105 protein-coding genes and 2 pseudogenes (1 of these 107 cut by a window edge) are annotated in these 111877 nt (G+C 73.0%); 53 read left to right on the top strand and 54 right to left on the bottom strand.

The window, feature by feature from the left end:
* Together leuE and ABZ135_RS10775 are read right to left on the bottom strand one after the other, a co-directional pair.
* Positions 1–637, bottom strand: partial view of a leucine efflux protein LeuE gene (leuE, locus tag ABZ135_RS10780; protein ID WP_356694032.1) — the 5' portion only. It extends 14 nt beyond the left edge of the window; only the first 637 of its 651 coding nucleotides appear in the window; it begins with the start codon at positions 635–637; its stop codon lies beyond the left edge, outside the window.
* Positions 638–675: 38 nt separating this feature from the next.
* Positions 676–2169 (bottom strand): radical SAM protein, encoded by a 1494-nt coding sequence (locus ABZ135_RS10775; RefSeq protein WP_356694030.1) that lies wholly within the window; start codon positions 2167–2169, stop codon positions 676–678.
* 223 nt (positions 2170–2392) lie between these two features.
* On the opposite strand from ABZ135_RS10775, the gene ABZ135_RS10770 reads away from it, so the two are divergent.
* Together ABZ135_RS10770 and ABZ135_RS10765 are read left to right on the top strand one after the other, a co-directional pair.
* Positions 2393–3148, top strand: a complete 756-nt coding sequence (locus ABZ135_RS10770; RefSeq protein ID WP_356694028.1) for a hyaluronoglucosaminidase — start codon at positions 2393–2395, stop codon at positions 3146–3148.
* Positions 3149–3165: 17 nt separating this feature from the next.
* Positions 3166–3330, top strand: coding sequence for a hypothetical protein (locus ABZ135_RS10765; protein ID WP_356694026.1), 165 nt, complete (start codon positions 3166–3168; stop codon positions 3328–3330).
* A 12-nt stretch (positions 3331–3342) separates the two neighbouring features.
* Here the strand turns inward: ABZ135_RS10765 and ABZ135_RS10760 are convergent, their stop codons facing one another.
* Genes ABZ135_RS10760 through ABZ135_RS10750 form a run of 3 tightly spaced genes read right to left on the bottom strand, consistent with a single transcriptional unit; the run spans position 3343 to position 5185 of the window.
* Entirely contained in the window at positions 3343–4113 is a 771-nt protein-coding gene (locus ABZ135_RS10760; protein ID WP_356694024.1) for an SDR family oxidoreductase, read from the bottom strand.
* Between the two features lie 2 nt (positions 4114–4115).
* The gene (locus ABZ135_RS10755) at positions 4116–4361 is read right to left on the bottom strand and encodes a DUF397 domain-containing protein (RefSeq protein ID WP_356694022.1); all 246 of its coding nucleotides are present in this window, start codon (positions 4359–4361) and stop codon (positions 4116–4118) included.
* Positions 4358–5185, bottom strand: coding sequence for a helix-turn-helix transcriptional regulator (locus tag ABZ135_RS10750; protein ID WP_356694020.1), 828 nt, complete (start codon positions 5183–5185; stop codon positions 4358–4360). Before ABZ135_RS10750 ends, ABZ135_RS10755 begins: the two co-directional genes overlap by 4 nt.
* Positions 5186–5314: 129 nt before the next feature.
* Here ABZ135_RS10750 and ABZ135_RS10745 point away from each other — a divergent pair, with 129 nt between their 5' ends.
* From ABZ135_RS10745 to ABZ135_RS10735, 3 genes are read left to right on the top strand one after another with little or no spacing between them, the layout of a single operon-like run.
* Positions 5315–5749 carry an ATP-binding protein gene (locus ABZ135_RS10745; protein WP_356694018.1) on the top strand — a complete coding sequence of 145 codons (435 nt, stop codon included), beginning with the start codon at positions 5315–5317 and terminating at the stop codon, positions 5747–5749.
* Between the two features lie 30 nt (positions 5750–5779).
* Positions 5780–6745, top strand: a complete 966-nt coding sequence (locus ABZ135_RS10740; RefSeq protein ID WP_356694016.1) for an RNA polymerase sigma-70 factor — start codon at positions 5780–5782, stop codon at positions 6743–6745.
* A gap of 54 nt (positions 6746–6799) precedes the next feature.
* Positions 6800–7588, top strand: coding sequence for an NAD(P)H-binding protein (locus tag ABZ135_RS10735; RefSeq protein WP_356694014.1), 789 nt, complete (start codon positions 6800–6802; stop codon positions 7586–7588).
* 47 nt (positions 7589–7635) lie between these two features.
* Here ABZ135_RS10735 and ABZ135_RS10730 read toward each other — a convergent pair whose 3' ends face one another.
* From ABZ135_RS10730 to ABZ135_RS10720, 3 genes are all read right to left on the bottom strand, one after another.
* Positions 7636–7989, bottom strand: a complete 354-nt coding sequence (locus ABZ135_RS10730; protein WP_356694012.1) for a hypothetical protein — start codon at positions 7987–7989, stop codon at positions 7636–7638.
* A gap of 88 nt (positions 7990–8077) precedes the next feature.
* Positions 8078–8488: a VOC family protein gene (locus ABZ135_RS10725; protein WP_356694010.1), complete on the bottom strand. Its 411-nt coding sequence runs from the start codon at positions 8486–8488 to the stop codon at positions 8078–8080.
* An 88-nt stretch (positions 8489–8576) separates the two neighbouring features.
* Positions 8577–9149 (bottom strand): GNAT family N-acetyltransferase, encoded by a 573-nt coding sequence (locus ABZ135_RS10720; protein ID WP_356694008.1) that lies wholly within the window; start codon positions 9147–9149, stop codon positions 8577–8579.
* 241 nt (positions 9150–9390) lie between these two features.
* On the opposite strand from ABZ135_RS10720, the gene ABZ135_RS10715 reads away from it, so the two are divergent.
* Both ABZ135_RS10715 and ABZ135_RS10710 read left to right on the top strand, forming a co-directional pair.
* Positions 9391–10026, top strand: a complete 636-nt coding sequence (locus tag ABZ135_RS10715; RefSeq protein WP_356694141.1) for a nucleoside/nucleotide kinase family protein — start codon at positions 9391–9393, stop codon at positions 10024–10026.
* A gap of 108 nt (positions 10027–10134) precedes the next feature.
* Entirely contained in the window at positions 10135–10686 is a 552-nt protein-coding gene (locus ABZ135_RS10710) for an isochorismatase family protein (protein ID WP_356694006.1), read from the top strand.
* On the opposite strand, the gene ABZ135_RS10705 is transcribed toward ABZ135_RS10710, so the two are convergent.
* Positions 10667–11470, bottom strand: coding sequence for a hypothetical protein (locus ABZ135_RS10705; protein ID WP_356694004.1), 804 nt, complete (start codon positions 11468–11470; stop codon positions 10667–10669). The genes ABZ135_RS10710 and ABZ135_RS10705 overlap by 20 nt on opposite strands.
* A 97-nt stretch (positions 11471–11567) precedes the next feature.
* Here ABZ135_RS10705 and ABZ135_RS10700 point away from each other — a divergent pair, with 97 nt between their 5' ends.
* From ABZ135_RS10700 to ABZ135_RS10680, 5 genes are all read left to right on the top strand, one after another.
* Positions 11568–12116: a tetratricopeptide repeat protein gene (locus tag ABZ135_RS10700; protein WP_356694002.1), complete on the top strand. Its 549-nt coding sequence runs from the start codon at positions 11568–11570 to the stop codon at positions 12114–12116.
* A gap of 482 nt (positions 12117–12598) precedes the next feature.
* Entirely contained in the window at positions 12599–13510 is a 912-nt protein-coding gene (locus tag ABZ135_RS10695) for a LysR family transcriptional regulator (RefSeq protein ID WP_356694000.1), read from the top strand.
* A 72-nt stretch (positions 13511–13582) separates the two neighbouring features.
* Complete coding sequence (locus ABZ135_RS10690; RefSeq protein WP_356693998.1) at positions 13583–14542, top strand: hypothetical protein; 960 nt, start codon at positions 13583–13585, stop codon at positions 14540–14542.
* A 117-nt stretch (positions 14543–14659) separates the two neighbouring features.
* Positions 14660–15793, top strand: coding sequence for an aminopeptidase P family protein (locus ABZ135_RS10685; protein WP_356693996.1), 1134 nt, complete (start codon positions 14660–14662; stop codon positions 15791–15793).
* Between the two features lie 84 nt (positions 15794–15877).
* Positions 15878–16345, top strand: a complete 468-nt coding sequence (locus tag ABZ135_RS10680; protein WP_356694139.1) for a DUF4240 domain-containing protein — start codon at positions 15878–15880, stop codon at positions 16343–16345.
* 50 nt (positions 16346–16395) lie between these two features.
* Here the strand turns inward: ABZ135_RS10680 and ABZ135_RS10675 are convergent, their stop codons facing one another.
* The 4 genes from ABZ135_RS10675 to ABZ135_RS10660 all read right to left on the bottom strand — a co-directional run bounded on the left by ABZ135_RS10675 (position 16396) and on the right by ABZ135_RS10660 (position 20338).
* A complete protein-coding gene (locus ABZ135_RS10675) occupies positions 16396–16719 on the bottom strand; it encodes a hypothetical protein (RefSeq protein ID WP_356693994.1) in 324 nt (107 codons plus the stop codon).
* A 145-nt stretch (positions 16720–16864) separates the two neighbouring features.
* Entirely contained in the window at positions 16865–17074 is a 210-nt protein-coding gene (locus ABZ135_RS10670; protein ID WP_356693992.1) for a hypothetical protein, read from the bottom strand.
* Positions 17075–17438: 364 nt separating this feature from the next.
* Positions 17439–19190: a malto-oligosyltrehalose trehalohydrolase gene (treZ, locus tag ABZ135_RS10665; protein WP_356693990.1), complete on the bottom strand. Its 1752-nt coding sequence runs from the start codon at positions 19188–19190 to the stop codon at positions 17439–17441.
* Between the two features lie 173 nt (positions 19191–19363).
* Entirely contained in the window at positions 19364–20338 is a 975-nt protein-coding gene (locus ABZ135_RS10660; RefSeq protein WP_356693988.1) for a GNAT family N-acetyltransferase, read from the bottom strand.
* A gap of 196 nt (positions 20339–20534) precedes the next feature.
* Between ABZ135_RS10660 and ABZ135_RS10655 the strand changes: the two genes are divergently transcribed.
* Positions 20535–21092, top strand: coding sequence for a DUF1707 and FHA domain-containing protein (locus ABZ135_RS10655; protein ID WP_356693986.1), 558 nt, complete (start codon positions 20535–20537; stop codon positions 21090–21092).
* A 197-nt stretch (positions 21093–21289) separates the two neighbouring features.
* A complete protein-coding gene (locus ABZ135_RS10650; RefSeq protein WP_356693984.1) occupies positions 21290–22354 on the top strand; it encodes a cytochrome P450 in 1065 nt (354 codons plus the stop codon).
* Between the two features lie 10 nt (positions 22355–22364).
* Here the strand turns inward: ABZ135_RS10650 and ABZ135_RS10645 are convergent, their stop codons facing one another.
* Both ABZ135_RS10645 and ABZ135_RS10640 read right to left on the bottom strand, forming a co-directional pair.
* On the bottom strand, positions 22365–22742 hold the full coding sequence (locus ABZ135_RS10645; protein ID WP_356693982.1) for a hypothetical protein: 378 nt from the start codon (positions 22740–22742) through the stop codon (positions 22365–22367).
* Between the two features lie 20 nt (positions 22743–22762).
* A complete protein-coding gene (locus tag ABZ135_RS10640) occupies positions 22763–23335 on the bottom strand; it encodes a TetR/AcrR family transcriptional regulator (protein WP_356693980.1) in 573 nt (190 codons plus the stop codon).
* A gap of 109 nt (positions 23336–23444) precedes the next feature.
* Here ABZ135_RS10640 and ABZ135_RS10635 point away from each other — a divergent pair, with 109 nt between their 5' ends.
* Complete coding sequence (locus ABZ135_RS10635; protein WP_356693978.1) at positions 23445–24317, top strand: NAD(P)-dependent oxidoreductase; 873 nt, start codon at positions 23445–23447, stop codon at positions 24315–24317.
* Between the two features lie 44 nt (positions 24318–24361).
* On the opposite strand, the gene ABZ135_RS10630 is transcribed toward ABZ135_RS10635, so the two are convergent.
* A complete protein-coding gene (locus ABZ135_RS10630) occupies positions 24362–24640 on the bottom strand; it encodes a hypothetical protein (RefSeq protein ID WP_356693976.1) in 279 nt (92 codons plus the stop codon).
* A 133-nt stretch (positions 24641–24773) separates the two neighbouring features.
* Here ABZ135_RS10630 and ABZ135_RS10625 point away from each other — a divergent pair, with 133 nt between their 5' ends.
* The 6 genes from ABZ135_RS10625 to ABZ135_RS10600 all read left to right on the top strand — a co-directional run bounded on the left by ABZ135_RS10625 (position 24774) and on the right by ABZ135_RS10600 (position 32662).
* On the top strand, positions 24774–25745 hold the full coding sequence (locus ABZ135_RS10625) for a helix-turn-helix transcriptional regulator (protein WP_356693974.1): 972 nt from the start codon (positions 24774–24776) through the stop codon (positions 25743–25745).
* A gap of 182 nt (positions 25746–25927) precedes the next feature.
* Positions 25928–26128: a hypothetical protein gene (locus ABZ135_RS10620; protein WP_356693972.1), complete on the top strand. Its 201-nt coding sequence runs from the start codon at positions 25928–25930 to the stop codon at positions 26126–26128.
* 333 nt (positions 26129–26461) lie between these two features.
* Positions 26462–27811 (top strand): VCBS repeat-containing protein, encoded by a 1350-nt coding sequence (locus tag ABZ135_RS10615; RefSeq protein ID WP_356693970.1) that lies wholly within the window; start codon positions 26462–26464, stop codon positions 27809–27811.
* Positions 27812–27969: 158 nt separating this feature from the next.
* Positions 27970–29277: a VCBS repeat domain-containing M23 family metallopeptidase gene (locus tag ABZ135_RS10610; protein ID WP_356693968.1), complete on the top strand. Its 1308-nt coding sequence runs from the start codon at positions 27970–27972 to the stop codon at positions 29275–29277.
* Between the two features lie 203 nt (positions 29278–29480).
* Entirely contained in the window at positions 29481–30653 is a 1173-nt protein-coding gene (locus tag ABZ135_RS10605; protein WP_356693966.1) for an FG-GAP-like repeat-containing protein, read from the top strand.
* Positions 30650–32662, top strand: a complete 2013-nt coding sequence (locus ABZ135_RS10600) for a VCBS repeat-containing protein (protein ID WP_356693964.1) — start codon at positions 30650–30652, stop codon at positions 32660–32662. Before ABZ135_RS10605 ends, ABZ135_RS10600 begins: the two co-directional genes overlap by 4 nt.
* Positions 32663–32791: 129 nt before the next feature.
* Here the strand turns inward: ABZ135_RS10600 and ABZ135_RS10595 are convergent, their stop codons facing one another.
* Both ABZ135_RS10595 and treY read right to left on the bottom strand, forming a co-directional pair.
* A complete protein-coding gene (locus tag ABZ135_RS10595; protein ID WP_356693962.1) occupies positions 32792–33271 on the bottom strand; it encodes an SsgA family sporulation/cell division regulator in 480 nt (159 codons plus the stop codon).
* A gap of 256 nt (positions 33272–33527) precedes the next feature.
* Positions 33528–35879: a malto-oligosyltrehalose synthase gene (gene treY / locus ABZ135_RS10590; RefSeq protein ID WP_356693960.1), complete on the bottom strand. Its 2352-nt coding sequence runs from the start codon at positions 35877–35879 to the stop codon at positions 33528–33530.
* A gap of 90 nt (positions 35880–35969) precedes the next feature.
* Between treY and ABZ135_RS10585 the strand changes: the two genes are divergently transcribed.
* Positions 35970–37196, top strand: a complete 1227-nt coding sequence (locus ABZ135_RS10585; protein ID WP_356694137.1) for an MFS transporter — start codon at positions 35970–35972, stop codon at positions 37194–37196.
* Here the strand turns inward: ABZ135_RS10585 and glgX are convergent.
* Positions 37165–39285: a glycogen debranching protein GlgX gene (gene glgX / locus ABZ135_RS10580; RefSeq protein WP_356693958.1), complete on the bottom strand. Its 2121-nt coding sequence runs from the start codon at positions 39283–39285 to the stop codon at positions 37165–37167. The two genes, ABZ135_RS10585 and glgX, sit on opposite strands and share 32 nt — an antisense overlap.
* A gap of 201 nt (positions 39286–39486) precedes the next feature.
* Here glgX and ABZ135_RS10575 point away from each other — a divergent pair, with 201 nt between their 5' ends.
* The 4 genes from ABZ135_RS10575 to ABZ135_RS10560 all read left to right on the top strand — a co-directional run bounded on the left by ABZ135_RS10575 (position 39487) and on the right by ABZ135_RS10560 (position 43795).
* Positions 39487–40257 (top strand): Tat pathway signal sequence domain protein, encoded by a 771-nt coding sequence (locus ABZ135_RS10575; protein ID WP_356694135.1) that lies wholly within the window; start codon positions 39487–39489, stop codon positions 40255–40257.
* Between the two features lie 49 nt (positions 40258–40306).
* Positions 40307–41608: a copper amine oxidase gene (locus tag ABZ135_RS10570; RefSeq protein ID WP_356693956.1), complete on the top strand. Its 1302-nt coding sequence runs from the start codon at positions 40307–40309 to the stop codon at positions 41606–41608.
* Positions 41609–41742: 134 nt separating this feature from the next.
* The gene (locus ABZ135_RS10565; protein WP_356693954.1) at positions 41743–42993 is read left to right on the top strand and encodes an SAV2148 family HEPN domain-containing protein; all 1251 of its coding nucleotides are present in this window, start codon (positions 41743–41745) and stop codon (positions 42991–42993) included.
* 76 nt (positions 42994–43069) lie between these two features.
* The gene (locus tag ABZ135_RS10560) at positions 43070–43795 is read left to right on the top strand and encodes a 3'-5' exonuclease (protein ID WP_356693952.1); all 726 of its coding nucleotides are present in this window, start codon (positions 43070–43072) and stop codon (positions 43793–43795) included.
* A gap of 31 nt (positions 43796–43826) precedes the next feature.
* On the opposite strand, the gene ABZ135_RS10555 is transcribed toward ABZ135_RS10560, so the two are convergent.
* Both ABZ135_RS10555 and ABZ135_RS10550 read right to left on the bottom strand, forming a co-directional pair.
* Positions 43827–44654: an alpha/beta hydrolase gene (locus tag ABZ135_RS10555; protein WP_356693950.1), complete on the bottom strand. Its 828-nt coding sequence runs from the start codon at positions 44652–44654 to the stop codon at positions 43827–43829.
* A gap of 63 nt (positions 44655–44717) precedes the next feature.
* Positions 44718–45575 carry an aminoglycoside phosphotransferase family protein gene (locus ABZ135_RS10550; RefSeq protein WP_356693948.1) on the bottom strand — a complete coding sequence of 286 codons (858 nt, stop codon included), beginning with the start codon at positions 45573–45575 and terminating at the stop codon, positions 44718–44720.
* A 135-nt stretch (positions 45576–45710) separates the two neighbouring features.
* On the opposite strand from ABZ135_RS10550, the gene ABZ135_RS10545 reads away from it, so the two are divergent.
* From ABZ135_RS10545 to ABZ135_RS10525, 5 genes are all read left to right on the top strand, one after another.
* On the top strand, positions 45711–46646 hold the full coding sequence (locus ABZ135_RS10545; RefSeq protein WP_356693946.1) for a sugar ABC transporter permease: 936 nt from the start codon (positions 45711–45713) through the stop codon (positions 46644–46646).
* Positions 46643–47485 (top strand): carbohydrate ABC transporter permease, encoded by an 843-nt coding sequence (locus tag ABZ135_RS10540; RefSeq protein WP_356693944.1) that lies wholly within the window; start codon positions 46643–46645, stop codon positions 47483–47485. Before ABZ135_RS10545 ends, ABZ135_RS10540 begins: the two co-directional genes overlap by 4 nt.
* Positions 47482–48795 carry a sugar ABC transporter substrate-binding protein gene (locus ABZ135_RS10535; protein ID WP_356693942.1) on the top strand — a complete coding sequence of 438 codons (1314 nt, stop codon included), beginning with the start codon at positions 47482–47484 and terminating at the stop codon, positions 48793–48795. The genes ABZ135_RS10540 and ABZ135_RS10535 overlap by 4 nt, the downstream gene beginning before the upstream one ends.
* A gap of 99 nt (positions 48796–48894) precedes the next feature.
* Positions 48895–50094, top strand: a complete 1200-nt coding sequence (mgt, locus tag ABZ135_RS10530; protein WP_356693940.1) for a macrolide-inactivating glycosyltransferase — start codon at positions 48895–48897, stop codon at positions 50092–50094.
* Between the two features lie 191 nt (positions 50095–50285).
* The gene (locus tag ABZ135_RS10525) at positions 50286–51497 is read left to right on the top strand and encodes a S8 family serine peptidase (protein WP_356693938.1); all 1212 of its coding nucleotides are present in this window, start codon (positions 50286–50288) and stop codon (positions 51495–51497) included.
* A gap of 93 nt (positions 51498–51590) precedes the next feature.
* Here ABZ135_RS10525 and ABZ135_RS10520 read toward each other — a convergent pair whose 3' ends face one another.
* Positions 51591–52004: a hypothetical protein gene (locus tag ABZ135_RS10520; protein ID WP_356693936.1), complete on the bottom strand. Its 414-nt coding sequence runs from the start codon at positions 52002–52004 to the stop codon at positions 51591–51593.
* A gap of 140 nt (positions 52005–52144) precedes the next feature.
* Between ABZ135_RS10520 and ABZ135_RS10515 the strand changes: the two genes are divergently transcribed.
* A complete protein-coding gene (locus ABZ135_RS10515; RefSeq protein ID WP_356693934.1) occupies positions 52145–52693 on the top strand; it encodes a DUF1697 domain-containing protein in 549 nt (182 codons plus the stop codon).
* A 67-nt stretch (positions 52694–52760) separates the two neighbouring features.
* On the top strand, positions 52761–53363 hold the full coding sequence (locus tag ABZ135_RS10510) for a DsbA family protein (RefSeq protein WP_356693932.1): 603 nt from the start codon (positions 52761–52763) through the stop codon (positions 53361–53363).
* 75 nt (positions 53364–53438) lie between these two features.
* Here the strand turns inward: ABZ135_RS10510 and ABZ135_RS10505 are convergent, their stop codons facing one another.
* The 15 genes from ABZ135_RS10505 to ABZ135_RS10435 all read right to left on the bottom strand — a co-directional run bounded on the left by ABZ135_RS10505 (position 53439) and on the right by ABZ135_RS10435 (position 67432).
* Positions 53439–53816, bottom strand: coding sequence for a hypothetical protein (locus ABZ135_RS10505; protein WP_356693930.1), 378 nt, complete (start codon positions 53814–53816; stop codon positions 53439–53441).
* Between the two features lie 78 nt (positions 53817–53894).
* On the bottom strand, positions 53895–54638 hold the full coding sequence (locus ABZ135_RS10500) for a sirohydrochlorin chelatase (protein WP_356693928.1): 744 nt from the start codon (positions 54636–54638) through the stop codon (positions 53895–53897).
* Between the two features lie 5 nt (positions 54639–54643).
* Positions 54644–55540 carry an ABC transporter permease gene (locus tag ABZ135_RS10495; protein ID WP_356693926.1) on the bottom strand — a complete coding sequence of 299 codons (897 nt, stop codon included), beginning with the start codon at positions 55538–55540 and terminating at the stop codon, positions 54644–54646.
* On the bottom strand, positions 55527–56324 hold the full coding sequence (locus ABZ135_RS10490; RefSeq protein ID WP_356693924.1) for an ABC transporter ATP-binding protein: 798 nt from the start codon (positions 56322–56324) through the stop codon (positions 55527–55529). Before ABZ135_RS10490 ends, ABZ135_RS10495 begins: the two co-directional genes overlap by 14 nt.
* Positions 56325–56360: 36 nt before the next feature.
* Positions 56361–57470: an aliphatic sulfonate ABC transporter substrate-binding protein gene (locus ABZ135_RS10485; RefSeq protein WP_356693922.1), complete on the bottom strand. Its 1110-nt coding sequence runs from the start codon at positions 57468–57470 to the stop codon at positions 56361–56363.
* A gap of 192 nt (positions 57471–57662) precedes the next feature.
* Positions 57663–59024: a GTP-binding protein gene (locus ABZ135_RS10480; RefSeq protein WP_356693920.1), complete on the bottom strand. Its 1362-nt coding sequence runs from the start codon at positions 59022–59024 to the stop codon at positions 57663–57665.
* Complete coding sequence (cysD, locus tag ABZ135_RS10475; RefSeq protein ID WP_356693918.1) at positions 59024–59959, bottom strand: sulfate adenylyltransferase subunit CysD; 936 nt, start codon at positions 59957–59959, stop codon at positions 59024–59026. Before cysD ends, ABZ135_RS10480 begins: the two co-directional genes overlap by 1 nt.
* On the bottom strand, positions 59956–60522 hold the full coding sequence (gene cysC / locus ABZ135_RS10470; RefSeq protein WP_356693916.1) for an adenylyl-sulfate kinase: 567 nt from the start codon (positions 60520–60522) through the stop codon (positions 59956–59958). Before cysC ends, cysD begins: the two co-directional genes overlap by 4 nt.
* Positions 60522–61229, bottom strand: a complete 708-nt coding sequence (locus tag ABZ135_RS10465) for a phosphoadenylyl-sulfate reductase (protein ID WP_356693914.1) — start codon at positions 61227–61229, stop codon at positions 60522–60524. The genes cysC and ABZ135_RS10465 overlap by 1 nt, the downstream gene beginning before the upstream one ends.
* Positions 61226–61405 (bottom strand): hypothetical protein, encoded by a 180-nt coding sequence (locus tag ABZ135_RS10460; protein WP_356693912.1) that lies wholly within the window; start codon positions 61403–61405, stop codon positions 61226–61228. Before ABZ135_RS10460 ends, ABZ135_RS10465 begins: the two co-directional genes overlap by 4 nt.
* Positions 61402–63099 (bottom strand): nitrite/sulfite reductase, encoded by a 1698-nt coding sequence (locus tag ABZ135_RS10455; protein ID WP_356693911.1) that lies wholly within the window; start codon positions 63097–63099, stop codon positions 61402–61404. Before ABZ135_RS10455 ends, ABZ135_RS10460 begins: the two co-directional genes overlap by 4 nt.
* Before the next feature lie 126 nt (positions 63100–63225).
* A complete protein-coding gene (locus ABZ135_RS10450) occupies positions 63226–63309 on the bottom strand; it encodes a putative leader peptide (protein ID WP_352077884.1) in 84 nt (27 codons plus the stop codon).
* A 166-nt stretch (positions 63310–63475) separates the two neighbouring features.
* The gene (locus ABZ135_RS10445; protein ID WP_356693909.1) at positions 63476–64045 is read right to left on the bottom strand and encodes a GNAT family N-acetyltransferase; all 570 of its coding nucleotides are present in this window, start codon (positions 64043–64045) and stop codon (positions 63476–63478) included.
* 123 nt (positions 64046–64168) lie between these two features.
* Complete coding sequence (locus tag ABZ135_RS10440; protein ID WP_356693907.1) at positions 64169–65473, bottom strand: GAF domain-containing protein; 1305 nt, start codon at positions 65471–65473, stop codon at positions 64169–64171.
* A 294-nt stretch (positions 65474–65767) separates the two neighbouring features.
* Complete coding sequence (locus ABZ135_RS10435) at positions 65768–67432, bottom strand: acyl-CoA dehydrogenase family protein (RefSeq protein WP_356693905.1); 1665 nt, start codon at positions 67430–67432, stop codon at positions 65768–65770.
* Positions 67433–67449: 17 nt separating this feature from the next.
* Between ABZ135_RS10435 and ABZ135_RS10430 the strand changes: the two genes are divergently transcribed.
* Complete coding sequence (locus tag ABZ135_RS10430; RefSeq protein ID WP_356693903.1) at positions 67450–68574, top strand: YihY/virulence factor BrkB family protein; 1125 nt, start codon at positions 67450–67452, stop codon at positions 68572–68574.
* A 72-nt stretch (positions 68575–68646) separates the two neighbouring features.
* On the opposite strand, the gene ABZ135_RS10425 is transcribed toward ABZ135_RS10430, so the two are convergent.
* From ABZ135_RS10425 to ABZ135_RS10410, 4 genes and pseudogenes are all read right to left on the bottom strand, one after another.
* Positions 68647–71439: an SAV_2336 N-terminal domain-related protein gene (locus ABZ135_RS10425; RefSeq protein ID WP_356693901.1), complete on the bottom strand. Its 2793-nt coding sequence runs from the start codon at positions 71437–71439 to the stop codon at positions 68647–68649.
* Entirely contained in the window at positions 71429–72475 is a 1047-nt protein-coding gene (locus ABZ135_RS10420; protein ID WP_356693899.1) for a MoxR family ATPase, read from the bottom strand. The genes ABZ135_RS10425 and ABZ135_RS10420 overlap by 11 nt, the downstream gene beginning before the upstream one ends.
* Positions 72476–72499: 24 nt before the next feature.
* Positions 72500–74461, bottom strand: coding sequence for a trypsin-like peptidase domain-containing protein (locus ABZ135_RS10415; protein WP_356693897.1), 1962 nt, complete (start codon positions 74459–74461; stop codon positions 72500–72502).
* 278 nt (positions 74462–74739) lie between these two features.
* A pseudogene (locus ABZ135_RS10410) lies at positions 74740–75048 on the bottom strand (CU044_2847 family protein); the annotation flags it as partial.
* 89 nt (positions 75049–75137) lie between these two features.
* On the opposite strand from ABZ135_RS10410, the gene ABZ135_RS10405 reads away from it, so the two are divergent.
* Positions 75138–75941: a helix-turn-helix domain-containing protein gene (locus tag ABZ135_RS10405; protein ID WP_356693895.1), complete on the top strand. Its 804-nt coding sequence runs from the start codon at positions 75138–75140 to the stop codon at positions 75939–75941.
* 23 nt (positions 75942–75964) lie between these two features.
* Here the strand turns inward: ABZ135_RS10405 and ABZ135_RS10400 are convergent.
* Together ABZ135_RS10400 and ABZ135_RS10395 are read right to left on the bottom strand one after the other, a co-directional pair.
* Positions 75965–76234, bottom strand: a pseudogene (locus ABZ135_RS10400) (glyoxalase); the annotation flags it as partial.
* 248 nt (positions 76235–76482) lie between these two features.
* Positions 76483–77490: a helix-turn-helix domain-containing protein gene (locus tag ABZ135_RS10395; protein ID WP_356693893.1), complete on the bottom strand. Its 1008-nt coding sequence runs from the start codon at positions 77488–77490 to the stop codon at positions 76483–76485.
* A gap of 52 nt (positions 77491–77542) precedes the next feature.
* On the opposite strand from ABZ135_RS10395, the gene ABZ135_RS10390 reads away from it, so the two are divergent.
* The 3 genes from ABZ135_RS10390 to ABZ135_RS10380 all read left to right on the top strand — a co-directional run bounded on the left by ABZ135_RS10390 (position 77543) and on the right by ABZ135_RS10380 (position 80908).
* A complete protein-coding gene (locus ABZ135_RS10390) occupies positions 77543–77938 on the top strand; it encodes a cupin domain-containing protein (protein ID WP_356693891.1) in 396 nt (131 codons plus the stop codon).
* A gap of 276 nt (positions 77939–78214) precedes the next feature.
* Positions 78215–79330: a ribosome small subunit-dependent GTPase A gene (rsgA, locus tag ABZ135_RS10385; protein WP_356693889.1), complete on the top strand. Its 1116-nt coding sequence runs from the start codon at positions 78215–78217 to the stop codon at positions 79328–79330.
* Positions 79331–79519: 189 nt separating this feature from the next.
* Positions 79520–80908, top strand: coding sequence for an AlkA N-terminal domain-containing protein (locus ABZ135_RS10380; RefSeq protein ID WP_356693887.1), 1389 nt, complete (start codon positions 79520–79522; stop codon positions 80906–80908).
* A 33-nt stretch (positions 80909–80941) separates the two neighbouring features.
* Here the strand turns inward: ABZ135_RS10380 and ABZ135_RS10375 are convergent, their stop codons facing one another.
* The 3 genes from ABZ135_RS10375 to ABZ135_RS10365 all read right to left on the bottom strand — a co-directional run bounded on the left by ABZ135_RS10375 (position 80942) and on the right by ABZ135_RS10365 (position 83028).
* A complete protein-coding gene (locus tag ABZ135_RS10375; protein WP_356693885.1) occupies positions 80942–81424 on the bottom strand; it encodes a DUF456 domain-containing protein in 483 nt (160 codons plus the stop codon).
* A gap of 59 nt (positions 81425–81483) precedes the next feature.
* The gene (locus ABZ135_RS10370; RefSeq protein ID WP_356693883.1) at positions 81484–81918 is read right to left on the bottom strand and encodes a hypothetical protein; all 435 of its coding nucleotides are present in this window, start codon (positions 81916–81918) and stop codon (positions 81484–81486) included.
* Positions 81919–82044: 126 nt separating this feature from the next.
* On the bottom strand, positions 82045–83028 hold the full coding sequence (locus tag ABZ135_RS10365; RefSeq protein WP_356693881.1) for a helix-turn-helix domain-containing protein: 984 nt from the start codon (positions 83026–83028) through the stop codon (positions 82045–82047).
* A 234-nt stretch (positions 83029–83262) separates the two neighbouring features.
* Here ABZ135_RS10365 and ABZ135_RS10360 point away from each other — a divergent pair, with 234 nt between their 5' ends.
* From ABZ135_RS10360 to ABZ135_RS10345, 4 genes are all read left to right on the top strand, one after another.
* Positions 83263–87042 carry a S8 family serine peptidase gene (locus tag ABZ135_RS10360; protein ID WP_356693879.1) on the top strand — a complete coding sequence of 1260 codons (3780 nt, stop codon included), beginning with the start codon at positions 83263–83265 and terminating at the stop codon, positions 87040–87042.
* A gap of 122 nt (positions 87043–87164) precedes the next feature.
* Positions 87165–88454, top strand: a complete 1290-nt coding sequence (locus tag ABZ135_RS10355) for a protein phosphatase 2C domain-containing protein (protein ID WP_356693877.1) — start codon at positions 87165–87167, stop codon at positions 88452–88454.
* A 27-nt stretch (positions 88455–88481) separates the two neighbouring features.
* On the top strand, positions 88482–90224 hold the full coding sequence (locus ABZ135_RS10350; protein ID WP_356693875.1) for a pyruvate dehydrogenase: 1743 nt from the start codon (positions 88482–88484) through the stop codon (positions 90222–90224).
* Between the two features lie 86 nt (positions 90225–90310).
* The gene (locus ABZ135_RS10345; protein WP_356693873.1) at positions 90311–90715 is read left to right on the top strand and encodes an ATP-binding protein; all 405 of its coding nucleotides are present in this window, start codon (positions 90311–90313) and stop codon (positions 90713–90715) included.
* Between the two features lie 36 nt (positions 90716–90751).
* On the opposite strand, the gene ABZ135_RS10340 is transcribed toward ABZ135_RS10345, so the two are convergent.
* Both ABZ135_RS10340 and ABZ135_RS10335 read right to left on the bottom strand, forming a co-directional pair.
* Positions 90752–91840 carry a DUF2637 domain-containing protein gene (locus tag ABZ135_RS10340; protein WP_356693871.1) on the bottom strand — a complete coding sequence of 363 codons (1089 nt, stop codon included), beginning with the start codon at positions 91838–91840 and terminating at the stop codon, positions 90752–90754.
* Between the two features lie 208 nt (positions 91841–92048).
* A complete protein-coding gene (locus ABZ135_RS10335; protein WP_356693869.1) occupies positions 92049–92906 on the bottom strand; it encodes a (2Fe-2S)-binding protein in 858 nt (285 codons plus the stop codon).
* 146 nt (positions 92907–93052) lie between these two features.
* On the opposite strand from ABZ135_RS10335, the gene ABZ135_RS10330 reads away from it, so the two are divergent.
* Together ABZ135_RS10330 and ABZ135_RS10325 are read left to right on the top strand one after the other, a co-directional pair.
* Positions 93053–93835, top strand: coding sequence for a GntR family transcriptional regulator (locus tag ABZ135_RS10330; protein WP_356693867.1), 783 nt, complete (start codon positions 93053–93055; stop codon positions 93833–93835).
* A gap of 47 nt (positions 93836–93882) precedes the next feature.
* Positions 93883–95448 carry a hypothetical protein gene (locus tag ABZ135_RS10325; RefSeq protein ID WP_356693865.1) on the top strand — a complete coding sequence of 522 codons (1566 nt, stop codon included), beginning with the start codon at positions 93883–93885 and terminating at the stop codon, positions 95446–95448.
* 320 nt (positions 95449–95768) lie between these two features.
* On the opposite strand, the gene ABZ135_RS10320 is transcribed toward ABZ135_RS10325, so the two are convergent.
* Together ABZ135_RS10320 and ABZ135_RS10315 are read right to left on the bottom strand one after the other, a co-directional pair.
* The gene (locus ABZ135_RS10320) at positions 95769–96518 is read right to left on the bottom strand and encodes a hypothetical protein (RefSeq protein ID WP_356693863.1); all 750 of its coding nucleotides are present in this window, start codon (positions 96516–96518) and stop codon (positions 95769–95771) included.
* A 220-nt stretch (positions 96519–96738) separates the two neighbouring features.
* Positions 96739–98433 carry a PucR family transcriptional regulator ligand-binding domain-containing protein gene (locus tag ABZ135_RS10315; RefSeq protein ID WP_356693861.1) on the bottom strand — a complete coding sequence of 565 codons (1695 nt, stop codon included), beginning with the start codon at positions 98431–98433 and terminating at the stop codon, positions 96739–96741.
* A gap of 310 nt (positions 98434–98743) precedes the next feature.
* Here ABZ135_RS10315 and ABZ135_RS10310 point away from each other — a divergent pair, with 310 nt between their 5' ends.
* From ABZ135_RS10310 to ABZ135_RS10290, 5 genes are all read left to right on the top strand, one after another.
* Complete coding sequence (locus tag ABZ135_RS10310) at positions 98744–99634, top strand: xanthine dehydrogenase family protein subunit M (RefSeq protein ID WP_356693859.1); 891 nt, start codon at positions 98744–98746, stop codon at positions 99632–99634.
* Positions 99635–99636: 2 nt separating this feature from the next.
* On the top strand, positions 99637–100239 hold the full coding sequence (locus ABZ135_RS10305; RefSeq protein WP_356693857.1) for a (2Fe-2S)-binding protein: 603 nt from the start codon (positions 99637–99639) through the stop codon (positions 100237–100239).
* A 2-nt stretch (positions 100240–100241) separates the two neighbouring features.
* Entirely contained in the window at positions 100242–102641 is a 2400-nt protein-coding gene (locus ABZ135_RS10300; protein ID WP_356693855.1) for a molybdopterin cofactor-binding domain-containing protein, read from the top strand.
* A gap of 263 nt (positions 102642–102904) precedes the next feature.
* On the top strand, positions 102905–104371 hold the full coding sequence (locus ABZ135_RS10295; RefSeq protein WP_356693853.1) for an NCS2 family permease: 1467 nt from the start codon (positions 102905–102907) through the stop codon (positions 104369–104371).
* A gap of 42 nt (positions 104372–104413) precedes the next feature.
* A complete protein-coding gene (locus tag ABZ135_RS10290; protein WP_356693851.1) occupies positions 104414–105562 on the top strand; it encodes an XdhC/CoxI family protein in 1149 nt (382 codons plus the stop codon).
* A gap of 139 nt (positions 105563–105701) precedes the next feature.
* On the opposite strand, the gene ABZ135_RS10285 is transcribed toward ABZ135_RS10290, so the two are convergent.
* The gene (locus ABZ135_RS10285; RefSeq protein WP_356693849.1) at positions 105702–106307 is read right to left on the bottom strand and encodes a TetR/AcrR family transcriptional regulator; all 606 of its coding nucleotides are present in this window, start codon (positions 106305–106307) and stop codon (positions 105702–105704) included.
* 146 nt (positions 106308–106453) lie between these two features.
* Between ABZ135_RS10285 and ABZ135_RS10280 the strand changes: the two genes are divergently transcribed.
* From ABZ135_RS10280 to ABZ135_RS10265, 4 genes are all read left to right on the top strand, one after another.
* Positions 106454–107599: an acyl-CoA dehydrogenase family protein gene (locus ABZ135_RS10280; RefSeq protein WP_356693847.1), complete on the top strand. Its 1146-nt coding sequence runs from the start codon at positions 106454–106456 to the stop codon at positions 107597–107599.
* Positions 107600–107674: 75 nt separating this feature from the next.
* Entirely contained in the window at positions 107675–108436 is a 762-nt protein-coding gene (locus tag ABZ135_RS10275; protein WP_356693845.1) for an SDR family NAD(P)-dependent oxidoreductase, read from the top strand.
* Positions 108437–108508: 72 nt separating this feature from the next.
* A complete protein-coding gene (locus ABZ135_RS10270; RefSeq protein ID WP_356693843.1) occupies positions 108509–109213 on the top strand; it encodes a TetR family transcriptional regulator in 705 nt (234 codons plus the stop codon).
* Between the two features lie 119 nt (positions 109214–109332).
* Positions 109333–109734 carry a zinc ribbon domain-containing protein gene (locus ABZ135_RS10265; RefSeq protein WP_356693841.1) on the top strand — a complete coding sequence of 134 codons (402 nt, stop codon included), beginning with the start codon at positions 109333–109335 and terminating at the stop codon, positions 109732–109734.
* Positions 109735–109821: 87 nt separating this feature from the next.
* Here the strand turns inward: ABZ135_RS10265 and ABZ135_RS10260 are convergent, their stop codons facing one another.
* The 3 genes from ABZ135_RS10260 to ABZ135_RS10250 form a co-directional block, all read right to left on the bottom strand.
* Complete coding sequence (locus ABZ135_RS10260) at positions 109822–110778, bottom strand: electron transfer flavoprotein subunit alpha/FixB family protein (RefSeq protein WP_356693839.1); 957 nt, start codon at positions 110776–110778, stop codon at positions 109822–109824.
* A 33-nt stretch (positions 110779–110811) separates the two neighbouring features.
* Positions 110812–111597, bottom strand: a complete 786-nt coding sequence (locus tag ABZ135_RS10255) for an electron transfer flavoprotein subunit beta/FixA family protein (RefSeq protein ID WP_356693837.1) — start codon at positions 111595–111597, stop codon at positions 110812–110814.
* Between the two features lie 28 nt (positions 111598–111625).
* The coding region (locus tag ABZ135_RS10250; protein ID WP_356693835.1) for an acyl-CoA dehydrogenase family protein at positions 111626–111877 on the bottom strand (252 nt) is incomplete at its 5' end.

Raw genomic sequence — 111877 nt, 5'->3', positions numbered from 1 at the left:
TGGCCAGCTTCGCCGCGAAGCCGAGGAACAGCGCCCCCGCCCCCGTCGTCAGCCCGGCCGAGAGCTTCCGGCGGCGGCGGAACTGCGCGGCGAGATACGTGCCGCCGAGGATCAGCGCGGTCACGTACGCGACGCTGATGACCTGGTAGACGAGGGCGAGCAGCACGAACGACAGGCCCGGGTGGGCGTAGTCGGGGTCGACGAACTGCACGAAGAACGAGATGAAGAAGAGGATCGCCTTCGGGTTGAGGACGGTGATCAGCAAGGAGCGCCGGAACAGCCGCCCCGGAGCCGTTGACGGCTCCGGGGCGTCCGTCTCGCTCTTCTCCTGCCGGCGCCGCCACATCGCCCAGGCCGCCCGGATCATGCCCACGGCGATCCAGGTGAGATAGCCGGCGCCGGCGTACTTCACGATGGCGAACAGCAGATCGTTCGTCTGGAGCAGGGAGGCGAGGCCGGCCGCCGTCGCCGTCATGAGCAGCGTCTCACCCAGGAACACCCCGGCCGCGGCACGGTATCCGGCCCTCACCCCGAGCCGCGCGGCGACCGAGAGCGTGAAGAGGGAACTCGGCCCCGGCAGCAGAATGATCAGCAGAGCGCCCAGGGTGTACGTGAGCAGGTTCTCGACTCCCAGCATTCCGGCACCTTCCTCCTGGAACCCCGGCGGGTTCGCCGCTAACCGACGTTGTTTCCCGTACGCACGTTGTGCGCGCTCACCATCTCGTCCACCTCGCCGATGCGCTCCAGGGCGTACTTCTCACTGATGTGGGTGAAGTTGTCCGCCCAGAAGGCTCCCAGCTCGTCGATGTCGAGCAGGTCCTGATCACCGAACCTGGCGAACATCTCCTCCCGGTCCTCCCGTGTCACCGTGATTCCGAGAGCGGCCAGGTAGCTGTCGATCTCGGCACTGCTCTTGAAGAAATTCGGCCGCTCGTAGTCGACCAGGAGATCCCAGGCCGGGCTGTTCGGCAACGGAATAAAGCGCGAGAACTCGACCGAGGAGAGCTCGACCTCGCCCAGCATCTGCCGGATTCCCGCGATGGTGCGGTCCAGCGTCTCCGGCCGCTCTCCCGGCGCGCCGGCGATGTACGAGGCGTGGACGGAGATCCCCGCCTTGTTGAGCATGCGGATGGCTTCGAGGTTGGTCTCGCCCGTCGTCTTGTTCTTCCGCTGGGCCTCCAGCATCTCGGGGTCGGCGGCGTCCAGGCCGATGTTGGCGCGGGTGACGCCGAGGCGCCGGAGCTTGTCGACGTTGTTGCGCTTGGTCAGGCCGAGGGCGCGCGCGTAGACCATGACCTGCAGTTCACCGTGGTCGATACGGCGCTTCAGGTGCGGCGGCATGGCGTCGATGAGGGCGTCCACATAGCGGGGGCTGGCGGTGAAGCTGTCGTAGACCTCGAAGAACAGGTTGATGCCGTGCTCGCGGTTGTACTGGTCGATCGCCGTCCAGAAACCGCGCGGATCACCGGTGTTGACCGTCAGATCGGCGATGGAGCAGTACGTGCAGCGCTTGTGGCCGTTCTCGCAGCCGCGCGCGTTGTTCACCGTCACGGGCCGCACCGTGTGGCCGTGGAGATGGCCGAACTGCTCACGGTAATTGTCGGCATAGACGTCGAGGACGTCGTCGATGAAGGAAAGGTCCGGAATGGTGTTGCGCAGGGCGAGCGCGTATTTCGGTGCCGGATTGACGTGGATCCGGCCGTCCTTCCGGTAGGCGAGCGAGGACACCTCCGACACGTCGGCGCCGTCGACCAGAGCGCGGACCAGTTGCACGAACGGTATCTCGCCGCCGTCGTTGGCTATCACGTAGTCGATCTGCGGCCTGTTGCGGAGGATCATCTCGGGAAAGAAGATCGCGTGATCGTCGCCGAGGACGACCTTCGCCCCGCCGGCCTTCGCGGTCTCGGCGATCTTCAGGGCCTCCGAGTAGGTCGGGGTCAGCGCGCTGATCCCCACGACATCGGGCGCGTAGTCCCGGACGGCCTGCCGCACGGTCTCGGTATTGCTGATGCCGCCGTCGACGACGCGGATGTCGACCCGGTCGCCCAGGGCGTCGCGGGTGGCCGTGGCGAGCTGGACGATCCCGATGTGCGGATAACAGGCGTAGTTCGAGGCGTTCCTGTTGGCCGTGGGGTTGGGGGCGTTCGCGAGCAGGACCTTCAACGTCATTTCATCACCTGGCACAGGCAGAGCGAAGCGGACGGGCCGCACGGACGGATCATGAACGGTTGCATGCGGGAAGTTGCTGTACCAGGCACCAATCGGCCAGCGTGGCGGCCGAAACCGGACGGTACGATTCCATTCGGCCAGAGGGAAACGATCAAGACAGACCGCGGACCCGCCCTGGCACAATGGCGCCCTCATCGAGCCGAACGATCAAGGGGTGGGGCACATGGCCGTCACGAGAAGGCTGTTCATGGGCGGATTCACGGCGGGGGCCGTGACCGTCGCCGTCGGAGCGACGGCGACCGAGGCCGAGGCGGCGGGGGAGACCACGACCTTCACCGGTCCGGTCGTCGCCCAGGGTCAGGTCACCGCCCCGCGGTACTACGCGGCGGCGCCCGGCGAGGGCCTGTACGTCAAGTCGGCCAACACCACCGGCAACGCGGCGACCGTCGTCCTGGAGGCGACCGAGGGCCCCGGCTCCGCCCTCAACGTCGTCTCCAAGAACCCCACCACCTCCGCCATGTACCTGCGGGGCACGGAGCGCACCGACCGGGGCACCCTCAAGATCGCCCACGTCGGTTACGCCGACGGCTCCGACGCCGGCGCCTCCGCCCTCTCCATCGACCTCCAGACCGCGGGCACCGCCTCCCAGGGCATTTTCGTCACGGCGACCACGGGCCCGACCACCGGCGCCCTGCTGGTCCTCCGCAACAACGCCGGCCGCGAGGACCTCACCGTCGAGGGCAACGGCCTCATCGGCATCGGCGTCGACCGCGGCGCCAACCCGCGCGCCCAGGTCCACATCGTGCAGCGCACGGACAAGCCGGGCCTCCTCGTCGAGGGCACCGTCGAGATCGGCAACGTGACGACGCCGCCCACCGGGACCGTCTCCGCCACCGGCGGCGGTGTCCTCTACTCCCAGGACGGCGACCTGTGGTGGCGCGAGAGCGGCGGCACGCCCCGCCGGATCGCCCTGGTCTAGGGAAGGGAGGAGAAACGATGGTGCAGCTCACGCCCGAAGAGCTGGTCGGCGAGTTCCAGGACGCCGTGGTCGAGCTCTACTTCGCCCGGAAGCGGATCCACGCCCTGGAGGCCGAGAACGCCGAGCTGAAGGCCCGGCTGGCCGCGGCACTGCCCCGTGAGGAGGAGGAACCGCGGCCGTGACCGCGAGTGGTCTCAGTGGACGGACAGGCCGCCGTCCACGAAGATCGCCTGCCCCGTGACGTACGCGGAGGCCCGGCTCGCCAGGAAGACGGCCGCCCCCTCGAAGTCCTCGGCGAGCCCGTTCCGCCCGGTCATCGTGCGGGCGGCGAGCTCCGCGACCCGGGCCGGGTCGGAGGAGAGCCGGACGTTCAGCGGGGTCATCACGAAGCCCGGGACGAGGGTGTTCACGGTGACCCCGTACGGCGACCACGCCTCCGCCTGCGAGCGGGCCAGGGACTCGAGCGCGCCCTTCGACACCCCGTACGCGCCGGACTGCACGAACGCCCGGTGCGCCTGCTGCGAGGTGACGTGGATGATCCGCCCGAAGCCCCGCTCGGCCATGCCGGGCCCGAATCGCTGGCCGAGGAGGAACGGCGCCTCCAGGTTCACGGCCATCGTGCGGTCCCACACGTCGTCGGTGAGCTCCGGCAGCGGCGGACGCAGGTTGATCCCGGCCGAGTTGACGAGGATGTCCGGCTCCCCGTACACGGCGGCGGCCGCCTCGGCCGCGGCCCGTATGCCCTCACGGGTGGAGAGGTCCCCGCTCACCCAGGCGGCGGTGCCGCCGAGTTCGGTCAGCTCGTCGACGGCGGTCTTCAGCTCCGCCTCCCGCCGCGCGACGATGACGACGGACGCCCCCGCCCGGGCGAGCGCGCGGGCGATGGCCTTCCCGATGCCGGAACTGCCCCCGGTGACGAGGGCGGTGCGGCCGGCGAGGGAGAACAGGTCGTCCAGATAGGCCACGACTACTGCTGCTTGCAGGTCGTCACGAACGCACCCCAGGCGGCGGGCGCGAGGGCGAGCTGCGCGTCCTCGGGTCGCTTGGAGTCGCGCACGTGCACGGTGCTGGGGCAGGCGGCGACCTCGACGCAGTCGCCGTCGCCGCCGCTGCTGTAGCTGGACTTGTGCCAGGAAAGCGCCACTTCGACGCAGTCGCCGCTTCCGCCGCTGCTGTAGCTGCTCTTGAACCAGGCCAGGTCTGTGGTGCTCATGTCGCTCCTCGCATCTGCCGCAACAGGCTCTGGGAGTCTTCCAGAGTAAGAGCCTGTGACCGCATCCTGGCATACCGCATCTGGAGGATGCCGACGTCTTTCGCGTCGGAGATGAGCAGACCGGCTCGCTGGCCCTCGACGTACCCGTACCAGCGGTTCTCGGGCGTCTCCAGTAACTGCATGGGCCCGTCGAGCCCCGCGTGATGGCACCTGCTCTGCTCCATCACCTGGATCTCGATGTTGCGCTGCTCGGACATCCGCAGGATGTGCTCGATCTGCGCCCGATGGACCTCCGGCCCGCCCGTCTCCCGCCGCAGCGCGTGCTCCTCGATGATGAAGCTGTACGAGGTGTTGGGGCGCTCGGTGAGCAACTTCTGCCGCTTCATGCGGGCGACGAGGTTCTCCTCGATCTCGGCGTCGCCCATCGGCGGCAATTGCTCCTCGAAGAGCGTCCGCGCGTACGGCTCGATCTGGAGCAGACCGGGAATGAGCCGACTCTCGTACGTGTAGAGGCACAGCGCGTTCCTCTCCAGCGCCGCCCACCGCCGAAACCAGTTCGCGAGCCCCGGCTCACGCGACAGATGCTTCGCCGCCCCCTTGATCGCCCCGAACGCGTCCAGGACCTCCTCCGACCTGTCCACGAGCTTCGGCGAAGGGAACCGCCGGCCCTGCTCCACGGAGGAGACCGTCTCCACCGAGTACCCCACCTGGGGCGCGAACTCCTCCTGAGTGAGCCGCGCCCGCCTGCGGAACGCCTTGAGCACCTCCCCGAACGCCTTCAGGCTGTCCGAGGTCTCCGGTTCCGTGTTGTCGTCCGTCGTCATCACGTCCACCTCCCACGCCGTATGGTCACGGGCCGTGATGAGTACTGTCCACCCTTCGCACCCGTACGCTTACGGAGCGTACGAGTTTCTGACCTGGGGGACCGCCCCGCGCGCCGCCACATTGGCCCCATGACTCCCTCGCAGACCCGCCAAGAGCCGGTTACCGTACGTGTGTTCACCCAGCGCTTCAGCTCCACCCCGCGCGGTGCCCGCCTCGCCCGCCGGCTCGCCCTCCACCAGCTCGACCGCTGGGGAGTCCCGCACGGCAGCGCCCCCTCCGACACCGCCGCCCAGATCGTCGCCGAACTCGCCGCGAACGCCGTCACCCACGGGCGCGTCCCGGGCCGGGACTTCGAGCTGACCCTCGCGTACGAGCCGGGGTGCCGCCTCCGTATCGACGTCTCCGACACCCGCACCGAACGCCGCCCCGCCCTCTCCCCGTCGGCGCTCCTCTCGGAGGCCGGTCGCGGCCTCCTCCTCGTCGACGCCCTCGCCTCCCGCTGGGAGACCCTGGACCGCCTCCCCGTCGGCAAGACGGTCCGCGCCGAACTCGACCTCCTCTAGCGACGGCGGTGGTGTGGGATTCTTCCGGATGTGACGTCGCACGCGCTGCCCTCCTCCGACGGTCAGGCCGCCGCCGAGCCCTTCTGGACGGAGGAGTTCCTCTCCCACCGGGGCCGGATGTTCGGCCTCGCCTACCGCATGCTGGGGTCCGCCGACGAGGCGGAGGACGTCGTCCAGGACGCCTATCTGCGGTGGCGCGGGGCGGACCGGGCCGTGATCGAGCGGCCCGGGGCCTGGCTCGCGAAGGTCGTCACCAACCTCTGCCTCACCCGGCTCACCTCCGCCCGCGCGCGGCGCGAGGAGTATCCGGGGCCGTGGCTGCCGGAACCCGTGTTCACCGGGACGGGCCGGGACGGGGAGCCGGGCGGGCTCGGCCCCCTGGAGTCCGCCGAGCTGCGCGACTCCGTGTCGACGGCGCTGCTCGTCCTCCTCGAACGGCTCACGCCGACCGAGCGGGCCGTGTACGTGCTGCGTGAGGCGTTCGGCTACGGCCACCGGGAGATCGCCGGGGTGCTCGACCTCGGCGAGGCCAACTGCCGCCAGCTCTACCGCAGGGCGGTGCGCCGCGTGGCGGAGGACGAGCCCCGCTTCGTACCGCCGTCGGAGGAGCGGTGGGGCGCGCTCGTCGAGTCGTTCGTCGCGGCCGCCCGCGAGGGCGATCTCGCGGGCCTGGAGCGGATCCTCGCCGAGGACGTCGTCTGGTGGAGCGACGGCGGCGGCAAGGTCACCGCCGCCCTCCGGCCGCTCTTCGGCCGGGACAAGGTCCTGCGCTTCCTCGCCGGCGTCCTGCGGCGGCCCGCCGGCCTGAGCGGCGCCGACCTGATCGCCGCCGAGGTCAACGGCGCCCCGGCCCTCGTGGCCCACGCGGCGGGCCGGCTGATCGCGGTGGCGTCCTTCGAGGTGCGGGAGGGTGCCGTCGTCGGCGTGCGGGCGGTGATGAACCCGGACAAGTTGCTGTTCGCGGAGCGGCAGTTCGCCGCCCTGTCACATTCCTGAGCCCTCGCCGGTCCTCTTGCTGTCGGCATTAAGAAGAAGAGGAAGGCGACTGCGATGACCACGATCCTGGTGACCGGCGGCACCGGCACCCTCGGCCGGCTCGTCACGGAGCGGCTGCGCGCGTACGGGGGCGGCAGCGGCGAGGGGCGCGAGGAGGCGCGGGTGCGGGTCCGGGTGCTCAGCCGGCGCTCCCAGCCGTACGCCGTCGACCTGCGCGAGGGCGGGCCCGGACTCGACGAGGCCCTCGCGGGCGTGGACACCGTCGTGCACTGCGCCAGCACCCCGCGCGGCGGCGACGAGCGGGCGGCCCGGCACCTGGTCGCCGCGGCCCGCCGGGCAGGGGTGCGGCACCTGGTCTACATCTCCATCGTCGGCGTCGACCGCGTGCCCCTCGGCTACTACCGGGCCAAGCGCGCCGTCGAGCGGATCGTCGAGGAGTCGGGGCTCGGCTGGACGATCCTGCGGACGACCCAGTTCCACGACCTCGTCCTCCAAGTCCTGGAAGGAGCGGCGAAACTGCCCGTCATGCTGCTCCCGGCGGGCGTCAGCGACCAGCCGGTCGAGGTCTCCGAGGTCGCCGACCGGCTCTGCGAGCTGGCCCTCGGCGCACCCGCGGGCCGCGTCCCCGACATGGGCGGCCCGGCGGTCCGTCCGCTGCCCGAGCTGGCCCGCGCCTATCTGCGTGCCGGCGGCCGGCGCCGCGCCCTGCTGAACGTGCCGCTCGCGGGGAAGGCGTACCGGGGCTTCCGCGAGGGCGGGCACCTGGCGCCGCAAGGGGCGGACGGGCGTGTGACCTTCGAGGAGTTCCTCGCGGCCCGCCGCCGTGGGGGGCGTGACGTGTGAGGTCCGAGCCCCCGGGTGCTCGGCGGAACTCGCTCAGCGGAACTCGTTCAGCGGAACTCGTGGACGACCTCGATCGTGCCCACGATGTGGGCGTTGAACTCATCGAGCTCCTCGGCCGGCACCCACAGCTCCAGGATGGTCTCGCCTCCGGCCTGACGGACGGGATAGCGGGCCAGGAACTCCGTGTCGACCTCGAAGCGGGTCACGTAACCGACGCCGCTGTGCGGGACGTTCCAGTCCCGGGCGATCCGGACCGCGTAGTCCTCGTTGAGGACCGGGTAGAAGATCGGCTGCTCGGGCAGCCGCGGCGGCCACGCCCGCCACTCGAGCCCGCGCACGAGCTCCAGCTCCTCGGGGCCCGTGGGGCGCCAGAGGGTGGTGGTCGCGCGGCGGCTGGTCATGGCTTCGCTCTCTCTCGTACGGATGCGGAGGTGGGAGCGGGGACGTTACCGGGGTGCCGGGGACGGGGCCACGGAGTTTCCCGCCCGGTCACGCCCCGGCGGGCTGGAGCAGGTCCCAGCGGTTGCCGTACAGGTCCTCGAAGACGGCGACCGAGCCGTACGGCTCGTGGCGCGGCTCCTCCAGGAACCGCACCCCGGCGGCGGTCATCCGGGCGTGGTCGCGGCCGAAGTCGTCGGTGTGGAGGAAGAACCCCACGCGACCGCCGGTCTGCGCGCCGACGGCCGCCGCCTCCGCCTCGTTCTTGGCCCGGGCGAGCAGCAGCCCGGTCCCGTGCGCGGCGCCCCGGGGCCGTACGACGACCCAGCGGCTGCCGTCGCCCCGGTCGGTGTCCTCGACCAGTTCAAAGCCGAGGGCGCGGGTGTAGAAGTCCACGGCCTCGTCGTAGCCGCGGACGACGAGCGTGACGAGAGCGAGGGTGGAGGGGGAGGGGGAGGTCATGGAATCAACGTAATACGTATGACGGCCGCCATGCCAACCCGGCGTCGGAGGGGATGAGGGCGGGCGGCGGGGCGGCGTGCCGGCCCCGTCAGCGCAGGTCGAGACGCATCAGGACGCGGGGATGGCCCGCGAGCACGGACGTGGTGTCGGCGATGTGGACGAACCCGGCGCGCTCGAAGTTCTTCCGGAGCCCCGCGTACGCCATGGTCAGATCGACCCGCGCGTCGCCGTTGTCGAGCGGATACGCCTCGACGGCCGGGGCGCCGTGCGCCCGCGCGAACTCGACGGCGCCGGCGATCAGGGCGTGCGAGACACCCTGCTTCCGGTGGCCCGGCCGGACGCGGACGCACCACAGCGACCAGACGGGCAGGTCGTCGACGTGCGGGATCTTCCGGTTGCGCGCGAAGGTCGTCTCCGCGCGCGGTGCGACGGCGGCCCAGCCGACCGGCTCGTCACCGTCGTAGGCGAGCACCCCCGGCGGGATCTCGGCCCGGCACAGCCTGGCGACGAACTCGCCCCGGGCCGGGCCGACGAGCTCGCGGTTGTCCTTGGACGGGATCCGGTAGCTCAGACACCAGCAGACGTTGGCCGTCGGCGACTTCGGGCCGATGACGGCGCGGACGTCCTCGAAGACCGAGGCGGGGCGGACTTCGATGGTCATGACACCACGATGGCACGGGGGAGGGGGGCGGACCACCGAGCTCGGGGGGGGGGGGGCTTTCCGGTGCGGGTCCGGTGGGGGGAGGGGAGCGGGGTCGGCTTCCCGGCGCGGCTTCCCGGCACGGGTTCGGGGGTCGGTGCGGGTGCGGGTGCTTGGCGCGGGTCCGGGTCCGGGGGCCGGTTCGGGGGCCGGTGCGGGTGCGCGTCCCGGTGCGACAATGCCCCGCATGGACGCGCGGGACATGGAAGGTCTGGTCGGGCGGGCCCGGGAGCTCGCGGGCGGTGGGCGGCGGGGGCATGGGGCCGGCGGGCAGCGGCGGGTGCTGGGGATCGCCGGGCCGCCGGGCGCCGGGAAGTCCACGCTCGCGGAGCGGCTGGCCGACCGGCTGGACGGGCTCGCCGTCCTCGTACCCATGGACGGTTTCCACCTCGCCCAGGCCGAACTCGAACGGCTCGGCCGCGCCGACCGCAAGGGCGCGCCGGACACCTTCGACGCGGCCGGGTACGCCGCCCTGCTCGCCCGCCTCCGCGCCCCCGAACCCGGCGTCACCGTCTACGCCCCCGCCTTCGACCGCGCCCTGGAGGAACCCGTCGCCGGCTCGATCCCCGTCCCGCCCGACGTCCCCCTGGTGATCACCGAGGGCAACTACCTGCTCCACGACGAGGGCCCCTGGGCCGCCGTCCGCCCCCTGCTCGACGAGGTCTGGTACCTGGACCTCGACGACCGCCACCGCGTCCCCCGGCTCGTCGCCCGCCACGTCCATTTCGGCAAGGCCCCGGCCCACGCCGAACGCTGGGTCACCGACTCCGACGAGGCCAACGCCCGTGTGGTGGCGCGGGGAAGGGACCGCGCGGACCTTGTCGTACGGATGAGCTGAGGCGGGGGCGGGACGGGTCGGCCCGGCCCAGCACCGGCCCCCGGCCCCCGGCTCCCGGCCCCGGCCCCCAGCTCCGGGAGGGGCTCTGCCGGCCGCTAGCGTGGGGCCATGACCCACGCGCCGGCGCTTCTCGTCATCGACATGCAGAACGCCCTCGCCGACCTCGCCCACCGGGCCGACGACACCATCGCCGTCATCGCCGCCCTCCGCGCCCGCGCCCGGGCCGTCGGCGTCCCCGTCGTCACCGTGCAGCACCAGGGCGGCGGACTGGAACCCGGCAGCGACGGGTGGCGGATCGTGCCCCGGCTCGCGCCCGCCGAGGGCGAGCCGGTCATCGCCAAGACCAGCGCCGACAGCTTCCTCGACACCGACCTGGACGCCACCCTCCGGGCCCTCGGCGTCACGGAACTCGTCATCACCGGTTTCGCGACCGAGATCTGCGTCGACACCACAGCCCGTCAGGCCCTCAGCCGCCGCTACGACCTCGTGCTCGTCGCCGACGGCCACACCACCTCCGTACGGGACGCGACCGGCCCCTACGCGGCGCCCGACGCCTCCGTCGCCCACCACAACGAGATCTTCCGCCACCTCGACTTCCCGGGGCGGTCCGTCCGCGTCCTGCCGGGCGCGGAGGTGGACTTCAGCCCACCGGCAGCGTGACGGCCGCCTGCGCGGCCGCCGCCGCGTGCGTCGCCGCGGCCCGGGCCAGCGCCCGGACGATCGGGTGCGGCCGGGTGCCGTCGCCCGCCAGTTCCGGCTGGAAGAGGGTCGCCATGAAGAACGGATGGTCCGGCAGCTCCAGGATCCGTACCTGCCCGTCCTCGTCCTCGCCCGTGAACCGCATCCCGTGCGCTCGCAGGGTGTCCAGATGGCGGCTGTCGGGGCCGTAGTTGCAGTGGTAGCGCTCGGTCGACCGCTCGGCGCCGAGGACGGAGGCGGCCAGCGAGCCGGGCGTCACCCGCACCGCGCCCTCGTGCCCGACGAGCGAGCAGGCGAGCGGCGCGATCAGCAGATCGCCGGTGTCGGCCGCCGGGTCGTTCTCGGCGTGCGCGGCCCGGGTCAGGCCGCACACATCCCGGGCGTACTCGATCAGCGCGTGCTGGAAGCCCGCACACGTGCCGAGGAACGGGATCCCGTCCTCGCGGGCGGTGCGGACCGCGGCGAGCGCGCCCGCCTCGCTGGCGTACGGGCTGCCGGGGATCAGCCACACGGCGTCGAAGCCCCGCACCGCGCCCGGCTCCTCCGCGTCGCCGCTCGGGATCCAGTACGCGTCGAGGACGAGCCCGTCGTGCGCGCCGAGCGCGTCGAGCAGCATCGGGATGCGGACGTGCGACTTCACGTGCGGGGAACGGTCGCCGACCAGGGCGATCCGGGGAACGCGGGAGGGGGAGGGTGGGGAGGACTGGGAGGGCAGGGGTGCGGTCGGGTGGCTGTGGGTGTTCATGCCGACCATCCTTGGCCGGCCCGCTCGTTCACGTCCAACGATGAAGACTGCACGCTGCATCACGAATGCTTATGACGTCCGGGGATAGGGTGCCGCCATGACCACCAGCGACCACGAGGACCGCCCCGTCGAGGACTGGGAGCGGCGCCTCGCCGCCCTCTGGGCCGAGCTCGACACGTACGAGGACCCGGCCGAGTTCCGCGCCCGGATCGCGGAGCTCGTCGACGAGCGCCCCGCCGACGACCCGGTCGGCCTCTTCGAACGGGGTGCCGCCCACGACTCCACCGGGGAGCCCGAGCAGGCCGTACGGTTCTACCAGCGGGCCCTGGACGGCGGACTGACCGGCCTGCGCCGCCGCCGGGCCGTCATCCAGCTCGCCAGCAGCCTGCGCAACCTCGGCCGGCCGGACCGGAGCGTCGAACTGCTCATGGAGGAACGGGCCGTTCCCGCCGACCGGCTCGACGCCGACGAGGCCGCGCTGTCCGCCGCCGTCGACGCCTTCCTCGCGCTCGCCCTCGCCGACACCGGCCGCGACCGGGAAGCCGTGTCCCTCGCCCTGGGCGCCCTCGCGCCGCTGCTGCCCCGCTACAACCGCTCCCTCGCCCACTACGCGAAGGATCTGCTGACCAGCCCTGACGGCTCCTGAGCCGCGACCTGAACGGGGCCGGCCCGGCCCGCCGTGGCCGTCGGCCCCCGGCCCCTTCACGCTGCGGGCCGACGGGGGTCTGACGCCTGGGGTCTGACGACCGGGGTTTGACGACCGGGGTTTGACGGCCGGGGTCTGACGACCGGGGTCTGCCGACCCGGGCCACAGACCTGCCGATTGGGGACCGCAGACCGGGGCCCGTCGACCCGCCAACCCGGGGTGCCGAGCTTGACCTGCTGGCCCGTCGTCCCGGCCCCGCCGAGCCTGGCACGCAGCCCCGCAGCCCCGCAGCCCCGCCGGTCCGCCGACCCGGACCCACCGCCCCGCCGTCCCGGGTCCGCCTACCCGGGCCTGGCCCCGCTGGTCCGCCGACCGGGGCCCACCGGCCCGGGCCCGCCGTCCCGCCGTCCCGCCGACCCCACCCCGTTCGTCCAACGCCCCCGCCCTGCCCCCGCCCCCGCCCGGAACGCGAGCCGCCCCGCATGGACCCCCACCTCCTCCGTACGTACGTCGCCGTGGCCCGGCTGGGCTCCTTCTCGGAAGCGGCCCGCGCCCTCGGGTACACCCAGTCCGCCGTCTCGCAGCACATCGCCGCCCTGGAGGGCGACCTCGGGCTGCCGCTGCTCACCCGCAGGCCCGTCGCCCCCACCCCGGCCGGTGAGCGGCTGCTCGAACACGCCGGTTCGCTGCTGCTGCGGCTCGACGCGGCCCGTGCCGACCTCGCCCGGTTCGCCGCCCCGCCCCGCGAGACGCTCACCCTGGTCGCCTCGCCGCTCGCCCTCCACCCCCGTCCCCTCGCCGTCCTGCCCGCCACCGGCGTCACCCTGCGGGTGCTGCCGCGTGACGAGGTTCCCGCCGCCGTCGCGACCGGAGCGGCCGATCTCGGGCTCGTCGACGGTGTCGCCGCGCCCAGCGACCCGTTGCGGCTCCCCGACGTCGCCCCGCTGACCGCCCGGCGGGTCGCCGAGGAACCCCTCGCCGTCGTCCTGCCCGCCGACCACCCGCTCGCCTGCCGCGCCGGCCTCGACCTCGCCGACCTCGTGGACGCCCGCTGGCTGGACGCCCCCGACGCCGGCATCCCGCTCGACCGGCTGCGCGCGGCGCACGGCGGCCCGGCCGGGTCCGGCTTCCGCGCGGCCCTGCGCTGCGAGGGCACCGACGTCCGTACCGTCGCGGCCCTCGCCGCCGCGGGCCACGGACTCGCGCTGCTGCCCGCCTCGGCCGGGGTCGCGGCCGGGGTCGCGGCCGGGGGCCCGGGCGCAGGCGCCCTGGTGCCGCTGGCCGCGCCCCGCCTCGTACACCGCACGGAACTGCTCCACGCGGGCGGCGAACCGGTCGGGCCGGTGGCCGAGTTGGTCCGCCGGCTCACCACCCTCCCGGAGGCCGGTCGCTAGGCTGGCGGGAACGGCCGCGAGGGCGGCGACGGCGGCGACGGCGAGGACGGCCGCGAGGAAAGGCGGGGTGACGTGGGGTGGTTCCGGCGAGGGCCCAGGCGGGACGGCGAGGACGCGCCGCGGGACCCCGAGTTCTCGTACTTCTCCGAGCGTGAGGGCGCCCTCTTCCGGGGCGCGGTCCGCGCGGCCTTCGCGGAGCAGGGCCTTGAGGTCACGGTCTACGCCGACTCCGTCGTCGACGACGCCGACCGCCGCTTCGGCCTCGGCAACCTCGCCGCCGTCTGCCACCAGGACCCGCGCGGCACCCGCATCTGGCCCCGGTTGATCGAGCGGCACGTGCGGCTCGTGGTCCGCGCCCTCGACGGGCCCTCCGCCCTCGACACGCTGCCGCCCGAGCAGATCCACGCCCAGCTCTACCCGCGGGTCGTCAGCGGCGAGGGCATCGATCCCGCCACGTTCGGCTACGCGCGGACGGTCGCGCCGGGGCTGTACGAGGTCCTCGCCCTCGACCTGCCGGAAAGCGTCATGACCCTCACCGACGAGGCCCTGGAACGCCTCGGCGACCCGGCCCGGCTGCGCGAGCGGGCCCTGAACAACCTGCGCGGCCTGCCCGTGGAGGGGCACGAGACCGTCAAGGACGCCGACGGCATGCGCTTCGAGGTGATCCTCGGCGACTCCTTCTACACCGCGAGCCGCGTCCTCGACCTCGACGCCGTGGTCCGCCGGGTCACCGGGCGCCCGCTCGGCGAGGACGGCGCCCTCGTCGCGATGCCCTTCCGGCACCAGCTCGCCTTCCACCCCATCCGGGACACCACGATCGTGCCCGCGCTCGGCGCGATGGCCTCCTTCGCCGCGTCCGGTTACGAGGACACGCCCGGTGCCATCAGCCCGTACGTCTTCTGGTGGCGGGCCGGCACGCTCACGCAGCTCAGCGAGCACGGGGAGGAGGACGGGCGGCTGCGGATCGTGGTCGGCGACGAGTTCCAGGCCCTCCTGGAACGGCTCATCGTGCAGAACCCCGAGGCGTCCTGACCCGGCCGGCGTTCCGGGGCCCCGGCGGTCCCGGGCCCGGCGGTCCCGGGCCCGGCGTTGCGGGTCGCGGCCGCCCCCACCGCCCGGCAGGATGCTGTACGTCGAGGAGGAGACCCCATGCCCGAAAGCACCATCCCCGCGCCCTTCACGGCCGACGACTACCGGGCGCGGCTGGCCCGCGCCGCCGAGTCCGCCGCGGAGGCGGGGCTCGCCGGGATCCTCGTCGCACCGGGACCGGACCTGGTCTACCTCACCGGCTACCAGCCCACCGCGATCACCGAGCGGCTCACCGTCCTCGTCGTCGCCCCGGGGCGGGAGCCGGTGCTCGTCGTCCCCACCCTGGAGGCCCCGGACGCCGAGAAGGCCCCGGGCGCCGCCGCGCTCACCCTGCGCGACTGGACCGACGGCAAGGACCCGTACGCCGTCACCGCGCCGCTGCTCGACACCGACGGCCGCTTCGGCGTCAGCGACAACGCCTGGGCCATGCACCTGCTCGGCCTCCAGCGGTCCCTGCCCGGCACCTCGTACGTCTCGCTCACCGAGGCCCTGCCGATGCTGCGGGCCGTCAAGGACGAGCACGAACTGGCCCGCATCGCCGCGGCGGGCGCCGCCGCCGACCAGGCGTACGGCGAGATCCTCCAGGTCCGCTTCGCCGGCCGCAAGGAGACCGAGGTGGCCGCCGACCTGGCCCGGCTGCTCCTCGAACACGGCCACTCCCAGGTCGACTTCACCGTCGTCGGCTCCGGCCCCAACGGCGCCAACCCGCACCACGAGGCCGGCGACCGGGTCATCGAACACGGCGACATGGTCGTCCTCGACTTCGGCGGCCTCAAGCACGGCTACGGCTCCGACACCACCCGCACCGTCCACGTCGGCGAACCCACCGACGAGGAACGCCTCGTCCACGACCTCGTCCGCCAGGCCCAGCAGGCCGGCTTCGACGCCGTACGCCCCGGCGCCGCCTGCCAGGACGTCGACCGCGCCGCCCGCGCGGTCATCACGGACGCGGGCTACGGCGAGTACTTCATCCACCGCACGGGCCACGGCATCGGCGTCACCACCCACGAACCCCCGTACATGATCGAGGGCGAACACCGCCCGATCGTCCCCGGCATGTGCTTCTCCATCGAACCGGGCATCTACCTCCCCGGCCGCTTCGGCGTCCGCATCGAGGACATCGTCACCCTGACTGAAGAGGGCACGGGCCACCGCTTCAACAACACCCCGCGCGAAATGGCCATCGTGGAGTGACCTGGAGTGACCTTCCCACCCGCCGGGCAGTGCCTCGCTCGCGAAGTCGATGTCGGTCCGCCCTGACATCCTGCGCCCGTGACCATGACATGGACCGACTTCTGGGCCCTGATCGCCACTCTGAACGGCGAGGCGACCCAAGCCAACTGCCGGCGCCTCGCCGAACAGTTGAGCCGCCGCCCCATCCCCGACATCATCGGCTTCGCGGAACGCCACGCCGAGGCCCTCCACCGCTTGGACCAGGAGAAGTTCGGCACCCTCCCGGTCGTCGACCTCACCATCCGGGACGGCAGCCCCTTTCCTCAGTCCGCGGACGTGTTCCTCTACGCGCGCTGCGCTGTGGTGGCCGCGGGCCAGGCCGTGTGGGAGAGCGTCTTCTTCGACGTCGACGCGTTCGCTCCGTACACCTCCACCGCATACGACGGCGAGTGGCTGCTGTACGTCCCGGACGTGGCGTACGAGCTGGCCACCGGCGAGGAGTGGAACCGTCCGACCCGGTACTGCTTCGAGAGCTACTCCAACCGGGACGGCTGGCCGCACCTACGGGACTGAGCGGTCCCCGGGCGGCAACAGGAACAGGCGGCCCGGGCTCAATCGGCCTCTCACTCCGCCCCCGCCCAGGCGAGCTGCTCCTCGCTCAGCGGGGGCTCGAACCCCGCGGGGAACAGGAGCATGAGCGGCTGCGGCCACATGCTCTCCGGCCCGTGCTCCTCGCAGTGCAGAGCGACGAGATGCGGTCCCTCCCCGCACGCCTCGTGCCGGTAGAAGCGGTCGTGTGTCCGGCAAAAGTACGAGAACACCATGCAGTCCTCCTCGCCGGCCGGCTCGTGGAACCCGGGGTCGCGGACGATGAGCGTCACCGGTTCCTGGCGGTTGAAGCGGGGGATGGGCCGAGGGTCGCACCACAGCAGTCGAGGAGGAAGCACGGGATCATTGTGTCCCGGCGGACACGCGCGGCCACCGACGGCAACCGGTGCCGACCTGCCGACGGGCGGTGGAGCAAGCCGCCCCGGAGGACGACGACCGGGGCCCATAGGACGGTGCGCGGCTGACCGCCGCACACCGCCCCTGTCACCGCGGCATGTCCGCGGACGGGAAGCAGACCGCCCGGTCACTCCGACAGATATCGGCCTCCCGGTCGATGGGGCCGTAGGGACAGTCGTAGGTCAGCCGGCCGCACCTGGACGAGCTGTAGCGTTCCCGGATCTGGCCGTAGCAGAAGGAGCGCCCGTCGGGCATCCAGGCCAGCGCTCCGTTCTTGGCGTCCAGCCGGTGGAACACGACCACCTCGTCGTGCGGTGGAACCTCCTGTCCTGCCGCCGATACTTGGGGGCCATACTCGTCGCGTGCGTAGAGACGGACATGCTCAAGTGGCCCTCCGGTGCGGCGTCTGGGTCGGTGCGACGCTCACCGCACCCCTGCTGCTGGTCGCCGGGGGCCCGGCCTACGACCGCTTGATGCGGTACTTGTGCCGTGACGAAGGGCCGGGGCTCTTGTCCAAGGAGGAGGGCTGGGTGCATCCGGGGTACTGGGTCGTGACCAACCGCCTCGTCCGAGCCCTGACCTGGCCGACCCGGCGGGATGGGCCGCTGAGGGCAGGCTTGATGCGTTAACCCCGCTGCCGGTCGATCGGGATCGGCGGTGCTCAGCCGTCCGTGAGGACGATCGCGGATTCGGCGGGGAGGCGGAGGAGGCCGTCGGGGGTCGGGGGGGCGGTGGGGGTCCAGGTGGCGAGGATGTGGTCGTGGCCGTTGGAGCCGAGGGGGATGTCGGCGGGTTCCTTGCCGAGGTTGACCGCGACTCTGATGTCGCCGCGGCGGAAGACCAGCCAGCGGGCGTCCTCGTCGTAGGCGACCTTCACGCCGGCGAGGTCCGGGTCGGTGAGGTCCGGTTGGGTGCGGCGGAGGGCGATGAGTTCGCGGTGCCAGGCGAGCAGGCGTTTGTGGGGGTCGCGTTCGCGTTCGGTGCGGTCCAGGACGGAGCGGTCGCGGGTGGCCGGTTCCTGGGGGTCGGGGACGTCCTCCTCGGCCCAGCCGTGGGCGGCGAACTCGCGGCGGCGGCCGCGTCGTACGGCCTCGGCGAGCTCGGGGTCGGTGTGGTCGGTGAAGTACATCCAGGGCGTGCCCGCGCCCCACTCCTCGCCCATGAAGAGCATCGGCACCGAAGGGCCGGTCAGGACCAGGGTCGCCGCGCAGGCGAGCAGACCGGGGGAGAGGGTGGCCGAAAGCCGGTCGCCGGTCGCCCGGTTGCCGATCTGGTCGTGGGTCTGGGCGTAGCCGAGGAAGCGGTGGGCCGGGGTGCGCTCGCGGTCGACCGGGCGGCCGTGGTGGCGGCCGCGGAAGGAGGAGTACGTGCCGTCGTGGAAGAAGACCCGGGTGAGGGTCTTGGCGAGCGCGGCCATCGGGGCGCGCGCGAAGTCCTCGTAGTAGCCCTGGGACTCGCCGGTGAGCGCGGTGTGCAGGGCGTGGTGGAAGTCGTCGTTCCACTGGGCGTGGATGCCGAGGCCGCCGGCCGTGCGCGGGGTGGTGGTGCGGGGATCGCCCTGGTCGGACTCGGCGATGAGGAAGTGCTGCCGCCCCTGCTCCTTCGCCAGCTCGTCGACGGCCGCCGACAGCTCCTCCAGGAAGGTGAGGGCGCGGGTGTCGGCGAGCGCGTGCACCGCGTCGAGGCGCAGGCCGTCGACCCGGTAGTCGCGCAGCCAGGCGAGCGCGCTGCCGATGAAGTACGCCCGCACCTCGTCGGAGCCGGGCGCGTCCAGGTTCACCGCGGCGCCCCACGGCGTGTGGTGGGTGTCGGTGAAGTACGGGCCGAAGGACGGCAGGTGGTTCCCGGACGGACCCAGGTGGTTGTGCACCACGTCCAGGATGACCCCGAGCCCGAGGCCGTGCGCGGTGTCCACGAACCTCTTGAGGGCCTCGGGGCCGCCGTACGGTTCATGCACCGCCCACGGCGCGACCCCGTCGTACCCCCAGCCGTGCACCCCCGGGAACGGGCACAGCGGCATCAGCTCCACATGGGTGATGCCGAGGCCCGCGAGCTCCCCGAGGCGCTCGGCCGCCGCGTCGAGGGTGCCCTCGGGGGTGAAGGTGCCGATGTGCAGCTCGTACAGGACGGCGCTGCGCAGCCGCAGCCGCGGGGTGTCGTTGCGCCAGACGTACGTGTCGTGGTCGACGACCGCGGCCAGACCGTCCGGGCCGTCCGGGAGGCGGCGGGCCCGGGGGTCGGGGAGGAGAGGGCCGTCGTCGAGGGCGAAGCCGTAGCGATCGCCGTCGGCGGCGGGGGCGGTCCCGGTCCACCAGCCGGGGCGCTCGGCGTCCCGCTCCAGCGGGTGGCGGGCGCCGTTGAGCTCCAGCGTCACCCGGTCACGGGCGTGCGGCGCCCATACTTCGAACAGCACGCGACGGTCCCCTCGTCGACGGCGCGCGGACAGCGGATATTGGATCCAATCTCCAGGATCCTCTCCAACGGATCCCCTAGTGGATCCCCTCTTTCGGATCCAATATTCGGATTCGATCTCCTGGATCCGATCTCCGCGCGCCTGGATCCACGGCTACAGGACCATCCTGACAGTCAGTCGCCCGACATGCCCGGCGCGTCCCAGACGAAGTTGATCGCCCGCTCGAACGTGACGTAACCGGCCCGGGCGAACGACCTGGCCATCGGCACGTTGCCGACGTCCGTCGCCGCCCGGATCCGCGGCACGTCCTGCGCGGCGAGGACACGGGTGCCCTCGGCGAGGATGTCGTCGATGTAACCGTGACCGCGGTGAGCGGGCAGGACGCCGATGTACGCGATGATCGGGTGGTAGTTGTTCCGCGCGGGCACGACGAAGCCGACCGGCTCCCCGCTGCCCGGCAGCTCCGCGATCCGCCACCAGTCGCGGGGCGTGCCGTAGTGCGCGAGCTCCTCGTCGTAGTGCAGCTCGGCCGCCTCGCGCGGGGACAGACCGGACTTCAGGTCGGCCTGCCCGTGGGCGTCGAGCGTGCCCTCCATCACCGGCGTCATCAGCGCGAGCAGGTCCTCGCGGTCCTTCACCGGGCGGAAGACCAGCCGGCCGCTCGGCTCGGGGACGGGCGTCCCCGGCCGCCACTCCAGCCGCAGCCGCTCCACGAGCGGACGGGCGCCCGACGCCTCCAGGATCCCGAACAGCGTTTCGAGGCGCGCGCGGGTCTCCGGCACCTCGCGCCAGTCCGCCGGCATGAACCGCCCGAACTCCGGCCACACCCCGCCCTTCAGGACGGCGGCCGCCGCGGTCTGCAGGAGACGGAGACCGACCTCGGCCGCGTCCTCCGCCGGCAGTTCCGGATCCAGGTCGAAGAAGTCCAGGGCCTGCGGCTCGGCGCCGGGCCGACCGGTCCACCAGCCGACGCGGCCGACCACGCGGTCGCCGCGCAGCGCCACCCACAGCCACTCGGGGACGCGGCGGCCGGTGGCCAGGTCGTCGGCGAGCTCGTGATCGAGCACATAGGTGAGGCGGTTGAAGAGATCGAGCTCCTGCGGTCCGGTAAGCGGTCGGACGACGAGCGGCGCAGGGTCAGGCGTCATGTAAGGGTTCCCCCAGGTAGTCGAACAGGCGGCCGACCGTAGCAGTGATCATGGGGTGGGAGCACGTGAGTTGCACGGCGGGGCCACGTGGTTTGTACGGCGGGAGCGCGCGCGTCGTACGGCGGGGCGAGGGGGCGTACGGGTTGGCGGGGGCCCTTCTGGACACCTCGGGCCCTCGCGGCCGACAATCCTGGGTGTGACGACCCCATTCGAGCTCCCGGCCGGACCGCCGGACGCCCCTCGGCTGACCGACGCCGAACGGGAGCGCGCGCTCGAGGTGCTGCGCGAGGGCGCCGCGCAGGGACGTCTGTCGCACGACACGTTCCTCTTCCGGATGGAGCGGGCGCTGGTCGCCCGCCGCTCCGACGAACTCGCGCTGCTCACCGCCGATCTCACGACCGAGTCGACCTGGACCCGCAAGGTGGTGGGCGCGGTCGAGAAGATGTCCGCGTTCACGGCGAGGCTGGGGCGGGCCTGGCAGGCCGAGCGGCTGCCGAAGCTGCTCCTGCCGCAGCCGGGTCCGCATCCGCTGCGGATCGGGCGCGACCCGGTGAACGGCCTGCGGCTCAGCCACGAGACCGTCTCGCGGCTGCACGCGGAGCTCTTCCTGCAGGGCGGCATGTGGGTGCTGCGGGACCTCGGTTCCACCAACGGCACGACGGTCAACGGGCGCCGGGTGACGGGTGCGGTGGTGGTGCGGGCCGGGGACGCGGTGGGGTTCGGTCAGATGGCGTTCCGGCTGTCCCTGAACTGACGAAGCGGCTCCCGGGTCAGGGCCAGGGCCAGGGTCGGGGCCAGGTCCAGGCCGCGGTCGGGCCCGGTCAGGACCCTCGTACCCCTGAGACCTCGGCGAGCTCGCGGATTCACCCGTTCGGCGGTGTACCTGCTGCGCGCCGCGCTTCCCGATGGTGGGCTGGGGTGACGTACGCCGCTGACCTACGAGGGGGCCGGATGAGCGACGACCCGAAGCCCACGCCCCACCACCATCGTCATCATCACCACCACAACCCGCCGTGGCGGGACCAGTGGGCCGTCCTGCCCGCCATGGCCTCCGCCGGGAGCCCGGCCGCCACGGCCGCGGCGGGCGCGGGGGACCGTACGGCCCGCCGGGTCGCCCCCAGCCCCGTGGAACCGGGCAGCAGCCGGGACCCGTACCGCACCTACCGGGTGCTGCGGGAGGAGTTCCCGCTCACCCACGACCCGTTGCTGCGGGCCTGGGTGCTCAGCCGGTTCGCGGACGTGGCGAGCGCCCTGACCGACGCCCGTTTCACCCACGGTCACCGGCCCGGCGACCCGCCGTGCGCCGAGACCCACACCGACGTCGACGAGGCGGAGCTGCGGGTCGTCGCCGAACGCACCGCGTTCGTCCTGGCCCGCCGGATCGCCGGCCGCGCCCAGGTCGACCTGGTCGCCGACTTCTGTCACTGGCTGCCCGCGGGCACCGTCGCCGCCGCCGTCGGCGTCCCGTACCGGGACATGATGCGGCTCGTCCGCGGCCGCGCCGCGTCCGCCCTCGCCGGGCAGTGCACCGGCCAGATCGCCGTACGCGAGAAGGCCCTCGCCGGCTTCCTCGCCGACGTCCTCACCGACCCCGATCTGGTGGCCGCTCTCCGCGACGCACCCGCCGGCCTCGTCGCCCGTGCCTGGACCGAGTCCCTCCGGCACGAGCCGCCGGTGCAGATCGTCATGCGCCGCACCCGGGGCGAGGTGGAGGTCTCCGGCGGCACCATCCCGTCCGGTGCGCCCGTCGCCCTGCTCATCGGCGCCGCCGCCCGTGACCCCGAACGCTTCCGCGACCCCGAGCGCTACGACCTCCTGCGCGACGACCCGGGCCAACTGACGTACGGCTCCGGCGCGTGCCCCGCGGTCACCCTCGCCGCCCTGGAGGCCGAATACGCCCTCCGCGCCCTCTTCCACACCATGCCCCACCTCCGCCTCGCCGCCGGCTTCCACCCCGAACGCACCGGCCTCATCACCCGCGCCCCCCGCAGCCTCCTGGTCCGCCCCGGCGGCTGAGGGCCGGGCGTCAGAGGAAGAGGAGCTCGACGTCCTTCGCGACGCAGAAGCGCAGAACGTCGGTCAGTCGCCGGGCGGCCTCCGCGTGTTCCCGAGGGACGTCGACCGCACTCCGCCACTGGTCGGCGATCGCCTCCAGGCGAGGCAGGAGCGCGGCGCACTCGGTGGGCGAGAGCTCGCCTCCGCCGCCGTCGGGGCGATCGAAGAGCGGTACGAGCGAGGTGGAGGCACCGCTCCAGGGGCGCTCCCCGCCGAAGCCCCGCATCTCGGAGAGCGCGAAGCCCTCGGCCTGCGCCAGATGTCGCCGGAACGCGGCGAAGCCGGTGTAGGACCAGGCGACTTCGGGGCTGCCGGCGTCTCCGTCGCCCGGGAACAGGATCAGGCCCACGCCGATCTCCCTTCCGGTGGCTAGAGCTCGTACGAGCGGATGAGGCGGGCGAGTTGGCGGCCGGCTGTGTGGAGGGGGGCCTCGTTGCGGTAGACCTGGGCGGTGACCTCGGCGCCCTCCAGGGTGGAGATGACGGTGCTCGCCAGTTCGCGGGCGGTCGGGGGCGGGAAGCCGGAGCTCAGCAGTTTGTCCTGGACCAGGTGTTCCCACGCGCGCAGGGCTTCGGCGCAGGTCTGCTGGATCTCGGAGTCGGTGCCGAGTGTCTCCAGGGCGGCCGCGGTGACCGGGCAGCCGTCGATCCAGCCGGACTCGCGGAGTTCGTCGGCGAGTCGGCGGGCGCAGGCGGTCATCGCCTCGGCCGGGTCGTCCTCGCTGTCCAGCGCGGTGCGCAGGAGCGTCGCGAACTCCTCGGAGCCGCGCTTGATCGCGGCGACGGCGACGGCCTCCTTGCCGCCCGGGAAGAAGTGGTAGATCGAGCCGAGGGTGGCCTCCGCCTCCTGGGCGATCTGTTTGATTCCCGTGCCGACGTAGCCCTGCCGCTGCAGGAGACGTGAGGCGGCGACGACGATCCGGTCCCGTGTGCTGGTCTGCATGGGGACACAGTAGCCCCCGATTGGGTAGAGCGTTCGTTCTAGAGCTGTGGTACGTTCTCCCCACGCGCTAAATAGAGCGATCGTTTTAGTGAGGGGTGGAGATCACATCATGGGCAACACGCAGCACTCGGTCACCGTCATCGGCCTCGGTCCCATGGGGCAGGCCATGGCCGGCGCCTTCCTCGACCGCGGATACGACGTCACCGTCTGGAACCGCACCGCGTCCCGCGCGGACGACCTGGTCGCCCGCGGGGCGGTGCTCGCGCCGACCGTGAAGGACGCCCTCGCCGCCAACGAGCTGGTGATCCTCAGTCTCACCGACTACGACGCCGTGTACGCCACGCTCGAGCCCGCCGAGTCCGCACTCGCCGGCCGGGTCCTGGTCAACCTCAGCTCGGACACGCCGGAGAAGGCCCGCGCCGCCGCACGCTGGGCGGACGAGCGCGGCGCCGTCCAGCTCACCGGCGGCGTGACCGTGCCGCCCTCCGGCATCGGCCAGGCCGAATCGTCGACCTTCTACAGCGGCCCGCGCGACGTCTTCGACCGGCACCGGCCCGCCCTCGAGGTCATCACCGGTCGGACCGACCACCGCGGCGAGGACCCCGGACTCGCCGCGCTCATGTACCAGATCGGCATGGTCATGTTCTGGACCTCCATGCTGAGCTACTGGCAGGCCATCGCCCTCGCCGACGCCAACGGCCTGAAGGCGGCCGACATCCTCCCGCACGCCGTCGAGACCGCGCACTCGCTGCCGGGCTTCTTCTCCTTCTACGCCGAACGCATCGACGCCGGACGGCACGCCGGCGACGTCGACCGCCTCGCCATGGGAACGGCCAGCGTCGAGCACGTCCTGCACACCAACGCGGACGCGGGAGTCGACACCACGCTCCCGGCCACGCTCGTCGAGCTCTTCCGCCGCGGCATGGACGCCGGCCACGCCGCCGACAGCTTCTCCAGCCTGGTGGAGCTGATGAAGAAGTAGCGACGCCCGCCCGCGGCGGGGTGTTCCGGGGACGGGTCGGTGGCTCAGGGCACGCCGCCGACCCGCGTCGTCTCCCAGCCGCGGAATTCGGGGCACCGCTCCAGAGCGCGGTCGCACACCTCGGAGGCGCGGGAGACCGCCCGCTCCGGGTGCGGCGCGAGGAGGAAGAAGACGCCGCGGGCGCCGGCCCGGGACGTGTGCAGGCGAATGTGCTCCACCCCGTCCTCGGGCAGGCACACGGACCACAGCGCGTTCAGCGCGGCGCTCTCCGGCGCCTCGGGAGCCGTGGCGGGTTTGGCCAGAACGAACTCGACGAGATACACACCGGGAACTATGAGGCCCCACCGCGTACGGGCGGTGGCCTTTCGCGCGGCATGTTCTTGCCTTGACGTAAACGTGTCAGGAGAATTGTGGGGCACAGAAGAAGAACTGGGGGGCTTGTTGATGCTGGGGTCGTTGGGGCTGGACGAAGACGCGGAAGCGGTGTACCGGCTCATGTTGGAACACCCCTCCTGGGGCGTCGACGCCTTGGGGGAATTTCTCGGCCGGGAGCGGTCCGCGGTGACCACCGCGCTCGACCGGCTCGCCGATCTCGCTTTGCTGCGGCCTTCGTTGAGCGATCCGGGCACGCTGCGCGCGGTGCCGCCGGACCTGGCGCTGGAAGCCCTGCTCGCCCGGCAGCAGGCCGAACTCGCCCGGAGGCAGCAGGAGATCGAACAGAGCCGGGTGGCCGTCGCCGGACTGCTCGCCGACTATTCGCTGCTGCGTGACGGCCAGCGCGCGGGGGGAGTGGAGCGCCTGGTCGGTCTGGACGCGATACGCGCCAGGCTGGAGGAACTGGCCTACCGCGCCCGGAGCGAAGCCCTGGCCTTCGCCCCCGGCGGGCCCCAGCCGGCGGAGAACCGGGAGGCGGGCAGGCCACTGGCGGAGGCGACCCTGAAGCGGGGCGTCGGGCTGCGGACCGTGTACCTGGACAGCGTGGTCAACGACCCCGGGAGCCGCGAGCACGCGCGATGGCTGATCTCGTGCGGCGCGGAGATCCGGACGGCACCGTCCCTGCCCATGCGCATGCACATCATCGACCGGGAGGTGGTCCTCGTCCCGCTCGACCCGGAGGACTCCTCGAAGGGGGCGGTCGTCATCCACGAGGCCGGTGCTCTGGCCGGCTTCTGCGCGCTGTTCGACCAGGTGTGGGCGTCCGCGGCGCCCTTCGGCGAGGCACCGGCCCGCGGCGGCCCCGAGGTGAGCCCGCAGGAGATCACCCTGCTCAAGCTGCTCGCTGACGGCATGACGGACGAGGCGGCCGCCCGCAAGCTGGGGGTCTCGCTGCGCACCGAACGGCGCATGATCACCGACCTGTCGAACAGGCTCGGGGCGGGCAGCCGCTTCCAGCTCGGCCGGCGCGCCGCGGAGCTCGGCCTGCTCTGAGCCGCCCCTCCCGCGGCGCACGCACGCGGAACACCCCGCACCACAGGACGCCTGGCACGAAAGTGCCAGGCGTCTTTTGTGCCAACCGGATTCTCTGGTCATGGTCTTCCACCCGGGCCAAGATATTCATCAGCAGCCCGGAAGGGGCACGCGAACAGAAACAACCAGGGGTGGGAAAAGAAATGAACGCCATGAAGTCGCTGATCGTCGTCGGCTCCTCCGCAGCGCTTTCGCTGATGGCTCTCGTCGCCGCCGGCGCGGAATTCACGCAGGACGAATTCACGCGGGGTGAATTCCCCGTCGCCTCCTCCGTCGCCGCCGCGCCGCTCCCGACCGACGGCGGAACGCCGGCCCCCGGCACCGACGACTGGGGCTGGAGCTAGCAACACCGGGATCACGGATCACCGGGATCACCGGGATCGCCGGACCGCCGGACCATCCGACGCTCCGGAATCCCCGGAATCTCCCCGGAATACCCGGAATCCCCGCAGTGTCCGGAACCCCCGGGAACGGCGTGACCGTCCGCCGACCGGAGCGGGTTCCCCCTTCCAGGGCCCGACGTCCCCGACGCCGCACAAGCCCTCGCCCTCACCGGCTTCGTGACCGCTGACGCGACGTCACATTCCTCTTTCGCGATGTCCGGCCCGCACGCCGAGCGTGCGTGTGCCTCTTCCGCGACTTTCCTTTCCGCAACGTATTCAGGGGTGGGTACAGCCATGTCTTCTTCGTCCTCCACGTTCTCCCGCACGCTCCGCGGCAAGCTCAGCGGCCTGGCCCTCGCCGCCGCCGTCGCCGCGCCCCTCCTCACGGTGACCGGGGCCACGTCGGCGTCCGCCACCGCGCCCAGCGTCGCCTCCATCGCCCTGACCCAGGTGGGCAACGACTGCACGCCGTACTACGGATGCGCCCACCCGAGCGCCTGGTGCTCCGACTTCGCCCGCTGGGTGTGGGGCAAGGCCGGCGCGGACGGCACCGAGGTCCTCCACGCGGGGGCCATCAGCTTCAACGAGTACGGCCGGCAGAACGGCACCGTCCACGCGACCCCCGAGGTCGGCGACGCCGTCCTCTACGACTCGGACGGCAGCCTGAGCGACGGCGAGGCGCAGCACGTCAACCTGGTCGTCGCGGTGTCCGCCGACGGCCGCAGGATCAGGACGGTCGGCGGCAACGAGAGCGGGCGGGTCCGGCACCACGACTGGTTCGACTGGCGGACCAACACCAACCCGATCGGCGCCGGCCGGGCCCTCAAGTTCGTCGGCCCCAAGGGCATCGCCGACACCCCGGCCCCCACCCAGGAAGCGGGCCCCGTCTCGGCGGTCGGCGACCTGACGGGCGACGGCAGGCCCGACGTGCTGGCCCGCGCCGCCTCGGGCGACGGGACCCTGTGGATCTACCCCGGCCTGGGCAACGGCCACCTCGGCACCCGCATCGACAACGGCGGCTGGGCCTCGATGGAGCGCGTCAGCGGTGTCGGTGACGTCACCGGCGACGGCCGGGCCGACGTGGCGGCGGTGGAGAAGTCCACCGGCAAGCTGTGGATCTACCCGGGCCAGACCAACGGCCACCTGGGCGCCCGCATCGACAACGGCGGCGGCTGGGGCGACATCCGCATCGCGGGCAGCCGCGACGTGACCGGCGACGGCCGCGGCGACCTGCTGGCCGTCGAGGAGGAGACCGGAAAGCTCTGGGTCTACCCCGGCCAGACGAACGGGCACTTCGGCGCCCGCATCGAATCCGGCACCAACTGGGACTCCATGAGTACCATCGGCGGTGCCGGCGACCTCAACGGCGACGGCAAGGGCGACGTCGTCGCGGTCGAGGAGGCCAGCGGCAAGCTCTTCGTCTACCCGGGCCTGGGCAACGGGCTCTTCGGCGGCCGGGTCGAGGCCGGTACGGGCTGGGGCGTGATGTCCAGCGTGAGCGGCGCCGGCGACTACACCGGTGACGGCAAGGCCGACATCGTGGCCCGCGAGAACAACGGCGACCTGTGGATCTACCCGGGCCTCGGCAACGGCCAGTTCGGCGCCCGCATCGACAACGGCGGCGGCTGGAACTTCACCAACTGACCCCGCCCGGGGCCGGTTACCCCCCGCCCCACCCGTCACCCCTGAGCACGCAACCCGCCCGCCCGAGCCCGTACCTCCGTACGACCTCCGTCCCGTACCCGTGTCCGGGCCGGGCGGGCCCCCGAAACTTCTCCCTTTCCCGAAGAGGTCAGTCACCCATGTCCAAGCGCCTTCTCCAGTCCGCCCTCGCCGTCGCCGCCACCGTCGCCGCGACCGTCGTGGCCCTCCCGCAGGCCGCCCAGGCGGTCGACCGCCCCGACTTCCAGTTGCCCGCGCCCTGCGGCGAGACCTGGTCGGCCACCACGTACTCCGGCCACAGCCCCCAGTACTCGGTGGACCTCAACCACTACCCGGGCGACGACACCGGCCGCCCCGTGGTCGCCAGCGCCGCAGGCACCGTCGAGGTCGCCGGCAACAGCGGCGGCTGGGCCGGCATCCACGTGCGGATCAACCACGGCGGCGGCTGGACCACCCACTACGCCCACCTGTCCCGTGCGGAGATCAGCGCCGGCACGACCGTCCAGGCCGGCCAGCTCATCGGCCGCGTCGGCAACACCGGCAACTCCTTCGGCGCGCACCTGCACTTCGAGCAGACGCTGAACGGCGAGGGCAAGCCCGCCGTCTTCGACGGCGTGACGTACACGGGCGGCAGCCGTACCTTCACCAGCGCCAACTGCGGTTCCCCGGAGACGCCTTCGCCGGCTCCGGTCTCGGCGGTCGGCGACCTGACGGGCGACGGCAGGCCCGACGTGCTCGCCCGGGCCGGCACGGGCGACAAGACCCTGTGGGTCTACCCCGGCCTGGGCAACGGCCGCCTCGGCGCCCGCATCGACAACGGCGGCTGGGGCAGCATCGACCAGGTCTCGGGCGTCGGTGACATCACCGGCGACGGCAGGTCCGACGTCCTGGCGGTGGAGAAGTCGACCGGCAAGCTGTGGGTCTACCCGGGCCAGACCAACGGCCACCTGGGCGCCCGCATCGACAACGGCGGCGGCTGGAACACCATGCGGATCTCCGGCGGCCGCGACCTGAACGGCGACGGCCGGGGCGACCTGCTGGCCACCGAGGAGGAGACCGGCACGCTCTACCTCTACCCCGGCCAGAGCAACGGGCACTTCGGCACCCGCGTCGCCATCGGCTCCAACTGGGACTCGATGAGCAGCGTGTCCGCCCCGGGTGACCTGACCGGTGACGGCAAGGGCGACGTCGTCGCGGTCGAGGAGGCCAGCGGCAAGCTGTGGGTCTACCCGGGCCTCGGCAACGGACAGCTCGGCGGGCGCGTCGAGGCCGGTACGGGCTGGGACGTCATGTCCAGCGTGAGCGGCGCCGGCGACTACACCGGTGACGGCAAGGGCGACCTCGTGGCCCGCGAGAACGACGGCCACCTGTGGATCTACCCGGGCCTCGGCAACGGCCAGTTCGGCGCCCGCGTCGACAACGGCGGCGGCTGGAACTTCGACAACTGAGCCCGGTCGCGGGGGCCCCGGAGTACGCCCCGGGGCCCCCGCCCGCCCGGTCCCGCCCGGGACCCTTCCACCGGCACAGCACCGGCACCGATCCCGGCACCGATCGCCTACTGCCGATCACCGACTGGCGCTCACTTACTGCCGGTCACCGACTGCCCGTCACCGACCGACGACCACCGAGAACCGCCCAGGAGACCAGCCCCATGACCGCGCCACGCCCCCGTCACCGCGCCACCGCCCTCGCGGCCGCCGCCGTCACCGCCCTCACCGCTCTGACCGCGCTCACCGGCGCGACCACCGCCCCGGACGCCTCCGCCGCCTCCGTCGCCACGTGGGACAAGATGGCCGACTGCGAGGCGAGCGGCGACTGGCACTACTACCGCGCGGGCCACCCGTACACCGGCGGACTCCAGTTCGACGACGCCACCTGGCGCGCCTACGGCGGCGACCAGTACGCGCCGAGCGCCTACCAGGCGACGAAGATGGAGCAGATCCTGATCGCCGAGAAGGTGCTCGACGGGCCGCAGGGCGAGGGCGCCTGGCCCCACTGCTCGCAGCTCGTCCACCCGGCCTCCGACCCGGCGGAGCCCTACCCCGACGCCCCGGACCCGGGCCTCGTGTCGGCCGTGGGGGACCTGACCGGCGACGGCCGTCCGGATCTCCTGGCCCGCGCCGCCTCGGGCGACGGCACCCTGTGGATCTACCCGGGCGCGGGCGGCGGCCGCTTCGGCACGCGGATCGACAACGGCGGCTGGGCGTCGATGGCGCAGGTCGGCGGTGTCGGTGACGTCACCGGCGACGGCAGGTCCGACGTCCTGGCGGTGGAGAAGTCGACCGGCACCCTGTGGGTCTACCCGGGACAGACGAACGGCCACCTGGGCGCCCGGATCGACAACGGCGGCGGCTGGAACACCATGCGGATCTCCGGCAGCCGCGACCTGACCGGCGACGGCCGCGGCGACCTGCTGGCGGTCGAGAAGTCGACGGGGAAGCTCTTCGTCTATCCCGGCCAGACGAACGGGCACTTCGGCGCCCGCGTCGAGGCCGGTTCCAACTGGGACTCGATGAGCGCCCTCGGCGGGGCGGGCGACCTCAACGGTGACGGCAAGGGCGATGTCGTCGCGGTCGAGGCGGCCTCCGGCAAGCTGTGGGTCTACCCGGGCCTGGGCAACGGCAGCTTCGGCGGCCGGGTCGAGGCGGGTACCGGCTGGGGCGTGATGACCAGCGTGAGCGGTGCGGGCGACTACACGGGCGACGGCAGGGCCGACCTCGTGGCCCGCCAGGACGACGGCCGCCTGTGGGTCTACCCGGGCCTGGGCAACGGCCAGTTCGGCTCCCGTGTCGACAACGGCGGCGGCTGGAACTTCACCTCATGAGCGGCGCCCGGACCCCCACGCGCCCCGGCGCCCCCCGAACCCCCCGGGCCCGAACCCCCCGGGCCGCCCTCGCGAGCCTCGGCGCCCTGCTCTGCGCGGTCGCCGGCCTCGTGACCGCCTCCCCGGCCGCCGCCGCGATCCCGTACGTGCCCGACGGCTCGATCGCCACCCCCAACGCGATCACCAGGATCGCCACCACGGGCCTGGGCCTGAAGGACCTCAGCCGGACCGACGCGGCCCGGGTGGAGACCTACCCGGCCACCCACCCCGGCGTCACCCGCACCACCCTCACCGGGGTCCTCGCCGACCCGGCGAACACCCCGGCCCGGCCGCTGTGCCACGACACCCACATCGACGGAGCGCGCGGCCTCTGCTGGTCGACGGCGGACGACACCACCGGGCAGTGGTACCCGCAGGGCGTCGCCCACGGCACCGTGGACGGCCGCAAGGCCGTCCTGACCAGTTGGTACGGGCCGGACGGCACCGAGAGGATCAGCGTCGCCGACGTCACGGACCCGGCCGCCGTCCGCTACCGGCACGTCCAGCTCGTCGCCCTCACCGCCGACGGCGGCGGCTACACCGCGATCCGCGGCGGCCACGCCCACGGAGTCGTCTGGGCCGGCAGCCGCCTGTACGTGGCGAGCCTCGGAAGTTCCCTGGACGTCTTCGACACCACCAGGATCTGGCGCACCGACTCCGGCGCGTACGTGCTGCCGCGGATCGGCACGTACGTGTACACGGGCGCCGGCACCGGCTGCGGCACCTACGCCTCGCTGCCGCAGCGCCCCTGTCTCTCGGCGCTCTCGCTCGACCTTTCGGGGACGGAACCGGCCCTGGTCACCGCCGAGATGGACAGCGGGCACGTGGGCGACGCGTTCGACCGGTCCGGTTCGCCCGTCGTGCGCTGGCCCGTCGACGCGGCGACCGGGGTGCTGAAGGCCACCGACGGGGTCGTGCAGGCCCGGGCCGCGTTCCGCTCGCCCATCGGCGGGACGCAGGGCGTGACCATGCACGACGGCCGGTTCGTCCTCTCGGCGCCCTGCCCCGAGTACGTACAGGGCGGGACCGAGCACCTGCCGAGCTGCCTCTACCACGGTGCCCCGGACGAGCCGGTGTGGCTGATGACGCGCACCGGCATCTACAACGAGAACCTCTCCTACCGCGCCGACACGGGCGAGTTGTGGATGGTCAACGAGCGTCCGGGAGACCGCATGGTCTACCGGACCACCTGGCCGACGCCCCCGCCGCTCGCCGGCCTGACCCACCTCACCGCCGCCGACTTCACGGGTGAGGGCCGGGCGGACCTCGTCGGGGTCGAGGCGGCCACGGGCGCGCTGTGGCTCTATCCGGGCAACGGTGACGGAACCCTCGGCGCGCGCAGGCCGATCGGCTCCGGCTGGAACGCGATGACCCGACTCGCCGCGGGCGACGTCTCCGGCGACGGCCACGCCGATCTCGTCGCCGTCGAGAAGGCCACCGGCACCCTCCAGCTCTACCCGGGCGACGGCGCGGGCCGGCTGGGGGAGCGGACGCGGATCGGCACGAACTGGGGAGGGATGCGCGATCTGACCGCGATCGACCTCGACCGGAACGGCCGGCTCGACCTGCTCGCGATCACCCCGGAGGGGGCGCTGACGGCGTACCCCGGCAACGGGGACGGCACCCTGGGCGCGCCGCGGCCGATCGGGACGGGCTGGGACACGATGAACGAGCTGGCCGGCCCCGGCGACCTGACCGGCGACGGGAAGGCCGACCTCGTCGCCGTCGACCGCCAGGGCGTGCTGTGGGCCTATCCCGGCGACGGCACCGGCGGATTCGGCGACCGCACGTGGATGGGCGGCAACTGGCAGACCATGCGGCAGGTCGCCGGCGCGGACTTCGACGCCGACGGCACCGGCGACGTGGTCGCCGTCCAGGCCCCGGCCACCGCGGGCGGACCGCTCTACCTCTACCCGGGGACCGGCGCGGGCACGCTGGGGCCGAGGGTCCAGATCGGTTCGAACTGGTAGCCGCCGAGGCGCGCGCGAGGCCCCCGGCGACCGGCCGGGGGTCTTCCGGCGCCCGGCGCCCGGTCCCCACCTGGACCTGGGCGCGCGAGACCGCCGTACCGCGGCGCCCCGGTGCCGTGTCCGCGCGCCCTACTGCTCCGCGCCGGAGTCGGGGGCGACGCCCGGGCCGATGTGTTCCGCCTCGGCCACCCAGTCGATGAGGGAGGACTCGGTGCCCGCCGGGACCGCGTGGAAGGTGGCGGACAGCCAGGCGCGCAGCTCGGAGCGGTCCACGTCGACCAGCACCGGCACGCCCGTACCGCCGAGGCGGATCCGCAGCCGCCCCTGCCGGCCGCCGCGCCGCAGCGGCCAGAGCTGCACGTCGCCGACCCCGCAGGACGTGCGGATCCCGCAGTGCAGCAGCTCGCGCGAGAGCGTCCAGTCGACCGCGCCGCCGAGCTGCCCGAAGCTGGCCCTGACCGCCCACGGATCGGCCGGATCGTAGGAGAACACGACCTCGATGGGGACCTCGAGGTCACCGTGCACCCGGTGCCCCGTCGTACGCCATGGACCGACCGGAGGCGCCGCCGTGCGCCCCGCCCTGTCGTCGCGCCGCCACCGTTCGGACATGTCGCTCTCCCTTCTCCGCCTGTTCTCGCCTCCTGTGCGCGTAACCGCTGCGGCCGGACCTATGCGTGAGGAAGAGCGAAAGCGAGGGTGAAATCGGTGTGCGGCCGAGCGCGAGCGCCGGCGAACCTGCGCACATGCCTCCCGTACTCGAACGCCTGATCGTCCAGCGCGCCACGAGCTGATCGCCTCGGCCGCCGACCGCCTCCCCGTCCCGGAACGGCTGCTCGTCGACCCCGCCCTCTCCCTCCGCGGAGCCTCAGGCCCGTACGAGCAGCGCCACCGGCCGCGTGTCGAAGAGCTCCGCGAGCTTCACCGGCGTGTCCGGGCCGCCGGTGAACTCCCGGATACCGTCCAGGAGATCGGTCCACCGGCCCTCCGGAAGCCGCAGCGCCGTGTCCTGCCAGCCGCCCTCCTCCGCGAGCCGCAGCGACAGCCGCGTCACAGCCGTCAGCACCCGGTCCGCGCGGGTGAAGGCCAGACAGTGCGGGGCCGCCGGGCCGGTCGCGGCCAGCGGGGCGTAGCCGCTCAAGGGGCCGAAGAACTCCGGGTAGGCCCGGCGCAGCCGCAGGGCCGCGCGGACCACGGCCGTCTTGTCGTCGTCGGGGCCGATCGCGAACGGCGCCCGGTTGTCCGGGTCGACCAGCGCGCGGTACTCCCGCTCGGTGTTCTGGTACAGCTCCGGCACGCCCGGCATCGTCAACTGCACGAGGGCCGCGCCCAGCACCTGGGAGCGGATGTGCGGTTCCAGGGCGAACGCGGCCTCGGAGGCCGACCGCAGCGGGATGCGGCCGGGGCCCGCCGCCACGAACTCGGCCACGGCCCGCTCGTAGTCCGCGTCCGGCTCCGTCCAGCTCGTGTGCAGCCCCGCCTCCCGTACGGACTTGAGGACGGCGGGGCCCAGCCGCGCCGCGTCCGGGGTGCCGAAGCCGAACGCGGTCTGCCACGCCGTCCACGCCAGGTGCGGATCGGGCGCCGGGACCCCGGCGACCTCTTCGAGCAGCTCGGCCCAGCGCCGCGGGCACTGCGAGAGGACCGCGATCCCGGCCCGCAGGTCCGCGCTGCGCTTGGTGTCGTGGGTGGTCAGGACGGTGCCGGTGCCGGGCCAGTCGCGGGCGAGACGCGCGCAGAAGGCGTGGAACTCCTCGGGCGTGACGGCCGGCCGGCCCGGCTCGCCGCCCACCTCGTTCGCCGAGAGCAGCGGCGTGTACCGGTAGAAGGCGGTGTCCTCCACGGACTTGGCGCGCAGCGCCGAGGCGGTCTGCGCGAACCGGGCCCGGAACGCCCGGTGCTGCGGCCCGTCGCCGCGCAGGCCGAGCGCGAGGTCGCGGACCACGTCCACCGCCGCGGCCTCCTCCGGCACCGCGAACGCGGCCTTCGCGCCCCGCGCCGCCTCCGGGGTGAGCACGTGCTCCCCGCCGGTCCGGTACGGCCGGTACACCGGCACCCGGACCAGCAGTTCGCGCACCGCCGTGCGCAGCGCCCAGGGCGCGTGGTCGCGCAGGCCCGGGTCGGCGGCGCAGATCCGCTCCGCGATCCGGGTCAGGGCGGCGGTCTCGGCGGCGAGTTCATGGGTCACCACCTTGTACGCGGCGCGCCGGGCGGTCGCCTCCCAGTAGCCGCCCCGGTCACCGGCCCGTCCGGCGAACTCCCGGTAGACGTCGGCGAGCTCGTCGGCGCCGACCGGGTCGGTGAACAGCCCGTCCACGTACCGCAGGGCGTCGTAGCCGGTGGTGCCGTCCACCGGCCAGGACGCGGGCAGCGTCTCGGTGCCGGTGAGGATCTTCTCCACCACCGTCCAGCACCGTCCGCCGGTCGCCTCGGCCAGCCGCTCCAGATAGCCCTCGGGGTCGGCGAGCCCGTCCGGATGGTCGATCCGCAGGCCCTCGACGACCCCGTCCCGCACCAGCTCCAGGATCTTGCCGTGGGTGGCCTCGAAGACCTCCGGGTCCTCGACGCGGACCCCGATGAGGTCCGAGATGGTGAAGAAGCGGCGGTAGTTCAGCTCGGTGCGGGCCAGCCGCCACCAGGCGAGCCGGTACCACTGGGCGTCGAGCAGCTCGTCGAGCGGCAGCCGCTCCGTGCCCGCGCGGAGCGGGAACTCCTGCCCGTCCAGGGTGAGCACGCCGTCCGCGACCCGCATCCGGTCCCGCACCTCGGACAGCCGGCCGGGCAGCACGGGCAGCAGCATCCGCCCGCCGCCCGCCGCCCAGTCGATGTCGAACCAGCGGGCGTACGGCGAGTCGGGGCCCTCGCGCAGCACCTCGCGCAGGGCGGGATTGTGCCGCGGCGAGGCCGCCATGTGGTTGGGCACCAGGTCGACCACGAGGCCGAGGCCGTGCGCCCGCGCGGTGGCGGCGAGCGCCCGCAGGCCCGCCTCACCGCCCAGTTCGGCCCGTACGGACCGGTGGTCGGTCACGTCGTAGCCGTGCGTGGAGCCGGGGACCGCCTCCAGGACGGGGGACAGGTGGAGGTGCGAGATCCCCAGGGCGGCGAGGTGGGGGACGGCGCGCTCGGCGGCGGCGAACGGGAACTCCGGCTGGATCTGGAGCCGGTACGTGGCGGTGGGCAGCGTCCGCTCAGAGGAGGAGCCCGGCGAAGAGGACGTCATGCGAACGTACGTACCCCGCGCCGGGGCTTCTGTGTCATCGCCCCATGCATCCGTTCGTGTGCATCGCGTTACGTTCGCGTGATGCTCCGGATGTATCGCGACACGCTGTCCCTGCTCGGACCGGCCCTGCCGGTGGTCTCCTTCCTCGGCCGGCTGCCGACCGCCATGTGCCAGCTCGGCAGCCTCCTCCTGGTCGCCGAGACCAGCGGCTCCCTCACCACCGCCGGCCTCGCGGGCGGCGCGCTCGCCGCCGGCCAGACCGTCGCCGGGCCGCTCGTCGGACGGCTCGCGGACCGGCGCGGCCAGCGGCCGGTGGTCCTCGCCGCGTCCCTCGCCAACGCCGTCGCCGTCACCGCCCTGGTGCTCGCCGCGCTCGACCGGGCGCCCACCGGCCTGCTGATGGTGCTCGGCGCCCTCGCCGGGGCGACCGTGCCGCAGATCGGCCCGCTCGCCCGGACCCGCTCCGTGCAGCTCGCCCGGGCGGGCGGCGCCGACGACCGGGCCGTGGCCACCGTCCTGTCCTTCGAGGGCACCCTCGACGAGATCTCCTTCGTGCTCGGCCCCGCCCTCGTCGGCCTCGCCGCCGCCGTGGCCCATCCCGCGGCGGCCCTGCTGACCGCCGCCGCGCTCCTCGCGAGCTGCGGCACCGCGTTCGCGCTGCACCCGACCGCCCGGTCGGTGGGCGTCCGCAAGCTCACCCGTTCGAGTGCCGCCGAACGGAGCAGGCTGCCCGCCTCCACGTACGCCCTGCGGGTCACGATGGTCCTCCAGGGGGCCATGTTCGGTGCCTCGCAGGCGGGGATCACCGCCCTCACCGAACGCCTCGGCGCGCCCGACCAGGCCGGCCTCGTCTACGCCGCGATGGGGGTGACGAGCGCCGCCGCCGGGTTCGCGATGGCGGCCGTGCCCGACCGGATCGGCCTCGCCACCCGCTGGCGGGTCTCCACCGCCGCGCTCGTCGTGCTCGCCGCGCCGCTGGTCCTCGTCGAGGGCCTCGGCTGGCTGTACGCCGGGGTCGTCGTCCTCGGCGTCGCCTACGCCCCGCACCTCATCACCGTCTTCGGCCTCACCGAGCGGACCGTTCCGCCCGCCCGGCTCGCCGAGTCCATGGCCTTCCTCACCAGCGGCATCGTCGGCGGGCAGGCCCTCGCGCTCGCCGTGTCGGGCCGGCTCGCCGACACGCACGGCGCCCCGGCCGCCTTCGGAGTGGCGGCCGGGGCGGCCGTGGCGTGCGCCGTGCTGTCCTGGACCGTCCGGGTCAAGGCGGCCCCCGCGGACGAACCGGTCAGGCCGGCCGTCGCAGCACCGTCAGCGTGAGCGGAGCGAGCGTCACCCGCTCACCGGCCGCCATCTCAGGGCCCTCCGCCGGCGGCATGCCCTCCGGGTGGGAGGTGTCCACGACCACCTTCCAGCCCTCGCCGTGGCTGTCCGGCACCTCGAACTCCAGCTCCTGCGACGAGGCGTTGAACATCATCAGGAAGGAGTCGTCCGAGATCCGCTCGCCCTGCGGGCCCGGCTCGGAGATCGCGTTGCCGTTGAGGAAGACCGTCAGCGCCCGCGCGTGCGCCGCCTGCCAGTCGCGGGCCGTCATCTCCTCGCCCTGCGGAGTGAACCAGGCGATGTCGGTCAGCTCGTCGTGGGTGCCCTCCACCGGCCGCCCGTGGAAGAAGCGGCGGCGCCGGAAGACCGGGTGCTCCCGGCGCAGCCGCACCATCGCCCGGGTGAACTTCAGGAGGGTGGCCTCCGGTTCGCTGCCGGCCTTGGGCCAGCGCACCCAGGAGATCTCGCTGTCCTGGCAGTAGGCGTTGTTGTTGCCGCCCTGGGTGCGCCCGAACTCGTCGCCGTGGCTGAGCATCGGCACGCCCTGCGACAGCATCAGGGTGGCGAGGAAGTTCCGCATCTGGCGGGCCCTCAGCTCGATGATCCCGATGTCGTCCGTGTCGCCCTCGGCGCCGCAGTTCCAGGAGCGGTTGTGGCTCTCGCCGTCCCGGTTGCCCTCCCCGTTGGCCTCGTTGTGCTTCTCGTTGTACGACACGAGGTCGCGCAGCGTGAAGCCGTCGTGGCAGGTCACGAAGTTCACCGAGGCGAGCGGGCGCCGCCCGTCGTCCTGGTAGAGGTCCGAGGAACCGGTGAGACGCGAGGCGAACTCGGCGAGCGTGCGCGGCTCGCCGCGCCACAGGTCCCGCACGCAGTCCCGGTACTTGCCGTTCCACTCGGCCCACTGCGGCGGGAAGTTGCCCACCTGGTAGCCGCCCTCGCCCAGGTCCCACGGCTCGGCGATCAGCTTCACCTGGCTGACCACCGGGTCCTGCTGGACCAGGTCGAAGAACGAGGACAGCCGGTCCACCTCGTGGAACTGGCGGGCGAGCGTGGCCGCCAGGTCGAAGCGGAAGCCGTCCACGTGCATCTCGGTCACCCAGTACCGCAGGCTGTCCATGATGAGCTGGAGCACGTGCGGGGACCGCATCAGGAGCGAGTTCCCGGTGCCGGTGGTGTCCATGTAGTACCGGGGGTCGTCGGTCAGCCGGTAGTACGAGGAGTTGTCCAGGCCCCGGAAGGAGAGCGTCGGCCCCAGGTGGTTGCCCTCGGCGGTGTGGTTGTAGACCACGTCGAGGATCACCTCGATACCGGCCCGGTGCAGCGCCCGCACCGCCGACTTGAACTCCAGCACCTGCTGGCCCCGGTCGCCCCAGGAGGCGTAGGCGTTGTGCGGGGCGAAGAAGCCGATCGTGTTGTAGCCCCAGTAGTTCGCGAGACCCGCGTCCGCCAGGCGGTGGTCGTTGACGAACTGGTGGACCGGCATCAACTCCAGGGCCGTGACGCCCAGTTCCTTCAGGTGTCCGATCACGGACGGGTGGGCGAGGCCCGCGTAGGTGCCGCGCAGCTCGTCCGGGAGGTCCGGGTGGAGCATGGTCAGGCCCTTCACATGGGCCTCGTAGATCACCGTGTGGTGGTACTCGGTGCGCGGCCGCCGGTCGTCGCCCCAGTCGAAGTACGGGTTGACCACGACCGAGGACATCGTGTGCGGCGCCGAGTCGAGGTCGTTGCGCGAGTCCGGCCGCCCGAAGTGGTAGCCGTACACCGCCTCGCCCCAGTCCACCGAGCCCGAGACCGCACGCGCGTACGGGTCGAGCAGCAGCTTCGCCGCGTTGCAGCGCAGTCCGCGCTCCGGCGCGTACGGCCCGTGCACCCGGAAGCCGTACCGCTGACCGGGCATCACACCCGGCAGATAGGCGTGCCGCACGAAGGCGTCGGTCTCGCGCAGCTCCACCGCGGTCTCCGAGCCGTCGTCGTGGAGCAGACACAGCTCGATCCTGTCGGCGGCCTCCGAGAAGACCGCGAAGTTCGTACCGGCGCCGTCGTAGGTGGCGCCCAAGGGGTACGCCTGTCCCGGCCAGACCTGCATAGACGAAACTCTTCCATTTCCGATCCGCGGACAAGGGTCCTGCTTCGGCCAGATCCTGCCCGAAAGTGGGGCAACCTCCTAGGACTTCGACCCGTCCTACCGGGTGACCATCGCTCCATAGGGGGAAAACGTGAACATATGGGGGGAAGTGTGTACGAAATAGTGCGCCGTCACCTGGGGAAGGTGGTGGCGGGCGCCGCCATGGCGGTCACCGGGACGGCCGTCGCCGTCGCGGTCTCCCTGCCCGGCAGCGCCGGAGCCGACGAGGCCGCCCCCGGCGCCTCCTCCGGCGGCACGGGGCAGGCCGCGTCCGGCACCCCGGGCGAGCCGTCGGCCGCCGGCCGGCCGCCCGGCCCCGCGACCCTGGCCTCCGCACCGCCCGAGGGCGAGAAGGGCATCGGCACCGACCCGCTGACCGACGACGAGCTGAAGCGGGCCGAGGCCCTGGCGCTGACCCCGCCGGCCGCCTCCCAGAGGAACGCCGAGGGCGGCCGGGGCCCGCAGCACCTCGCCACCGAGCTCGCCGACCCGCTGCCCGGCGAGCCGTCCGGCGGCCCGCGCCGCGCCCAGGTCCGCTTCTACGACTACAAGACCGACACTCTGCTGACCCGCACCGTCAACCTCGACACGGGCAAGGTCGAGCAGTCCGGCGCCCAGCGCGGCGTGCAGCCCTCGGCCCACCCCGAGGAGCTGCGTGCGGCGCTCCGGCTGATCCTGGACAGCCCGCTCGGCAAGGGCGTCAAGGAGGACTACAAGGACGCCACCGGCAAGGAGCTCACCTCCACCGACCAGCTCTGGTTCAACGGCGACGTCTACCGCACCTACCGCGAGAAGGACGTCCCCGCGAGCCTCGCGAAGTGCGGCGAGCACCGCTGCGTCCGCCTCGTCACCAAGGTGCTCAACGGCTCCTGGATCGACACCCGCAACCTGATCGTCGACCTCAGCGCCGGGTCCGTCACCCGCGTCGGCTGACCACCGCCGCGGCCCACCCCGCACGTCCGTACCGAGGGAGTACGCACCCATGTCCTCTTCGCGACTTCGGCATGCCCGCACGCCGGGCACCGTCCTCGCGGCCGGCGCCCTGCTCGGCACCGCCGCCCTGACCGGCGCCACGCCCGTGAGCGCCGCCCCGGCCGCCCCCGCCCCGCCGCCGGCCGACTGCTCCGCCGCGTACCGCATCGAGCAGAAGCTCGACGGCGGCACCGTGTGGCGCATGTGCTGGCGCTACTCCACCGACTCCGGGCTCATCCTGGACAAGGTGACCTACCAGCCGCCCGGCGAGCGCGCCCCCATCCGGGTCCTCAACAGCGCCAAGCTCGCCCAGATCCACGTCCCCTACGACGACGGCAACGCCGAGTACGACGACCTCACCGGCGCCGGCTTCGGCTGGGGCCTCCAGGGCCTGAAGCCCGGCGAGTGCCCCGGCGGCACGATCACCTCCGTGAAGGTGCCCGAGGTGGGCAAGGTCAACGGCCTGTGCACCACCACCCGGGCCCGCGGCCACGCCTACCGCATGGCCGCCGACGAGGGCGGCAAGGTCTGGGCAGCCCAGGGCAAGGACCTGCTCGTCTACACCGTCAACAAGGTCGGCTGGTACGAGTACATCTCCGAGTGGCGGTTCTCCTCCGACGGCACCATCGGGGCCAACGTCGGCGCCACCGGCAGCCTCTCGCCGGTCGACTACAACGCCACCGACGGCCGCGGCTGGCCCATCGGCAAGGGCGCCCGCGACTACGCCACCAGCCACGCCCACAACGTGTTCTGGAAGCTGGACTTCGGTCTCGACGGCAGCTCCAAGGGCCGGATCGAGCAGTACGACTCCAAGGTCACCCCGCCCGCCCGCGGCGGCAGCCCCACCGTGAAGACCACCCGCACCACCGTCACCAAGGAGCTCGCCGGCGACGCGAAGAACATGCGCTGGTGGCGCGTGGTGAGCGAGACCGGCAAGAACAAGGACGGCCACCCGCGCTCGTACGAGATCGTGCCCGGCCACACCAGTACCTACGCGGGCCGCCCCTTCACCCGGCACGACGTCTACTTCACCCAGGCGCGGGCCTGTGAGCAGTTCGCCAGCAACAACATCCTGAACTGCGGACAGGGCGCCCCGGACAGCGTGGACAAGTGGGTCAACGGGGAGACGCTGAAGAATCCGGCGGTCTGGGTCAACATCGGGTTCCACCACGTCGCCCGGGACGAGGACCAGCAGCCGATGCCCGTCCACTGGCAGGGATTCCAGCTCGCGCCCAGGGACGTAACCGCTATGAATCCGCTCACTCCGGCCGATCTCGCCGGGCAGAACGGGGCTCCGCGCGACGGTAGTTGAGCAACGGGCCGGTCGATCCTGCTGCATCGCCTCCCGCTCCCGGAGTACCCTTCCTTGATCGTTGTCGATCAATGTCAGATGGTGTTCCGGTCGGCGGCCGGAACGGGTGTCCGGGAGCAGAAGGCGGTGCGTGGGTGAGCTCGGGAGGTCTGGAGCTGCCCCCAGGCGAGGCGGGTCACGACGGCGGACCGGCCGAGCCCGCGGCGGCGCCGCCCGGCGCGGTGTCCGTCGCCCGGCCGGTCGAGATCGGGGCCGAACTCGACTGGGGCGCGGAGGCGTGGAGCGAGGTGCGCACCCGGGCCCAGCGGGCCGGTCGCGCCTACATCTGGCTGAATCTCGTCGAGCAGCGGCTGCGGGCCGTCGTCGCGGCGGTGCTGCGGCCGGTCTACGAGCCGGTGCACGGCGAGGAGTGGGTGGTGGCCGCCGCGGGCCCGGCCGGGCAGGAGTGGGTCCAGCGGGCGGTGGCCGTGCGCGAGGTCTCGCGCCGCAAGGGCTATCTGCTCGACCCGGCCGACGACAACGTGCTCAGCTTCCTGACGCTGCCGCAGTTGCGGGAGCTGATGGTGCAGCACTGGCCCTGCTTCGAGCCCTACTTCGACGACCGGCGCGAGGTGGAGCTCGCCCTCGACGAGCTGGAGGTGACCCGCAACGTCGTCTCCCGCAACCGGGCCCTGTCGCTGACGGTCCTCGCCCAGTCCGAACGGGCCTCCGCCCGGCTCCTGGAGATCCTGGGGAGCGGGGCGGGGGTGCCCTCGGCCGACCGGCTGCCGGTCGACGCCGTCGAGGACCTGGTGGGCGACCGCTACGCGGACGTGGTGTCCGTGCATCCCGACCGGGTCAGGCTGCAGCGGCAGTTGCCGGCCGAGGACCTGTTCGGCGGCGCCCGCCGGCTCGACGCCACGGGCATAGGTCTCAATCTGCTCGTGCAGAACTTCTCCGGGCGGCGCATGGTCCGGCTCGCCGAGTCCGGCTGCCGCATACGACTCCTCTTCCTCAACCCGGCCAGCAGCGCGGTCAAGCGGCGCGAGCGGGAACTCGGCCTGAAGAAGGGCGAGCTCAGCCGCTCGGTCGAGATGAACATCCTGCACATGCGCCGGGTGCGCGCCCGGCTGCGCGACCCGGGCGCCTTCCAGATCCACGTCTTCGACGAGACCCCGCGCTTCACCGCCTATCTGGTCGACGGCGACGGCCCCGACGGGGTCGGGGTCGTCCAGTCCTACCTCCGCAAGGCGCGCGGCATGGAGGCACCCGTCCTGGTGCTGCGGGGCGGTGGCCGGAACGTGGTGCGCGCCGGGCAGCACGACCGTGACGGAGAACACGGACTTTTCGCGACATACAGGGAGGAGTTCGAGTCGATCTGGCTCGATTCGCGCCCGGTCTCCTGACGCCCGCGGCCGGATTGTCAGTGCGGCGTGCGAGGGTGTGCATCACCACGGGGGGAGATCAGTGAAGGAGGACCCGATGGCTTGGTACGGGGAAGAGCTGGCCGGCTTCGACCTGGAGACGACCGGTACGGACCCGCTGGAGGCCCGGATCGTCACGGCCTCGATCGTCGGCGTCCACGGCGGACGGGTGGTCCGGCAGCACGACTGGCTCGCCGACCCGGGCATCCGCATCCCGGCCCAGGCGTCCGCGATCCACGGCATCAGCAGCGAGCGGGCCGCCGCGGAGGGCCGCCCGGTGCGCGAGGTGGCCGACGAGATCGCCGCCACCCTCGCCGCGTACTGGGAGGGAGGCGTCCCGGTCGTGGCGTACAACGCCTCCTTCGACCTGACCCTGCTCTCGGCCGAGCTGAGCCGCCACGGACTGCCCTCGCTGAGCGAGCGGCTCGGCGGCGTTCCCATAGGCCCCGTCGTCGACCCGTACACCATCGACCGCGCCGTCGACCGCTACCGGCGCGGCAAGCGCACCCTGGAAGCGGTCTGCGCCGAGTACGGGGTGGTGCTCGACCGGGCCCACCAGGCCGCAGCCGACGCCCTCGCCGCCGTCCGGGTCGCCGTCGCGATAGCCGAGCGCCACGCCTCCGTCGCCGCCCTCGACCCGGCCGAGCTGCACGAGCGTCAGATCGGCTGGTACCGCGAGTGGGCCGAGGACTTCCAGTCCTTCCTGCGGCGCAAGGGTGAGCCGGACGCCGTCGTCGACCCGGTCTGGCCGGTGCGCGGGGCCCTGCCGGTGCACGCACCCTGACCGGCTGGCCGTCTCCTTCAGCCGTTCTCCGTCAGCCGTTCTCCTTCAGGAACGACAGCAGCAGCTCGTTCACCCTCTCCGGCCGGTCGAGCTGGAGCCAGTGCCCGGCGTCCTCGACGCGCTCGTAGCGCCAGGGCCCGCTCACGTACGCGGCGGTGCCGGTCATCTGGCGCTCCGTGAGGAAACGGTCGCCCGCGGACCAGACGCCCATGACGGGGACGGTCAGCGGGGGCACGGCCGGCGGCTCGGCGAGCTGGACCTCGATCGGCAGCCCCGCCCGGTAGATGTTCAGCGCGGCGGTCAGCCCGCCCGGCGCGCGCAGCGGCTCCAGGACCTCGGCCGCGTCCGCGTGGTCGGCGAGCATGGCCCGCAGGTGCGCGAAGTCGTCCCGGGACAGCCACTCCTCGGCGAGCCCCTCGTGCTGGAACATCGTCACGTGCCAGAGCCGCTGGCGCTGCTCCCAGCCGCCCGCGCCGAAGATCGCCGCGAGGTGGCCGACGGACAGGATGCTCAGGCTCGCCACCCGCTCCGGCACCGCCTGGGCGATGCCCTGCGCGATGCCCGAGCCCCAGTCGTGGCCGACCAGATGGAAGCGGTCCACCTCCAGGCGGGCGAGCAGCTCCAGCACATCACCCGCGTGCTTCGCCGGGTGGTACGCCTCGGGGCCGCCCTCCGGCCGGTCCGAGCCGCCGAAGCCGCGCAGGGTCGGGGCGACGGTCCGGTACCCGGCCGCGTTCAACGCCGGGATCTGGTGCCGCCACAGGCGGTGCGAGTCCGGGAAGCCGTGCAGCAGCAGCACGGCCGGTCCCTCACCGCTCACCTCGACGTCGAGCGTGACGTCCGTCAGTTCCATCCGCATCACAACACCCCGTTCCGCACAGGTCCGTTCCCCGGAGGATCATGATGTCAGGAACGGGCACCGTCAGAAGGGATACCAGCGCACCTCGGGGTCGCCGTCCCGCAGCGAGGCCACCCGCCGCTCGAACTCCGCCAGCGCCTTCGGGTTGCTCGGCGCGTGCTGGGCCACCCACGCACAGCTCGCGGTCTCCCGCGCCCCGCGCAGCACCGCACAGCCCTCCCAGTCGCGCACGTCCCAGCCGTAGGCCGCGGTGAAGGCGTCGTAGGCGGCCGGGTCGAGCCCGTAGCGGTCCCGGGACAGGGCGAGGACCACCAGGTCGTGCTCGCGCAGATCGGAGGAGAAGGTCTCCAGGTCCACCAGGACCGGCCCTTCGGGGCCCACATGGACGTTGCGGGGGAGCGCGTCGCCGTGGATCGGGCCCGGCGGCAGATGCGGGACGAGCCGCGCCGCGGCCGGGGCGAAGGAGTCGCGCCGCTCGCGCAGGAAGGCCGCGTCGGCCGGGTCGATCGCGTCGCCCGCGAGCCGCAGCCAGCGCTCCACACCGCCGAGCAGCTCCCGGCGCGGCAGGGCGAGGTCCTCCGGCTCGGGCAGGGCGTGCACGGCGCGCAGCAGCGGGGCGAGGTCCCGGGGTTCCGCGGGCCGCACCGCCTCGGGCAGCCGGTGCCAGAGGGTCACCGGGTGCCCCTCGGCCCGGCGCGGCTCGGCCTCCGCGGCCCGTACGGCGGGGATGCCGGCCGCCTCCAGCCAGCCCGCCAGGGCGAGCTCCCGCTCGGCGCGCGGCAGCAGCTCGGCGTCCCGGCCGACCTTGACCACCAGGTCGCCGAGTGCGAAGACCGCGTTCTCGCCCAGTGCCAGCAGTGTCGCGTCCGCCGCCCGCAGTCCCGCGGCGGCCAGGAGCTCCCGTGCCCGCGCCTCGTCCATCGTTCTCTCCCCAAGAGCCGTGCGATTTCCGCCAAAGTCTCGCATCCGTGCAGGTCGCCTTGACGAACCGACGGCACGTCAGGACGATGACCGAGTCCCAGGCAAGGTCGCAAACCGGTCGCGGGGGGTCCGTCTGTGAGTGTGGTGACCGCACCGAAGCGGTCCGCGAGTCGCACCGCCCCCGGCGGGGCCCGGGGCCCCGGCCGCGACCACGGAGCCTGGTTCCTCGTCCTCCCGGCCCTGCTGCCGATCCTGCTCCTCAGCGTCGGCCCGCTGCTCTACGGCATCGCGCTCGCCTTCACCGACGCCCAGTCCGGCCGCACCCAGGCCACCCGCTGGATCGGCACCCTCAACTTCCAGGACCTGCTCCACGACACCCTCTTCTGGGACTCGTTCCGGATCGGCCTGCTATGGGCGGTCGGGGTCACCGTCCCGCAGTTCCTGCTCTCCCTCGGCCTCGCGCTGCTGCTCCACCAGAAGCTGCGGCTGCGCTGGCTCGCCCGGGCGCTCGCGATCGTCCCCTGGGCGATGCCCGAGGTCGTCGTCGGCATCATGTGGCGGCTGGTCTACAACCCGGACGCCGGCATCCTCAACGAGACCCTGCACGACCTCGGCCTCGGCGACGGGCGGGCCTGGCTCAGCGGGCTCGCCACCGCACTGCCCGCCGTCATCGTCGTCGGGATCTGGGCCGGCATGCCGCAGACCACGGTCGCCCTGCTCGCGGGCGTGCAGAACACCCCGCACGAGCTCCACGAGGCCGCCGCCCTCGACGGCGCCGGCGCCTGGCGCCGTTTCCGCACCGTCACCTGGCCCGCGCTGCGGCCCGTCGCCCTCGCCATCACGGCCCTCAATTTTATTTGGAACTTCAACTCCTTCGCCCTGGTGTACGTGCTGACCGCCGGCGGACCGGGCGGCCGGACCCGGCTGCCCATGCTCTTCGCCTACGAGGAGGCGTTCCGCTACGGCCAGTTCGGCTACGCGGCCGCCATGGGCTGCGTGCTCGTCGCCGTCGTCTCCGTACTCCTCGCCCTGTATCTCGTCGGACGGCTGAAGGGAGATCAGGACCGGTGAGCGCCTTCCGTACCAGCGGCCCCGCCCGCGCCGCCCAGTACGCGGCACTCCTCGCGTACCTGGTCTTCCTCGCCTTCCCGTTCCTGTGGCTGGTCTCCACCGCCTTCAAGCCGGCCGGCGAACTGGGCTCCCTGCACCCGACCTGGATCCCGCAGGACCCCACGCTCGACAACTTCCGGCAGGCATTCGCCGAACAGCCGCTGCTCAGGGCGGCCGGAAACAGCCTGCTCGCCGCGCTCGCCGCCGCCCTCGTCGCGGTCACCGTCGCCACCCCGATGGCCTATGTCCTCGCCCGGCACCGCTCCCGGCTCACCGCCGCGGCGACCGGCTGGGTGGTGGTCAGCCAGGCATTCCCGTTCGTCCTCCTGATCATCCCGCTCTTCCTGATCCTCAAGAACCTCCACCTGATCAACAGCCTCGGCGGTCTCGTGGCGGTCTACGTGGTGTGGTCGCTGCCCTTCGCGCTGTGGATGCTCACCGGCTACGTACGGGCCGTGCCCACCGAACTGGAGGAGGCGGCCGCCGTCGACGGCGCCGGGCGGCTGCGGATCCTCGTCTCCGTCACCGGCCCGCTGCTCGCCCCCGGCATCGTCGCGACCGCCCTCTTCGCCTTCATCACCGCGTGGAACGAGTTCTTCTTCGCCCTCGTGCTCCTCAAGACCCCCGAGAAACAGACCCTGCCCGTGGTGCTCACCCACTTCCTCGGCGCGGAGGGCGTCGCCGACCTCGGACCGCTCGCCGCCGCGGCCTTCCTCGCCACCCTGCCCTCCCTCGTCGTCTTCGCCCTCATCCAGCGGCGGATCACCGGCGGCATGCTGGCCGGGGCGGTGAAGTCATGAGGCGCCTGACGAGACGCGCGGGCGTCCTCGCCGCCGCCCTCGTCCTGCTGCTCACCGGCTGCACGGCCGACGGCGCGGGCGAGGAGCGGGGCGGCGACGGGGTGATCCGGCTCCGCTTCCAGTCCCTCGCCTGGCAGAAGGAGTCCGTCGACGCCAACAAGGCCCTGGTGAAGGAGTGGAACGCCACCCACCCCCGGATCCAGGTCGACTACGTCCAGGGAAGCTGGGACTCCGTCCACGACCAACTGCTCACCTCCTTCGAGGGCGGCGAGGCGCCCGACCTCATCCACGACGCCTCCGACGACCTCGCCGACTTCGCCTACGGCGGGTACCTCGCCGACCTGCGCCCGCTGCTGTCCGAGCGGCTGCGCGCCGACATCCCCGCGCACGGCTGGCGGACCACCACCTTCGGCGACGGGGTCTACGGTGTGCCGTTCCTCCAGGAACCGCGCATGATCATGGCCAACCGGACGATCCTCGCCGAGGCCGGCGTCCGGATCCCGACCCCCGAGAAGCCCTGGAGCTGGGAGGAGTTCCGGAGCGTCGCGCGGGACCTGACGGCCCGCATGGGCAAGGGGCGGTACGCCGTGGCCTGGCCGCTGAAGGAACCCGTCTCCGTCTCGCTCAACCTGGGCCTCTCGGCCGGCGGCCGGCTCTTCCACCGGGAACCCGGCGGAAAGGTCACGCTCCGCTTCGACGCCGGCGACGCCGTCGTGCCCGGCACCATCCGCGCCATGGTCGACACCGACCGCACCGCCTCCCCGGCCACCCTCGGCTCCGGCGGCTCCGACACCCTGCCCGGTTTCTTCGGGGGCAAGTACGCGATGGTCCCGCTGGGCTTCTCGTACCGCCAGCAGATCGTGCAGCAGGCTCCCAAGGGCTTCGACTGGATCGTGCTGCCCGCCCCGGCCGGGGCGGGCGGGCTGGCCCAGGGCGTCAGCCCGCAGACCCTCTCCATCGCCGAGGACAGCCCCCACAAGGAGGAGGCCGCCCGGTTCCTCGACTTCTTCCTCCAGCCCCGCAACACCGTCCGCCTCGCGCTCGGCGACTGGATGCTGCCCACCTCCACCACCGCGCTCGCCGACCCGGCCCTGCACACCCCGGAGTTCGGCTGGGCCACGGGCGCGGCGGTGGCGCGGGAGCTGCGTCCGGCGCCCGCGCAGTCGGTGCGCGGCTATCCGGAGTGGAAGGACAAGGTCGCCACGCCCGCCTTCCAGGAGTACTACAGCGGCGCGATCGACGACGCGGAGCTGAGACGGCGCCTGGTGGAGGACGGCAACCGGGTGCTCGCCCGCTACCAGCGGGACTGAGGGCCGGACCCGGCCGTCCGGGCAGGGGAGCGCGGGCGTGAAGAAGCCGGGACGCGCAAAAGATTGGACGAGACGTCTCGTCTCGTTTAGAGTCCTCGCATGACCGCGACCCACCGCTCCCACATCGCCATGTTCTCCATCGCCGCCCACGGCCATGTGAACCCCAGCCTCGACGTCATCCGCGAACTCGTCGACCGGGGCCACCGCGTGAGCTACGCGATCCCCGCCGCCTTCGCCGAGAAGGTCGCCGCGACCGGCGCCACCCCCGTCGTCTACACGAGCGTGCTCCCGACCGACGACGACCCCGACGCCTGGGGCACCGAACTCATCGACAACATCGAGCCGTTCCTCGATGACGCGATCCAGGCCCTGCCGCAGCTCGCCGCGGCCTTCGACCGGGACCGCCCGGACCTGGTGCTGCACGACATCACCTCGTACCCCGCTCCCGTCCTCGCCCACACCTGGGGCGTCCCCGCGCTCTCGCTCTGGCCGAATCTCGTTCCCTGGGAGGGGTACGAGGAGGAGGTCGCCGAGCCGATGTTCGCCGAGCTCAAGGCGTCGCCCCGCGGCAAGGCGTACTACGCGCGGTTCGAGGAGTGGCTCGCCGCCCACGGCGTCGACACCCACCCCGACCGGCTCGTCGCCCGCCCGCGGCGCGCGCTCGCCCTCATCCCGAAGGTCCTCCAGCCGCACGCGGACCGGGTCGACGAGTCCGTCTACACCTTCGTCGGCTCCTGCCGCGCCGAACAGGCCGACCCGGGGGAGTGGCGGCGCCCCGCGACGGCCGAGAAGCTCCTCCTGGTCTCCCTCGGCTCGGCCTTCACCAAGCAGCCGGCCTTCTACCGGGCCTGTGTCGAGGCGTTCGGCGGCCTCGACGGATGGCATGTCGTGCTCCAGATCGGCAAGTTCGTCGATCCGGCCGAACTCGGCGAGGTGCCCGACAACATCGAGGTGCACTCCTGGGTGCCGCAGTGGGCCGTCCTGAAGGAGGCCGACGCCTTCGTCACCCACGCGGGCGCGGGCGGCAGCCAGGAGGGCCTGGCCACCGCCACCCCGATGGTCGCCGTGCCGCAGGCGGTCGACCAGTTCGGCAACGCCGACATGCTGGAGTCGCTCGGCGTCGCCCGCCGTCTGTCGATGGAGGAGGTCACGCCCGAGCGGCTGCGCGAGACCGTGCTCGCCCTGGTCGCCGACCCCGAAGTGGCGCGCAGGGGACGGGAGATCGCGGAGGGGATGGCGAGGGAGGGCGGGACGCGGCGCGCGGCCGATCTGATCGAGGCGGAGCTGCCGGGGGCTTAAGTCGTGAGGGTCGAGGGGCGAGTTGAGAAGACTCGTCCCTTTTCTTATTAAGAAACCTTGTTGAATAAGTCACAGGATTGTGAAGGTCTTGATTTGCACTCGTCAATGAGTCAGGGTTTCGAACGAGCGACCGGAGATTTTCCCTCCGGTGGCCCAACCCCCCACAAATCCTGACGAGGAGACCCCTCTTCATGGCCATACACAAGCGAGTCCGCCGGACCCGTTACATCGCCGTCACGACCGCGATCGCCGCGGCCGCCGGAATCACCGCCCTCACAAGCCCGTTCGCCGGCGCGGCCCCCACGCCCGCCGAAGGAACGGTCTACGGCCTCGGCGCCGAGAACGCCGTCGCGGGCAGCTACGTCGTGCTGCTCGACGAGAAGACCGCCCGCAGCGGCAAGAGCGAGCTGGCCAAGGAGTACGGCGGCACCCTGCGCCGCTCGTACGACTCCAGCGTCAACGGCTTCTCGGTCAACGGCCTCACGGAGACCGAGGCCAAGCGCCTCGCCGCCGACCCGGCCGTCGCCAAGGTGGTCCAGAACCGGAAGTTCACCATCAACGCCACCCAGGAGGACCCGCCGTCCTGGGGCCTGGACCGCGTCGACCAGGCCGACACCGCCGGCGACAAGAAGTACACCTACCCCGACAACGCGGGCGAGGGCGTCACCGCGTACGTCATCGACACCGGCGTCCGCGTCAGCCACCAGGACTTCGGCGGCCGGGCCACCGACGGCTTCGACGCCATCGACAACGACAACACCGCCCAGGACGGCAACGGCCACGGCACGCACGTCGCCGGCACCATCGCCGGCACCGCCCACGGCGTCGCCAAGAAGGCCAAGATCGTCGCCGTCCGCGTCCTGGACGACAACGGCTCCGGCACCACCGAGCAGGTCGTCGCCGGCATCGACTGGGTCACCCAGAACCACAAGGGCCCCTCCGTCGCCAACATGAGCCTCGGCGGCAGCGCCGACCCGGCCCTGGACGAGGCGGTGAAGAAGGCCATCGCCTCCGGCGTCACCTTCGGCGTCGCCGCCGGCAACGAGTCCTCCGACGCGGGCCAGGGCTCGCCCTCCCGCGTCACCGAGGCCCTCACCGTCGCCTCCTCCACCAAGGACGACCAGCAGTCGAGCTTCTCCAACTTCGGCTCGGTCGTGGACCTCTACGCCCCCGGCTCGGACATCACCTCGGCCTGGAACGACAGCGACACCGGCACCAAGACCATCTCCGGTACGTCCATGGCGACCCCGCACGTGGTCGGCGCCGCGGCCGTCTACCTCGCGGCACACCCCGACGCCACCCCGGACCAGGTCGCCGAGGCGCTGATCTCCGGGGCCACCCCCGACAAGATCTCCAACGCGAACCCCGGCACCGCCAACAAGCTCCTGAAGATCGTCGAGTGATCCTCGGATAGCCCGGCACCCCCGGAACCGGCGACCGCCGTGCCCTCCCCCACGGGGCACGGCGGTCGTCCCGTGCCCGCGCCCACGGTCGAGCTAGAGACTCATGGTGGGCACCTTTTCGGGGTTTCCGTACGAAAGGACCTTCCGCAGCCCTGTACGCAATTCCTCGACGCCGATCCCCCGGGCAACGCCCAGGACGACCTCTCGGGACGGAAGCTCCAGCTCACCGACGGCTTCATCGGTGAACCGGAGAAGGAGGCGATCGGGCCTCAGGGCAACCTCTTCGAGGCCGCCGTAGTGCACACCACCCCCTTCGCTGACGATGCAGTAGCTGTCCAGTTCCAGGCGAACGCTCTGCTCGTCCGGTTCATCGGGCATGCACTGCAGGTCGAGAGAGCGACCGTCCTCCTCCCCATCGCCGATGAAGACGGTGAACGGACCGCCGGGGACGCTTTCCCCCGATTCCAGGTACTCGATGGTCCAGTAAGGGGCTGCCGGGTCAGTCATCCGCTCGTGCTCCATTGCTTTCGAATAGCGCGGTAGGCCGGTCACCTAACGACATGACATGCGACCGCGCAAGGCCCACCGGCCGCGCCTACCGCCGGCAGCTCGGTCGCCTCGTGCCGGGTGACCTCTAAGGTGTGCCCATGACGACGACCTACGCCCTGCTGCTCCGCGGGATCAACGTCGGTGGACACCGCAAGGTCCCCATGGCGGAGCTCCGTTCGCTTCTCGAAGGGCTCGGCCACCGGGACGTGAAGACGTACCTGCAGAGCGGCAACGCCGTCTTCACCACCGACGCGGATCAGCCGGACGAGAGCGTCCGGGAGGCCGTCGAGGCGGCGATCGAGCGGCACTTCGGGTTCCGGGTCGACTGCCTGGTCCGCGACCATGCCTACCTCGCGGCCGTCGCCAGCAACTGCCCCTACCCGGCCGCCGAGCTGGAGGGCAAGCAGCTCCACGTCTTCTACCTCTCCGCCCCCGTCGACGAGGAGCGCTTCGCCGACCTCGACCGGGAGTCCTTCGCCCCCGAGTCCTTCGCGCTCGGCGACCGCGTCCTCTACCTCTACGCGCCCGACGGCCTCGGCCGCTCCAAGCTCGGTGAGGTCCTGTCCCGGCCCGCCCTCTTCAAGGGCGTCACCGTCACCGCCCGCAACTGGAACACCGTCCGCAAGCTGGTCGAGATGACCGGCTGAATGGCCCACTGCGGCAGCGCCTGAATGGCCCGCTCGAAGGGGCCACATGGCGCCTAGGGTCGGCTCCATGACGACTGTGGACTTCTACTTCGACCCCGCCTGCCCCTTCGCCTGGATCACCTCCCGCTGGATCCTGGAAGTCGAACGGCACCGCGACATCGACCTGCGCTTCAAGGTCATGAGCCTCTCCCTCCACAACGAGGGCAACGACCTCCCCGACTGGTACCGCGCCCTCGTCGACGCCTCCATCGGCCCCGTCCGGGTCGCCGCCGTCGCGGCCGAGAAGCACGGCGAGGAGATCCTGCGCCCGCTCTACACCGCGTACGGCACCCGCATCCACGAGCGGAAGAACAAGGACTTCGACGCGGTGATCGCCGAGTCCCTCGCCGAACTCGACCTGCCCGCCGAACTCGCCGCCGCCGCCCACGACCCGGCCCACGACGAGACCGTCCGCCGCAGCCACGACGCCGGCAAGGACCCCGACGCCGGCGCCTACGTCGGCACCCCCACCCTCCACGTCGACGGCACCGCCTGGTTCGGCCCGGTGCTACGCGCCATCCCCCGAGGCGAGAAGGCCGCCGAACTCTTCGACGCCTTCCACGTCCTCGCCGCCCACCCCGACCTCTTCGAACTCAAGCGCACCCGCACCGGCGCCCTGGACTTCGGCTAGGGAGGGCGTCAGCCCTGTCCTCCGCTCGCCGGCGCCCCACCGGAACGCCTCAGAACCGCCCCGCCCGGTACGGGGTCACCACACGAGCACCCCGCCGCCCACCTCCCGCGCACGCCGCGCCGCGTCCGTGAGGTTCGACAGCCGCTGCTCGATCGCGGACCGGTGCTCCTCGACGGTGCGCACGGGCTGCGTGCCCTGGACGATCCGCTCCAGGTTCTCCCGCAGCATCAGGCACTCCGACAGGAACGTGTCCACCCCGTAAGGAGGCACATACAGATCGCCCTCGGACAGCAACGGGAGGACTGCGGCGCCGAGCGAACGCACCGCGTCCGATCCCCAGACGTCCGTCCGCCAGCTCTCGAATCCCGCCGAGTCGCCGCATCCGTCCGGGACGTCGAGCACCCGCATCTTGCCGTTCGCCCCGACGAGGAAGACCTTCACCACCAAGCTCATGGGCGGAGTGGATCATGCCGCCGACGGTGTCGTCGACCGAATTCAGCCGGTCCGGCCCGCTCGCCTCGGTGATGCCGCCTAACCCGCGACCGCCACCCGCTCCGGAGCGCTCGCGGCCTCCTCGTACCTCTCCAGGAGGAGGCGGGCCAGTTCGGAGGAGGGGCCGAGGACGGGGGCGAGGAGGTCGGCGTCGGCGGCGCCCGTCGCGATGCGGTCGGGGAGGCGGCCCGGGGCGATGACGTACGGGGCCACGGCCACCCGGCGGACGCCCGGCTCGGCGCGCAGCGCCCGTACCGCCTCGTCGGTGCGGGGAAGGGATGCGGAGGCGAACGCAGGCCGCACGGAGCACCAACCGGTGTTCCGCAGCTCCCGCGCCGTTTCTGCGATCGCTGCGATCGCCTCCGGGTCGGTGGAGCCCGCCGAGGCCAGGACGACCCCGGTCGTGCTCTTGTCGCCGGGCGTCAGCCCGGCCTCGTAAAGCCGCCGTTCCACCGTCGCGAGCAGCAGCGGCGAGGGGCCGAGGACCTCCGCCTGCCGCACCCGGAGCCCGGCGGGGGCCTGGCGGAGTACGGCGGGGATGTCGGCCTTGGCGTGGAAGGCGCGGGTCAGCAGCAGCGGCAGCGCCACCACCTCGCGCACGCCCTCGGCGGCGAGCCGGTCGAGAACGCCCGGCACGGACGGCAGGTTGAAGTCCAGGAACGCCGTCTCCACGCGCACGCCCGGCCGCAGCAGGCCGGCCCGGCGCACCAGCGCCTGGACGGTCGCCGCGTGCCGCGGATCGCGGCTGCCGTGGGCGATGACGAGAAGGACGGGGGCGCTCATCGTGCTCAGACCTTCACCAGCAGACCGCGGCGGCGCAGCACCGCGCGCTCCAGCGGGCTGAAGATCAGCAGGTCGATCGCGATGCCGACCAGCAGGATCAGGAAGATGGCGAGGAAGATCCCCGGCATGTCGAAGTTGTTGCGGCCGTTCTCCAGCAACTGGCCGAGGCCGAGGCCGAGGTCGGGCGAGGACGCGATGATCTCCGCCGCCATCAGCGAACGCCACGAGAACGCCCAGCCCTGCTTCAGACCCGCCAGATAGCCGGGCAGCGCCGCCGGCATGACGATGTGCCAGGCGCCCCGCAGCCCGGTCGCGCCGAGCGTCCGGCCGGCCCGCAGGAACAGCGGCGGCACCTGGTCCACGCCCGCCACCAGGCCGTTGGCGATCGACGGCACCGCACCCAGCAGGATCACCGCGAACATCATGCTGTCGTTGAGGCCCAGCCACAGCACGGCCGGCGCCACCCAGGCCACCGACGGCAGCGACTGCAGACCCGACAGGATCGGGCCGATCGCCGTCCGCACCACGGCCACCCGGGCCACCAGCAGACCCAGCGGCGTGCCGATCGCCAGCGCCATCAGGAAGCCCAGCAGGGCCCGGGACACGCTGGTCCACAGCACGCCGAAGAGCGTGCCCTCCAGCCACATGGTGGTCAGGCTGTCCCACACCGCGCCCGGCGACGGCAGCTTGCCCTCGTCGGCGACCTCGAGGGTCACCAGGAGCTGCCACACCGCGAGGACCAGCACGACGGCGAGGACCGGCGGCAGGACCTTCTTCAGCAGGACCTCGCGCAGCGGCGTCCGGCGGATCTGCACGCTGTCGAGGGCGTCGAGTCCGGCCTCCAGGCCGGCGAGGTCGTCGGCCTTGACGGCGGCGGTGGTCGTCGTCTCAGTGCTGGCCATGGCGGCGGATCTCCCCACGCAGTTGTTCGGTGATCTCGACGGACAGCTCCGCCACGGCGGCGTCCTCGATGCGGCGCGGCTGCGGGATGTCGATGGTCCACTCCCGGGCGATACGGCCCGGCCGGGACGACAGGAGGACGACACGTTCGGCCAGGCGCACGGCCTCGCGCACGTTGTGGGTGACGAACAGCACCGACAGCCGCGTCTCGCGCCAGATCCGGGTGAGCTCGTCGTGCAGCACGTCCCGGGTGATCGCGTCGAGCGCCGCGAACGGCTCGTCCATGAGCAGCAGGTCGCTGTCCTGGGCGAGCGCCCGGGCGAGCGCCACGCGCTGCCGCATGCCGCCGGACAGCTCGTGCACCCGCTTGCCGTACGAGCCGCTCAGGCGCACGAGTTCGAGCAGCCGCTCGGCCTCCGGGCGGCGCTCCGCCTTCGGCACCCCGCGCAGCTTCAGGGCGAGCTCGATGTTCTTGCCCGCCGTCAGCCACGGGAAGAGGGCGTGCTCCTGGAACATCAGGGCCGGCCGGCCGCCGGGGGTGTCGATGGACCCCGCGGACGGCCGGTCGAGCCCGGCGACCAGGTTGAGCAGGGTGGACTTTCCGCAGCCCGAGGCACCCAGGAGGGTGACGAACTCGCCCGGGGCGACATCGAGCGAGATGTCGTCGAGGACGAGCTGGCCGCCGGCGGGGCCGCCGAAGGACTTCGAGACGTGCTCGATGCGCGCGGCGTGACCGGCCGCGCCGACGCGGTCCTCGGCCTTGGCGAGCGTTGTGGTCGTGGCCATGGTCGTCACCTCCTGGGGATGAGCTGCGGACGGGGTTTACTTCGCGCCGAGGCCGGCGTCGGAGACCTCGGGCCGGCCCGCGGCCTTGAGGACCTTGTTGAGCGGCTTCAGGTCGTAGATGCCGTTCAGGTCGGGCTGCTTGAGCAGACCGGACTGCACCGCGTGGTCGGCCTGCGCCCGGAGCGTGGCGGCCAGCGGGTCGTCGGTGAACCGGATCGACGGCCAGGCGTTGTCGATCACCTTGGCGCCGAGCGCCTTGCCGGTGAGCTCCTTCAGCTTGGCGTTGGCGGCGGCCTTCGCCTGCTCCGGGTGGGCGTTGATCCAGGCGTTGGTCTTCACCGAGCCGCGCAGGACCGCCTCGACGACATCGGGATGCGCCTTGAGGAACTTCTGCGACACGATGATGTTGGTGATGACGAACTTCTTGTCCGGCCACAGGTCGGACTCGTCCAGGAGCACCTTCGCGCCCTCGCTGACCAGCTTGGACGCGGTCGGCTCCGGGACCCAGGCGCCGTCGATCGAGCCGGACGTGTAGGCGTCGGGGGTGATCTTGTTGTCGGTGCGGAGCACGGAGACGTCGCCCTTGCCGCTCTGGGCGTCGACCTTCCAGCCCTTCTCCGCGATCCAGTTGAGGAAGGCCACGTCCTGCGTGTTGCCGAGCTGGGGGGTGGCGATCCGCTTGCCCTTGACGTCGTCGAGGGTCTTGATCCGGTCCGGGTTCACCACGAGCTTCACGCCGCCGGAGGCCGAGCCGCCGATGATCCGCAGGTTGGTGCCCTTGGACTTGGTGAAGCCGTTGATGGCCGGCGAGGGGCCGATGAAACCGATGTCGATCGAGCCGGCGTTCAGCGCCTCGATCTCCGAGGGACCCGCGTTGAAGGTCGTGGTGTCGAGCCGGGTGCCGCCGAGCTCCTTCTGGAGGATGCCCTCCTGGTCGCCGACCAGGGCCGTGGCGTGGGTGAGGTTGGGGAAGTACCCGATCCGTACGGTGTCCGCGGAGAGCTTCTCGCCCTCGGCCGCCACCTTCTTCTCGTCGTTCTTGGCCTGGGAGCCGTAGCCGCAGGAGGCGAGCGCCCCGATCAGCAGGGGCAGAGCGGCGGCGGCGGCGAGGCCGCGGCGCAGGGTGGTACGGGTGATGGCAGGCACGGGAGGTCTTCCCCTCGATTCAGCGTGTTCGTCGGAGTCTTCGGCGTTGCGGGTGGAGCGGCGTCGCGCCGCCGGAGCGGCGCACGGAGGTCAGCACGCACATCGCGCGACACCTCCCCGGCCGGCGCCGAGCGCTCCGGAGCCCACGCGGCCGCCCTCCTTGGCGAAGGTGGCGTAGAAGTCCTGCTCCATCTAGAAGTCCCACCCCTCCTCGTCGTCCGCGACCTCGGTCCCGGCCGCGGCCTTGGCGGTGGCGAAGGACTCGCCCGCCATGCCGGCGGCCAGCGTGGTGCCGTCCGCGGGGTCGATGAGGAGGAAGGAGCCGGTACGGCGGGAGTCGGCGTACGCGTCGAGCGCGAGCGGCTCGGCGGTACGGACCTTGACCCGGCCGATGTCGTTGGCGACGAGCTGCCCCGGCTCCGGGTGCTGGGAGAGGTCGTCCAGGGTCAGCCGGGACGGGATCTCCTTCACGATCGCCTTGACCGTACGGGTGGTGTGCTTGAGCAGCACCCGCTGCCCGACGGTCAGCGGCTGGTCCGCGACGTGGCAGACGGTCGCCTCGACGTCCTGGCTGGTGGCCGGGGCGTCGCCGCTCGGGGCGAGCAGGTCGCCGCGCGAGATGTCGATGTCGTCGGCGAGCCGGATGGTGACCGACTGCGGCGCCCAGGCGATGTCCACGGACTCGCCCAGCGCGTCGATCGCGGTGATCGTGGAGGTCCGGCCCGAGGGCAGCACGGTGATCTGCTCGCCGACCCGGAAGGCACCGGCCGCGATCTGACCCGCGTAACCCCGGTAGTCGGGGTGCTCGGCGGTCTGCGGGCGGATCACGTACTGCACCGGGAAGCGGGCGTGGCAGGCCGTCAGGTCGTGGCTGACCGGCACGGTCTCCAGGTGCTCCAGGACCGTCGGTCCGCCGTACCAGTCCATGTTCGCGGACGGCTCCACGACGTTGTCGCCGGCGAGCGCGGAGATCGGGATCGCGGTGATCTCCGGGACGCCGAGCTCGGAGGCGTACGTCGTGAACTCCTCGGCGATCGCGGCGAAGACGGACTCCCGGTAGTCGACCAGGTCCATCTTGTTCACCGCGAGGACCACGTGCGGGACGCGCAGCAGCGCGGCGACGGCGGCGTGCCGGCGGGTCTGCTCGACCACCCCGTTGCGGGCGTCGACCAGCACCACCGCGAGCTCCGCGGTGGACGCGCCGGTCACCATGTTCCGGGTGTACTGCACGTGCCCGGGGGTGTCGGCCAGGATGAACCGGCGCCGCGGGGTCGCGAAGTAGCGGTAGGCCACGTCGATGGTGATGCCCTGCTCCCGCTCGGCCCGCAGGCCGTCGGTCAGCAGCGCCAGGTCCGGCGCCTCCTGGCCCCGGGAACGCGAGGCGTGCTCGACGGCCTCGAGCTGGTCGGCGAGCACCGACTTGGAGTCGTGCAGCAGCCGGCCCACCAGCGTGGACTTGCCGTCGTCGACGGATCCGGCGGTCGCGAAACGCAGCAGGGTCGTCGCCGCCAGCTCCGCGGGGCCCGTGGTGGGCTGTTCGGTGGACGTGCTCATTAGAAGTACCCCTCGCGCTTGCGGTCTTCCATCGCGGCCTCGGACAGCTTGTCGTCCGCCCGGGTGGCGCCCCGCTCGGTGAGCCGGGACGCGGCGATCTCGGCGATCACGGCCTCCAGCGTGGTGGCGTCGGAGTCCACCGCGCCCGTGCAGGACATGTCACCGACCGTGCGGTAGCGGATCATCCGCCGCTCGACGGTCTCGGTGTCCTTCGGGCCGCCCCACGCACCGGCCGTCAGCCACATGCCGTTGCGGGCGAACACCTCGCGCTCGTGCGCGAAGTAGATCTCCGGAAGCGCGATCTTCTCCCGCTGGATGTACTGCCACACGTCCAGCTCCGTCCAGTTCGACAGCGGGAACACCCGCACGTGCTCACCGGGGGCGTGCCGGCCGTTGTAGAGCTGCCACAGCTCCGGCCGCTGGCGGCGCGGGTCCCACTGCGAGAACTCGTCGCGGAGGCTGAACACCCGCTCCTTGGCGCGGGCCTTCTCCTCGTCACGGCGGCCGCCGCCGAAGACCGCGTCGAAGCGGTGCTGCTGGATGGCCTCGGTCAGCGGGACCGTCTGCAGCGGGTTACGGGTGCCGTCCGGCCGCTCGCGCAGCTTGCCGGCGTCGATGTACTCCTGCACGGAGGCGACGTGCAGCCGCAGCCCGTGCTCGGCGACCACGCGGTCGCGGTACTCGATGACCTCGGGGAAGTTGTGCCCGGTGTCGACGTGCAGCAGCGTGAACGGGACCGGCGCCGGCGCGAACGCCTTCAGCGCCAGGTGCAGCATGACGATGGAGTCCTTGCCGCCGGAGAACAGGATCACCGGCCGCTCGAACTCGCCCGCCACCTCACGGAAGATGTGGACGGCCTCGGACTCCAGGGAGTCGAGGTGCGTCAGCGCGAACGGGCTGTCCGTCGTGTCGTGAACGTGGGCGACGGTCGTCATGCCAGGCCCCTCTCGGTGAGCAGCGCGTGGAGCTGCGCCGCGGACTCCTGCACGGTCTGGTTCTGGGACTCGATCCGCAGATCGGGCGTCTCGGGTGCCTCGTACGGGTCGTCGACGCCGGTGAGCCCGCTGATCTCGCCCGCGGCCTGCTTGGCGTAGAGGCCCTTGACGTCACGGACCGAGCACACCTCCACCGGTGTGGCCACGTGCACCTCGACGTACGGGGTGCCCTCGGCCTCGTGGCGCTTGCGGACCGCGTCGCGGCTGTCGGCGTACGGCGCGATGACCGGGACCAGGACCTTCACCCCGTGCGAGGCGAGCAGCTCGGCGACGAAGCCGATCCGCTGCACGTTGGTGTGCCGGTCCTCGCGGCTGAAGCCGAGGCCCGCGGAGAGGAACTCGCGGATCTCGTCGCCGTCGAGGACCTCGGTGCGGTGGCCCTCCGCGCGCAGCCGGCCGGCCAGCTCGTACGCGATCGTGGTCTTGCCGGCGCTCGGCAGGCCCGTGAGCCAGATGGTGGCACCGGTCACGTCGTTCTCCTGGGAAGTGTCGAGGGTGGTCATCAGCCGTGCAGCCCGCATTCCGTCTTCGCCCGCCCGGCCCAGCGGCCGGCCCGCGCGTCCTCGCCCTCGAGGACCCGGCGGGTGCAGGGGGCGCAGCCGACGGAGGCGTAACCGTCCATGAGGAGCGGGTTGGTGAGCACGCCGTGCTCCAGGACGTAGGCGTCCACGTCGTCCTGGGTCCAGCGGGCGATGGGGGAGATCTTCACCTTCCGCCGCTTCTCGTCCCAGCCGACGACCGGGGTGTTCGCCCGGGTCGGGGACTCGTCGCGGCGCAGTCCGGTGGCCCACGCGCGGTAGCGGGTCAGGCCCTCCTCCAGCGGCTTGACCTTGCGCAGCGCGCAGCACAGGTCGGGGTCGCGCTCGAAGAGCTTCGCCCCGTACGCGGCGTCCTGCTCGGCCACCGTCTGACGCGGGGTCAGGGTGATGACGTTGACGTCCATGACGGCGTCGACGGCGTCACGGGTGCCGATGGTCTCGGGGAAGTGGTAGCCGGTGTCCAGGAAGACCACGTCCACGCCGGGCATCGCCCGGGAGGCGAGATGGGCGACGACCGCGTCCTCCATGGAGGACGTGACGCAGAACTCCTTGCCGAAGGTGGCGGCCGCCCACTGGAGGATCTCCAGCGCGGAGGCGTCCTCCAGCTCGCGGCCGGCCTGCTCGGCGAGTGCCTTCAGGTCGGCCGCGGTCGTTTCCTGAGTGACCGTCATGTCTCTTCCCCTCCAGTTGCCTTGACCGAAGTTCCCGGGGCGAGCAGCCCCAGGAACTTCAACTGGAAGGCTCGGCTGCACGCGGCGCATTCCCATGCGCCATGGCCCTGCTCGTTCGGACGCAGGTCCTCGTCCCCGCAGTACGGGCAGTAGAACGGCGCGGAACGCTCACTCATGAGAGGGCCTCCTCCGAGGCGCGCGCCGCCCAGGTGGCGAAGCGCTCGCCGTCCTCGCGCTCCGCCTGGAAGCGCTTGAGGACCCGCTCGACGTAGTCCGGGAGCTCGGCCGAGGTGACCTTCAGGCCGCGGACCTTGCGGCCGAAGCCGGCCTCGAGGCCCAGCGCGCCGCCCAGGTGGACCTGGTAGCCCTCGACCCGGTTGCCGTCGTCGTCCAGGACGAGCTGGCCCTTGAGGCCGATGTCGGCGACCTGGATGCGGGCGCAGGCGTTCGGGCAACCGTTGATGTTGATGGTGATCGGCTCGTCGAACTCCGGGATGCGGCGCTCCAGTTCGTCGATCAGCGAGGCGCCGCGGGCCTTGGTCTCGACGATGGCGAGCTTGCAGAACTCGATGCCGGTGCAGGCCATGGTGCCGCGCCGGAACGGCGTCGGGTTCACCCGCAGGTCGAGCGCCTCCAGGGCGGCGACCGCCGAGTCGACCTGGGCCTCCTCGACGTCCAGCAGGATCATCTTCTGGTCGGCGGTGGTCCGCAGCCGGCCGGAGCCGTGCTGCTCGGCCAGGTCGGCGATCTTGGTCAGCGTGGTGCCGTCGACCCGGCCGACGCGCGGGGCGAAGCCGATGTAGAAGCGGCCGTCCTTCTGCCGGTGCACGCCCATGTGGTCGCGCCACTGGCCGGCCGGCTGCTCGGGGGCGGGGCCGTTTGTCAGCCTGCGCTTCAGGTACTCGTCCTCCAGGACCTGGCGGAACTTCTCGGCGCCCCAGTCGGCGACCAGGAACTTCAGGCGGGCGCGGTTGCGCAGCCGGCGGTAGCCGTAGTCGCGGAAGATGGAGATGACGCCCACGTAGACGTCGGGGACCTCGTCCAGGGAGACCCAGGTGCCGAGCCGGACGCCCAGCTTGGGGTTGGTGGACAGACCGCCGCCGACCCAGACGTCGAAGCCGGGACCGTGCTCCGGGTGGTTCACGCCGACGAAGGCGATGTCGTTGATCTCGTGGGCCACGTCGAGCTGCGGCGAGCCGGAGACCGCGGACTTGAACTTGCGGGGCAGGTTGGAGAAGTCCTTATTGCCGACGATCCGCCGGTGGATCTCGTCGATGGCGGGCGTGCCGTCGATGATCTCGTCCTCGGCGATGCCGGCGACCGGCGAGCCGAGGATGACACGCGGGGTGTCGCCGCACGCCTCGGTGGTGGACAGGCCGACCGCCTCCAGGCGGTTCCAGATCTCCGGGACGTCCTCGATGCGGATCCAGTGGTACTGGACGTTCTGCCGGTCGGTGATGTCGGCGGTGCCGCGCGCGAACTCCTGGGAGATCTCGCCGATGACCCGCAACTGCTCGGTGGTCAGCCGGCCGCCGTCGATGCGGACGCGGAGCATGAAGTACTCGGCGTCCAGCTCCTCCGGCTCCAGGACACCGGTCTTGGTGCCGTCGAGACCTTCCTTGCGCTGGGTGTAGAGGCCCCACCAGCGCATGCGTCCGCGCAGGTCGTTGGGGTCGATCGAGTCGAATCCGCGCTTGGAGTAGATCGTCTCAATACGTGTCCGCACATTGAGACCGTCGTCGTCCTTCTTGAACTGCTCATTGCCGTTCAGCGGGGTGAAGTGCCCCGCGGCCCACTGACCCTCGCCACGGTGGCGCCCGGCCTTGCGGCGGGCGGCGGCGGGAGTGGGGTTTTCCGGGGTGGCGGCCATGGCGATATGTCCTTCGGGACTGCGGGAGGGCGGCTCTGACCTGCACACTCGCGCTCGGTACGGAGGGTGGCGCGACGGTGCGCAGGGACAGGACTTCTGAAGAGATGTGCGGCGGTGCTGGTTCTCTCAGCGCGCCGAACACATGGCGCTGGACATGCGGCCTAGGTCGACGTGCCGCCGACTCACCAAGGCAATTCCAGTTCCAGACATGACGGAAGCGTGTCACGGGACTTTGGACCCAGTCCAGCTTCGTCCAGGATTTGGACATAGCTGTCTCGTTCCGCGAGATGCTGTGGTGTGGGTCACGCGAAAGGGGCCCCGTTCGGGGCCCCTGTGGCGGCTTCGCGGCCGAGGGTGTGCGAGCGCCCGAGACCGCTCAGGCGTACGCGCCCGGCCACGGCCCGGGATTCTCGGCCTCCTCGGCCTGCTCCACCTTGGTGTCGAAGAGGCGGAAGCCGCGGCGCTCGTAGTTGGCCATCGCGTGCTCGCCGTCGAGCGAGCAGGTGTGCAGCCACACCCGCTTCGTGGGCTCCCGGTCCGGCCAGCGCTCCGCCAGGTCCCAAGCCCGCTCCACCCCGTACGACAGGACGTGGCCGCCGATGCCGCGGCCCCGGAAGGCCGGGATCAGGCCGAAGTAGACGATCTCCACCACGCCGTCGGGCTGCGCCTCCAGCTCCACGTACCCGGCCGGCGTCCCCTTCTCGTACGCGACCCAGATCTCGGCGCCCGGCCGCTCCACGATCTCCCGCCACTGCGCGTAGGTCAGCGACAGCCGGTCGGTCCAGCGGATGTCGCCACCGACCGCGGTATAGAGGAAGCGGCTGAACTCCGCCGACGGCACCTCGGCCCGCATGATCCGCAGGTCCCGGCCCTCCGGCGCGGGCACCGGGCGCAGGTCGGACGGGGAGGTCTGTTCCAGGGACCAGGTGGTGAGAGTGATGCTCATGGGCTCATCGCATCATGCGGAGCGCCGGATTCCCACCGTGTTCGGTCCTGGCGGAATGCTGTCCGCATGGCGGACAGCCTGTCCGGTGTGCGAGTGCCGCCGCCCGGGCGGCCCGGGACGGGCTCAGCCCCCGCCGAGCCCGTCCCGGGCCGCCCGCACCGCGGGAGCCGTCGAGTGGGGGAGGAGGTCCGCCGGGCGGGGCGGGGTGAGGACCTCGACGTCCACCTCCTCGCTGAAGCGGTACGGGCGGTGGGCCAGGACCCCGGCCAGATTGCGCCGCACCCGCGACATCTCCGCCCGTACCGTCACCGTCCGGGTCCGGTCCCCGAACACGTCCTCGGCCAGCTCCGCCGCCGTCCGCCCCTCCGGATGCAGCGCGAGCAGATAGAGCAGCTCGGCGTGGCGCGGGCTGAGCTCCTGCGACCAACTGCCCGCCGCCCCCGACACCGCCACCGTCCCCCGGCGCGGCCGGCTCAGATCCAGCACCACCCGGCTCGCCGCCCCCGCGCCGGCGCCGCCCTGCCCGGTCCCCTCCTCGACCCGCAGCAGCCAGCCGCCCGGCAACGGCTCCACCGCGCACATCCCCAAAGACGGCAGCCACGTCCGCCCCGCCCGGAACGACTTCGGCAGCGCGAGCCGGTCCACCGGCGCCATCCCCGTGACCGCCGCCGTCCAGCCGTGCGTGTCCACCGCCACGGCCCGGCCGCCCACCCGGCACAGGATCGGCGCGGCCACCGACCGCAGCCGCTCGATCGACCGCAGATGCCGCTGCCGCATCTCCGCCTCCGCCAACTGCGCCACCGACGCCACCAGCGCCAGCGTCGCAGGATGGAAGCTGGACGCCGGACCGCTCACGTCCACGATGCCCAGCAGCCGCTGATCACGCGGGTCGTGGACCGGAGCCGCCGCACAGGTCCAGTTGTGCAGTTGGTGGACGTAGTGCTCGGCCGAGTGCACCTGCACGGCCCTGCCCATGGCGAGCGCCGTGCCCACCGCGTTCGTCCCCGTGTCGTGCTCGCTCCAGGCCGCGCCCTCCTCCAGACAGATCCCGTGCGCCTGGCGCAGCACCGACAGATTGCCCTCGCGCCACAGCACCCGGCCCTGCTCGTCCGTCACGACCATGATCTGCATGGAGGCGTCGGCGATCCCCGCGAGACCCGCGCTGAGCGTCCGCATCACCTCGCCGATCGCCGTCGTCCGGCGCCGCTCCTCCAGCTCGTCGCGCCGCAGCAGCACACTGCTCGTGCCCTGGTCCGGCTTCAGGCCCAGCCGGAACATCCGCCGCCAGGACGCGTCGATCACCGGGCGCGGCGCCACCGGCGGCGTCCGGCCGGCCAGGGTCGCCTCGCGGACCTTGTGCAGCAGCCGGGTCGCCTGGGCGGAATCCATGGCGGCCAGCCGGTTCAGGTCGAGCTGAGTGTTGTTCATCGGTCCCTCCCAGCCACCCGCGGTGCTGTATCGGTGCTGTATCGGTTCTGCACTGTGCGAGTCCCGGCGCCCATCGTGCCGCTCTCCGTGCCCCGCGCGGGGTGCTTCGGGTAATCCTGCAACCCTTTGCAACTCTGGCAAGCCCGGCCCCCGTACCCGAGGGTGGAGGGGAAGCGGAGGGTGGTGCCGTGTCGGCGCAGCACCACCCTCGGCTTTCCCGCGCGTGCCGACCCCCCAGTCCACCCCTGGCGCGCGCGGCACATCACCCCCGCGACGGTCCCCCCGAACGCGCGTTCAGTCCCCGGTCGCCGGCCGCGCCCGCGCCACCACCGCCCCCAGGTCCAGGGTGTGCGGCAGCGTCCCGAACGACGCCCCCCAGTCCCCGCCCAGCCGCGAGGCGCAGAACGCGTCCGCGACCTCCGGCGGCGCCCACCGCACCAGCAGCGCCCCCTGCAACACCCGCGCCATCCGCTCCACGAGCCGCCGCGCCCGCGCCTCGATCCCCTCCAGATCGGCCAGTTCGGCCAGCAGATCCCGGATCGCCCGGTCGAGCCGGTGATCCGCCCCGCGCGCCCGCCCCACCTCCTCCAGGAACGCGTTCAGCGCCACCGGCTCCCGCCGCAGCACCCGCAGCACGTCCAGCGCCTGCACATTCCCCGACCCCTCCCAGATCGAGTTCAGCGGCGACTCCCGCAGCAGCCGGGGCATCCCCGACTCCTCCACGTACCCGTTCCCACCGAGGCACTCGAGCGCCTCCACCACCACCGGAGTACACCGCTTCGTCACCCAGTACTTCGCCACCGGCACCGCCACCCGCAGCAGCGCCCGCTCGGCCTCCGCCTCCGGACCCCCGGCTCCGGCCGCGTCGTACGCCGCCGCGAGCCGCAGCCCGAGCACCGTCGCCGCCTCCGACTCGAGCGCCAGATCCGCCAGCACGTTCCGCATCAGCGGCTTGTCGACGAGCGGCCCGCCGAACGCCCGGCGATACGAGGCGTGGTGCACGGCCTGCGCCACCGCCTGCCGCATCAGACCTGCCGACCCCAGCACACAGTCGAGCCGGGTCGCCGCCACCATCCCCATGATGGTGCGCACCCCCCGCCCCTCCTCGCCGACCCGGCGCGCCCACGTCGTCCCGTCGAACTCCACCTCCGCGGAGGCGTTCGACCGGTTGCCCAGCTTGTCCTTGAGCCGCTGGATCGCGAACGGGTTCCGCGACCCGTCCGGCAGCACCCGCGGCACCAGGAAGCAGCTCAGCCCCGCCGGCGCCTGCGCGAGGACCAGGAAACCGTCCGACATCGGCGCCGAACAGAACCACTTGTGCCCGGTGAGCACGTACTCCCCGTCGGCCGCCAGCGGCTCCGCCCGGGTCGTGATCGCCCGTACGTCACTGCCGCCCTGTTTCTCCGTCATGCCCATCCCGAGCAGCACCCCCGCCTTCTCCAGCGGCGGCCGCAACCCCTGCTCGTACACCCGCGAGGCCAGCAGCGGCTCCCACGCCTCGGCGAGCTCCGGCTCGGCCCGCAGCGCCGGCACCGCCGCGTGCGTCATCGACAGCGGACACAGGTGCCCCGCCTCCACCTGCGTCGCCAGGACGAAACCCGCCGCCCGCCACACATGTCCACCCGGACGGCCCCACGCCCCGCCCGACAGACCCGCCGTCACGGCCCGGCCGAGCAGCCGGTGCCAGGACGGATGGAAGTCCACCTCGTCGATCCGGTTGCCGTACCGGTCGTGCGTCCGCAGCCGCGGCGGACACGCGTTCGCGAGCGTCCCCCACCCCTGCGCCTGGGCCGAGCCCGCCGACACCCCGAAGGACGTCAGGTGCTCGATCGCTTCCGCGTACACGTCCGGCGGCAGATGCCGCTCCACGGCCTCCGCGAGGGCCCGGTCGGACGCGTACATGTCGTATGCCACCAGGGGCGGAGCCTGGTTGGTCACGGTGTGGGTGCCGGCTGCCATGCCGATACGGTAAGGAGGTGCAGGCAGCAAACGAAACACCCGAACGACCCGAGCGGCGGCCCTGGAGCCGGCTCCACCGCGCCCGTGTCCTGTACCGCAACGTCTCCAAGCGCAAAATGGTCTGGCTGCTCCTCAAGGACACGGTCAACTCGTGCATCGAGTACCGCATCCTCGGCCTCGCCGCCGAAGCCGCCTTCTTCACCCTGCTGTCGCTGCCCCCGCTGCTGCTCGGCCTGATCGCCCTCCTCGGCTACGCCGACGAATGGACCAACACCGACACCGTCGCCAGCATCGAGGAGAACATCCTCCACGCCGCCCGCACGGTCCTGTCCGACCGGGGCGTCAACGAGATCGCCCGCCCCCTCCTGGAGGACGTCACCCACGGCAAACGCCCGGACCTCATCTCCCTCGGCTTCGCCATCGCCCTGTGGTCCGGATCCCGCGCCGTCAACGTCTTCATCGACACCATCACCGTCATGTACGGCCTCGACGGCCACCGCGGCATCGTCAAGACCCGGCTGCTCGCCTTCCTGCTCTACATCATCGCCCTGATCATCGGCGCCGTCGTCCTGCCGCTCGCCGTCGTCGGCCCCGACCGGGTCGTCGAGCTCGTCCCCTGGGGCACGGAGGTCGTCTCCGTCCTCTACTGGCCGGCCGTCATCCTGCTGTCCATCGCCTTCCTGACGACGCTGTACCACGTGTCCGTGCCGGTCCGCTCCCCCTGGATCGAGGACATCCCCGGCTCCCTCGTCGCCCTCGCGATGTGGGTCCTCGGCAGCTTCCTCCTGCGCATCTACCTGACCAGCCAGGTCGAGGGCCCCACCATCTACGGCTCCCTCGCCGCCCCCATCGCCGTCCTCCTCTGGATCGGCATCTCCGCCTTCGCCGTCCTCGTCGGCGCCGCCGTCAACGCGGCCATCGACCGCGTCTGGCCCTCCGTCGCCACCGCCGCCGCCCGCGAGGCCACCGAACGCGCCCGCGCCGTCCAGGCCGCCGAACTGATGGCCCGCCTGCGCGCCGAGGCGGACGAGGTGGACGAGGACGACCCGGACATGCCCTCCGAGTTCCCGGAACGCTGGTCGAGGTTCCTGCCCCCGGACGACGTGAAGTCCCGCCTCCACGCGGGGTGGGAGAAGGACTGAGCCGGGCGGGCACACCGCCCGGGTCAGCCGGGCGGCGCTGCCGCACGCTGGGCGGGAGCCCGGCCGCCCGGGTCAGACCGGCGGCCGTTCCACGACCACCACGTGCTGCCAGCCCTCCGCCGTCTCCACGACCGTGCCGAACCGCCGGCGCAGGCCACGCGGCAGACCCGCCCGCACGCGGTGCGACACCAGGACCGTCACGATCAGCAGCGCCGCCTCGGTCTCCGCGAGCGTGGGCTCGCGGCCGACCGCCGCGAGGGAGACACCGGCCGCCTCCGTGCCGTCGTGGACGACGACATCGACCCGTACCGGCGCGGCGGCGTCGGCCGGCAGCCCCGACGCGAGCGCCTCGGGGAACTCCCGCACCGCCCAGGCCACCAGCGCCGCCGCGTCGAGCCCCGGCGAGAGCGCCGCCCGGATCGAGCCGTCCGAGTGCGGCTGGACCCGGCCGAAGGACAGCACGCCCAGCCTGCCGCGGAGCAGCCCGTCCAATTCGGTGATCAGCGTGTTCGGAACGGCCGGGGTCCCCGCGCGCCGGCGGAGGAGCAGCACCCCCCGCGCCGAGGGCGACGGCGCGTCCAGCGCGGCCGCCTGCCCGGCGAGCTCCTCGCGGAAGGCGCGCAGCGTGTCCCGCTCCTGCGCCGCCCACGCCCCCGGCACCCCGTCGAGCGGCTCCCCGTACCACAGGACGAGAGCCGAGCCGAGCGCCTGCCGGGCCGCCGCCCGGTCGCCCCGCCCCAGCGCCTCGGCCGCCTGCTCGGCGAGGGCCTCCGCCCGGAGCAGATCCAGCGCCTCCGGACCCACCGCCAGCCGGAAGGCCCCGTCGAGGAGTTCCACCGGATGGCCGAGCCCGCGCAGCCGCAGGGCGCGGGCCCGCGGCTCCTCCGCCGGGGACCCGGCCGTCGCCGCCCGCAGCTCCGGCTCCCCGACCGGCTGTCCGCGCGCCATGAGCAGCCGGCACAGGAAGGCGTCGCGCCCGTACGAGACCGCCGTGGCGTCCTCGTCGCCGACCACCGCACGCGGCGGCCCGAGCAGCCCGTACACGACCCGGGCGGCGCGCGGGCCGGGCGGGTCCGGCGGATCCCCGGCCGGCGGGTCTCCCGGCGGGCCTTGGGAGGGCGGGCCCTGGGGAGGCCCTGGGTCGTTCCCGTCCGGCGGCCGGACCCCGGGCCCGCGCCCCGCCGTCCGTTCCGGCCCGCCCAGCAGCCGCACGCTCTCCTCGCTCACGAGCGCGAACGGCCGCCCGACCGCCCGTTCCCCGCCCTGCCCGGCCAGGCATTCCACCAGGGCCCGGAACTCGCCCGGCAGGGCGCCCGCCCGCGCCTCGATCTCGGCGCTCACCCGGGCCAGGAGCCGGGCCGTGGCGACGAGGGAGGTGCGGGGGAGCGCGGTGAGGAGGACCTCGCGGACGCCGGGACGGAAGTCGTACGCGCCGGGGGCCGCGTCCCCGGGGGCGACGAGCATGCCGCTGAGGACCACCTCGGCGAGGTGCCGCGGCTCGGGCCGCCGCTCGACGGCCGCCTGCACCAGTCGCATCACCGGAAGATGCGCCGGGCCGACCGCCAGATGCGCCGCCAGCCGGAACGCCTCGGGCGAGGCGAGCGCCCGGAAGCGCAGGACCAGCTCCTCCGGGTCGGCGTCCCGCGGGACGAGGGCGTCCTCCGGCGGCTCGGGGGCGGCCGGGGTCACGAAGGCCGCGGCACCCGGCACCTCCGCACCGGCCACGGAGGCGACCAGGGCGGCCCAGTGCCCCAGCCAGACGTCCGACGGTTCGAGCACGGGGACCGGCACGCCCGCCGGGAGCCGACCGGTGTCGTACGGGGTGAAGCCGAGGCCCGTGTTGGGCACCCCCGCGGCGGGGGCCGCGAACCGGCCCGGCACCGCGGGCGCCGCGGTGTGCCGCCACAGCCGTTCGGGCAGCGGCTGGAGCAGCGCGACCGGCATCTCGGCGGCCAGCCCGGCGAGCGCGGCCCGCCAGCGCAGCCCCGCAGGCCCGTCGCGCCACTGCGGCCCCATCGCGTCGCTGATCACGAGGACCGCGGTGCGGCCGCGCTCCCGGTGCCGCAGCGGCAGCCGGCCGTCCGCGCCGAGCGGCAGCACGTCGAGGGTCCGGAAGGCCCCGGTCTGGGCGAGCGCGGTGTGCAGCTCGCGGACCAGCGGCCGCCAGATCGCCATGGTCGGCCCGGAGTCGTACACGATCCGCAGGTGCAGCCAGCGTTCACGCCGGGGCCGCAGCACCGGAAGCCACAGCCGCCGGCCCGGCCCGAGGGCGGCGATCCGGTCGGCGGTCGCGGCCTCGTCCAGCTCCCAGCCGTCCGTGGCCGGCACCGTGCGCCGCAGCGGACGCAGCGCACGCTGGAGGGCGAGCGGCCCCGCCAGCATCGGCGGCGCCGGCGCCAGCAGCGCGGCGTGCGCGGGACGCTCCTCCGTCACGGGGCAGGACCCCGTCGCCGGGGCGTGCAGCGGCACCCGGGACCCGGCGGCGGGCGGTTCGGGCGCCGGTGCGCCGGACGGACCGGACGGGCCGGACGGGCCGGTCCGCGGCGGAACCGGTTTCGCCGGCTTGTCGGCGGCGGTGAACACGTTCTTCGGCGGAAAGCGAGGGACGTGATCCGATGTGAGGACAGCGGTGTGTCGGGCGGTGCTCCCGGCGGGATCCGTATGCCGGGCCAGCCACAGGAGTTCGGCGATCTCCCGCCCGGTCGGTGGATAGTCCCCGGCCTCGCCGAGCAGCCCCGCGAAGGCGCTCAGCGCACCCGTACGGTCGGCCCCGCCCCTGCCGTCGCCTTCGCCCCGCCCGCCCCTCCTGCCTCTCCCGTCCCTGCCGTACTCGCCGTGCTCGCCGCGCTCACCGTCAGAAGTCATCGGGGTCCCAGGATCCCGAGGCCCGGCCCAGATACGGCATCAACGCCTTCGCCAGCTCCTCCCGCGACGAGGCGTCGAGACCCGAGGTCCGCGTCAGATAGATGGCGTTCAGGAGCTGGTCGGTGGCCAGCTCGCCCGCGCCGCCCCGGCGCAGAAAGGTCTCCACGAGCGCGTGGTCCCGCTCGTCGAGCTCGCCGAGATGGGCCCGCACGATGTCCTCCAACTGCTCCCGCAGCGGCCGCCGCAGCTCCAGGCGCACGCACCGGCGCAGGAACGCGGGCGGGAACTCCCGCTCGCCGTTGCTGGTGAGCACCACGAACGGAAAGGCCCGGCAGCGCACTTCGCCGTGCCGCACCGGCACCCGCGCCTCCGAGTCCGCCACCATCACCTCGGCCACCGGATGCGAGCGCGCCGCCCGCACCAGCTCCGGGATCTCGTACTGCCCCTCCTCCAGGATGTGCAGCAGGTCGTTTGGCAGGTCCAGGTCGGACTTGTCGATCTCGTCGATGAGCAGCACGCGCGGCCGCTCGTACGGCAGCAGCGCTGTGCCCAGCGGGCCGAGCCGCAGATGGTCCTCGATCGCCGCCTCACCGGCGCGGGTCCCGGCGCCCGCCCCCGGTGCCGGGACGGTCCCGCCGGCCCGGCCCGCCGCGTACAGCCGCGACAGCGGGTCGTAGCGGTACAGCCCGTCGGTGAGCGTCGTACGGCTGGTGATGTTCCAGCGCAGCACCCGGCCGAGCCGCAACTCCCGGGCCACCGCGTACGGGAGGCTGGACTTGCCGCTGCCCGGCGGGCCCGTGACCAGCAGCGGCCGACGCAGGTACAGCGCCGCGTTCACCAACTGCACGGTCTCCTGCGTCGGCTGGTACGTGCGGGCCCGGTGGACCCGGCCCGGCGCCCCGCCGTCGGCCTCGTCCCGCGGCGCCGGCGGCAGGGCGGGGCCGCCGTCGAACCTCCGCCACGGCGGCGGCGCGGGCAGCGCGTCGACGCCGTCGTGCGGCGTGCTCGATCCGGTGTAGACCGGCCAGAGGGACATGGACACGTCTCCAGGGGGGTGAGGTCAGCCGACGGGGGAGCCGCGCAGCGGGCGGACGTCCGCGAAGCAGCGCGGATCCTCCCAGACGAGGGACACGCCGCTCGCCGCCCAGTGCGGCTCGGGACCCTCCGCGGTGAACGCCTTCCTGCGCAACTGGCGGATCACCTCCGGGAGTTCGTAGGGCGGCGCGGTGGCGATCCACTCCGCGATCCGAGCCAGGAACCCGGCGCCCCGGCAGTCGCCCGTGCACGGCCCGCCCGGCGGACAGCCGGTGCGCGGCCACAGCACGATCGGCGCGGGGGCGTCCAGGGCCGCGTCGTGCAGCTTCCGCGCGTGGGCGGCCGTCGGCGGCCGGGTGAACCCCACCGGGCCCCGCACGTCCTGGAGCAGCACGGCGATCTGCGCCGGGGCCCGCTCCGTCACACAGGGCATCCGGTACAGCGACGAGCGCTTCTGCCGTTCGAGCTCGCCCCACATCCGCCGGAGCTCGTACTGGTGACGCCCCTTGGCGCGCCGGTCGTGGTCGAGCACCACGACCGGCACCAGGCAGCCGAGCGGCTGCTCCCGCCGTCGGCGTCTCCACTGGTCGACGTTCTTGTTGAGCCAGCCCCGGGGCAGGGCGAACGCCACCAGGGGACGGCCGTCCACGATGTCGTGATACGCCTCGTCGATCCGGTCGCACACCCAGGCCCGTAACTCGGCCTTGGCCACCTGCTGTTCGCTCACCAGGATCCGCTCGCCGTGCCGGTGCACGGACACCTCGGCCAGCACCGTCTCGGGGTCGGCGCCGCTGCGCCGCACCTCGACGAGGATCGGCGACCAGGGCGGCGCGTCACGGTCCGGCGCGTCACGGTCTGTCGCATCAGGGTCCGGCGGGTTCCGTGACGGGGGCGAGTGGGGTGGGGCCGGGTGGTGCGGCCGGTCCGGAGGGGCCGACGGGTGCGGCGCGGCCGCGCCGGCGCCGGCGGTGGTGCATGGCGGCTCCGCGCCGGCCGGGGCGGTCGCGTGCCCGGGCCGGGAGAGGTGCCGGTGCGCCCGCGCGCGGTGTTCGCGCGCCCAGGCGCGGAACGCGCGCCGCAGTTCCTCGTCGGCCACCTGGTCGGCGAGCCGTACGGCGAGCTCGGCGAGCGGGACACGGTCGTCGGCCGGGCGGCTCTCGGTGATCAGATACCAGACGCACGGCCACAGCCCGGCGTGCGCCGCCGGCGGCGGGAGCGGGGCGAGGGGGCCGACCGCCGCGCGCAGCAGTCGTTCCAGCGGCAGCCGCGTCGCCCCCGCCGGCCCGGCCCGCTCGGTCCCCCCGGCCCGTTCGATCCGCTCGGTCCGCTCGGCCCGCTCCACGAGCTCCCGTAACCAGCGCTTCTCCTCGGCCGAGCAACCCGGCGTGTCCACGAGCTCGGCGAGGGCGGGCACATGGCGGGCCAGCACCCGGGCGGGAATGATCCGGGCGTTGGGGGCGGTGGGGTCGTACGCGGCGATCATGCCGACGACCGTCCCGTCGTCGGCCCGCACCGCCGCGGCCCCGCTGAAGCCGTGCGAGGGCCTCTGACCGTGCCCGGCCAGGCACTCGACCTGGCTCCACTCGTCCTGGATCAACTGCCCGGGCAGGGTCATCCGCAGCTCGGCCTGGGCGCCCTCCGTCTCGTACCCCTCGGGGAAGCCGTAGGCGACCAGGCGGGGCGGTTCGCAGACCTCCCGCAGGCCCTCGGGCCGCGCGAAGCGGGCCGGTGCCACGTCGACCGGCCGCTCCAGGGCGAGTACGGCCACGTCGCCCGGGTCGGTGGGCGAGCCGCCCCACGGCCCGCGCACCGCGACCCGCGCCGGGAGCTCGCCGAGCCCCTGCGCGCCGGGGAACCGGACGGAGACGCGGTCGAGGTCCGCGACCACATGGGCGCAGGTCAGCAGCGTTCCGGGAGCGACGAGGAAGGCGGAGCCCAGGACCTCGCCCGCGTGATCGACCCGCGCGTGCCAGGCCGAGGACGGCATCACCGGGCGCCCGGCGAGGCGCCGTCACCCGCCCCGGGAGCGGGAGTCCGTTCGTCGTGCGGCGACTCCGCATGCGGCGACTGCTCGTGCGGCGATTCCTCGTGCGGCGATTCCTCGTGCCGCGGGGACTGTCCGTCGGGGCGGGGGTCGTCGGGGCGGGGGCCGTCGGGGTGGGGGTCGGCCGCGCGGGGGCCGTCGGGGTCCTGTCCCTGCGGGGTCTCGTCCGCCGGGGGCTGCCCGGCCGGAACCGTGACCGTCGCCTCGGTGCCGCGGCCGTCCGGGGACCACGAGAGCCGCACCACCAGATGGCCCTCGACCGCCGTCTTGGCGATGACCGCGCCCGCCTCCGCCGTCAGCTTCACACCGAACTCCAGCTCCACCCCGTCCGGTCGGAGCGAACCCCCGCGGAAGACCGCGAGCGCCGACTCCGCCGCCGTACGGATTCCCGCAAGGGCCTCCTCCAGCGTCTGCCCCGCCCGGACCAGGGAGTTCCCGCCGCGCGACACCGGGCGGGCGCCCGGCTGAGGGCCGTCCGCCTCCACCAGGACCGCGTCGCTGCCCGTACCGAACTCCATCAGTGTTCCCACCACGACCCCCGTGCCCCGATCAGTCGGCTCGCGCGCCATTCTGTCCGACCGTCCGGCCCGCTGTCAGCGGATCGGCCTACCCTGGAGGGGTGTACGCGGAACGTCCCTCCCGGCTCGACGGCGCGATCGTCTGGACCCGGGCCACCGGCCCGGCCGACCCGGCCGATCCGGGGACGCGCCCGGTCCTGCCGGACGGCTGCATGGACCTGATCTGGGCCGACGGCACGCTGATGGTGGCCGGCCCCGATACCCGGGCGTACGTGCCCGAGAGCCCCGCCGTCGCCTACGCCGGAGTGCGGTTCGCGCCCGGCGACGCGCCCGCCGTCCTCGGTACCGAGGCGAGCGCCCTGCGCGACCGGCGGGTCGCCCTCGCCGACCTGTGGGGCGACCGCACCGCCCGCCGGCTCGCCGACCGGGTCACGGCGGCGGCCGACCGCGCCGCGGCCCTGGAGGAGCTGGTGCTGCGCCGGGCGGCCGACGCGCCCGCGCCCGACCCGCTGCTCCGGGCCGTGGTCGCCCTGCTCCGGGCGGGGCAGCCCGTCGGGGCGGCGGCGGACGCGGTGGGCCTCGGCGTCCGCCGGCTGCACCGGTGCTCGCTCGCCGCCTTCGGCTACGGCCCCAAGACCCTGGCCCGCATCCTGCGCCTCCAGCGCGCCCTCGCCCTGGTGCGCGCCGGCGTCCCGTACGCGGAGGCGGCCCACCGCGCGGGCTGCGTCGACCAGGCCCATCTCGCCCGCGAGATGCGCGCCCTGTCGGGCACGACCCTGTCCCGCTACACGGCGTCGCTGGCGGCCTCGGGGTCCGTGTCGGCGCCTCCGTCCGCGTCCGCGTCGGCGTCGGCGTCGGCGTACAGGGAGACCGCGGACCCGTCCGGGTCGAGCACGACCGCGTAGCGCTGCCCCCAGACGGCGTCCCACGGCTCCAGGTGGCCGCGATGACCGGCGGCCGTGAGCGTCTCGTACAGCGCGTCGACCTCGTCGGGCCGCCCGAGTCGGAACGCGAGCGCCACCCGCTCGCCCCCGCCGGCCGGCCGCGTCCACGCGGGATCGAAGGACCGCACGACGTCCTCGGTGTCCCACAACACCCGCATCCCGCCCGGCAGTGTCACCTCCACATGCGGCTGACTCCCGGCCCCGTCCGGGACGTCGAGCCCGAGCAGCCGGTAGAAGGCGAGGGACGCCGCCATGTCGGCCGTGACCAGGCCGATGACGTCGAGACGAGGGACGGGGGCGGTGACAGGTCGCTGCGTGTTCATGCCGGCACGGTAGGAAGGCCGGGGGAGCGGCGTCTTGTACGGATCGGACACGGGGCCCCGGTCGGGCCGGGGCCGGGTCGGGGGCGAGGCTCCGGGCCGGGTCGGGGGGCGAGGCTCCGGGCCGGGCTGGGGTCCGGTGCTCCGGTGCTCCGGTGCTCCGGGCCGGGGGTGTCGGGGCGTCAGCGCGGGGCCGAGGGCGGTCCGAAGCGGTGGCGGTATTCCGAGGGGGTGATGCCGATCTCACGGCGCATCAGCATCCGCAGATGCGCCGCCGTGCCGAGCCCGCTGCGCCGGGCGACCACCTCGAAGCGGGACTCGCCGCGCTCGATCAGCCGGCAGGCGAGGGTCAGCCGCTCGCCCGTGAGCCAGGCGAGCGGTGTCGTGCCCAGTTGGGCCCGGAAGCGGCGGTGCAGCGTCGCCGGGCTCACCGCCGCGCGGGCCGCGAGGTCGGCGACCGCGAGGGGAGTGTCCAGGCGTTCCTGCGCCCAGGCCAGGACCGGCGCCAGCGACTCGTCCTTGAGCGCCGGCATGGGGTGTTCCACGAACTGCCGCTGCCCGCCGTCCCGGTGCGCGGCGAAGACCAGGCGCCGGCTCACGGAGTTGGCGACCTCGGCGCCGTGGTCCCGGCGGACCACGTGCAGGCCCAGGTCGAGCGCGGCGGCGCTGCCCGCGGCGGTCAGGATGTCGCCGTCGTCCACGAACAGCACGTCGGGTTCGAGGAGCACCGAGGGGAACCGGGCGCGGAAGTCGTCCGCCCACTGCCAGTGGGCGGTGGCCCGGCGCCCGTCGAGCACCCCGGCCTCGGCCAGGGTGAACGCGCCGCTGCAGAAGCCGACCAGCCGCGCGCCCCGCGCGTGCGCCCGCCGGACCGCGTCGAGCACGGCGGGGCGGCGCGGCACCTCGACGTCGGGGCGGTTGGGCACGATGAGGGTGTCCGCCGTGTCGGCGGCGTCGAGGCCGGCGACACCGGTGAGGGTGAAGAATCCGTCGCGCATCAGCGTGCGGGGCTCGGCCGAGCACAAGGTGAAGTCGTACAGGTCGCGCCCCAGTTCGGGCCGGCGCAGGCCGAACACCTCGGTCGCGCAGCCCAGCTCGAAGGGGTTCGAGTTCTCGTCCACGATCACGACGACCCGGTGGAGCGGCCGCTGCGGGGCCGCGGTCCGACCGTGCGAGGATTCTTGCGCCATGCGCGATTTCTAGCACTCACGGGGTACGGGCGGGAACGCCGAGGCTTGCACCATGACCAACGACCCCATCGCCCTGGCCGCCGCCCTCGCCTCCTTCGACGCCGTGTGGAGTCCCCGGATCGTCACCCGCGTCAACGACTACGACGTCCGCGTCGCCAAGGTCGAGGGCGACCACGTGTGGCACGCCCACGACGACACCGACGAGTTCTTCCTCGTGCTCGACGGCGAACTGCGGATCTCCCTCCGGGAGCCGGCCGGAGAACGGACCGTCGTCCTGCCGCGCGGGTCCGTTTTCACCGTGCCCCGGGGCACGGAGCACCGGCCCTCGGCGCCCGCCGGCGCCGCGATCCTGCTGTTCGAGCCGACCGGGACGCTCTCGGTGGGCGACCGCCACGAGGAAGTGCCGGACCACGTGGACGCGACGACGGGCCACGCCCTGACCGGCTGACACCGGGCACGGCGAGGCACGGAGAAAAATGCGTGGCGCTTCGGGACCGGCGCCCGCTACGGTCTCCTGGACCGCGAAGATCGACGGCGAAGACCGACGATCGTGGTCCAGGAGACCCTGCCGTTCCTTTCGACCAGGAGGTGTGACCGATGGCTGTCGTCACGACGGGCGTTGCCCGCATCCAGATGCTCGTCCACTCCACCTCCGTGGCCACCGGCTGACCTCTTCCACCTGCTGCCGCGCGCAGCGCCGGGGCCACCCTGTGAAGGGTTCCCCTTGTCTTTCTCCACCACCACCACCACCACCTCTTCCACTTCCTCTCTGGACGCCTACGGCTGGGACGACGCCTGGGCGGCCGAGTTCGCCCCGTACGCGGCGCAGGGCCTGCTGCCCGGCCGGGTCGTCCGGGTCGATCGGGGCCAGTGCGACCTGGTGACCCCCGAGGGGCTCGTGCGCGCCGACACCGCGTTCGTCACCCCGCACGACCCGCTGCGGGTCATCTGCACGGGCGACTGGGCGGCCGTCGACCCGGTTGGCGTCGGCGACCCCCGTTACGTACGGGCGTATCTGCCGCGCCGTACCGCCTTCGCCCGCTCCACCTCGTCCAAGCGGTCCGAGGGGCAGATCCTGGCGGCCAACGTCGACCACGCGATCATCACCGTGTCGCTCGCCGTGGAACTCGACCTCGGCCGCATCGAACGCTTCCTGGCGCTCGCCTGGGAGTCCGGTGCGCAGCCGCTCGTCGTCCTCAGCAAGGCCGACCTGGTGCCGGACCCGGTCGGGCTGTCGTACCTCGTCGAGGACGTCGAGACCGTCGCGCCCGGCGTCCAGGTCCTGCCGGTGAGCTCCCACACGGGGGAGGGACTCGACGTGTTCCGGGCGGTCGCCGGCGGCGGGACGAGCGTGCTGCTCGGCGTCTCCGGCGCCGGCAAGTCCACCCTCGCGAACACGCTGCTCGGCGTGGACGTCATGGACGTGCGGGCGGCCCGCGACGTGGACGGCAAGGGCCGGCACACCACGACCACCCGCAACCTGCTCGCCCTCCCGGGCGGCGGCGTCCTCATCGACACCCCCGGCCTGCGGGGCGTCGGCCTGTGGGACGCGGAGGCGGGCGTCGGCCAGGTCTTCGCCGAGATCGAGGACCTGGCGGCCCAGTGCCGCTTCCACGACTGCGCCCACGAGTCCGAACCGGGCTGCGCCGTCCTGGCCGCCATCACCGACGGCACCCTCCCCGAACGCCGCCTCGACAGCTACCGCAAGCTCCTCCGCGAGAACCAGCGCCTCGTCGCCAAGACGGACGCCCGCGTCCGCGCCGAAATCCTCAAGGACTGGAAGCGCAAGGGCGCGGAGGGCCGAGCGGCACTGGCGGCGAAGCGGGGCCGCGCGCGCTAGCCGGGCTGGGCACCAATGCCGGGTGCCTCCCGGGCCGCTGCGGCCCCGCCCCGCCGGGCCGGACCCGGGCGCCCGGCCACGGGGGCGCGCCTCCGGGGGCCCCACCCGACGCGCCCCCTGCCCACTCCCACCGCCCCCGTGTCCGAAAACCGCCAGCCACTGCCGTCCCCCGCCCGCACACTGGAGGGCATGACGGTGGAGTCGGCGGTGGAGGCGATCACCCGTGCGGGTGGGGACGAGGAGACCCGGTATCGGGCGGTGAGCAGCAGGGATGCGCGCTTTGACGGGGTGTTCTTCTTCGGGGTGGTGACGACCGGGATCTACTGCCGGCCCAGTTGCCCGGCCGTCACGCCCAAGCGGCGGAACGTCCGCTTCTTCGCGACCGCCGCGGCCGCGCAGGCGGGCGGGTTCCGGGCGTGCCGGCGGTGTCGGCCGGACGCCGTGCCCGGGTCCGCGGAGTGGAATGTGCGGGCCGATGTCGTGGGGCGGGCGATGCGCATGATCGGGGACGGCGTCGTCGACCGGGAGGGCGTGCCCGGCCTCGCCGGACGGCTCGGCTACAGCGCCCGGCAGGTGCAGCGCCAGCTCACGGCGGAGCTCGGGGCCGGGCCGGTCGCGCTGGCCCGCGCCCAGCGGGCGCACACCGCGCGCCTGCTGCTGCAGACGACCCCGCTCCCGGTCACCGACATCGCCTTCGCGTCCGGCTTCGCGAGCGTCCGGCAGTTCAACGACACCATCCGCGCCGTCTACGCCCGCACCCCCACCGAACTCCGCGCCGAGTCCGGCACCGGCACCGCCGCAGGCCCCCGCACCGCGCTCGCGGCCGGCGTGCCGTTGCGGCTCGCGCACCGGGGGCCGTACGCGGCGGGCGAGGTCTTCGACCTGCTGGCCGCCGAGGCGGTGCCGGGTGTCGAGGAGGTCGTCGGCCCGCCCGGCGCCCGCACCTACCGGCGGACGCTCCGGCTGCCGTACGGCACCGGGATCGTCTCCGTCGACGAGCGTGCGCCGGGCGCCTGGCTCGAGGCCCGGATCCACCTCACCGAGCTGCGCGATCTCACCACCGCCGTGCAGCGGCTGCGCCGGCTGCTCGACCTGGACGCGGACCCCTACGCCGTCGCCGAGCGCCTCGGCGCCGATCCGGCCCTCGCCGCCGAGGTCGCCGCCCGCCCCGGCGTACGGTCACCGGGCACGGCGGAGCCGGAGGAGTTCGCGATCCGGACGGTCGTCGGCCCCGACGAGGCCGCCCGGCTCGTGGAGCGGCTCGGCACGCCCGTGGACACCCCCTGCGGCAGGCTCACGCATCTGTTCCCCGAGCCGACCGCCCTGACCGGCCACCCGGCGGCGGGCCCGCTCGCCGCCGCGCTCGCCGACGGGACGGTCCGCCTGGACCCGGGCGCGGACCGGGACGCCTCCGCCGCCGCCCTGGCCGCGATCCCCGGGGTGAGCCCGCGCGCCGCCGCCCGTATCCGCATGCGGGCCCTCGCCGACCCGGACGTGGCCCCGGAGGGCCTCCCGGACGCCCACCCCGAGTGGCGCCCCTGGCGCTCCTACGCCGCCCGCTACCTCCGTACGGTCTGACCCCCGTACGGCCTGACCCCCATCACGCCCTGATCAGGCCCCGATCACCGCCCCCACCCACGCCCCCACGATCAGCAGGCACGCGAACAGCTCCACCAGGACGCTCGTCCCCGCCGCCCGCATCACCGTGCGGGTGGCCGCGCGGGCCTGGCCGTGGCCGCCGAGGCGCAGGCGCTCGGAGAGGTAGATGCCGCCGACGAACCCGGGAATCGCGCCGAGCACCGGGACCAGGACGAAGCCCAGGAACGCGCCCGCTCCCGCGTACGCCACCATCCGCCGGGTGATGCCCACGCCCCGGAACCGGCGGGGCGGAAGCTGCCATACGACCACCTGGGTGAGGAGCAGCAGGCCGGTGGAGGAGACGAGGAGGATCCAGGCGAGGCCCGTCTGCTCGTGCAGCGACCACCACAGCATCGCCGCCCACACCAGCCACGTCCCCGGCACGCCGGGCGTCAGCACCCCGACCAGGCCGAGCAGCATCACCATCGCGATCAGCAGGAGCTGCCACACACCCATCTGCCAAGGGTGCAGCAAACCCGGTGTTCCCGCAGGTCAAGCCCGACCGACCGGGGCGGTCAGGCCGCCACCGGCAGGGCCGCCGCCACCAGGTTCCGGGCCTTGCGGTCGATCAGCGGGAAGATGATCTTCAGTGAGGTCTCGCTGTACGGGGACGACAGCACGAACGAGGAGTTCAGGAACCGTTCCTTGATCTCGGAGCGGAACAGACCCTCCCGCCGGATCGTCATCGTGTGCTCGACCGGCTTCGCGAACATCGGGTCCGCCCGGAAGATGAGGATCCGCCGGTCGGTCATCGCCAGGTACATCGGCGTCGGCACCGGGACCACCGCCATGCCCCCGCCGCTCGCGATCGCCGACGCGATGCCGAACGCGGCCGTCCGCCGCACCGAGACCGAGCTCAGATTCACGAGGGACGTCACCTCCACCCGCTCCCCGGGCTCCAGCATCGGGGTGACGGTGGCCAGCAGGGCGCGGCGGCGCCTTCCGTTCATGGGTGGTGCTCCTGAGTGTCGTGACGTGCCGGTGAGTGACGTGAGGTTCCGGTCGCGGCGGGACAGGGACGCGTTCCGCCGCGACCGGAGGAAAACCGGCCGCTCACCCTGCCACACGCCCTCACCTCACCGACGAGCCACCCACCCCTTCTCGTACGCGTGCCAGCCGAGCTGCAGCCGCGTCGTCACCCCCGTCAGCTCCATCAGGCCCTTCACCCGCCGCTGCACCGTCCGCAGCCCCAGGTCCAGTTGCTTCGCCACGCTCGCGTCCGTCATCCCCGCGAGCAGCAGGCTGAGGATCTCCAGGTCCGTCGGATCAGGCCCCGCGACCTCGTCCTCCGTCACCTGTGCGCCCGCGCCGAGCCGTAGCGGCAGGGCGTCCCGCCAGACCGACTCGAACAGGCCCATCAGCGACTCCAGCAGACCACTGGCGTGCACCACGAGCGCCGCCGGTTCCGCGCCCCGCCCGGTGAGCGGCACCATCGCCAGCGTCCGGTCCGCCACCACCAGCTTGGTCGGCACCCGGTCCACGATCCGGATCTGCTCCTGCCGGCCGAGCGCCGCCGACAGCTCCAGCAGACCCGACGGCAGGCTCAGCACCTCCCGCTCGATCACCACCCGATAGCGCACGCCCCGCTCGGCGGCCATCACCTCGGCGTCGTTCTCCAGACCGGTCACCGCGATCGGCTTGCCCGTCACCAGCGCGCAGACCTCCTCCGTCGCCCCCAGTTGGAGCTGGAAGAAACGATGCGCCACGGCGCTCGCGCCGGTCACCACCTCCACCAGGTCGTGCACGGCCGGCTCGGTCGCCTCGGCCCGGTACTCCTGCGCGAGGAGCGCCGCCGTCAGCTCCGCCTGCTCCAGCTCGTGCCGCTGCTGGGTGAGCAGCGCGCCGAGCGCCACCCCCGGCGGCGCCGCCACCCAGCGCCCGGTGCGCGCCGAGGACTGCGCCGCAAGGCCCTGCGCCTCCAGGCGGCGCAGCGCCCGCTCGGTGTCGGCCACCGGCAGGGACAGCCGGTGGGCCAGATCCGAGACCTCGGCCGCGCCCATCGCGACCAGCGCACGGTAGGCGGACTCCTGTCGTTCGTCGAGCCCTATCGCTCCCAGCATCGCTGACCCCACCCCTCGCGCGGACGTCCCCGGACGACCCGGACATTCCCGGGACGGCCGGCGGACGCGTTCGTTCCGTCGGTGCGTTGGCGGGAATCGGCCACGGCGCATTCCCGCCGCGCCCATCCTGCCTGCACCACCCTCACCTCTGCCAATGTGGCGCCACCGCAGCACCGACAGCCTCCGGACATGGGCGCCTTGTGCCGCCATGCCCGGAAACAGAGGGGGAGAGCGATGCGTCCGATTTCGCGTACGGCTCTGGGGGCGGCGACCGCCGCCGTCCTGGCCGTCACCGCGGTCGCGGCGTCCGCGGCGGCAGCGCCGCAGGACGACCCGACGACCGGCAAGCGACCGCTGACCGGCAGCCAGGCCACCGGCACCGCCGGCCAGCGCCCGGTCACGGTCACCCTCGTCACCGGCGACCGGGTCGTCGTCACGCACGACGCCGAGGGCAACCCGGCCGCCGCCGCGCTGCCCCGCGAGGACGGCACCGTGCCCTTCGTGCAGACCCGCCGCTCCGGCCCGGACCTCTACGTGTACCCGGAGGGCGCCACCGCCGCCCTCGCCGCCGACCGCGTCGACGAAGAACTCTTCAACGTCACCGGCCTCATCCGCCAGGGCTACGACGACACCGCCACCGGCACCCTGCCGCTGATCGCCGTCTACGGCACCGACCTCGCCCGCTCCGCGCCCGCCCCCGCCGCCCCGCGCGGCGCGAAGCGCGGCACGGTCCTCGCCACCGTCGACGGCGTCGCCCTCGCCACCGACAAGAAGCAGGCCGCCGCCTTCTGGAAGGACGTCGAGACCCCCGCCGCCCGCAGCGCCTCCGGGCTGAGGAAACTGTGGCTCGACCGCAAGGTCCAGGCCACCCTGGAGCGCTCCACCGCGCAGGTGCGCGCCCCCGAGGCATGGGCCGCCGGCTACGACGGCACCGGCACCAAGGTCGCCGTCCTCGACACCGGCGCCGACGCCGGACACCCCGACCTCCAGGGCCGCATCGTCGCCGCGCGGAACTTCACCGACTCCGACACCGCCGACGACCGCCAGGGCCACGGCACCCACACCCTCTCCACCGTCGGCGGCTCCGGCGCCGCGAGCGGCGGCGCGAAGAAGGGCGTCGCGCCCGGCGCCGCCCTCCTCAACGGCAAGGTCCTGAACGACTCCGGCTCCGGCGCCACCTCATGGATCATCGCCGGCATGGAATGGGCCGTCGCCCAGGGCGCCGACGTCGTCTCCATGAGCCTCGGCAACCCCTCCGAGACCGACTGCGACGACCCGATGAGCGCCGCCGCCGAACAACTCGCCCAAAGCGACGGCACGTTGTTCGTCGTCGCCGCCGGAAACTCCGGCCCCTCCCTCAACTCCGTCTCCTCGCCCGGCTGCGCCCCGAGCGTCCTGACCGTCGGCGCCACCGACCGCGACGACTCCACCGCGTACTTCTCCAGCCGCAGCCCCGTCGCCAACGCGGCCCACACCCTCAAGCCGGAGATCGCCGCCCCCGGCGTCGCCATCTCCGCCGCCGCGGCCGGCGGCCGCGGCCTCTACGCCTACCAGGCCATGTCCGGCACCTCGATGGCCACCCCGCACGTCGCCGGCGCCGCCGCCGTCCTCAAGCAGCGCCACCCCGACTGGACCGCCCGGCAGCTCAAGGCCGCGCTCGTCTCCTCCGCCGACAGCCGCGTCCCCGGCGACGTCCGCGAGGTCGGCGGCGGCCGTCTCGACGTCAAGGCCGCCGTTGACCAGACCGTCCTCGGCGCCCCCGCCGTCCAGGGTGGCACCTTCCCCTGGCCCCGGCACCACACCGACCGGACCACGGTCGCCGTGCCGTACACCAACACCTCCGACCGGCCCGTCACCCTGACCCTCGCCGTCGAGAAGGTCACCGGCAACGACGGCTCCGCCGTCCGTACCCCCGTCGCCCGCCTCGGACAGCGCACCGTCACCGTCCCCGCCGGCGGCACCGCCGAGGTCCCGCTCGCGCTCGACCCGACCGCCCACCTGGAGCGCGCCCAGTACGGCGACATCACCGGCCGCGTCGTCGCCACCGGCCCCGGCGGCCTCCGCGTCTCCACCCCGTTCGCGCTCTACGTCGAGCCCGAGACGGTCACCCTCCGGGTCAAGCTGATCGACCGTCAGGGCAGGCCCGCGGACGGCGCCTCGTCCCTGGACGTCATCGGCACCGACACCGCGACCGGCGAACGCCGCTTCAACGAGGGCTCCACCGACCAGACCTACCGGCTGCGCCCCGGACGCTACTTCCTCTCCTCCTTCGTCACCACCCCCGACCCGGGCGCCGACGCCGACACCACCCTGTACGACTCGCTCACCTACCTGGGCCGGCCGCAGCTCGAGCTGAGGAAGGACACGGTCGTCGTCCTCGACGCCCGCAAGGCCCACGCCCTGTCCGTCCGCACCGACAAGACCGGCGAAGTCCGCGCCGCCACCCTGGCGTTCGCCCGCTCCTGGGACGACACCTGGCTGCACGCGGGCACCGCGGCCGGCACCCGCACCCTCCGCGGCCACTACGCCTCCGTCGAAGGCACCGCCCGCGACGGCGACTTCGAGTTCGGCAGCTACTGGCGCACCGCCGCCCCGCTGATCTCCGAGCTGAGGACGGCCGACGGCCTCGCCCTCCACCCGGTCACCGGATCCACCGGCTCCGACAACCTCGACGGCACCGGCACGGCCGGACTCGTCGACGCGGGCACGGGCACGCCCGCCGAACTGACCGCCGCCGAGGTCAAGGGCAGGATCGCCCTCGTCCGCTTCCCGGACGACGCCACCTTCTCGGCCACGATCGCCCGCGACGCCAAGGCCGCCGGAGCGATCGCCGTCCTCGGCCACCGCGCCGCCCCCGGCCGCTGGTACCCGTCCGCCGGCTTCGGCAGCGCCGCCCTGCCCGTCCTCGCCGTCGAGTCCGCCGAGGCCACGGCCCTCCTGAAGAAGCTCTCCGCCGGCGAGGTCACCCTCTCCTGGAAGGCCACCGCGAAGAGCCCCTACGTCTACGAGCTGGCGTTCCCCGAGTCCGGCGCCATCCGCGACGACCGGACCTACCGCGTCCGGGACACCGCCCTCGGCCGCACCCAGTCCACGTACACCGCGATGGGCGTCGCCAACGACTTCCTCGACTTCGCCTCGGCACGGCGCCCGAGCGGCGCGGCGGTCTCCTTCGCCGGTCTCGAGACGGCCCCCGCGCCCGGCACCCGCACCGAGTACCGCACGGCCGGGGACACCGTCTGGGCCACGATGCTCTGCTCCAGCTTCCCCTTCGGCGAGTTCATGATCGGCACGCCGCGCGCGTACCGGGCCGGGGAGCAGCGCACCGAGCGCTGGTACGACGGCGTGATCGCCCCCACCGCCCCCCGCGACGCCGCCGGCAGGCCGGTGCTCGTCTCCGAGCGCCAGGGCAACCTGATCGGCTTCGCCGACGCCCTGTGGGGCGACGGCACCCACCACGGCGAGGCCGGCTCCTTCGGCGACGTCGGCAACCTGCGGCTGCGCAAGGACGGCGAGCTGATCGGCCAGACCGCATGGCCGTCCGGAGTTTTCGAAGTCCCGTCCGAAAGCGCCGTATACACACTCGAACAGAACGTGGCGAAGTTCTCCAGCAAGGTCTGGTACCGCTCGGTCTCCGTCAACTCCGTCTGGAAATTCACCTCGAAGGAGGACCGGAACGTCTACTCTCAAGGCATCCCGATTCTCTTCCCCCGGTACGACCTTCCGGAGGACGGACTCAAGACCCTCGCCGCGACCGACGGCCAGCGGATCGGCCTCTCCGTGACGGGCCACGCGGGCTACACCCCGGCCCCCCTCACCTCGGCCAGGCTCTCCTACTCCTATGACGGGGGCGAGACCTGGACCGAAGCGCCGGTCACCCACCAGGGCGACACCTGGAGCGCCACCGTGGACCACACGGGCGCCTCCGGCAGGCAGGTCACCCTGAAGACCGAACTGACGGACGCCCACGGCAACTCCGTCACCCAGACCGTGGTCCGCGCCTACGACGTGCGCTGATCACGCCGGTCCGCCGGACGGCCTTCCCGTGGGGGGTGGGGCCGCCCGGCGGACCACCCTTTTCCGCGACACATTTCCGGATGTCCCGTTTTCGGGCGGCCTGCGCGGTGGACAATAAGGGCATGACTCAGCAGGGGGACACCAACTGGTGGGACAAGCTGTACGACGAGGCGGCGACCGACACCGCGCCCGCCCCGACGTCCGACAGCCTCGACGAACGCTACGACTCCGCCGCCCGCACCACCACGGCCGACCCGCCCCCCGAGTCCCGCACCCCGGCCGATCCGCCCGCCGAGCCCCAGGCCCCGGACGCCCCGCCCGCCGAGGCCCCCGCCGTCCAGGTCCCCGCGCCCCGGCCCCGTACCGGACACATCGGCGGCCGGCCGCCCACCTACGAGGCCGAACCCACCGCCCTGCCCGCCGCCCGCCCCGGCGAGCTCGCCACACTCGTCGCCGACACCGTCCTCGACGGCGCCCGCTACGGCGCCTACACCCTGCGCGCCGCCTCCGTCCGCGGCGACTCCGCCCGCTTCCGCGGCGAACCCCGCCGCGACGCCCTGCTCACCGCCCGCTTCGGCCAGGACGAGACCGCGCTCGTCCTCGTCGCCGTCGCCGCCGGACGGCGCGCCGCCGCCCACGCCCACCTCGCCGCCGCCGACGTCTGCCACTGGATCGGCGAGTCCGTCGGCCGCAGCCACGCCCGGCTCGCCGACGACATCCGCTCCGGCCGCCGCGGCGACCTCAAGTCCGGCCTCCAGCGGCTCACCGACCGCACCTACGGCAAACTCCGCGCCCGCGCCGCCGAACGCGGCCTCGACCCCGACGAGTACACCGCCGGCCTGCGCTGCCTGCTGCTCACCGCCGACCCCGCGTGCCGCACCCGCGTCTTCTTCGGCGTCGGCCCCGGCGGACTCTTCCGCCTCCGCGACGGCGCCTGGCAGGACATCGAACCCCTGCTCCCCGAGCCCGCCGCCACCGTCGGCGCACCCGTCGTCGGCTTCGGCTCCCCGCCGCCCCCGCCGACCCCGGCACCCGCCACGACGCCCGCCCCGCCCGCCCAGGCACCCGAGGCCACCGAGGACGGCGACCGCCTCACCCTGCGCCTCGGCGGCCCCGACGTCCCCGGCCGCCCCCTCGTTGAGGAACCGCCCGCCGCCCCCGGCCCGGCGGACACCCCGCCCGCCGAACCGTTCCGCTTCCGCGCCTCCGTCGCCCGCCCCGGCGACACCCTGCTGCTCGCCTCCCACGGCCTCGCCGAGCCCCTGCGCGGCGAACCCGCCCTCGCCCACGAGCTCGCCACCCGCTGGGCCGGCGCCGAGCCGCCCGGACTCGCCGCCTTCCTCGCCGACACCCAGCTCCGGGTGACCGGTTACGCCGACGACCGTACGGCGGTCGCCGTCTGGGAGGCGTAACCTTCCCGGCCATGGGTTGATGGACCCATGGCCAAACAGAATGTCGCAGAACAGTTCGTCGACATCCTCGTCCGCGCGGGCGTCCAACGCCTCTACGGAGTGGTCGGCGACAGCCTGAACCCCGTCGTCGACGCCATCCGGCGCAACTCCGCCATCGACTGGATCCACGTGCGGCACGAGGAGACGGCGGCCTTCGCCGCCGGCGCCGAGGCCCAGATCACCGGCCGGCTCGCCGCCTGCGCCGGCTCCTGCGGACCCGGCAACCTCCACCTCATCAACGGCCTGTACGACGCCCACCGCTCCATGGCCCCGGTCCTCGCCCTCGCCTCCCACATCCCCTCCAGCGAGATCGGCCTCGGCTACTTCCAGGAGACCCACCCCGACCAGTTGTTCCGCGAGTGCAGCCACTACAGCGAGCTCATCTCCAACCCCAAGCAGATGCCCCGGCTGCTCCAGAGCGCGATCCAGCACGCCGTCGGCCAGGGCGGCGTCAGCGTCGTCACGCTCCCCGGCGACCTCGCCGACGAACCGGCCCCCGACCAGGCCGCCGAGACCGCGCTCGTCACCTCCCGGCCCACCGTGCGGCCCGGCGACGCGGAGATCGACGCCCTCGTCCGGATGGTCGACTCCGCCGACCGGGTGACACTGTTCTGCGGCAGCGGCACCGCCGGCGCCCACCCGGAGGTCATGCAGTTCGCCGAACGGGTCAAGGCACCCGTCGGACACGCCCTGCGCGGCAAGGAATGGATCCAGTACGACAACCCGTTCGACGTCGGGATGAGCGGACTCCTCGGCTACGGCGCCGCCTACGAGGCCACCCACGAGTGCGACCTGCTGATCCTGCTCGGCACCGACTTCCCGTACAACGCCTTCCTGCCCGACGACGTCAGGATCGTGCAGGTCGACGTCCGGCCCGAGCGCCTCGGCCGGCGCTCCCGGCTCGACCTCGCCGTCTGGGGCGACGTCCGCGAGACCCTGCGCTGCGTCATCCCGCGCGTGCGGGCCAAGACCGACCGGCGCTTCCTGGACAAGATGCTGAAGAAGCACGCCGACGCCCTGGAGGGCGTCGTCAAGGCGTACACCCGCAAGGTCGAGAAGCACGTGCCGATCCACCCCGAGTACGTCGCCTCCGTCCTCGACGAACTCGCCGACGACGACGCCGTGTTCACCGTCGACACCGGCATGTGCAACGTGTGGGCCGCCCGCTACCTCACCCCCAACGGACGGCGCCGCATCATCGGCTCCTTCAGCCACGGTTCCATGGCCAACGCCCTCCCGCAGGCCATCGGCGCCCAGTTCACCGACCGCTCCCGCCAGGTCGTCACCCTCTCCGGCGACGGCGGCTTCTCCATGCTGATGGGCGACTTCCTCACCCTCGTCCAGTACGACCTGCCGGTGAAGGTGATCGTGTTCGACAACTCCTCGCTCGGCATGGTCGAGCTGGAGATGATGGTCGCCGGCCTCCCCTCGTACGGGACCACCAACAAGAACCCCGACTTCGCCGCCATCGCCCGCGCGGCCGGCGCCTACGGCGTCCGCGTCGAGAAACCCAAACAGCTCGCGGGCGCCCTGAAGGACGCCTTCCGGCACAAGGGACCCGCGCTCGTCGACGTCGTCACCGACCCCAACGCCCTGTCCATCCCGCCCAAGATCAAGGCCGACATGGTGACCGGCTTCGCCCTCTCCGCCAGCAAGATCGTCCTCGACGGGGGAGTGGGCCGCATGCTCCAGATGGCTCGATCCAACCTGCGGAACGTACCCAGGCCCTGACGGACCGTGCACCCCGATGAATGCCGACGTGCCCGTGGGGCATGCATCCCCGTGAGCCTGTTCGACGCGACGACGGGGTGGGGGATATGGCCGGGGAGGCGAAACAGCCGACAGGGCTGCTCAAAAAGGTCGGATGCGCCGATCTCACCGCGGTACCGGAGGTACGGCATGCCTTGCGCGCGATGCTGGGGACATGGGGCGGACCGGGCGCCACCGACGTCGCCGAACTGCTCACCAGCGAGCTGGTGACCAACGCCCTGATCCACACCGACCACGGGGCGGTCGTCTCCGCCACCGTCGCCCCCGAACAACTCCGGGTCGAAGTGCGGGACTTCGAGCCGGGACTCGCCGCGCCCCGCGTACCGCACGCCGACGACGGTACGCACGGCCGGGGACTCGTCCTGGTCCAGGCCCTCGCCGACTCCTGGGGCGTCGAGAACCACGGAGCGGGCAAGATCGTCTGGTTCGAACTGAACGGCGGGGCCGCCTGAAGCGACCCCGCCGCGCCGTACTCGGCCGAACGGCGCTCAGCCGAACTGCTGCTCCAGATCCGCGAGCTTGCGCTCCAGGGAATCGAGCCGGGGCAGCGTCTGGGTGTCGTCCTCGGCGGTGAGGTCCACCGTCCGGGGCTCCGCCGTGCGGGACTCGCCCGGGCGCGGCTCAGCGCCCTTCACGGCTTGCAGGGAGGGCCGGGGTCGAAGCGGCAACTGTCCGGGGTCCGCTATGGCGGGCTCCGCGACGGCGGCCTGCACCGTGCCCGTCGCGGAGCCCGTACCCGAAGCGGCACCCAGCGCCGCCATCTCGACCTGCCGACCGCTCCGGCCGAACGCCCGGTGCTGACGGTTCAGCGCCTTCAGGCGCGCCCGGTCCAGCTTCGCCTGCTCCCGCCGGCGGATCCGGTTCTGCACCTTCTCCCGCCGGTCCTCGCGCACCTCGTCGACCGCCTCGTCCAGCGTCCGTACGCCCTCCAGGAGCATCAGCGACCAGGCACCGAAGGTCTCCCGGGGCGCCCGCAGCCAGCGGACCATCCGGATCTGCGGCAACGGGCGCGGAATCAGGCCCTGTTCGCGCAGCGCCGCCCGCCGGGTCTGCTTCAGCGCCCGGTCGAACAGCACCGCCGCCGACAGCGACATGCCCGCGAAGAACTGCGGAGCACCCGCGTGGCCCAGGCCGCGCGGAGCGTGCACCCAGTTGAACCAGGCCGCCGCGCCCGCGAACGTCCACACCAGCAGCCGCGAGCCGAGGGCCGCGTCACCGTGACTGGCCTCGCGGACCGCCAGCACCGAGCAGAACATCGCGGCGCCGTCGAGACCGAACGGGACCAGATACTCCCAGCCCCCGGAGAGGCTGAGGTTCTGCCGGCCGAAGCCGACGAGCCCGTGGAAGGAGAGCGCCGCCGCCACCGCCGCGCAGCAGAACAGCAGCACATAGGAGGCGGTGCCGTAGACGGCCTCCTTGCGTCTGCGGCGCTCCTCGCTGCGCTCCCAGGAGTCCTCGGCCGCGGCCTGGTCACCGGCGCGCTTGCCGCGCGCGAGCACCGCCACCGCCGTCAGGACGCCCGCCACCATCACGCCACCCGGAAGCAGCCAGTCCAGCGATATGTCGGTCAGTCTCATTGCGGTGTCCCTTGCCTCGCAGTAGTGCCTCGCAACAGGGCGATTCGGCCGCCCATACTGGCCGACCGGACGAGGCGGGCAGGGGGTTTCGCCGCAAGAGCACGCCAACGGGGCCGCACGGCATACGAATAGGTGCGATCTGGTCGAACTCCCGCACGGCAGAGCCGCGTTGTGTTCGATTCACGCCACCCCTGAGGGTGGTGTGACGTCAGGCCGTCGCCGCCAGCCGGCGGACCCGCTCCGCGTCACCCGTCCGCGGACACGTCAGACAGGTGTCCTCGGGACGCAGCGTGTAGAAGAAACAGCACGTCGCCCGGTCCCGCGTGGTCTGTGCCGTCCCGCACGCCTCCACCGAACCCGCCAGCTCACGGAAGCCCGCCGCCCCCACATACGGCTTCGCCGTCCCCGGCATCAGCCGCTCCAGCTCCGCCAGCGCCCGCTGCTCCTCACCCAGCAGCGACGCGATGTACCACAGGCCCTCGACGATCTCGTCCGTGACCATGCCCCACCACGCCCGCCGGCCCCGCCGCATCCGGGGCCCGAAACCGGCGAGCACCTCCTCGAAGTGCTCCGCCAGCGCGTCCCGCACCTCGGCCCGCAGCGCCTCCTCGTCCGCCACCACCCGCGCACCCGGCAGCGCCGCGGCCGGATCCCCCGGCAGACACGCGAACTCCTCCACCCGCACCGCGACCCGGCCGAGCCCCCGGTGGAAACCCACGTTCCGAGCCGGCAGACGGGGCACCCGGCGGTGCAGGAACCACGGCAGCGTCACCAGCAGACAGACCGGCCAGGCATAACGGTGCAACGCGAAACTCGCCACCACGTCCGGGCGCGCCGCCCTCCCGTAGTCCCGCCGCACCTGAGCGTCGTCCCAGGCGAGAAAGGCGTCCAGGCCGTCCCCGCCCGCGCCCAGCTCCTCCGCGCCCACCCAGCCCGTCCCGCACGGCATGCCCTCGCCCGCGCCCCGCTCCTCCACGCGCAACGCGCTGAACACCTCGCCGAGCCGGGCATACGCGGCGGCGACGGGCGAGGCGGGAGCAGACGGCAGCAGAGCGGGCAGGGCCATGGGACCACCGAATCGCGATCGTTAGCAGGTAAGCCTTACCTTACCCGATGCGTACGGTGTTTGAACTGCGACGCCGTCCGCCTATCGTGCACGGGGGACCCCGGCATCGCGAGCCGGGCCCGGCACGACAGCGCAGGAGGACCCGGGTGGAGCACGGCGACACGCGCGGACGGACCACCGACAGGCCCGCCCCCGCGTCCCACGGCGATGCCGCGACCCCGCACGACGACACCACCAGGGTCCCCGGACAGACCCGCCCCCACGACGTACGCGGCGCACACCCCCACGACGAGACCGCCCCCAGGACCGTCCGACGCCACTCCGTCCGCGGCCAGATCCTCCACGCCCTCCGCACCGCCCTCGTCGGCGGAGAACTCGTCCCCGGCCAGGTCTACTCCGCCCCCGTCCTCGCCGAACGCTTCGGCGTGTCCGCCACCCCCGTCCGCGAAGCCATGCAACAACTCGCCACCGAAGGCGCCGTCGAAGTCGTCCTCAACCGCGGCTTCCGCGTCACCGAACGCACCCCCCGCGAACTCGCCGAACTCGCCGAAGTCCGCGCCCTCATCGAAGTCCCCGTCATGCTCCGCCTCGCCCGCACCGTCCCCGCCGCCCGCTGGGCCGAACTCCGCCCCCTCGCCGAAGCCACCGCCACCGCCGCCGCCCGCGGCGACCGCGCCCACTACGCCGAAGCCGACCGCGCCTTCCACCGCGCCGTCCTCTCCCTCGCCGGCAACCAACAACTCCTCCTCATCGCCGACGACCTCCACCGCCGCTCCCAATGGCCCCTCGTCAGCGCCCCCGCCACCCGCCACGGCGAACTCGTCGCCGACGCCGCCGAACACACCGCCCTCCTCGACGCCCTCGTCGCCCAGGACCTCCCGGTCGTGTCGTCCCTCGTACGAGAGCACTTCACCGGAGCGCAGGACTGACCACTAAGGTCTCCGTACGTCCGAACCGCGCCGACCGAGAGGTGCCCATGCCGTCCGTCCGCGCGGAGCGCCCCGGGGCCGCGGCCCTGCTCGGCTGGCTCACCGACCCCGACGCCCCCCGCCTCTGCCTCGTCACCGGCGCCCCCGGACTCCTCCACTGGCTCGCCGCCCACGGCCCCCGCGCCGCCGGCCGCCGGCGCACCACCCGCGCCCTCGTCCCCCTCACCGGCCGCACCGCCCTCGGCACCGCCTGGGCCGTCGCCGACCACCTCGGCGTCGTCGCCGGCTCACCCGCCGACCTCGTCCGCGCCCTCGCCACCACCGAGACCGGCCGCGCCACCCGCACCGTCCTCCTCCTGCCCGCCCTCCACACCGCCGCCGAACCCCTCGCCGTCGCCCGCCTCCTCAAGGACCTCGCCGCCCTCGGCCGCGTCCGCGTCGTCGCCGAGACCCTCCCCGGCACCCCCGAACACACCCTCCTCGCCGAAGGCCGCGTCACCCACGTCGACGAGGACCAGCCCACCGAGCCGCCCCAGGCCCCCACCCCGCCCCCACCGGACCTCTCCGACCCCCACGCCGTCTGCGCCGCCGACCCCGTCGCCGTCACCACCGGCTACGTCCAGGACCCCGCCGACGACCACGGCGGCCTCCGCGCCGCCTGGCTGCGGGCCGGCCAGGCCCTGTGCGCCGCCCGCACCCCCGCCGACCGCGCCCTCGGACTCCTCGCCGTCCTCGGCGACCGCGCCGACCCCCGGCTGCGACCCGCCCTCCACGACCTCGCCGCCACCGCCCCCTGGCGGGTCCGGTGGACCCGCGTCACCGGAGACGTCGCACCGCCCTGGCCCGGACCCGCCGCCGCGCTCGCCGCCCAGGACGGCACCCTCCTCGTCGCCGACCTCGGCGGCACCGTTCACCTCCTCGCCGCCGCCGACGCCCGCCCCCTCGGGCGCCTCGACCACCCCGTCACCGGGCGCGTCACCTCCCTCGCACCCGCGCCCGACGGAACCGTGCTGCTGCTCGACGAACGCGGCCGGCTGCACACCGTACGGGGCACCCAGCCCCGCCCGCCCTACCTCCAGCGCCTCACCGAAGCGGTCTCCACCACCCTCACCCGGCACCCCGGCACGGCCCTCGCCGCCATCGCCGGCTCCGTCGTCGTCGGCGACCGGCTCGGCTCCGTCCACGCCTTCGGCCTCACCGGCCTCCACCAGGCGGCCCTGCACAGCGGCCGGGTCACCGCGGTCGCCGCGGTCGAGTCGGCGACCCCCTTCGTCTGCAGCGGCGGCACCGACGGCACGGTCCGCCGCTGGACCCCGGGCCGCGACCCGGACCCGTCCCCCCTGGCCGAGCGACCGTCCCCCGTGGTCTCCCTCTCCGCCACCGAGACCCCGCACGGCCCCGTCCTGGCGGTCGCCTGGGCCGACGGGACGGTGCGGCTCCACCGGCTGGAACAGGGCGACCACCTCGACTTCCGCCCGGGCCCGCCGGTGCGGTCCGTCGCCGTCACGCCGGACGGGGCGCTCGTGGTGGGCCTGGACGAGGCGCTGGTGCGGTTGGAGCGGGTGGGTGGTGACGCGGGTGCCGCGGAGGGGGCGGCGTTCCGGACTGCATGATTTACGGCGCGGCCAGGCACACCGAGAGCGCGGCCCCAAGTCCCGCGCCACAAATCACGCTTTACGTCCGGAACGCCACCCCCTCCCCGTCCCCCGCTCCCATCCGTGGGCTCCCGAGGCTCCCCGTACGGTCCGCAGGCGTCCGACGACCCGGGGCGCGGGGGTCGTGCAGGGGGGCGTGTTCGGGACGTAAAGCGTGATTTGTGGCGCGGAGCAAGGGCCCGTACGGATCAGGGCAGGGGCCCCGCGCCGTAAATCATGCAGTCCCGAATACGGCCCCCGGAACGGCCCCCGCGCCCCCCGCCCACGGGCCCGCCCCCTCAGATCGCGGCGCGAGGCGTCAACTGCGCGGCCAGCCACGTCGGGACGCCGCCCAGGAGGCGGAAGAGCCGGCTCGCCTCCGCGCGCAGGCGGCCCGCCTCCGGTTCCGTCTCGGCCTCCGCGAGGGAGGCCAGGGCCGGGACCGTGCCGACCAGGTAGCCCAACTCCTCCCGGATCCGCAGCGATTCGGCGAAGCCGTGCCGCGCCTCGGCCAACTCGCCCTCGCGCAGGGCGAGCCCGGCGAGGTGGCGCCAGGTGGAGGAGAGGAGCAGGGGGTCGCCGTGGGCGGTGGCGCCCTCGTGGGCGCGGCGGTAGGCGGCGCGGGCCGCCTGGGGGGAGTCGCCGAGGTTCTGGGCGACGAGGCCGCGCCGGAAGTCGAGCAGGGCGCGCCGGGGGGTCTCGGGGTCGATGAGGGCCGCCGCGCGCCCGAGCGCCGCGCGGGCCTCGTCGGCCCGGTCGCGTACGCCCAGGAGGGTGGAGGCGTACGCCAGGTAGCCGCGTTCGCAGGCGGCCGCCCCGCGTTCCTCGTCGGTCTGGGCGACGGCTTCCGCGGCGCGGAGGGCTTCCTCCGCGTCGGCCCATCCCTGTTCGGTGTAGAGGCAGCGTTCGATGAGGAGCGCGGCCCGTTCGAGGGCGGCGGCCGGTTCGGCCGCCTGGGGGGCGAGGAGTTCGGCTGCGTCCGTCCAGCAGCCGCGGGAGCGAAGTCTCCAGACCGCGGTCTCCAGTGGGGTGCCCCGGCCGTACTCCACATTGCCCTCCCCGAGCGCGCCATCGAGCTGTTGAGTAGGACGGCATCTCAGCACGAACCCGAAGGCCCGGCCAAGGGGTCGGGTGAAACTTTTCACAAAGGGAGGGGTGGCGGAAACGCGGGGGGACATGGCAAAGGGGCGGCAGTCGCCTGCCGCCCCGTCAGTCCGCTTGATCACCCGATGAGATGAACGGGCTCGTCACGGATGTGGCTTCACCCGTTCAGCTCATGCGGAGCGCCAGGAAGAAGTCGAGCTTGTCCTCCAGGCGGGAGAGGTCCCGTCCGGTGAGCTGTTCGATCCGGCCGACCCGGTAGCGGAGCGTGTTGACGTGCAGGTGGAGGCGGGTCGCGCAGCGGGTCCAGGAGCCGTCGCAGTCGAGGAACGCCTCGAGGGTCGGGATGAGCTCGGCCCGGTGGCGGCGGTCGTAGTCCTTGAGCGGGTCGAGGAGCCGCGCGGTGAAGGCGCGGCGGACGTCGTCGGGCACGAAGGGCAGCAGCAGGACGTGGGAGGCCAGCTCGTGGTGTCCGGCGGCGCAGACGCGGCCGGGGCGGGCGGCGGCGACCCGGCGGGCGTGCCGGGCCTCTTCCAGGGCGCCGCGCAGGCCCTCGGCGGAGTGCACGGCGGCGCTGACGCCGAGGGTGAGCCGGCCGTCGCCGTCGAGGCCGGCGGACAGCGGGGTGCGGACGGAGGCGAGGAGCGCGTCGGCGTGCAGGCCGAGGGTGGCGGCGGGGACGTCGTCCTCGCTGTCCGGGAGGGGGGCGGTGGCCAGCGGGACGAGGGCGATGGCCTCGTCGCCGCTGTGGGCGACGGCGATCCGGTCGGCGGAGTCGGCTCCGGAGGTGGCCGGGTCGACGAGGATCTCCTCCAGGAGGGACTGGGCGACCGGGCCGGTGTCGAGGGCGGTCTGGCCGGGGTCCTGGTCCCATTCGACGCGGGCGACGACGACCTGCCAGTGCGGGGCGGTGCCGAGGCCGGGCAGGAGGACGGGGGCGGCGACGCGCAGGCGGGCGGCGATCTCGGCGGGGGCGGCGCCCGTCTGGACCAGTTCCAGGACTTCCTGGGCGAGCCGGCGGCGTACGGTGCGGGCGGCGTCGCGCCGGTCCCGTTCGACGGCGATGAGCTGGGTGACGCCCTGGAGCAGGTCGAGGCGGGCGGCGGGCCAGTCGCCGGCGTCGGCCTCGACGGCGAGCAGCCAGTCGGACAGGACGGTTTCCCGCACGTCGCGGGCGGCGGGGGCGGCGCCGCGGCCGGTGTTGCGGATCGGGAACAGGGAGTAGGCCGTTCCGCCGATGCTGAGGCGGTGGGGGCCGCGCCGCCCGGTGCGGGTGGCGGCGAGGTGTTCGCCGGCGAGGGTGGCGGCCAGGCCGGGCTCCAGGGGCTCTCCGGCGCCGGCGATCTGGCGGCCGGTGGGGGACAGCACCCAGGCGCGCAGGTCCAGGTCGGAGCCGAGGAGGTCGAGGACGACCTCGGGGCCGCCGCCGGCGGGTCCGGAGGTCATGAGGCGCCTGTGGCGGTCGACGACGGCGGCGAGGTCGCCCGCGCGCTCGCCGGAGACCTGTCGAACAACGTGTTCGGTGATCGTCGCGAACGCAACGGATTCGTTGACCGCGAAGAGGGGCAGTCGATGGCGAGAACACGCCTGTACGAGGTCGTCGGGGATATCGCCCAGCTCGGCCTCTCCGGCGGCCAGGGCGGCCACTCCGGCGGAAGCGAGGATGCGGACGAAGGGCTCGGCGTCGGCGGGCTCCCGGAGCCAGGCGAGGCCGGTGAGGACCAGCTCACCTCCGGAGAGGTAGCGGCTGGGGTCCTTGAGGTCCGTCGTCATCACGCCGCGGACGGTGCGGTCCAGCTCGTCGTCGCCGCCGAGCAGGCGCAGCCCCAGCGCGTCGTTCTCCAGCAGTGCGCGCAGCCGCATGATGTCGCCGCCGTTCCTTCTCGTCAGGGTGGAGGTGTGTCGCGTTGTCGTCGGTGGCGTGGTGCCACCGTTTCCGGGGGGAAACAGCGAGGTGAGTGTTTCCCGCCTTTCGTTCGAATCTACAAGACGAGGATGGCAGCCAGCCAACCGCTTCATGGTTTCTGTCACTGCACCCTGAGGTCAGGGGCTTGTGTACTAGGCCACACACCGCGTGAACAGCACATGAACCGCACGTCGAGGGCCGGCCGTCCCCCTAGGCCCGTACGAACGACACCCCCCTGATCACTAGAAGCACAAGAAGAGAGCCACCATGGACTTCCTTCGCCCCGCAAGCTGGGAGGAGGCGCTCGCCGCCAAGGCCGAGCACCCCACGGCCGTCCCCATCGCAGGCGGTACGGACATCATGGTCGAGATCAACTTCGACCACCGGCGTCCCGAGTACCTCCTGGACCTCAACCGGATCGAGCTCCTGCGCGAGTGGGAGGTCGGCGAGGAGAACGTCCGCCTCGGCGCTTCCGTTCCGTACACCCAGATCATGGAGAACCTGCGGGCCGAGCTCCCGGGTCTGGCGCTCGCCTCGCACACCGTCGCCTCTCCGCAGATCCGCAACCGCGGCGGCGTCGGCGGCAACCTGGGCACCGCCTCCCCGGCCGGTGACGCCCACCCCGCGCTGCTCGCGGCGGGCGCCGAGGTCGAGGTGGAGTCGGTCCGCGGCAGCCGGTTCATCCCGATCGACGAGTTCTACAAGGGCGTGAAGCGCAACGCGCTGGAGCCCGACGAGCTCATCAAGACCGTCCACATCAAGAAGGCGGACGGCCCCCAGCAGTACTCCAAGGTCGGCACCCGCAACGCGATGGTGATCGCCGTGTGCGCCTTCGGTCTCGCGCTGCACCCGGAGACCCGCACGGTGCGCACCGGCATCGGCTCCGCCGCGCCGACGCCGGTGCGGGCGACCGCCGCCGAGGAGTTCCTGAACGCGGCCCTCGAGGAGGGCGGCTTCTGGGAGAGCGGCAAGATCATCACTCCCTCGATCGCCAAGCAGTTCGCGGAGCTCGCCTCCGGCGCCTGCAACCCGATCGACGACGTCCGAGGCACCGCCAAGTACCGCCGGCACGCCGTGGGCATCATGGCCCGCCGCACGCTGGGCTGGACCTGGGAGCAGTACCGCGGCACCGGCCGCACCCTTGAAGGAGCTGCATAACCATGCGCGTGAATTTCACGGTCAACGGTCGTCCGCAGGAAGCCGACGACGTCTGGGAGGGCGAGTCCCTCCTCTACGTTCTGCGTGAGCGCCTGGGCCTGCCCGGCTCCAAGAACGCCTGCGAGCAGGGCGAGTGCGGTTCCTGCACGGTCCGTCTGGACGGGGTGCCGGTCTGTTCGTGTCTGGTCGCCGCCGGTCAGGTCGAGGGCCGCGAGGTCGTCACCGTCGAGGGTCTGGCGGAGTACGCCAAGCAGCGCGAGGAGCACGGCCACGGGGGCTGTGCCTCCGGCGCCTGCGGCACCTCGCTCGACGCGGCGAAGAAGTGGGAGGCCAAGCCGGGTCAGGACTCGCAGACCGGTGAGGGTGTCGAACTCTCCCCGATCCAGCAGGCGTTCATCGACGCCGGCGCGGTCCAGTGCGGTTTCTGCACCCCCGGTCTGCTGGTCGCGGCCGACGAGATGCTGGAGCGCAACCCGTCCCCGACGGACGCGGACATCCGCGAGGCGCTCTCCGGCAACCTCTGCCGCTGCACCGGTTACGAGAAGATCCTCGACGCGGTCCGCCTCGCGGCCGCTCGCCAGGAGCGCCAGGGAGAGGCGGTCTGACGATGGCTCAGAACACCCGTACCGTACCGGTGGGCACGCCCACCGAGGTCACCCAGAACCACAACCAGGGCGGCGTCGGCGCGTCCACGCTCCGCCCGGACGGCACCCTCAAGGTCACCGGCGAGTTCGCCTACTCCTCGGACATGTGGCACGAGGACATGCTGTGGGGCCAGATCCTGCGCTCCACCGTCGCGCACGCCGAGATCGTGTCCATCGACACCTCCGAGGCCCTCGCCATGGACGGCGTCTACGCCGTCCTGACGGCGGACGACCTGCCGGCGGCGAAGAACTACGGCCTGGAGTTCCGCGACACCCCGGTGCTCGCCTACGGCAAGGTCCGTCACCACGGTGAGCCGGTCGCCCTCGTGGGCGCCGACCACCCGGAGACGGCGCGCCGCGCCGCCGCGAAGATCAAGGTGGAGTACCGGGAGCTGCCCCTCATCACCGATGAGGCATCGGCGACCGCGCCCGACGCCGTGCTCGTGCACGAGAACCGCCAGGACCGGCACGCGAGCCACGTCCCGCACCCGAACATCGTGCACCGCCAGCCGATCATCCGCGGCAACGTGGAGGAGGCCCGCAAGCGGGCCGACGTGATCGTCGAGGGCGAGTACACCTTCGGCATGCAGGACCAGGCGTTCCTCGGCCCGGAGTCCGGCCTCGCGGTGCCCGCCGAGGACGGCGGCATCGACCTCTACGTGGCCACCCAGTGGCTGCACGCGGACCGCGAGCAGATCGCGCCCTGCCTCGGTCTGCCCGAGGAGAAGGTCCGCATGACGATGGCCGGCGTCGGCGGCGCCTTCGGCGGCCGCGAGGACATCTCGATGCAGATCCTCGCCTCCGTGCTCGCCCTGCGCACGGGCAAGCCGGTCAAGATGGTCTACAACCGCTACGAGTCCTTCTTCGGGCACGTCCACCGGCACCCGGCCAAGCTCTACTACGAGCACGGCGCCACCAAGGACGGCAAGCTCACGCACATGAAGTGCAAGATCGTCCTGGACGGCGGCGCCTACGCCTCCTCCACGGTCTCGGTCGTCGGCAACGCCTCGTCGCTGTCGGTCGGCCCGTACGTCGTCGACGACGTCGAGATCGAGGCGATCGGCCTCTTCACCAACAACCCGCCCTGCGGCGCGATGCGCGGCTTCGGCGCCGTCCAGGCATGCTTCGCCTACGAGGCCCAGATGGACAAGCTCGCGGCGAAGCTGGGCATGGACCCGGTCGAGTTCCGCCAGCTCAACGCCATGGAGCAGGGCACGCTCATGCCGACCGGCCAGGTCGTGGACTCGCCGGCTCCGGTCGCCGAGCTGCTGCGCCGGGTCAAGGCCCGCCCGATGCCGCCGGAGCGCCAGTGGGAGACCGCCGGCGAGGGCGCGGACGTCCGCGCGCTGCCGGGCGGCCTGTCCAACACCACGCACGGCGAAGGTGTGGTGCGCGGCGTCGGCTACGCGGTCGGCATCAAGAACGTCGGCTTCTCCGAGGGCTTCGACGACTACTCGACCGCCCGCATCCGCATGGAGGTCATCAACGGCGAGGCCGTCGCGACGGTGCACACCGCCGCCGCGGAGGTCGGCCAGGGTGGTGTCACCATCCACGCGCAGATCGCCCGTACGGAGCTCGGTGTCCAGCAGGTCACCATCCACCCGGCCGACACGCAGGTGGGCTCGGCCGGTTCGACCTCGGCGGGCCGCCAGACGTACATGACCGGTGGCGCCATCAAGAACTCCTGCGAGCTGGTCCGCGAGAAGGTCCTGGAGATGGGCCGGCGCAAGTTCGGCTCGTACCACCCGGCCTGGGCCACGGCCGAACTCCTCCTGGAGGGCGGCAAGGTCGTCACCGACGGCGGCGAGGTCCTCGCGACGATCGTGGACGTCCTCGGCGACGAGGCCGTGGAGGTCGAGGAGCAGTGGCGGCACCGTCCCACGCAGCCCTTCGACCTCGTCACCGGCCAGGGCAACGGCCACGTGCAGTACGCCTTCGCGGCGCACCGCGCGGTGGTGGAGGTCGACACCGAGCTCGGTCTCGTCAAGGTGATCGAGCTGGCCTGCGCGCAGGACGTCGGCAAGGCCGTCAACCCCCTCTCCGTCGTCGGCCAGATCCAGGGTGGCACCACCCAGGGCCTGGGCGTGGCGGTGATGGAGGAGATCATCGTCGACCCGAAGACCGCGAAGGTGCGCAACCCCTCCTTCACGGACTACCTGATCCCGACCATCCTCGACACGCCGACCATCCCGGTCGACTACCTCGAGCTGGCCGACCCCAACGCGCCGTACGGCGTGCGGGGCATCGGTGAGGCCCCGACCCTGTCGTCGACCCCGGCCGTCCTCGCGGCGATCCGGAACGCGACGGGCCTGGAGCTCACCAAGACGCCGGTCCGCCCCGAGCACCTCACCGGCACCCTGTAGGACCTCTCCGGACGGTGCGTGCCTCCCCGGAACGTCACGCTTCCCCCGCCCGCACCGTCCGGAGATCACCCGCAGAACCGCAGTAACGGCAGTACCCCAGCAGTACCCACGTAGCCGCATCACCGCCCCATCGCAGTACGCAGTACCGATTCACCCGTTCGTCTCGGGCCGTCCCCCGGGTCGTGCAGCCAACTTGATATCCCAAATCCCGCAATCCCCAACGCTTTCTGCGGGTGCCCCTTTGAACCTTGGGAGTAGGCCCCATGACCCAGTCGTCAGTGGAGCCCAAGACCACGGCCGAGGACGCGGGCAACGGCTCGCGCAACCCCGCCGGCAGGTCTTGGCTCGACCGGTACTTTCACATCTCGGAGAGAGGATCCACCGTCGCGACGGAGATCCGCGGCGGCGTCACCACCTTCATGGCGATGGCGTACATTCTCCTGCTCAACCCCCTGATCCTCTCCGGCAAGGATGTGGACGGCAACGTCCTCAGCCAGCCCGCGCTGATCACCGCCACGGCGCTGTGCGCGGCTGCCACGACCCTCCTCATGGGTTTCTGGGGCAAGGTCCCGCTGGCCCTCGCGGCCGGTCTCAGCGTCTCCGGCGTCATGGCCTCGCAGGTCGTGCCGGTCATGACCTGGCCGCAGGCCATGGGCATGTCGGTGGCCTACGGTGCCGTGATCTGTCTCCTGGTGGTCACCGGCCTCCGCGAGATGATCATGAACGCGATCCCCCTCGCGCTCAAGCACGCCATCACCATCGGCATCGGTCTCTTCATCGCGATCATCGGCTTCGTGAAGGCCGGCTTCGTGCACGAGAACCCGGCTCCCGGCGGCGGCCCCGTGTCGCTCGGCCCGGCCGGTGAGCTCATGGGCTGGCCCGTGCTGATCTTCGCCGTCACCCTCCTGCTGATCTTCTCCCTGCAGGCCCGCAACGTCCCCGGCGCCATCCTCATCGGCATCGTCGTCGGCACGATCGTCGCGGTCATCCTCAACGCGATCGCCGACATCCCGGGCAAGGCATGGTTCTCCGGCCCGCCGGAGCTGGACGGCAGCGCGGTCTCCGCGCCGGACTTCACGCTCTTCGGCGAGGTCTCCTTCACCGGCTGGGGCGACGTCGGCTACATCACGATCACTATGATCGTCTTCACCCTGGTGCTGGCCGGCTTCTTCGACGCCATGGCGACCATCCTGGGCGTCGGCACCGAGGCCAAGCTCGCCGACGACAAGGGCCGCATGCCGGGCCTGTCCAAGGCCCTGTTCATCGACGGCGCCGGCGGCGTCATCGGCGGCGCGGGCGGTGCCTCCGGCCAGACGGTCTTCGTCGAGTCCGCCACCGGCGTCGGCGAGGGCGCCCGCACGGGTCTGGCCTCCGTGGTCACCGGCGGATTCTTCGCCCTGTGCCTCTTCTTCACGCCGCTCACCGCGATCGTGCCGCAGGAGGTCGCCGCCGCGGCCCTGGTCGTCATCGGCTCGATGATGATGCAGAACGCCAAGCACGTCGACTGGAGCGACCGCTCCGTCGCGATCCCGGTGTTCCTCACCGTGGTCCTGATGCCCTTCACGTACACCATCACCACCGGTGTCGCGGCCGGCGTCATCTCCTACGCGGTCATCAAGTCCGCGCAGGGCAAGGCGAGGGAGGTCGGCGGCTTCATGTGGGCGCTGACCGGAGTCTTCGTCGTCTACTTCGCGATCCATCCGATCGAGAGCTGGCTGGGCGTCGGCTGACGCCCGTGACGTCGCCTCTCCACACATCCAGAGGAGTTCGAGATGCTGGACATCGCCGAGGAGCTGCACCGGTGGGTCGAGCAGGGACGTGACTTCGCCGTCGCCACCGTGGTGGCGGTCGGCGGGAGCGCGCCCCGGCAGCCGGGCGCCGCGCTCGCCGTCGACAGCGACGGCACGGCGATCGGATCCGTCTCCGGCGGATGTGTGGAGGGCGCCGTCTACGAGCTGTGCCAACAGGCCATCGAGGACGGTCGCACCGTCGTCGAGCGCTTCGGCTACAGCGACGAGGACGCCTTCGCGGTCGGCCTGACCTGCGGCGGCGTCATCGACATCCTCGTCACCCCGGTCGGCGGCGGGGTCTACCCCGCCGCGCTGGCCGCCGCCGTCTCGAAGGAGGCGGCTGCCCTGGCCCGCATCGTGGCCGGCCCCGAGGAGCTGATGGGCCGGGCCGTCCTGGTCCGCCCCGACGGCTCGTACGAGGGCGGGCTCGGCGGCCACCCCGAGCTGGACCGCACCGCGGCGGCCGAGGCCCGCGCGATGCTGGACGCGGGCCGCACCGGCACCGTCGAGATCGGCGAGGACGGCAGCCGCTGCGGACAGCCGCTCACCCTCCTGGTGGAGTCCTCGGTCCCCGCACCGCGCATGATCGTCTTCGGCGCGATCGACTTCGCGTCCGCGCTCGTCCGGGTCGGCAAGTTCCTCGGCTACCACGTGACCGTCTGCGACGCCCGTCCCGTCTTCGCGACGAAGCTCCGCTTCCCCGAGGCCGACGAGATCGTCGTCGAATGGCCCCACCGCTACCTGGAGTCCCAGGCCGCCGCGGGCGACGTCGACGGCCGCACCGTGCTGTGCGTCCTGACCCACGACGCCAAGTTCGACGTGCCCCTGCTTCGGACGGCCCTCAGGCTTCCCGTCGCCTACGTCGGCGCGATGGGCTCCCGCCGCACCCACGAGGACCGCAACAAGCGCCTGCGCGAGGTCGGCGTCACCGACCTCGAACTCGCCCGTCTGCGCTCCCCGATCGGACTCGACCTCGGCGCCCGTACGCCGGAGGAGACGGCCCTGTCCATCGGCGCCGAGATCGTCGCCCACCGGCGCGGCGGCAGCGGCGTCTCCCTGACCGGTGCGCACACCCCCATCCACCACGACGGCCCGCGCGCCCCGGCCGGGCGCATCGGCTCGGTGGCCTGAGGCGCCGCCGCGGCCACGCCCTCGATCCTTCCCGCCGTGCCCGTCGGGCGCTCCGGTCTTCCCGAGCGCCCGACGGGCTTCTCGCGTTCCGGGCCCGGCGAGGGCGCGGTGCCGTCCGGTACGGGTGCCGGGGGCCGGCTCAGTTCTTGCGGAGGCCGTGCAGCAGCAGCTCGGCGAGCTGTTCGTACGCGGCCGCGTCGGCGAGGCCGGTCGCGGCGGCCACCTGCCGCCGCTGGATGCGGACCATGACGGAGGCGATGACGTCGGCCGCGAAGCTCACGTGCACCTCGCGGAAGACACCGGCCGTCACGCCCTCCTCGATGAGCTGCTGGACGCGGCCGGCGGCGGCGCGCGTGTTGCGCTCGTAGACCTCGGCGGCCGGCTCGAAGGCGGCCACGTCGTCGAAGAACTCGCGGGAGACGGGGGCCAGTTCGGCGGAGACGGCGCGCAGATACGCGGCCAGGCGTTCGGCGGGGCCGGTCGCGGCGGCGAGCACCGCCTCGACGCGGACGGTGGCGCGGCGGAAGAAGTGGACCACGGCGGCCCGGACGAGCTGCTCCTTGCTGCCGGCCAGGCCGTAGAGGGTCCGCTTGGAGCAGTGCAGCCGGGCGGCGAGGTCGTCGAGCGTCAGTCGGGCGAAGCCCTCGCCGACCAGGAGCGCCACCAGTTCCTCGAAGAGCTCGGAGCGCCGGGCGGCGCCCCGGCCGGTGAGCCGGGGTGTGTCGGCGGCGGAGGTCTCGATCACCCGAACAGTATGCCGGGTCGACCCGTTCGGGGGGTTACGCGGACCCCCTTCTGCGCTACGCTAACCGGTACTGCGGTACCCCTCGCAGTACCGGTTCAGAGCTTTCGAAGCTTTCGCAGCACCGACTGCGTCGTGATGGAGTCGCCATGGATGTCGACCGCCTGCTTCCCACCCCCGAGGCAGCGGACCTCATCGCTCTCACGCGGGAGATCGCCGACAAGGAGCTCGCCTCCCGCGTCGACGAGCACGAGGCCGCCGAGACGTACCCGGAGGGCCTGTTCGCGACCCTCGGCGAGGCCGGGCTGCTCGGCCTCGCGTATCCCGAGGAGTTCGGCGGCGGAGGCCAGCCCTACGAGGTCTACCTCCAGGTCCTCGAAGAGCTCGCCGCCCGCTGGGCCGCCGTCGCCGTCGCCACCAGCGTCCACACCCTGGCCTGCCATCCGCTGTACGCCTTCGGCACCCCGGAGCAGAAGGAGCGCTGGTTGCCGGACATGCTGGAGGGCCGGCTCATCGGCGGCTACAGCCTCTCCGAGCCGCAGGCCGGCTCCGACGCGGCCGCGCTCGCCTGCAAGGCCGAGCTCACCGAGGACGGCGCCGCCTACCGCGTCACCGGCACCAAGGCGTGGATCACCCACGGCGGCCGGGCCGGCTTCTACGCCCTGTTCGCCCGCACCGCCCCCGGCAGCCACGGCATCTCCTGCTTCCTCGCCCCCGGCGAGGCCGAGGGCCTGAGCTTCGGCAGGCCGGAGCGCAAGATGGGCCTCCAGGCGGTCCCCACCACCTCCGCCTACTGGGACGGCGCGCTCGTCGACGCCGACCGGCGCATCGGCGACGAGGGCCAGGGCCTCCAGATCGCCTTCAGCGCCCTCGACAACGGGCGCCTCGGCATCGCCGCCTGCGCGACCGGTCTCGCCCAGGCCGCCCTGAGCGCCGCCGTGGCCTACGCCAACGAGCGGAGCACCTTCGGGCGGAAGATCATCGACCACCAGGGCCTCGGTTTCCTGCTCGCCGACATGGCCGCCGCCGTCGACGCGGCCCGCGCCACCTACCTGGACGCGGCCCGCCGCCGCGACCTCGGCCGGCCCTTCAGCCGCCAGGCCAGCGTCGCGAAGCTGATCGCGACCGACACGGCCATGAAGGTCACCACGGACGCGGTGCAGGTGCTCGGCGGCTACGGCTACACGCGGGACTTCCCGGTCGAGCGCTACATGCGCGAGGCCAAGATCATGCAGATCTTCGAGGGGACCAACCAGATCCAGCGCCTGGTCATCAGCCGCGGCCTGACCGCCTGACCGCCCGACCGCTTGACCGCCTGACCACCCATGAGGCGGCCCGGGAGCGGGCCGCCGGTTCGTACGAGGAGTTCCATGGACATCGCAGGTTCCGCCGCGCTCGTCACCGGGGCCGCTTCCGGCCTCGGGGCCGCCACCGCCGCCGCGCTCGCCGCGAAGGGGGCCACCGTCTACGGCCTGGACCTCGACAAGGCGGTCGCCGGGGCCGAGGCCCCCGCCGACGGGGTCACCCTGCTCGCGGCCGACGTCACCGACGAGGAGCAGGTGCGGGCCGCGCTCGCCCGCGTCGAGGAGGACGGGGCCGAGCTGCGGCTCGCCGTGAACTGCGCCGGGATCGCGCCCTCCGCGCGGGTCCTCGGCCGCAAGGGACCGCACGATCTCGCCCTGTTCCGCACGGTCCTGGACGTCAACCTGGTCGGCACCTTCAACGTGATGCGGCTCGCCGCCGAGGTCATCGCGCGGCAGGAGGCCGACGGGAACGGCCAGCGCGGTCTGGTCGTGAACACCGCCTCCATCGCCGCCTTCGAGGGCCAGGTCGGCCAGATCGCGTACGCCGCCTCCAAGGCCGGCGTCGCCGGCATGACCCTCACCGCCGCCCGCGACCTCGCCCAGTTCGGCATCCGGGTCGTCACCGTCGCCCCCGGTATCGTCGACACCCCGATGATGGCCGGGTTCTCCGAGGAGATCCGGGCCGGGCTCGCCGCCGGGGTCACCTTCCCGCAGCGACTGGCCCGCCCCGAGGAGTACGCCCGCCTGGTCACCATGATCGCCGAGCACGACTACCTCAACGGCGAGACGATCCGGATGGACGGCGCTCTGCGCATGGCCCCCCGCTGATCCGAGCGCCGCTGACCTGGTACGTGGCACCAAGTGCCGCCGCGTGAGGGATCCGAGTGCTAGGTTCGGGGTATGAGCACGAACCCCGCCAAGCCCTCGATGCGTGACTCCCTCGTCGCGGCGGCCTTCCAGCTCTTCCTGGAGCGCGGCTACGAGCAGACGACGATCGACGACATCGTCAGGACGGCCGGGGTCGGCCGGAGGTCCTTCTTCCGGTACTTCCCGTCCAAGGAGGACGTGGTCTTCCCCGACCACGAGCAGAGCCTCGCCGACATGACGGCCTTCCTCGCCGCGAGCGAGGACTCCGACGACCCGCTGGTCCGCGTCTGCGAGGCCACCCGGCTCGTGATGCGGATGTACGCCGAGAACCCGACCTTCTCCGTCCAGCGCTACCGGCTCACCCGTGAGGTCACGGGACTGCGGACGTACGAGCTCTCGGTCGTCTGGCGGTACGAGAAGACCCTCGGCGACTACCTCCGCACCCGCTTCGCCGACCGCCGCGACGGCACCCTGCGGGCCAACGTGGTCGCGGCGGCCGTGGTCGCCGCGCACAACCACGCCCTGCGCCACTGGCTGCGCTCCGGTGGCGAGGGCGACCCGCTGGCCGAGGTCGACCGGGCCCTGGAGTTCGTCCGGGAGACCTGGAGCCCGCAGCCCGGACCGGCCGGCCCGGCGGGGGAGCAGGAGACCGACGACGTGGTCGTCGTCATCACCAAGCGTTCCACCCCCATGTGGCGGGTGGTGCGCGAGGTGGAATCGAGCCTCGGAGACGGCTGAGGGACGGCCGGGGATCTCAGTATCGTCAATTGAGGGAACTCAGGTCTTTATTTGCTGGCACTCAGTGCCATATCTTTGCTCCATGCACGGTTGAGCCGCCGAGTGCAAGGAGAAGCATCGTGTTCCCCACCGGATCCTCCACGGGCCTGCGGAACGGGACCAGCGCCGTCCTGGCCGACGAGTCGGCCGCCGAGCCCGAGCTCTACTTCCAGCGCTGCCGCTGGTGCCACACCACCACCTTCCAGCGCCTGCTCTGCCCGACCTGCGGGTCGACCGACCTGGCCCCCGAACTCAGCGCCGGAGAAGGCGTGATCTCCGTACGGCGCGCCTTCACCGCGGCCCAGGCCGACCTGTGGCCGGTGCACATGGCCGAGGGCTTCGTGGTGCGCTGCCGGGTCGACGGACCGCCGCACGCGGTGCGCCCCGGGGCCCGGGTCAGGCTCGCCTCCGGAGGGTCCGGCACCGGCCGCAGGCCGGTCGTCCGGCTCTGCGAGGAGCCCGCCCTCGACGGCTGGTTCTGAAAGGCGACAGTCCGGACGCGACGGCGGAAGGGGCGGGTGGCACAGAGTGCCACCCGCCCCTTCCGCCGTGTCAGAGACGTGGTGAGGTCAGCGCGCGCCGATCTCGTCCGTCAGTTGCGGCAGCACCTCGAAGAGGTCGCCGACCACGCCGTAGTCGACCAGGTCGAAGATCGGGGCCTCCGGGTCCTTGTTGACCGCGACGATCGTCTTCGAGGTCTGCATGCCGGCCCGGTGCTGGATCGCCCCGGAGATGCCCGCCGCGATGTAGAGCTGCGGCGAGACCTGCTTGCCGGTCTGGCCCACCTGGTTGGCGTGCGGGTACCAGCCCGCGTCCACCGCGGCGCGGGAGGCGCCGACGGCCGCGCCGAGCGAGTCGGCCAGCTTCTCGACGACGCCGAAGCCCTCGGCCGCGCCGACACCGCGGCCGCCCGAGACCACGATCGCCGACTCGGTCAGCTCCGGGCGGCCGGTGGAGACCCGCGGGGTGCGCGAGACGACCTTGGCGGCGTTGCCCGAGAAGGCGACCGACACGTTCTCGACCGTTCCCGCGGCCGGAGCGGCCTCCGGGGCGGCCGAGTTCGGCTTGACGGTGATGACCGGCACGCCGTGCGAGACGGCCGACTTCACCTGGTACGAGGCGGCGAACACCGACTGGGTGGCGACCGGGCCGTTCTCGCCGGCCTCCAGGTCCACGGCGTCGGTGATCAGACCGGAGCCCAGGCGCAGCGCCACCCGCGCCGCGACCTCCTTGCCCTCGCCCGAGGAGGTCACCAGGACGGCGGCGACGCCCTTGTCCTGGGCGATCTGGGTGAGCGCGTCGACCTTCGGCACGACCAGTCGCTCGTCGAACTCCGCGCCGTCCGCGACGTACACGGTCGCCGCGCCGTACTCACCGGCCGTCGCGGCGATCGAGGCCGCGGCCTCGCCGGCGCCGAGGACGACCGCCGAGGGCTCGCCGAGCCGGCGGGCCAGCGTGAGCAGTTCGAGGGCCGGCTTGCGGACCGCACCGTCGGCGTGGTCCACGAGAACCAGGATCTCAGCCATGATTCCTTGCTCCTGAGGTGTGGTGACGGTGGGTCAGATGAACTTCTGGGCGGAGAGGAACGCCGCGAGCTGCTTGCCGCCCTCGCCCTCGTCCGTGACGATCGTGCCCTGCGTACGGGCCGGGCGGGCCGCGACCGACTCGACCAGGGTCCAGGAGCCCGCGAGGCCGACCTCGTCGGCGTCGATGCCGAGGTCGTCCAGGTCCAGCTCCTCGACCGGCTTCTTCTTGGCGGCCATGATCCCCTTGAAGGAGGGGTAGCGGGCCTCGCCCGACTGGTCGGTGACCGACACGACGGCCGGCAGCGGGGCCTCGAGCTGCTCGCTCGCGGCGTCGCCGTCCCGGCGGCCCTTCACGGTGCCGTCCTCGACCGAGACCTCGGACAGCAGCGTCACCTGCGGCAGGTTCAGCCGCTCGGCGAGCAGTGCCGGCAGCACGCCCATGGTGCCGTCCGTCGAGGCCATGCCGCAGACGACCAGGTCGAAGCCGGTCTTCTCCAGGGCCTTGGCCAGGATCGCGGAGGTGCCGATCACGTCGGTGCCGTGGATGTCCTCGTCGTTGACGTGGACGGCCTTGTCGGCGCCCATGGACAGCGCCTTGCGCAGGGCGTCCTTGGCGTCGTCCGGGCCGACGGTGATCACGGTGACCTCGGCGTCGTCGGACTCCTCCGAGATGCGCAGCGCCTGCTCGACCGCGTACTCGTCGAGCTCCGAGAGGAGGCCGTCCACGGCCTCGCGGTCGGTGGTCAGATCGTCGGCGAAACCGCGGTCGCCGGTGGCGTCGGGAACGTACTTCACACAGACAGCGATCTTGAGGGTCACGGCCTGTCTCCTTTCGACGGGCAGGTGGTTACGGGAGGTTGCGGGCCATGACGATGCGCTGGACCTGGTTGGTGCCTTCGTAGATCTGGGTGATCTTGGCGTCGCGCATCATGCGTTCGACGGGGTAGTCGCGGGTGTAGCCGTAGCCGCCGAGGAGCTGGACGGCGTCGGTGGTGACCTCCATGGCGACGTCGGAGGCGAAGCACTTGGCGGCGGCGCCGAAGAAGGTCAGGGCCTCCCCGTCACCTCCGGCGGAGACGCGCTCGGACTTGGCGGCGGC

The organism is Streptomyces sp. NPDC006339 (genome assembly GCF_040612775.1).
GTDB lineage: Bacteria > Actinomycetota > Actinomycetes > Streptomycetales > Streptomycetaceae > Streptomyces.
Note: the sequence above shows the minus strand (reverse complement) of the source record. Positions and strands in the feature narration are given on the sequence as shown.

Excerpts from the sequence above, each read along its gene's own strand:
- ABZ135_RS10775 (WP_356694030.1), bottom strand. The coding sequence starts at position 2,169 with ATGACGTTGAAGGTCCTGCTCGCGAACGCCCCCAACCCCACGGCCAAC.
- ABZ135_RS10770 (WP_356694028.1), top strand. The coding sequence starts at position 2,393 with ATGGCCGTCACGAGAAGGCTGTTCATGGGCGGATTCACGGCGGGGGCC.
- ABZ135_RS10765 (WP_356694026.1), top strand. The coding sequence starts at position 3,166 with ATGGTGCAGCTCACGCCCGAAGAGCTGGTCGGCGAGTTCCAGGACGCC.
- ABZ135_RS10755 (WP_356694022.1), bottom strand. The coding sequence starts at position 4,361 with ATGAGCACCACAGACCTGGCCTGGTTCAAGAGCAGCTACAGCAGCGGC.
- ABZ135_RS10750 (WP_356694020.1), bottom strand. The coding sequence starts at position 5,185 with ATGACGACGGACGACAACACGGAACCGGAGACCTCGGACAGCCTGAAG.
- ABZ135_RS10745 (WP_356694018.1), top strand. The coding sequence starts at position 5,315 with ATGACTCCCTCGCAGACCCGCCAAGAGCCGGTTACCGTACGTGTGTTC.
- ABZ135_RS10735 (WP_356694014.1), top strand. The coding sequence starts at position 6,800 with ATGACCACGATCCTGGTGACCGGCGGCACCGGCACCCTCGGCCGGCTC.
- ABZ135_RS10730 (WP_356694012.1), bottom strand. The coding sequence starts at position 7,989 with ATGACCAGCCGCCGCGCGACCACCACCCTCTGGCGCCCCACGGGCCCC.
- ABZ135_RS10725 (WP_356694010.1), bottom strand. The coding sequence starts at position 8,488 with ATGACCTCCCCCTCCCCCTCCACCCTCGCTCTCGTCACGCTCGTCGTC.
- ABZ135_RS10720 (WP_356694008.1), bottom strand. The coding sequence starts at position 9,149 with ATGACCATCGAAGTCCGCCCCGCCTCGGTCTTCGAGGACGTCCGCGCC.
- ABZ135_RS10715 (WP_356694141.1), top strand. The coding sequence starts at position 9,391 with ATGGAAGGTCTGGTCGGGCGGGCCCGGGAGCTCGCGGGCGGTGGGCGG.
- ABZ135_RS10710 (WP_356694006.1), top strand. The coding sequence starts at position 10,135 with ATGACCCACGCGCCGGCGCTTCTCGTCATCGACATGCAGAACGCCCTC.
- ABZ135_RS10705 (WP_356694004.1), bottom strand. The coding sequence starts at position 11,470 with ATGAACACCCACAGCCACCCGACCGCACCCCTGCCCTCCCAGTCCTCC.
- ABZ135_RS10700 (WP_356694002.1), top strand. The coding sequence starts at position 11,568 with ATGACCACCAGCGACCACGAGGACCGCCCCGTCGAGGACTGGGAGCGG.
- ABZ135_RS10695 (WP_356694000.1), top strand. The coding sequence starts at position 12,599 with ATGGACCCCCACCTCCTCCGTACGTACGTCGCCGTGGCCCGGCTGGGC.
- ABZ135_RS10685 (WP_356693996.1), top strand. The coding sequence starts at position 14,660 with ATGCCCGAAAGCACCATCCCCGCGCCCTTCACGGCCGACGACTACCGG.
- ABZ135_RS10680 (WP_356694139.1), top strand. The coding sequence starts at position 15,878 with ATGACATGGACCGACTTCTGGGCCCTGATCGCCACTCTGAACGGCGAG.
- ABZ135_RS10660 (WP_356693988.1), bottom strand. The coding sequence starts at position 20,338 with ATGACGCCTGACCCTGCGCCGCTCGTCGTCCGACCGCTTACCGGACCG.
- ABZ135_RS10650 (WP_356693984.1), top strand. The coding sequence starts at position 21,290 with ATGAGCGACGACCCGAAGCCCACGCCCCACCACCATCGTCATCATCAC.
- ABZ135_RS10640 (WP_356693980.1), bottom strand. The coding sequence starts at position 23,335 with ATGCAGACCAGCACACGGGACCGGATCGTCGTCGCCGCCTCACGTCTC.
- ABZ135_RS10635 (WP_356693978.1), top strand. The coding sequence starts at position 23,445 with ATGGGCAACACGCAGCACTCGGTCACCGTCATCGGCCTCGGTCCCATG.
- ABZ135_RS10620 (WP_356693972.1), top strand. The coding sequence starts at position 25,928 with ATGAACGCCATGAAGTCGCTGATCGTCGTCGGCTCCTCCGCAGCGCTT.
- ABZ135_RS10615 (WP_356693970.1), top strand. The coding sequence starts at position 26,462 with ATGTCTTCTTCGTCCTCCACGTTCTCCCGCACGCTCCGCGGCAAGCTC.
- ABZ135_RS10610 (WP_356693968.1), top strand. The coding sequence starts at position 27,970 with ATGTCCAAGCGCCTTCTCCAGTCCGCCCTCGCCGTCGCCGCCACCGTC.
- ABZ135_RS10605 (WP_356693966.1), top strand. The coding sequence starts at position 29,481 with ATGACCGCGCCACGCCCCCGTCACCGCGCCACCGCCCTCGCGGCCGCC.
- ABZ135_RS10600 (WP_356693964.1), top strand. The coding sequence starts at position 30,650 with ATGAGCGGCGCCCGGACCCCCACGCGCCCCGGCGCCCCCCGAACCCCC.
- ABZ135_RS10595 (WP_356693962.1), bottom strand. The coding sequence starts at position 33,271 with ATGTCCGAACGGTGGCGGCGCGACGACAGGGCGGGGCGCACGGCGGCG.
- treY (WP_356693960.1), bottom strand. The coding sequence starts at position 35,879 with ATGACGTCCTCTTCGCCGGGCTCCTCCTCTGAGCGGACGCTGCCCACC.
- ABZ135_RS10585 (WP_356694137.1), top strand. The coding sequence starts at position 35,970 with ATGTATCGCGACACGCTGTCCCTGCTCGGACCGGCCCTGCCGGTGGTC.
- glgX (WP_356693958.1), bottom strand. The coding sequence starts at position 39,285 with ATGCAGGTCTGGCCGGGACAGGCGTACCCCTTGGGCGCCACCTACGAC.
- ABZ135_RS10575 (WP_356694135.1), top strand. The coding sequence starts at position 39,487 with ATGGCGGTCACCGGGACGGCCGTCGCCGTCGCGGTCTCCCTGCCCGGC.
- ABZ135_RS10570 (WP_356693956.1), top strand. The coding sequence starts at position 40,307 with ATGTCCTCTTCGCGACTTCGGCATGCCCGCACGCCGGGCACCGTCCTC.
- ABZ135_RS10560 (WP_356693952.1), top strand. The coding sequence starts at position 43,070 with ATGGCTTGGTACGGGGAAGAGCTGGCCGGCTTCGACCTGGAGACGACC.
- ABZ135_RS10555 (WP_356693950.1), bottom strand. The coding sequence starts at position 44,654 with ATGCGGATGGAACTGACGGACGTCACGCTCGACGTCGAGGTGAGCGGT.
- ABZ135_RS10550 (WP_356693948.1), bottom strand. The coding sequence starts at position 45,575 with ATGGACGAGGCGCGGGCACGGGAGCTCCTGGCCGCCGCGGGACTGCGG.
- ABZ135_RS10535 (WP_356693942.1), top strand. The coding sequence starts at position 47,482 with ATGAGGCGCCTGACGAGACGCGCGGGCGTCCTCGCCGCCGCCCTCGTC.
- mgt (WP_356693940.1), top strand. The coding sequence starts at position 48,895 with ATGACCGCGACCCACCGCTCCCACATCGCCATGTTCTCCATCGCCGCC.
- ABZ135_RS10525 (WP_356693938.1), top strand. The coding sequence starts at position 50,286 with ATGGCCATACACAAGCGAGTCCGCCGGACCCGTTACATCGCCGTCACG.
- ABZ135_RS10520 (WP_356693936.1), bottom strand. The coding sequence starts at position 52,004 with ATGACTGACCCGGCAGCCCCTTACTGGACCATCGAGTACCTGGAATCG.
- ABZ135_RS10515 (WP_356693934.1), top strand. The coding sequence starts at position 52,145 with ATGACGACGACCTACGCCCTGCTGCTCCGCGGGATCAACGTCGGTGGA.
- ABZ135_RS10510 (WP_356693932.1), top strand. The coding sequence starts at position 52,761 with ATGACGACTGTGGACTTCTACTTCGACCCCGCCTGCCCCTTCGCCTGG.
- ABZ135_RS10505 (WP_356693930.1), bottom strand. The coding sequence starts at position 53,816 with ATGAGCTTGGTGGTGAAGGTCTTCCTCGTCGGGGCGAACGGCAAGATG.
- ABZ135_RS10500 (WP_356693928.1), bottom strand. The coding sequence starts at position 54,638 with ATGAGCGCCCCCGTCCTTCTCGTCATCGCCCACGGCAGCCGCGATCCG.
- ABZ135_RS10495 (WP_356693926.1), bottom strand. The coding sequence starts at position 55,540 with ATGGCCAGCACTGAGACGACGACCACCGCCGCCGTCAAGGCCGACGAC.
- ABZ135_RS10490 (WP_356693924.1), bottom strand. The coding sequence starts at position 56,324 with ATGGCCACGACCACAACGCTCGCCAAGGCCGAGGACCGCGTCGGCGCG.
- ABZ135_RS10480 (WP_356693920.1), bottom strand. The coding sequence starts at position 59,024 with ATGAGCACGTCCACCGAACAGCCCACCACGGGCCCCGCGGAGCTGGCG.
- cysD (WP_356693918.1), bottom strand. The coding sequence starts at position 59,959 with ATGACGACCGTCGCCCACGTTCACGACACGACGGACAGCCCGTTCGCG.
- cysC (WP_356693916.1), bottom strand. The coding sequence starts at position 60,522 with ATGACCACCCTCGACACTTCCCAGGAGAACGACGTGACCGGTGCCACC.
- ABZ135_RS10465 (WP_356693914.1), bottom strand. The coding sequence starts at position 61,229 with ATGACGGTCACTCAGGAAACGACCGCGGCCGACCTGAAGGCACTCGCC.
- ABZ135_RS10460 (WP_356693912.1), bottom strand. The coding sequence starts at position 61,405 with ATGAGTGAGCGTTCCGCGCCGTTCTACTGCCCGTACTGCGGGGACGAG.
- ABZ135_RS10455 (WP_356693911.1), bottom strand. The coding sequence starts at position 63,099 with ATGGCCGCCACCCCGGAAAACCCCACTCCCGCCGCCGCCCGCCGCAAG.
- ABZ135_RS10450 (WP_352077884.1), bottom strand. The coding sequence starts at position 63,309 with ATGTCTGGAACTGGAATTGCCTTGGTGAGTCGGCGGCACGTCGACCTA.
- ABZ135_RS10445 (WP_356693909.1), bottom strand. The coding sequence starts at position 64,045 with ATGAGCATCACTCTCACCACCTGGTCCCTGGAACAGACCTCCCCGTCC.
- ABZ135_RS10440 (WP_356693907.1), bottom strand. The coding sequence starts at position 65,473 with ATGAACAACACTCAGCTCGACCTGAACCGGCTGGCCGCCATGGATTCC.
- ABZ135_RS10435 (WP_356693905.1), bottom strand. The coding sequence starts at position 67,432 with ATGGCAGCCGGCACCCACACCGTGACCAACCAGGCTCCGCCCCTGGTG.
- ABZ135_RS10425 (WP_356693901.1), bottom strand. The coding sequence starts at position 71,439 with ATGACTTCTGACGGTGAGCGCGGCGAGCACGGCGAGTACGGCAGGGAC.
- ABZ135_RS10420 (WP_356693899.1), bottom strand. The coding sequence starts at position 72,475 with ATGTCCCTCTGGCCGGTCTACACCGGATCGAGCACGCCGCACGACGGC.
- ABZ135_RS10415 (WP_356693897.1), bottom strand. The coding sequence starts at position 74,461 with ATGCCGTCCTCGGCCTGGCACGCGCGGGTCGATCACGCGGGCGAGGTC.
- ABZ135_RS10395 (WP_356693893.1), bottom strand. The coding sequence starts at position 77,490 with ATGGCGCAAGAATCCTCGCACGGTCGGACCGCGGCCCCGCAGCGGCCG.
- ABZ135_RS10390 (WP_356693891.1), top strand. The coding sequence starts at position 77,543 with ATGACCAACGACCCCATCGCCCTGGCCGCCGCCCTCGCCTCCTTCGAC.
- ABZ135_RS10380 (WP_356693887.1), top strand. The coding sequence starts at position 79,520 with ATGACGGTGGAGTCGGCGGTGGAGGCGATCACCCGTGCGGGTGGGGAC.
- ABZ135_RS10375 (WP_356693885.1), bottom strand. The coding sequence starts at position 81,424 with ATGGGTGTGTGGCAGCTCCTGCTGATCGCGATGGTGATGCTGCTCGGC.
- ABZ135_RS10370 (WP_356693883.1), bottom strand. The coding sequence starts at position 81,918 with ATGAACGGAAGGCGCCGCCGCGCCCTGCTGGCCACCGTCACCCCGATG.
- ABZ135_RS10365 (WP_356693881.1), bottom strand. The coding sequence starts at position 83,028 with ATGCTGGGAGCGATAGGGCTCGACGAACGACAGGAGTCCGCCTACCGT.
- ABZ135_RS10360 (WP_356693879.1), top strand. The coding sequence starts at position 83,263 with ATGCGTCCGATTTCGCGTACGGCTCTGGGGGCGGCGACCGCCGCCGTC.
- ABZ135_RS10355 (WP_356693877.1), top strand. The coding sequence starts at position 87,165 with ATGACTCAGCAGGGGGACACCAACTGGTGGGACAAGCTGTACGACGAG.
- ABZ135_RS10350 (WP_356693875.1), top strand. The coding sequence starts at position 88,482 with ATGGCCAAACAGAATGTCGCAGAACAGTTCGTCGACATCCTCGTCCGC.
- ABZ135_RS10345 (WP_356693873.1), top strand. The coding sequence starts at position 90,311 with ATGGCCGGGGAGGCGAAACAGCCGACAGGGCTGCTCAAAAAGGTCGGA.
- ABZ135_RS10340 (WP_356693871.1), bottom strand. The coding sequence starts at position 91,840 with ATGAGACTGACCGACATATCGCTGGACTGGCTGCTTCCGGGTGGCGTG.
- ABZ135_RS10335 (WP_356693869.1), bottom strand. The coding sequence starts at position 92,906 with ATGGCCCTGCCCGCTCTGCTGCCGTCTGCTCCCGCCTCGCCCGTCGCC.
- ABZ135_RS10325 (WP_356693865.1), top strand. The coding sequence starts at position 93,883 with ATGCCGTCCGTCCGCGCGGAGCGCCCCGGGGCCGCGGCCCTGCTCGGC.
- ABZ135_RS10315 (WP_356693861.1), bottom strand. The coding sequence starts at position 98,433 with ATGCGGCTGCGCGCACTGCTGGAGAACGACGCGCTGGGGCTGCGCCTG.
- ABZ135_RS10310 (WP_356693859.1), top strand. The coding sequence starts at position 98,744 with ATGGACTTCCTTCGCCCCGCAAGCTGGGAGGAGGCGCTCGCCGCCAAG.
- ABZ135_RS10305 (WP_356693857.1), top strand. The coding sequence starts at position 99,637 with ATGCGCGTGAATTTCACGGTCAACGGTCGTCCGCAGGAAGCCGACGAC.
- ABZ135_RS10300 (WP_356693855.1), top strand. The coding sequence starts at position 100,242 with ATGGCTCAGAACACCCGTACCGTACCGGTGGGCACGCCCACCGAGGTC.
- ABZ135_RS10295 (WP_356693853.1), top strand. The coding sequence starts at position 102,905 with ATGACCCAGTCGTCAGTGGAGCCCAAGACCACGGCCGAGGACGCGGGC.
- ABZ135_RS10290 (WP_356693851.1), top strand. The coding sequence starts at position 104,414 with ATGCTGGACATCGCCGAGGAGCTGCACCGGTGGGTCGAGCAGGGACGT.
- ABZ135_RS10280 (WP_356693847.1), top strand. The coding sequence starts at position 106,454 with ATGGATGTCGACCGCCTGCTTCCCACCCCCGAGGCAGCGGACCTCATC.
- ABZ135_RS10275 (WP_356693845.1), top strand. The coding sequence starts at position 107,675 with ATGGACATCGCAGGTTCCGCCGCGCTCGTCACCGGGGCCGCTTCCGGC.
- ABZ135_RS10270 (WP_356693843.1), top strand. The coding sequence starts at position 108,509 with ATGAGCACGAACCCCGCCAAGCCCTCGATGCGTGACTCCCTCGTCGCG.
- ABZ135_RS10260 (WP_356693839.1), bottom strand. The coding sequence starts at position 110,778 with ATGGCTGAGATCCTGGTTCTCGTGGACCACGCCGACGGTGCGGTCCGC.